The organism is Agrobacterium sp. 22-221-1, from assembly GCF_053522445.1.
In genome coordinates this window covers 1-115343 of sequence record NZ_JBNWCL010000003.1, presented here as the reverse complement: position 1 = coordinate 115343, position 115343 = coordinate 1, and the positions used below count along the sequence as shown (strand labels likewise).

Below are 115343 nucleotides of genomic sequence, written 5' to 3'. Positions count from 1 at the left end.
GAGACATGCTTAAAAACAAAGATCTAAAGCGCGCGGCATGAACCAGATTGGACGCGACGCGCTTTAGTGAAAAACCCCGCGCTTTTGATCAGCGCGGGGAAAAGCCGCAAGGGCGGCGGGGAAAACCGGGCTCAGACGTCGAGGGTGGTCTGATGCTCCCATGCGGTGAATTGCGAGCAATAGCTGTTCCACTCGCCCTGCTTGAGCTTCAGATAGGCCTTGGAGAATTCAGTGCCGAGCGCCTGCTGCAATTCCGCATCCTTCTCATATTCGCGCAGCGCATCGAGAAGGTTGAGCGGCAGCTTCGGTGCATCCGTGACCTTGTGGCCCTCGCGGTACATGTCGATATCGTAGTGCGGACCGGGATCGGCCTTGGAACGGACACCGGAAAGGCCGGCGGCGATGATGATGGCCTGCAGCAGATAGGGGTTCACGGCTCCATCCGGCAGGCGCAGTTCGAACCGTCCCGGCCCCGGCACGCGCACCATATGGGTGCGGTTATTGCCGGTCCAGGTCACCGTATTCGGCGCCCAGGTCGCGCCGGAAATGGTGCGCGGCGCGTTGATGCGTTTGTAGGAATTGACCGTCGGATTGGTGACGGCCGCAAGCGCCGATGCATGTTTCATGATGCCGCCAAGAAACGTCTTGCCCTTGGCCGACAGACCGAACGGCATTTCCCTGTCGGCAAAGGCGTTGACCTTGCCGTCGAGGTCCCAGACCGAAATATGGGCATGGCAGCCATTGCCGGTCAGGCCCTTGAACGGCTTCGGCATGAAGGTGGCGCGCAGCCCGTGCTTTTCGGCAACGGATTTGACCATGAATTTGAAGAAGGAATGTTTGTCTGCGGTCTGTAGCGCGTCGTCATATTCCCAGTTCATCTCGAACTGGCCGTTCGCGTCCTCATGGTCGTTCTGGTAGGGCTTCCAGCCCAGCTCCAGCATGTAATCGCAAATCTCGGCGATCACATCGTAACGGCGCATTACCGCCTGCTGGTCGTAGCAGGGCTTTTCCGCCGTGTCGTATTCGTCGGAGATTTTCGCACCGTCCGGCGAAATCAGGAAAAATTCCGGCTCCACGCCGGTCTTGACCCTGAGCCCTCCGCTTGCCGCCTCAGCGATGAGCTTTTTCAGCACCACGCGCGGCGCCTGCTCCACCGGCTGATCTTCCATCACGCAATCGGCGGCGACCCAAGCGACATCCTTTTTCCATGGAAGCTGGATGACCGAAGAGGCGTCGGGCACGGCGAATAGATCGGGATGGGCGGGCGTCAGATCGAACCAGGTGGCAAAGCCCGCAAAACCCGCGCCATCCTTCTGCATATCGGCAATCGCTTCTGCGGGAACCAGCTTGGCGCGCTGGCCGCCGAAGAGATCGGTATAACTGATCATGAAATATTTGATGCCCTTTTCGGCAGCAAATTTGGAGAGGTCCAGTGTCACGTCATTCCCCTTTTTTTGAATATCAGACACTTCATCGAAAAAAGACGGGCACATCCTCCCAAATGCGCCCGTCCGTTCTTTATGGCTTAAAAGCTGCCTTTGCCCGGGAACCAGTTCGTTCCCGCCAGCGGAACCTGCGCCATGGCGGCAGCCTCCATCGTCAGCGCCACCAGATCTTCCGGCTCCAGATTATGGAGATGGTTCTTGCCGCAGGCGCGCGCGATGGTCTGCGCTTCGAGCGTCATGACCTTCAGATAGTTGGCAAGCCGACGACCGGCGGCGACGGGATCGAGGCGCGCGGCAAGCTCCGGGTCCTGCGTGGTGATGCCGGCGGGGTCTTTGCCCTCGTGCCAGTCATCGTAAGCGCCTGCCGTGGTGCCGAGTTTCTGGTATTCGTCTTCCCACTTGGGATCGTTGTCGCCGAGCGCCACCAGCGCCGCTGTGCCGATGGCGACCGCATCCGCACCCAGCGCCAGCGCCTTGGCGACATCCGCACCCGAACGGATGCCGCCGGAGACGATGAGCTGCACCTTGCGGTGCATGCCGAGATCCTGAAGCGCCTGCACGGCGGGGCGAATGCAGGCGAGCGTGGGCATGCCGACATTTTCGATGAAGACATCCTGCGTGGCCGCTGTGCCGCCCTGCATGCCGTCAAGCACCACCACATCCGCACCGGCCTTCACCGCCAGCGCCGTGTCGTAATAGGGCCGCGCGCCGCCAACCTTGATATAGATCGGCTTTTCCCAGTCGGTAATTTCACGCAGTTCGAGGATCTTGATTTCGAGATCGTCCGGGCCGGTCCAATCAGGATGACGGCAGGCGGAGCGCTGGTCGATGCCCTTCGGCAGGTTGCGCATGTTGGCGACGCGATCGGAAATCTTCTGGCCGAGCAACATGCCGCCACCGCCCGGCTTCGCGCCCTGGCCGACGACGACCTCGATGGCATCCGCACGGCGCAGATCCTTTGGGTTCATGCCGTAACGGGAGGGCAGATACTGGTAAACCAGCGTCTGGCTGTGGCCGCGCTCCTCATCCGTCATGCCGCCATCGCCCGTCGTGGTGGAAGTGCCGGCGATTGTCGCACCACGGCCGAGCGCTTCCTTGGCGTTGCCTGAGAGAGCGCCGAAGCTCATGCCGGCAATGGTGATCGGCGTTTTCAGCGTGATCGGCTTCTTGGCAAAGCGCGTGCCGAGCGTAACTGTCGTATCGCATTTCTCGCGATAACCCTCGAGCGGATAACGCGAGATGGACGCGCCGAGAAACAGGAGATCGTCGAAATGCGGTACCTTGCGCTTCGTGCCCGCACCGCGAATATCATAGATGCCGGTCGCAGCCGCGCGGCGGATTTCCGCCAGCGTGTGATCATCGAAGGTTGCGGATTTGCGCGGCGGGGTGAAGGGGTTGTGATAGCTCATCGGAATGTCCCTCGCCTCAATACGCGTCGGCGTTGTCGATGTTGAAATTGTAGAGCGTGCGGGCCGAACCGTAGCGCTTGAACTCGTCAGGGCTGACATCCGTGACGCCGGCCTTGTCGAGAAGTTCGGCAAGCTTTTCGAGATGTTCGGGCCGCATCTCCTTCTCGATGCAATCGGCACCCAGGCTTTTTACCGAACCGCGCACGAAAAGCTTCGCCTCATAAAGGGAATCGCCAAGCGCATCGCCCGCATCGCCGCAGACGACGAGATGGCCGGACTGGCCCATGAAGGCCGACATGTGGCCGATATTGCCCTTCACGACGATATCGATGCCCTTCATGGAAATGCCGCAGCGGGATGCGGCATTGCCCTTGATGACCAGAAGCCCGCCGCGGCCGGTGGCGCCGGCATATTGCGAGGCGTCGCCCTCGATGACGACGGTGCCGGACATCATGTTCTCAGCGACACCCGGCCCGGCCGAGCCGTGCACGGTGACGTTGCCGCCATCATTCATGCCGGCGCAATAATAACCGACCGAACCGTGCACATCGACGGTGACGGGGCTGTCGATGCCGACCGCCACGGCATGGTGACCGCGCGGATTGACGACTTCGAATTCGGTGTCGTTCGCGCCCGAGGAAAGACCGTGGAGCGCCTTGTTGAGTTCACGCAGCGGCGTGTGGGAGAGATCGAAAACTGGCATGGATTATGACTTTCAAAACAGGCGCCGATGACGGGTCTCAGGCGGCCTTTTCATGGTCCCAGAAATAGACGGTCGCCGGCTCCGGCTCCCAGACGCGTGCATTTTCAATGCCGGGCAGATTGACCAGCGCGCGATACTCAGAGCCGAAAGCGACATATTGGTCGGTCTCGGCCATGACAGCAGGCTTGCAGGCGATGGGATCACGCACCACGCCGAAACCGGATTTGGTGCCGACGACGAAGGTGAAGAAACCATCGAGATCGTCGAGCGCGCCGGTCAGCGCCTCGCCCAGATCCTTGCCCTTGGCCATTTCCGCGGTGAGATAGGCGGCAGCGACTTCCGAGTCGTTCTGGGTCTCGAAGACCATGCCTTCACGCACCAGTTCGCGGCGCAGATTATTGTGGTTGGAAAGCGAGCCATTATGCACCAGGCACTGGTCTGCGCCGGTGGAGAAAGGATGCGCGCCAAGCGTCGTCACCGCCGATTCCGTCGCCATGCGGGTGTGGCCGATGCCATGCGTGCCCGCCATGGAGCGCACGTCAAAACGGGTGACGACATCCTTCGGAAGACCGGTTTCCTTGTAGATTTCGACGCTGTCGCCGGAACCCATCACGCGCACATTCGGGCGGATTGCGGAAAGAACCGGACGGATACCATCCAGTTTTTCGGCGGGAATATCGAGAACAGCATGAGTGCTTTTTATCGTGACCGCGGCATCGACGCCGCTTTCCTTCAGCGCTGCGGCGAGGCCGGAAAAATCGGCGGCCGGATTGGCCGACTGGATCGTCACTTTCGCGCGGCCATCGGCAGCGCTTCCGTAGATCGCGATGCCGGCCGAATCCGGGCCACGATCGGTCATGGTGATGAGCATGTCCGAAAGCAGCGCACCCAGCTGCGGTTCAAGGCTTTTGTCTTTCAGGAATAGTCCAACAATGCCGCACATCGACAGGCACCTCCATTCGTTTCTGAATGAAGGGCTAACATATGGAATTCCATTCCGTCAACTATCAGGAATATTTTTTTCTTCTAAGGCAAATTATCAATCGTTGCCCAGCCGCCTCTGCGGATAGGAAATGATCGACAGATAACGGGCGGGAAGCTTCACCAATTCCTCAGGCCCGTGCGGCGCATCGGCGTCGAAAAACAGGCTGTCGCCGGCCTGCATGGTGAAAAGCTGCTCGCCATGGCGGTAAACCACCTCGCCTTCCAGCATGTAGAGAAACTCCATTCCCTCATGCTGGAAGGTCGGGAACACGTCCGAATCCTTGGTCAGCGTGATGAGATAGGGCTCGACGGTGACGCCGCTGGTATTGTTGTCGATATGGCCGAGCAGGCTGTATTGATGACCGGCGCGAGTGCCCCTGCGCTCAATATTCACGCCCTGCCCCGCCTTGACGAAGGTGGCGCTGCGCGGTTCCTCGAAACCGCGAAAGAAGGCCGTGATCGGCACGCCCAGCGCCTTTGAAAGCGTCTGCAGCGTGGTGAGCGACGGCGAGATATTGCCGTTTTCGATCTTGGAGAGCATGCCCACGGAAACGCCGGTGGCCGATGCAAGATCGGTGACCGTGATGCCGAGTTTCTTGCGATAGGCGCGCACCTCATGGCCAATCGCCATTTCCAGATTATTGACCCTTGGCTCGCGGATGGCATGGGGATCCTGCGACAGGAACTGCGCAGTTTCGGTCTTGGTGGTATCCTTCGCCATGGGGTCCTCCGGCATTATCGTGTTTTCCCTTCCTTACAGGAAAACTATTTTAATTCAGAGGAAATCTTTGCCGCATTGTATTTGGGGTATGGCCGAACCGGGCCTTGAAGTTTCCCGAAAAATGCCCGGCGCTCGAGAAGCCGGTGGCGAAGGCCACTTCGGCAATGGAGAGCGGGCTTTGCTCCAGCAGCCGCCGGGCGTGATCGAGGCGGATCGCGCGGTATGTTTCCAGAAACGTCGTTTTCAGATGGGTTGCGAAAAGCCGGTCGAGGTGACGCGCGCTGGTTCCCGCCAGTTTCGCCATGGTCTGCCGGTCGAGCGGGCTTTCAATGGTCGTTTCCATTTTTTCCAGCACGGTCAGTAGGGCCGGATGGTTGGTGCCATGGCGCTCGGCGGCGGAACCCCTTTGCGGCGCACCGGGTTCGGCCACGGCCGTGTGCAGATACCAGTCGCTGACACGCCGCGCGAAATGAGCGCCCATTCTCTGCGAAATCATCGCGTGCATCATGTCGAGGGGCGCGACGCCGCCGGCGCATGTGATGCGGTCTCCATCGAAAACGAACCGCGCCTGCCGGGGCGTGAGGTGGCCGAAGGCCTCTTTCAGCACCGGCGCATGCTCCCAGTGAATGGTGAAATCCCGGTTTTCCAGTAATCCCGCCGCCGCCAGCACATAAGCGCCGCTGGAAATGCCTCCGATCCGGACACCCTGCCGCGCCAGCCGCCTTAACGTGCCGTAGGAATTTTCCGCAACGGTCCAGTCCTGCGGCCCACCCCCCGCGCAGACGAAGATCGTGTGGCATCTCTCGCCTGCGGTGGCGAGTGCCTCGCAGCCGACAATGATGCCGGAGGAACTTCTGACGGCCTCGCCATCGAAAGAAAGCGGAACCACATCGTAAAGATCGGTTCCGGCGATCAGATTGGCGGCCCGCAACGGCTCCGCCGCCGAGGCGTAAGACATCAGCGCGAAATTCGGAACCAGGATGAAACCAACGCGCTGGACATTCTTTTGCTCAATGATCGTCATGTCTCTTTTTTAAATCATTATGTCCTTTATTTGCAATTACCTTTCGAACGACGCCGGTAAGCTTGCGCGATATCGTTCGAGGTACGCAGATGCGCTATTCCGCCTTTTCCATTTTCAAGAACGGCCTTTTCGGCAACAAGGCGTGGAAACCCGCCTGGCGGGAGGTGTCTCCGAAACCGCATTATGACGTCATCATCGTTGGCGGCGGTGGGCATGGCCTGGCGACGGCCTATTATCTTGCGAAAGAATTTGGCGTCACCAATGTCGCGGTGCTGGAAAAGAATTATATCGGCTCCGGCAATGTCGGTCGCAACACCACGATCATTCGCTCCAATTATCTGCTGCCGGATAACAATCCTTTCTACGAGCTTTCGATGAAGCTGTGGGAAGGGCTGGAGCAGGATTTCAATTTCAACGCCATGGTTTCCCAGCGCGGCGTGCTGAACCTCTATCATTCGGATGCGCAGCGCGACGCCTATACAAGGCGCGGCAACGCGATGCGGCTGCACGGCGTCGACGCCGAATTGCTGGACCGCACCGCAGTCAAGGCGATGCTGCCGTTTCTCGATTTCGACAATGCCCGCTTTCCGGTGCAGGGCGGCCTGCTGCAAAGACGCGGCGGCACCGTGCGTCACGATGCCGTCGCCTGGGGTTATGCGCGCGGCGCAGACAGCCGCGGCGTCGATATCATTCAGGGCTGCGAGGTAACCGGCATTCGCCGCGAAAACGGCAGGGTCGTGGGTGTGGAGACCGCCAAGGGCTTCATCGGCTGCGGCAAGCTGGCGCTGGCGGCAGCCGGCAATTCCTCGCAAGTGGCCGCCATGGCCGGACTGAAACTGCCGATCGAAAGCCATGTGCTGCAGGCTTTCGTGTCTGAAGGGCTGAAGCCCTTTATCGATGGCGTCGTCACCTTCGGGGCCGGCCATTTTTACGTTTCGCAATCGGACAAGGGCGGCCTCGTCTTCGGCGGCGATATAGACGGCTACAATTCCTATGCCCAGCGCGGCAATCTGGCGACGGTCGAACATGTCGCGGAGGCAGGCAAGGCGATGATACCGGCCCTCTCCCGCGTCCGGGTGCTACGCTCCTGGGGCGGCATCATGGATATGTCGATGGATGGTTCGCCGATCATCGACCAGACCCCGATCGGCAATCTCTACCTGAATGCCGGCTGGTGTTATGGCGGCTTCAAGGCGACGCCCGCCTCCGGCTTCTGCTTCGCCCATCTTCTGGCGCGCGGCGCACCGCAGGAAACGGCAACGGCCTTCCGGCTGGACCGCTTCCGGCGCGGTTATCTCATCGATGAAAAGGGCCAGGGCGCCCAGCCCAACCTTCACTAAATCTGTAGCGGGATGACGAAAACCGCTCGCACTTTTCGCCATCCCGCTATCTGGCGGATCAAGGACATCTGAAATGGCAAGTCTCGTGCCCTGCCCGCATTGCGGGCCAAGACCCAGGGAAGAATTCACCATCAAGGGCGCAGCCCTTCAAAGGCCCGCCGCCGATGCCGGCGCGGAGGAATGGTTCGATTATGTCTATCTGCGCGACAATCCGCGCGGCGCCTATGAGGAATATTGGCACCACACATCCGGCTGCCGCCGCTGGCTGGTCGTCGCCCGCGATACCGCCACCCATGAGATATCCGCCTGCCGCGACGCCGCCGACAAGACGAAAGTGACAAACGCATGAGTGCCAACCGCCTGAAGACCGGCGGTCTGATCGACCGTTCCAAACCGCTTTCCTTCACCTTCGACGGCAAGCCGATGTCAGGCTTTCAGGGCGACAGCCTCGCTTCCGCCCTGCTCGCCAACGGCCAGAAACTCGTCGGTCGCAGTTTCAAATACCATCGCCCGCGCGGCATATTGACGGCGGGTGCAGCCGAGCCGAATGCGCTGATGACCATCGGCCGCGGCGGACGCACGGAGCCGAACACCCGCGCCACCATGCAGGAGCTTTATGCCGGGCTGGAAGCCAGCAGCCAGAACCGCTGGCCCTCTCTCGATTTCGATATCGGCGCCTTGACCGGCCTTCTGTCTCCCTTCCTCGGCGCAGGGTTCTACTACAAGACCTTCATGTGGCCTGCCGCCTTCTGGGAAAAGGTCTACGAGCCCTTCATCCGCAAAGCCGCCGGCCTCGGTAAAGCAAGCTACGAGGCGGATCCGGATACATATGACAAATGCTGGGCGCATTGCGACCTGCTGGTGATCGGCTCCGGCGCGGCGGGTCTGGCCGCAGCGCTAGCCGCAGGACGCGCCGGCGCGCGCGTCATCATTCTCGATGAACATTCCCTCGCAGGCGGCGGGCTACTTTCCGAAACGGTAGCCATCGGCGACAAGAGCGCACCGGATTTCGCGGCACAATGCGTTGCCGAGCTCGAAACCCTGCCGAATGTGACGGTGCTGACGCGGACCACGGCTTTCGGCTGGTATGACGGCAATGTCTTCGGTGCGGTGGAGCGGGTGCAAAAACATCTGCCCGATCCGAAAGCCCATGTGCCCGTGGAGCGCCTGTGGCGCATCGTCGCCAAGCGGGCGCTGCTCGCCACCGGCGCGGAAGAACGGCCGCTGGTCTTCGGCGGCAACGATGTTCCCGGCGTGATGATGGCCGGCGCCATGCGCAGCTATCTCAACCGCTATGCCGTCAGCCCCGGTACGGCGACGGCAATTTTCACCACCAATGACAGCGGTTATGCGCTTGCCCGCGATCTCGAGGCGCAGGGTGTCGCTCTGGCCGCCATCATCGACAGCCGTGAGCAGGGCAATCCGGGCTACGAAGGCAAGGCGCGCGTCATCAAGGGTGGCGTCGTCTCCAATGCCAAGGGTGGCAAGGCGCTTTCGGCCATCGAGGTTTATGCGAATGGCCGCACGGAGAAGCTGAATGTCGATGCGCTGGCCATGTCGGGCGGCTTCAGCCCCATCATCCATCTCGCCTGCCATCGCGGCGGCAAGCCGGTCTGGTCGGAAGACGATGCCGCTTTCCTGGCGCCCGGCAATCTCAAGGGGCTGGAACTCGCCGGCGCGGTTTCCGCAATAAACGGTATCGCCGCCTGCCTTGAGGATGGCGCGCGGAAGGGCGCAGCGCTGGCACAAGAGCTCGGTTTTGCATCAGCTGCACCGACATTCGGCACGGTGGAAAACGATATCGTAGCCCCGCCCGCAAAACCGCTCTGGTCCATCCCTGGCATCAAGGCGAAAGCCTTTGTCGATTACCAAAACGACGTTCACCGCAAGGATCTCGGCCTCGCCATCCGTGAAGGTTATGGCCATGTCGAACTCGCCAAACGCTACACCACGAATGGCATGGCGACGGATCAGGGCAAGCTTTCGAATGTCAATGCCATCGGGCTGCTGGCCGAAGCGCGCGGTATCTCCCCGGCGGATGTCGGCACCACGACGTTCCGACCGTTTTATACGCCCGTCTCCTTCGGTGCACTGACCGGTGCCTATCACGGTCAGCATTTCCAGCCGGTGCGCAAATCGCCACTGCATGGCTGGGCCGAGAAAAACGGGGCCGTGTTCGTCGAAACCGGTCTCTGGTATCGCTCCTCCTGGTTTCCTCGCAAAGGCGAAAGCGGCTGGCGGGAAAGCGTCGACCGTGAGGTTCTGAATGTGCGCAAGAATGCCGGGCTCTGCGATGTATCGATGCTCGGCAAGATCGAAATCTGTGGCAGGGACGCCACCGAATTCCTGAACCGGGTTTATTGCAACGCTTTCCTGAAATTGCCGGTCGGCAAGGCACGATATGGCCTGATGCTGCGTGAGGACGGCATGATCTATGACGACGGCACCACCAGCCGGCTGGAGGAAAACCGCTTCTTCATGACGACCACCACCGCCTATGCGGCGGGCGTCATGAACCATCTGGAATTCTGCGCGCAGGCGCTCTGGCCTGATCTCGACGTGCGGCTTGCCTCCGTCACCGACCAGTGGGCGCAGATGGCGATTGCCGGGCCGAAGGCACGCGCCATTCTCCAGAGGATCGTCGATGAAGATATTTCCGACGAGGCCTTTCCCTTCCTTGCAGCCCGGGAAGTCTCCCTGTTTGGCGGGCAGCTGCATGGACGCCTGTTCCGGATTTCCTTCTCCGGCGAACTGGCCTACGAGCTTGCCGTCCCGGCCGGTTACGGCGAGAGCGTCGCCGTAGCCCTGATGGAAGCCGGCGAGCCGGAGAATATCATGCCCTATGGCGTCGAGGCGCTTGGCGTGCTGCGCATCGAAAAGGGCCATGTCACCCACAATGAAATCAACGGCACGGTGGTGCCCGCCGATCTCGGCTTCGGCAAAATGGTCTCCGCCACGAAGGCCGATTTCATTGGCCGACGGATGCTGGAGCGCGAGGGGCTTTCCGACGCCGACCGCCCGAGCCTCGTAGGCCTCGTGCCGCTTGATCCAAAACAGTCCTTCCGCACCGGCTCGCATATTCTTGCGAAGGATGCCGCAGCAACGCTGGAGAACGATCAGGGTTATGTGACCTCCAGCGCCTTCTCACCGCATCTGGGTTCGACCATCGGTCTCGCCCTGGTCAAGAATGGCCCTGCGCGGCATGGCGAGGAAATCATGGTCTGGAACGGCCTGCGCAACGAATTTACCCAAGCCCGCCTTTGCAACCCGGTTTTTGTCGATCCTCAAAACGAGAAACTCCATGTCTGATTTCAAGTCTGACGTCCGGCCAACGCTCCGCCCGGTGCTGGGCGCGAAGCGAGCGATTGCCTCCACCGCCATCAAGCTCTCTCCCTTGCCGGAAGGCGCGATCATCCACGTTCTGGCCGCACCCGGCGCAGCGGATCTGGAAGCCCGCCTTCGCGACCTTGCCAAAGGCGATATACGCGCGGTCTCACCGGGCCAATGGTTCATCGTCGGTGAACACCCTTTGTCTCACGCTGATATGAAGGTGCTTCTTGCTGCGCTCGAACCTCTGGCAACGGGTGTCGACCAGAGCCAGGGACGCGTTCGCATCCGCATCGAAGGCAAGATGGCCGAGCGGGTTCTGGCCAAAGGCACGGCGGTCGAACTGTCTCTCGCAGCCTTCCCGGTGGGACATTCCGCCGCGACGCTGATCGGCCACATCGCCGCCCACCTCACCCGCGTCGACGCACAAGTCTTCGAAGTCATCGTGCTGCGCGGTTTTGCCGAAAGCCTGTGGGACGATCTTGCCCGGATGAGCCTCGAATTCCAGTGATCGTGTCGGTCAGGTCCAGATGCTTTCGGGCGTCAGGATTTCGAAGGGCACGATCCGCTGCTCAACGGAAGACGAATCTCCGTTCTCGATGCGCCGTAACATCACGTCGATCAACTGCTGCGGCATTCTGTCGAGGGGAAGCGGCAGCGAGGCGGTAATCAGCCCTTCGTTGAGGCCTTTTCGTGTTTCCGGCCCGATATCGTTACAGATGATTTTTATGTCGCGCTGTCGCTCGGCAGGCAGTTCCCTGAGCGCGCGCAGAACACCCGATATGCCGCCGCCATTGACATAAATCCCCCGGAGCCCCGGTTCGGCAGCAATCATATCCCGCACGATGACATAGGCATTTTCCGGCTCCTCATGGGTCAGCAGCGTTTCCGCGACCTGAAGTTCAGGTGTGTTCTCGCGCATATAGGAGCGGAAGCTGGCGTCCGAAACATCCTGGCACTGATACCGATTGCTGCCGATCAGCGGCACGACCACGCCCTCACCCTTTACCGTCTGGCTGAGGAACCATGCCGCCGTGCGGCCGCGTTTCCAGCTGTCGGTGCCGACAAAGCCCGCCCGGCTTGCCGCCGATAGATCGGATACGTAAGTCACCACCGGAACGCCCCTGCCCCGCAGCTCGTCGATCGCCTGGCTGACGAGCGGATGATCGGCCGTCACCACCGCGATTGCGCCGCAGGATTGTCCCATCTTCAAGAGATTGGCGGATACGGCCTCCGGTGAAAGATCGTCCTCGAAAACGACATCCGGCTCAATGATGCTATCCGGCCGCTGGCGTGCGGCGGCAACGATCCCTTCCGCCCAAAGCCGGTAAAGCGGCCGGTGGGATTGCTGCAACAGAAAGCCGAGCCGGTGATGAGGCATGGCCTCGCGGCGACGGTCCTTGATGGTGCCGAGACCATAAAAACCGATCTCCTCCGCCGCCTTGAGTATCTGGTCGATCGTATCCTGGCGCACGGCGGTCGAGCCGTGCAGCAGCCGGTTGACCGTGGAGATGCTGACGCCGGCGGCTTTCGCAAGATCGGTAATGGTCGGTCGGTTCATGACGCCTCACAATCGTATCATCCATGAATGACATGAAATGATATTAAATGCAACATTAAATGAAATATAAATTCCATTCCCGTGAAAATGAAAGATATAAATCACCCTGTCATTAGGACCCGTCGGGAGAATGGGCAGGGAGGAAGCAATGGCATTTTTCAGGAAATTTCTCGCAACGGGCGCTGTGTCGCTCGTGATGGCATCCGGCGCGTTCGCGGCCAATATCGCCGTTGTCGGCGGCAAGAACGACGATGCGTTCTGGAACCTCATCAAAAAGGGTGTCGATGACGCACGCCTCGTGGTCGAGGCGAATGGCGGCAAGGTCAATTACCTGCGTTTGCAGACCTATGACAATTTCGCGCCCGATGTGGTGCAGCTGATCCAGACCGCCATCAGCCAGAAGGTCGATGGTCTCGTCATTCCGAACTGGGTTCCGGAAGGCGAAGACCCGGCGATCCGGGAAGCCATCAATGCCGGTATCAAAGTCATTCTCATGAATGCCGGTGGGCACGAAAAGGCCAAGGAACTCGGCGCGATCAATTATGTCGGCTCCGACGAATATATTGCCGGCGTCGCCGGCGGCGAATATTTCGCGAAACAGGGCAAAAAGAACGTCATCTGCGTGAACACCGTTCCGGGCGCCGCCAATCAGGAGGCGCGCTGCAAGGGCGTCATCGACGGCATCACCAAGGCCGGCGGCGCTGGCAAGCAACTGCCGCTTCCCGCCACCAGTTTCGGCGACGCCACCGCCGTCGCCGAGGCGATCAAGGCGACGTTGCTACAGGACAGCAAGATCGACGGCGTCCTGACCATTTCGGCGGGCGATGCGGATTCCGCCGCCATCGGCATCATGCAGGCGAGCAAGACCGAAACCGCCCTGCTTGGCACTTTCGATCTCAACCAGTCCGGCCTCGACCGGATCAAGGACGGGACGCAGGGTTTCGCAATCGACCAGCAGCCCTACCTGCAATCATTGCTGGCGGTAACGCTTCTGGCCTCGGCCATCGATTTCGGAACCGATCTGCCGACCGCCCCGCTGCTGACGGGACCGAACATCGTCGACAAATCCAACATCCAGACCACGCTTGCCGGCGTCGCCAAGGGAGCGCGCTGAGCGGTTATCCATACCCGCCTCCGATCCCCGGCGAAACCGGGGATCGGGGTTTGACGGGCAGAGGATATCCCCTCGGCACTTAGGGCCAATATTGGAGTGAACGACGTGAAAAATCTCTCTTTGGGCGACCTTCTGCGCCGCCCGGAATCAGGCGCCTTTCTCGGCCTTGCTTTCGTTCTTGCCTTCTTCGTCATCTTCGGCAGCATCGATTTCCTGAAACCCGCCGGCGCCGCAAGCTGGCTGAATGTCGCCGCCAATCTCGGCATCGTCGCCATTCCCGTCGGGCTGCTGATGATTTCCGGCGAGCTCGATATTTCCATCGGCGCGATGATCCCGGCCGGCGCTCTGACGGTCGCCATTATCTCCGGTTATTACGGCATGCCGATCTGGCTCGGCATCGTCGGCGCACTTTGCCTTGGGTTGCTTGTCGGGCTGATCAACGGCTTTCTAGTGATACGGACCGTGGTGCCCTCATTGATCGTCACGCTCGGCACGCTGTTTGCGGTGCAGGGGCTGATCCTCGGCTTTTCCGTGCTCTTGACCGGCACGACCAGCGTAGCGCTGAGCCCTGCCCAATCCGGCCCCATCGCCAAATTCCTGTTCGGACAGTTCATCGGCGGCAGTTTTCAGGTCAGCATCGTCTGGTGGCTGCTGCTGACAGCAATCTATATCTTCTATGTCCATTATTCGCCCTTCGGAAACTGGATTTTCGCCATGGGCGGCGACCGGGTGAGTGCCCGCAATGCCGGCATTCCCACCGACAAACTGACGGTGACGCTTTTCGTCCTTTCCTCCGTCAGCGCCTCCTTCGTCGGTGTCTGTCAGGCAATCCTGTTCAATGTCGCCCAGGTTTCGGCCGGCATGACCTTCATCTTCAACTCCATCATCGCGGTTGTCGTGGGCGGGGTGCTGCTGACCGGCGGCTTCGGTTCGGTGATCGGTATTTTTCTCGGCACCATCACCTTCGCCATCGTCAATCAGGGCATTTATTTCACCGCCTTTGACCGCAACTGGTCGAGCCTCATCATCGGCGTCATGCTGCTCCTGGCCGTGCTGATGAACAACACCTTCCGCGTCATGGCGCTCACCTATTCGCCGAAGAAGAAGTGAGGCAAGACGATGTCGACACCCATTCTCGAACTTAAAAACGTCAACAAATCCTTCGGCCCGATCGATGTTCTGCACGATATCTCGCTGAAGGTACGGGCAGGCGAGGTGCTCTGCCTGCTGGGAGACAATGGCGCGGGCAAATCCACGCTGATCAAGACATTGGCCGGCGTCTACCAGCCGAGTTCCGGCGAAGTGCTGATGGATGGAAAGCCGGTCAATTTCGACGGGCCGCGCGATGCGCAACGCATGGGCATTTCCACCGTGCACCAGTTCGGCGGAACCTTTCCGCTGATGAGCATCGGCCGCTCCTTCTTCATCGGCGCAGAACCCACCAAAGGCTTCTGGCCCTTCCGGATCTACGACCGCAAGAAAGCCAACGAAATCGCCGTCAAGGCAGTGCAGGAATTCGGCATCACCCGCATCGATGACGGCGACCGCCTGATCGGCGGGCTTTCCGGCGGCGAACGGCAATCGCTCGCCATCGCCCGCGCGGTACATTTTGGCGCACGCGTTCTGATCCTCGATGAACCGACGGCGGCGCTTGGTGTGAAACAGGCGTCCCACGTTCTGCGCATCGTGCTGGAAGCGCGCAAGCGCGGCATCGCGGTGATCTTCATCACCCATCAGGTCACCCACGCCATTGCCGTTGGCGACCATTTCGCCGTGCTGATCCGAGGCGCAGTCGCCGCCAATTTCCGCAAGGGCGAGAAGTCCCGCGAGGAAATCACCGATCTGATGGCCGGCGGTGAGGCGCTCGCCGATCTCGGTGCCGAGGTGGAAAATTACATGGCCAGCCATGACGGCCATCCGCCGCAGCCACCATCCAGTTAAGACATATAGAAGGATCAAGACCGATGAAAATCGCCCTAGACCCCCACATGCACCGTTTCACCAGCCTCGATGAGTTGCCCGCCAAGGTGAAGGAACTCGGCTACGACTGGATCGAACTCAGCCCGCGCGCCGATTTCCTCGAATGGTTCAAGGCGCCGCGTGTCTTTCCCGAGCGGATCAGGTCTTTCAAGAAGGCGCTGAAAGACGCCGATGTCGGCATCGCCTCGCTGCTACCGATGTATCGCTGGGCCTCCAATGGCGAGACCGAACGGCAGGCGGCGGTCAAACACTGGAAACGCGCCATCGAGATCGCCATCGAACTGGAGGTCGACACGATGAATTCCGAATTCGGCCGCGGACCGCATCCCGACAAGGGTTCCTGCTACTGCTGCCACACCGGCTCGATGATCGAGGCCTGCGAGGATGCATGGTGGCGCTCGATGGAAGAACTGGTGCCGATCTTCGAGCGCGAAAACATCAACCTGCATGTCGAGCCGCATCCGGAAGACTGGTGCGAAACGCTGCAACCGGCGCTGGACATCATCCGCACCGTCAATTCGAAGAACGTCAAATTCCTCTATTGCGCACCGCATACCTTCTATTTCGGCGACGACACCAAGGCGATGCTCAGGGAAGCGAAGGATGTGCTGGCGCATGTGCATGTGGGCGATACCTTCAACCACAAGGCCAGCTCCGGGCTTCGCTACATTCTCAATCCACCCGGCACACAGGCGCGGGTGCATCAGCACCTGAATATCGGCCAGGGCGAAGTGCCGTGGGACGACTTCTTCGGCACGCTTTCCGAAATCGGCTTCGACGGCATCATGACCTCCTGCGTCTTCGCCTGGGAGGACAGGGCCGATGAATCGAGCCGGTTTATGCGCACCAAGATGCAGGACTATATCGACCTCTATTTCAAGAAATGACGCGGCAAACCGGCGCCAAGCCCGAGGCAGACCCCGCCTCCCGCCACGGCCATTCGCAACATCAAATGGAAAGACGACTGACATGATCAACGGAGAAAGACTGATTTCGCGCCCGCTGCGCTGGGCCATGGTGGGCGGCGGACGCACGGGACAGGTGGGCTACAAGCACCGCACCGGCGCCCTGCGCGACGGCAACTACCAGCTCGTTGCGGGTGCCTTCGACCTCGACGCCGAAAGAGGCAGAGACTTCGGCGTCAATCTCGGCGTGGCGGCGGAACGCTGCTATGCAGACTACAAGGCGCTGATTGCCGGCGAGACGGCACGCGAAGACGGCGTGGACGTCGTTTCCATCGCCACCCCCAATTTCACCCACTACGAGATCACCAAGGCCTGCCTTGAAGCCGGGCTGCACGTTATCTGCGAAAAGCCGCTATTCTTCACCGTGGCCGAATGCGACGAGGTGGCGCGGCTGGCCGAGCAGAAGGGCCTGATCGTCGGCGTCACCTATGGCTTTACCGGGCATCCGCTCGTCCACCAGATGGCGGCCATGGTCAAAAAGGGGATGCTCGGCGACATCCGTATCGTCGACCTGCAATATACCCATGGTTTCAATGCCGGTGACGATGTGGGCGCGGGCGAGGCCGTCAAATGGCGCACCAATCCCCGCACCGCCGGCCCGACCTTCGTGCTGGGCGATATCGGCACGCATCTCTATTATCTCTCGGAAGTCGTACTGCCGCATATGAAGGTGGAACGCCTGCTCTGCGACCGCAAGGCCTTCATCCCCACGCGCGCGCCGCTGGAGGACCACGCCACCGTTCTGATGCATTATGACAATGGCGCACGCGGCCGCCTGTGGGTCTCCTCCGTCAATGCCGGCAATATGGGATCGCAGCGTTACCGTTTCGTCGGCTCCAAGGCGTCGCTCGAATGGTCCGATTCCCATCCCGATCAGCTGATCTACGAGGTTCAGGGCGAACCCGGCCGCATCCTGCATCACGGCATGCCCTATCTGGAACAGGAAAGCCTCGCCATCGACCGCATGGGCGCGCTGCATACCGAAGGTCTCGGCGATAGCTGGTCGAACATTTATCTCTGGATCGCCCAGGCGATCGACGCGGCAAATTGCGGTGACAAGGCTTTCCTGAAAACCCACCATTATCCCGGCATCACCGCCGGCACCGAAGGCGTTCGCTGGCTGGAAAACTGCGTCCGTTCGGCCGATGCCGGCGCCGCCTGGGTCGATTTCGCTTAACCAGCTTGGGCGCGCGCCGGACAACTCTCCCGTCCTCCTCCTCTTCAGGCGCGTCCCCATACCTCCTCGGAAAGACGAACGATGAAACTCGCAATTTGTACTGACGTCATGGCAAGCCTGCCCTTCACCGATATGCTCGACAAATGCGTCGCGCTCGGTGTCGAAGGCATCGAGATGACCGGCGGCGGCTGGTCAAGCGGCCCGCATTTCCGGGCCGACGAACTGTTGGTGGATAAGGGGCTTCTCAAATCCAAGCTCAAGGAAATCGAGGCCCGTGGCCTCGAAATCGCTGCGCTGAATTGCTCCGCCAATCCGCTCGATCCCGGCGATATGGGCAAGCGCCACCTGAAGGAGATCGAGGACACCGTCCGGCTGGCGGGCGAAATCGGCGTGACGAAGATCGTCACCATGTCCGGCCTGCCGGAAGCAGCACCGGGCGACACCGTGCCGAATTGGCTCGTCTACACCAAGAGCTGGCCGAACGAGATGCCGGAGCGCGACCGTTACCAATGGGAAGACCGCGCCTTTCCGCTCTGGCATGGGCTTGTGAAACTCGCCAGGGAAGCGGGTGTCGAAAAATATGCGCTCGAGAATTTCTCGGCCATGCTCGTCTGGAATCCGGAAACCCTGTTCCGCCTGCGCAATGAGGTCGGCCCGACGATTGGCATGAATCTCGACCCGTCGCACCTGATGTGGATGGGGGCCGATCCCATCGCGTCCGCCCGTGCACTCGGCAGCGCGATCCACCATTGCCACGGCAAGGACACCCGCATCGAACGCGGACTGGCGGATGTGAACGGCCTGCTGGAGCTGAAAGAGGTGACTGACATCGCCAACCGCAGCTGGAACTATGTGGCGGTGGGTGCCGGCCATGATCTGCAATGGTGGAAGGAATTTTTCTCCGTGGTGCGCATGGCCGGTTACAATGGCTGGGTCAGTCTGGAAATGGAGGATTTCACCATGTCCACCGAGGCGGGCATCCAGTCCTCCATCGACGCCCTGCAAGCCACCATCAGCCGCTGAGACCTGCTCCGGGCCGCAGAAGGCGGCCCGGCGTCAATTGCGCCACGAGGATGCCATGACCAACCGGATCACCATCACCACCGCTCCCTGCTGCTGGGGCGTCGACGACGTCAAAAATCCCCATCTGCCCCATTGGGAAAAGGTGCTGGACGAGGCGAAGGCCGCCGGTTTCGGCGGTCTGGAACTCGGCCCCTACGGTTATCTGCCGCTCGACCTCGGGCGTGTTTCGCAGGCGCTGAACGAGCGCGACCTGAAGATCGTCGCCGGCACGATCTTCGACGATCTGGTCTCACCGGAAAACCGCGACAATCTGCTGCGCCAGACCGACGAGATCTGCGCGCTGATCACCCGCCTGCCGAAACCGGAAACCCATGCCGGCCAACGCTTTTCCGCCCCCTATCTGACGGTGATGGACTGGGGACATGACGAGCGGGATTATGCCGCCGGCCATTCCGACCGCGCGCCGCGCCTCGATGGCGGCGCATGGAAAGGCATGGTGGAGAACATCCGCGCCATCGCAACGCTCGCCCGCGAAAAATATGGCGTGCGCGCCACCATCCACCCCCATGCTGGCGGCTACATCGAATTTGCCGATGAGTTGCAGCAGATCGTCGAGGACATTCCCGCCGATCTGGCGGGCCTCTGCCTCGACACCGGCCATATGGCCTATTCCGGCATGGACCCCGTCACCGCGCTTCGCCGCTATTGGGACCGTGTCGACTATATTCATTTCAAGGATATCGACGCCACGGTTTTCGAAGAGGTGATGGCAGAACGCATCCGCTTCTTCGACGCCTGCGCCAAAGGCGTCATGTGCCCTATCGGTCGCGGCTCGATCGACTATCCAGCCATCCGCAGCCTTTTTACGGAACTTGGCTATGGCGGCTATATCACCATCGAGCAGGAGCGCGACCCGCGCAATGCCGGCGGCATTCTGGATGATCTGGCGGCCAGCAGGGCATTTCTCGCTGAGTGTGGGTTATAAGCGGGCACAAGACAAGCAAGTGTATCGTGCCAAGGACTGGCCCGGCGCGGCGAAGTGAAAATGACGGGCAGACTCAGCTTCTGAGTGAAAGAGCTTCGGAATGAAAGTTATGGCGGAGAGGGTGGGATTCGAACCCACGATACCCTTGCAGGTATGCCGCATTTCGAGTGCGGTGCATTCGACCACTCTGCCACCTCTCCGCATGCGCGAACGCTTGCGTTGCGCGCTCCTCTTAAACATCAATGGCCAGGCTGACAAGGGGAATTTCGTGTTTGTGTCACAAATTATTCGTCATGGGTGAGGCTGGGGAAATGCATCGGCTTCTGGCAGTTTTCGCAGATATTTTTAAGATGACGCGCACGATCCTCAGGGGTGCGCGTCACATTCGATAGCAGCGTTAGATCCGTTGATAACGCCGCAAGATTTCCAGGATTTTTTCATCCTGCCCTTTATCCGGCAGAAGGGCCGGTTGGCGGCTGGCGCCGACGGATGGGTCCTGGAGATAAAGCGAGCGTTTGACCATGGCCGGTGCGAAGCCGAGGGTGTAGAGATCGGTGCGGAAGTCGGCGTAGATTGCCTGCTGGCGTTCGGCCTTAGTGATATCGCCGGCGTTGAAAGCATTGAGAATGCCGGCCAGCACATCCGGCAGCGCGTTGCCGAGGCCGGAAATGCAGCCTGCCGCCCCGTTCTGCAACGACCAGAGAACGAGGTGATCCGGGCCGGAATACACCTCGAAACCGGGCATCTCCTTTGCCACCTGAAGATAGGCTTCGAGCGTCTGCTGCGCGCCGCCGGAATCCTTGATGCCGGCGATATTGCCATGGGTGGCGAGTTTGCGGGCGGTTTCCGGCTCTATGTGGTTCTGGGTGCGGGCGGGAATGTCATAGAGATAGACCGGCGTTTCGACGGCATCGGCCACCGTCGAGAAATGGCGGATCAGGCCATCCTGCGTGCAGGCGATGAAGAAGGGCGTGATGACGGCGATACCGTCGACGCCGATGCGGTCGAAGGCTTTGGCAAGTTGCAGGGTTTCGAATGTGGCGGGCATGCCGGCATTCACGATGACTTTGGCACGGCCGGCAACTTCATCCACCACCTCTTCCGTCAGCCGGATTTTTTCCGCATGCGTCAGCGCGGTAAAATCGCCATTGGTGCCGGCGCACATGATGTTGTTGCCGGCCGCCACCTGGCGGCGCACCTGCGCACGGGTTGCCTCATAGTTGATGGTTTCGTCCTCGTTGAAACAGGTGACGAGCGCGACGAAAGCTTGTTTGCTCATGAAAGAACTCCGCTTGAATTTGCGATGGCGTCGCCGGCAACGGCCGGATGGCGCTGGGATTGCATATCGGGGTCGGGATCGAGGCTCGCGGATAGAAGGGCACGGGTATAGTCCTCGCGCGGCGCTTCGAAAACCTGTCGGACCGTGCCGAACTCCACCACCTCTCCCCGCTGCATGACCATGACGTGATCGGCAAAATCCCGAACCACCGGCAAATCATGCGCGATGAAGATGAAGGAGAGGCCCATTTCGCGGCGCAGCTTGTCCAGCAGCGCGATAACCTGCGCCTGAACCGAAACATCGAGCGCCGAGACCGCCTCGTCGCAGATGATGAGCTTCGGTTCCAGCGCCAATGCGCGGGCAATGGCGATCCGTTGCCGCTGACCGCCGGAGAACTGATGCGGATAACGGCGCATATGTTCCGGCGAGAGACCCACCTGATGCAGCAATTCGGCAACCCGCTCACGCCATCTTGCCCTGGGCAATATCTCCGGATGGATGACCCAGGCCTCGGAAATCAGCTGAAACACGGTCATGCGGGGATTGAGCGACTGGGTGGGGTCCTGAAACACCATCTGCAGATCACGCCGGAGCGCAAAGAGTTCCGCAGGCGAAAGCTTGAAGAGATCACGGCCCTTCCATACGGCGCGACCCGCATCCGGCTCGTCTAGCCGCAAAAGAATACGCGCCAGCGTCGATTTGCCGGAACCGCTTTCGCCGACGACCGCGATGGTTTCGCCTTCCATGAGGTCGAAGGAAACGCCCTTCAGCGCCTCGAAGGCGCCGTAACGCTTGCGCACATCACGCACGCTGAGCAGCGCTTCGCCCGCCGCCTGCGGCTCGTGCATGTCGCCCCTGCCGGGTGCTGCGCTGATGAGCTTGCGGGTATAGGGATGCTGCGGATTGCGATAGACCTCGCGCACCGTGCCGGCTTCCACCAGAACGCCCTTTTCCATCACCACCACGCGATCGGCGATTTCGGCGACAACACCAAGATCGTGAGTGATGATGAGCACGGCCATGCCGGTTTCCCGCTGCAGCTCCTTGAGTAGCGAAAGCACCTCGGCCTGCACCGTCACGTCAAGCGCGGTGGTCGGCTCATCAGCGATCAGGAGATCGGGCCGAAGCGCCAGCGCCATGGCGATCATGACGCGCTGGCGCTGGCCGCCGGAAAATTCATGCGGATATTTCTTCAAGGCCCCGTCCGGATCGGGAATGCCGACGCGAGCGACAAGCCGCCTCGCCTCCGCTTCGGCCTTTGCCTTGTCCATGCCGTGGGTGGTCATCGCCTCACGGATCTGCCAGCCGACGGTATAGACCGGATTGAGATGGCTGAGCGGGTCCTGAAAGATCATGGCGATGCGCCGGCCGTTGATTTCGCGGCGCGCCTCGGCCGGCATGGTCAGAAGGTCCTGACCGTCGAGCAATATCTGGCCGCTGCTGATATGTCCGGGCGGCATGTCGATGAGGTTCATGATGGCCGACGACGATACCGATTTGCCCGAACCGCTTTCGCCGAGGATGGCCAGCGTTTCGCCACGGTCGATATGGTAGGAGACATCCTTCACCGCATGGACGACACCGCTTGCGGTGTGGAACTCCACGGAAAGGTTGCGCACGTCGAGAAGATGGTCAGCCATGCTTGCGGCCTTTCATTTCCAGCCGCCAGCGCTGCACGGGATCAAGCGCGATGCGCAGCCAGTTGGAAAGCAGGTTGAGCGACAGGGTGGTGAGGATGATGGCAAGTCCCGGCCAGAAGGACAGCCACCAGGCATTGGTGAGATATTGCCGCCCCTGCGAAATCATCAGGCCCCAGGTGATTTCCGGCGGCTGAATGCCGATGCCGAGGAAGGACAGCGCGCTTTCCGCCAGCATCACATAGGCGAAATCGAGCGTGGCGAGCGTCGTCAGCGTCGGTAACACGACGGGTAGGATGTGACGGAACAGGATGCGTTTGCCCGATGCGCCCATGACCCTTGCTGCCTGGACGAACATGCGTTCGCGCACCTCCAGCACCTCCGCCCTCGTGGTGCGGATGTAAACGGGAATGCGGGTGATGGCGAGAACTAGCATCAGGTTGAGGATGGAGGAGCCGAGCAGATAAAGCACGATGACCGCGATCAAGAGCGACGGGAACGACATGATCACATCTGCAAGCCGCATGATGATCTGGCCGACACGGTTGGAGGAAAAACCGGCGATCAGCCCGAGCACGGTGCCGGTGATGGCGGAAAGAAGCACCGCGCCGGCGGCGATCATCATCGTATTTTGCGTGGCGGCGACAATGCGCGCGAGAAGCGAACGGCCGAGCGCATCCGCCCCCAGCCAGAAATACCACTCGCGCTGCCAGTCGAACGGGGCGAGGTTGCGCCCGCGCAGGTTCTGTTTCGTCGCCAGATCGCCAAGCCATGCCGGGCCGACAAAAGCGAGGATAACGACGATGATGAGGAAGATCGCGGCACAAAGCGCGAATTTATCCGCCCACAACATGCGCAGCATGCGTGTTGCGAAGGACGGCTCGGCGATGATCTCGGTGTCGGCGCTGGAAAGGCTCATGGCTGAACGGCCTCCTCAGTGCCGGATACGCGGATCGAGGAGCGCATAGGCGATATCGATCAGAAGATTCATAAGGAAGATCGCCAGCGCGGTCACGAGAATGGCGGCCAGCACGACGTTGAAATCGCGCTGCAGAATGGAATCGATCATCAGCTTGCCGACACCGGGAAAACCGAAGATCGTTTCGACGATGACCGCGCCGTTGAGAAGGCTTGCCGCCTGGTCGCCAATGACGGTGATGACCGGCAGCATAGCGTTTCGCAAGGCGTGAATGAAGATGATCGGACCCGACTTCACGCCCTTGGCGCGCGCCGTTTTGACATAGGCCGAGGACAAAGCGCCGATCATCGAGCCGCGCACCACCTGCACGATGATGCCGAAGGGGCGCACGAACAGGACTGCAATCGGCAATATCCAGTGCAGCACGGAGCCCGTGCCCGACGTGGGAAGCCAGGCGAGATTAACGGAGAAGACGACGATGGCGACAATCGCCAGCCAGAAATCCGGTACGGATGCACCGATGAGCGAGATGCTCGAGGCCATGCGATCGAAGAAGCCGCCGGAGCGGAAAGCCGCAAGCGAACCGATGACGATGGCGGCGGTGGTGACCAGCGACATGGTGATGACCGCAAGCCACAGCGTCCAGACGAAAGCCTCCAGCACCACATCCAGCGCCGGGCGGGCTTTCCTGAGCGATTCTCCGAGGTCACCCGTCATCACATCCCCCGCATAACGCAGGAACTGCACCATCAGCGGATCGTTCAACCCGTGCAACGTCCGGAACTGCTGCTTCAACTCTTCCGAAGCCTCGACCGGCAGAAACAGCGCGGCCGGGTCCCCCGTCAGGCGGGACAGGAAGAAAACCATGACGATGAGGCCGATCAGGGAGATCAGGCTTGCAACGGAACGTTTTCGGATGAAGCTCAGCATGGTTGCCTCCGGTTTTTCAATGCGGCGGCGAAGCTTTCGCCGCGCCGCCGCTTCTCAATTGACAAGACGCGGGGTCTTATTTGATGCCGATTTCCGAAAGTTGCAGCATCGAGTTCGTTGCAATGGTGGGCTTGAAGTCCAGCCGCTCCGAGACGCGGGAGAATCCGACCATATGGAACAGCAGAACATCCGCAACCACATCGTCGTGCAGATAAGCGATAAGTTCCGACCAGAGCTTGGCGCGCTCGTCACCGACCGCTGCGGATGCACGTTCGATCAGATCGTCCACCTTCTTGTCCGAGAAACCGGACTGCGTGCCCTTGGTCGCATATTTGAAGAACATGGTGAAGGACGGGTCGCCCTTTGAGTTGTCGTGCATGGCGGCGACGATCTGCGGTCCGCGGCCTTCCTTGAAGGGCTTGGAGTAATAGCTTTCGTGCTCGGCCACTTCCACGAATTTCAGGTCGATCTTGAAGCCGACATCCTGCAATTGCTGCTGGATCGCTTCCATGATCTCGGTGACGTTGGGGAAATTCGCGGTACGCGCGATGATGGTGATCGGCGTATCCACCTTCACACCGGCAGCCTTGGCTTCCTCGAGCAGCTTTTTTGCGCCCTCGGGGTCATAGGGGAAGACCTTGACGTCGGGGTTCCAGCCAAGCGTGGTCGGCGGAACGAGAGCGGTGGCCAGCACGGCACCTTCCGGAACCAGCGTGCCGAGGAAGGCCTGCCGGTCGATGGCAAGGTTGAGCGCGCGGCGCACCCGCACATCGTTCAGCGGCGCAATATTGTGATCGAGACGCATATAGACCGTCTCGCTGTCGAGATAGGAAAAGTCGGTCTTCGTATTGGTAGCGTCGAGCTGCGAAATGGAAGGCGAAAGATCGGCTTCGCCGGTCTGCACCATGGCGGCGCGAACCGAAGGATCGGCGCGGAAAAGATAGGTCGCTTCCGTCACCTGTGGCTTGGCGCCCCAATAATCGTCGCGCGCGGTGAGGACAATCTGTTGGCCCGGCGTCCAGTTGGTCAGCTTGTAAGGCCCGGTGCCAACAGGCTCGCGAATGAATTCCATCTTGGTTTCTTCGGGAACGATGGTGACGAGCGACATCAGCAGCGGCAGAATGGGCTGCGCCGGGTCGGTCTTGAAGTCAATCGTGTGGTCGTCAACGATCGACGGGGTCACCGTCATGCCGCCGAAATAACGACGGGACTCGCAGGCGTTCTTGTCGCTCATGATGCGTTCGAAGCTGTGCTTGACGTCTTTGGCATCGAATGCCGTACCGTCGGAAAACTTCACGCCTTCACGCAGGTGGAAACGCCAGCTTCCATCGGCATTCTGCTCCCACTTCTCGGCCAGGCGCGGCTGAACGCCCTTCTTGCCGCGCACATCGAGCTCGGTCAGCGTCTCGCTGACATTTTCCATGATAATGCGGCCGATATTGGAGCGGGTGGCCATGCAGGGCTCAAGCAGGTCCGCCTCTTCCGCCAGCACGATCTTGATCGGCCCCGATGCCGCGAGCGCCGGCGAAACCGCGGCGCTGAGGGAACCCAAAATAAGGGCGCCCGCAATCAATGACTTCTTCATTCCGTTCTCCTCCCAGATTCAGAAATTCAGCAACATGGCGGCGCGCCGCAAGGGGCATCTGAAAAATCCCCATCTCCTGCATTGAGGAGCATGACATGCGGATGATTGTCTCCTCCACCCGTAGACAGAGCATCGACGTTATCGCATTTTTTGTCAATTTATTTTTCTAAGGCAATTTTTATTAAAGCCAAATCTCTTATTTTTATCATTTAAAAACAAAATCTTAATTTCAAAAATCAAAAACATATGATCCTCTTTTTTTATCAAATAAACTTGACAACTTTTCGAATATGTCATTTTCATCAGGACAAGAGGAGACCACGATGACCCCTGATGACATCGCTCACGCCATGACCGGAGCCATCCATGCCGTGTCGCAAAACCGGCAGGAAGCGTTCCTGCCGTCGCCCATGATCCAGAACCATGCGAGCTTCCTGCACCTTCTGGATGACGGCACCCTGCTCTGCGCCTGGTTCGGCGGCACGCTGGAAGGAAAATCGGATATTTCGATTTTCGCATCCGTGCTGACAGCGGGTGCAACCCGCTGGGGAGCGCCGCAGCGCCTGAGCCACGACCCCGCCCATTCCGAACAAAACCCGGTCCTCTTCACCGCACCGGATGGCGTCCTTTGGCTGTTTCATACCGCTCAGCCCTCCGGCAATCAGGATGAATGCCGCATTCGCATGGCGCGCATCCACCGCGACGCGACTGCACCGGAAAAGCTTATTTCCGAGGAAGGACGGTTTCTCGATCTCCCGCAGGGCTGCTTCATCCGCGCGCCGCTGCGCATCCGCGATGACGGCGCCTGGCTGCTGCCGATCTTCCGCTGCATCCAGCGCCCCGGCCAGAAATGGAACGGCAGCCACGATACGGCAGCGCTCGGCATATCCATGGACAATGGCGCGACTTGGCAATTGCAGGAGCTGCAGGAATCGACCGGCTGCGTGCATATGAGCCCGGTCGCGGTGACGGATGGGGGCTACGCCGCCTTCTTCCGCCGCCGTCAGGCCGATTTCGTCTACCGTACGGAAAGCGACGATGGCGGCCGCTCGTGGTCAAAGCCGGAGCCGACCGATGTGCCCAACAATAATTCCTCCATTGCGACCATCAGGCTCAACGATGGCAGGCTGGCTATGATCTGCAACCCCGTCAACGCCGCGCAGTCGAGCGATCGCCGCGCCTCGCTTTATGACGAGCTGGGAGAAGAAGACGACAGGCCGGATGCCGATCCGAGCGGCGGGTGCGTTCCCGTCTGGGGCGTGCCGCGCGCGCCGGTTTCGATCTGCCTGTCCGACGATGACGGGCGCAGTTTTAAAACACGAATACTGATCGAAGACGGGCCGGGCACCTGCCTTTCGAACGATTCGACCGATGGACGCAATCTGGAAATGTCCTATCCGTGGCTTCTGGAAGCGCCGGACGGTACGCTGCATGCGAGCTACACCTATCATCGCCGCGCAATCAAATATGTCCGGCTGGCGCCCGGCTGGGCTAACGAGAACGACGGGAGACAAAGATGAGCAACATCATTGGCATCACCATGGGCGACCCCTGCGGCGTCGGCCCCGAGATCACGGTGCGGGCGCTCGCCGAAATGTCTGCCCCGGATCGTGCGGCGACGCGGATTTACGGCAACCTCGCCACGCTGGAAGCGGCGCGGGATGCGCTCGGCGTTGATATCGATCTTTCTCAGCGCGTGGTCGACCTGCCCGTGGATGGCGCGCCGCTGCCCTGGGGTACATTGTCGCCAGTGGCCGGAGACGCCGCGTTCCGCTTTATCGAAAAGGCCGTTCGTGATGCCGAAGCGGGCGCAATCGGCTGCATCGTCACAGCACCGATCAATAAGGAAGCCCTGAACCTCGCCGGTCATCATTATGACGGGCACACCGGCATGTTGCGAAGCCTCACCGGCTCCTCGGCCGCCTATATGCTGCTTGCTTCCGAACGGCTGAAGGTCATTCACGTTTCCACCCATGTCTCCCTGCAGGAAGCCATTCGCCGGGCGACGACGGAGCGGGTGCTGGCAACCATTCGCGCCGGCAACGCGCATCTGAAGCGCATCGGTTACGATCGACCGCGCATCGCGGTTGCCGGCATCAATCCGCATTGCGGTGAAAACGGCCTGTTCGGCACCGAGGATGACGACCAGATCGCACCGGCGGTCGCTGCCGCCCGCGCCGAAGGCATTGAGGTGCAGGGGCCGATTTCCGCCGATACCGTGTTCCACCGGGCTTATTCCGGCGCTTTCGATCTCGTCGTCGCGCAATATCACGATCAGGGCCATATCCCGATCAAGCTTGTCGCCTTCGACACCGCCGTCAATGTCTCCGTCGATCTGCCGATAGACCGGACCTCCGTCGATCATGGCACGGCTTTCGATATCGCCGGCAAGGGCATCGCCAATCACGGCAACATGAATGCGGCCATCGCCTATGCGCGCAAGCTGGTGGCGGGCAAGGAGCGGAAGGAATGAGCATCATGTCGACAGCTCCCATTCTCATCCACCAGCCACGACGGCTCGCCGTTGGCGCCGGCACCATTTCCCAGGTCGGCACCTGGGCGGGAAAAACCGCATCGACCCTGATTATCGCCACACCGTTGACGGCAAAATTTGCCGAACGGCTGCAATTGCAGGGCCCTTTCACGATCTTCGACGCCATTCCCGGCGAGCCGGACACCACAACGCTCGAAGCAGCCCTTGCCGCAGCACGCGCCGCCAAGCCGGATCTCGTCATCGGCCTCGGTGGCGGTTCTGTAATGGATGTGGCGAAGCTCGTCGCGGCGCTCTGGAATTCCGGCCAGACGCTTGCGGATGTGGCAGGGCCGAACAGGGTTGCCGGGCGCGACACACGGCTGGTGCAGATCGCCACCACCGCCGGCACCGGCTCGGAAGCCGGCATCCGTTCGCTCATCACAGACCCGGTGAAAGGCAACAAGATCGCGGTCGAAAGCCCTCATCTGATCGCGGATTTCGCCGTGCTCGATCCGGAACTCACCTATTCCGTCCCATCAGCCGTTACGGCGGCAACCGGGGTGGATGCCATGGCCCATTGCGTCGAAGCCTTCACCAACCGCAAGGCCCATCCGATGATCGACGGTTTCGCGCGCATGGGTTTTGCGCTGGTCGGCAAATATCTGGCGCGCGCCGTTCGCGACGGTGCGGATACTGAAGCGCGGGAAGGCATGATGCTTGCCTCCTATTATGGCGGCATCTGCCTCGGCCCGGTCAATACGGCGGCCGGCCACGCCATCGCCTATCCGCTCGGCACGCTTCTCAACCTGCCGCATGGGCTGGCAAACGCCATCGTCTTTCCGCATGTTCTGGCCTTCAACCAGCCTGCGGTTTCGGCGAAGACGGCGGAAGTGGCGGGAGCGCTCGGGCTTCGCGAACACCTTTCGCCAGACGATCTGCGCAAGGCGGCAACGGATTTCTGCGCCGGGCTCGGCATCGAAATGTCGCTCGCACGGCATGGCGCGACTGAGGCCGATCTTCCCCGCTACGCTGAGGATGCGCATGCCATCCGCCGACTGATGGACAATAACCCCGTCGACATGAGCGTCGAGGACGTGCTCGGCATTTACCGCCACGCCTTCTAAGCAAAAATCCGGTGCGCGTACGCGCGCATCGGTCTTCGGTCACCCGCTTAGTCTGTGTGCGAAGATTCGAACAAGCGGTCGCGCGATCCCGTCAGGTGCTGAAGCATCAACTGGCGCGCCGCCTCTGCGTCCCCATCGGCAATCGCCTTTGCGATTGCCTCATGCTCGGCGAAAACACGTGTCAGGCCGGATGCCTCCCGCTTCACCGACATGCCGTGGAACTTCATTCCCATTGCAATATGGTCCTTGAGCGCTTCCATCGCGGTGGAGAAATAGCTGTTTCGCGCCGCCCGCGCGATGGCAAGGTGGAACTGATAATCGGCATCCTCGCGGTGGGACTGGCGATTGGTCGCATCCCGCATCAGCTCGAGCGCCTTCCGGATCGCCGCAAGTCTCTCGCCATCGTGCCGCAAGGCTGCCGCAGCCGCCGCAGCCGGCTCCAGCGTCAGCCTGAATTCGTAACAGTTGAGAAGATCAGCAACGTTTTCGAGCTGTCCGAAGCCGAGCGGCTCGCGCAGGCCAAAAGCCCTGACATAGCTGCCGGAGCCTCTGCGGGAATAAATGAACCCCTGCTCGCGCAGCCGCCGCAACGCCTCGCGCACGACGGGTCGCGACACTTCGAATTCCATGGCAAGTTCATGCTCGGTCGGCAGCCGCTCATCCGGCTTGTAGGCGCCGGATTTGATCGCCCGGTGCATTCTCTCGAAAATAATGTCCGGAAGTGCCTTGCGCGCCGTTTCTTTCATCAGCCCCATCTGGTCAGCTCTCTCCAGCGTCATTGTCGCCAAGCATCATTTTCGCGATCCGTTTCAACGTGTCAGCTTGCCCAAAACCGCCGGACTTCGCAATGATGCATTGATTACCGGACCAGCCTACCCCAAGACCCGGCAGGCATTCGCCGGCAAGACGCAAGCGCGAAACACCCATGGCCCGCAGCACGGCCTCTGCCGTGGCTCCACCCGACAACAGCAGCCTTGCCGCCCTGGCGGTAAAATGCGGCACGACGCCCTCCGCCAACCGGTCTGAAACCGCAAGCGGCGACAGATTTTCCATACCCTGCGTCGCTTGAACCAGCGTCAGACCGGCACCGTCATCGGTGTGGCGGGGCATGACGCCATTCGGCGCCTCCACGAGCGAGACAGGCCCAACGCTTTTGAGAACGTCAATCTGCTCCACCGTGATCGGATCGCGAGACCCGATGACAAAAAGCCCCCTACCGGGTGGAATGATCGCCGCTTCAGGAACAGCCTGCGCCGTCATCGCTTCAGCCAGCGCCTCGGCAAGCCCACGCGCGCCGACCAGAAGATCGGCCCCTTCCGCCTGCGCGGCGGCGAGAGCCTCCCTGATATCGCCCTTTGATCGCGTATCGGGTATCGTGCAGCGGCCGGCATGTCCGCCCAGTCTTTCATGAACCGGAATGGCAACTTCGACGCCAAAGCCGGAAACGGCTCCGCCCATAACGACGCGTCCGAAATCCGGAATGGCGGGCGCGACAAGCGCGTGCCGATAGGAAATCGCATCCATTTCCGCCGCAATATGCCCTTTCAGACGGGAATCGATCTTCTTGAAAAGGATAGTATCAGCCGGAACCAGCCCCAACAATTCCTGCGTGCGACGCCGGGCTTCATCCGCTTCGCCATCGCGGCAACCGAGGTTGACGCTGAGGACGGCAGGCGCATCCGCCAGCGCCGCACGCACACCGTCAAGCCCTATCGCAACCTCGGTCGCCAGCCCACGCCCGGCAAAGGGAGCGGCGGCGTCGAGCGCTCCGGTCAGATCATCGGCAAAAATCAGCAGCACGGGCGAGGCCTTCATAAAAGTTGTAATGTTTTACATCGATAAATTTATTTATAATCAATAGATAAATGGATGTGAATAACAAAAATTATGGCGCAGCTTTTCGGACTGGCCAATCAGCCGCAAAGAGGCTCAAACAACGAGAGAAGAAATCGGAAACGGCAAAAGAGAACGCCAAACGCGGGCCGCAGCCATATATGGCGAGACGGCCGGGAGATGGCGAACGAACAACGTCGCTAGATGAACCGGAAGGGCAGGCCCGAGATGAGCGCCTTGACGAAGCGCTTTTTCTGAAAGCGTCCATTCAGCGATACACGCGGCAACTGCGTCGGCTTTTCAAGGCTGTGGGGACCGATAACGCCAGCCTGCGTGGTCACGGCCGCGGAAAATCCTGCATCGTGAACCGCTTTCGCTTCCCGTTCTCCCACGGCCTTTACCCAGCCATAGGGATAGGAAAAGGACCGTGGCCGATGGTCGGCATAGGCTTCCACCCGGCGCGTCGATTCCGCAATCTCATAAGCCAGACGCGCCGCATCGACCTTACGCATATTCACATGCGTCATGGTATGCGCGCCGAAATGCACCAGAGGGTCCTTCGCCAGCGCCCTGAGTTCATCTTCATCCATGACAAGTTCGTCCACGATCGCGATGGGATCGACGCCATGCTGCCTCGCGGCACGATCGATCCTTTCCACCGCCTCGTCCTCCGAAAAGTTCTGGACAAAATCTTCAAGCCGCGTGAATGCCTCCGCTTTCTGCGAAGGGCTGGCGCATGCCACCTGCTCCGGCCCCGCCCCGAAATCGAATTCGAACGACGCGGCTTTCTGCGTCAGGAGAGCAGCGGTTTCCCACCAGAGGCTGCGTGTTCGCTCCACAAAACCCGGCGTGATGAAAATCGTGTAGGGAACGGCATATTTACGGAAGATCGGCGCGGCATAGTCGGCATTGTTTCGATAGCCGTCATCGAGCGTGAAGGCGCAGAACGACCGGCCTTCGTGATTATTGGCAAGCAGAGCCGGCAGATCGTGCAGATGGACTGGAACGAGACCGCATTCGAGAGCGGCCTGTATCGCCTCTTCCAGAAATTGCGGCGTGACGGACAATTGCACATTGGGTGCGAAAGCCGAAACAGCCCCTCCGGGGCGCACATGATGAAGCGTGAAGATCACACCACGCCCGGCGAAAGACGGAAATGCCGAACGGACGGCCGGGAGAGAACTCACCTCCAGCCCCGTCCTTATAGCCCCATATTTCACAAGGCGTTTTATCGGCTGAAAAAACATCCTCCCCGATTGTCCTGATGTCAGGCCGGGAAGAAGGCGTTTTCTCACCACTCTCGAGACCGTCAGCGGCAGATCGATCAGGCCCGGCAAGGGATCGTTCGGCGCAAAGGCGGCCCAGCTGCGGATATTGCCCAGAGAAGCGAAATAGTCGCCGATTTTCGCCTGCCCCCTCCGGGCCAATGTGAAGGCGGCAACGGCATCGCGGACAAGATAGGACCAGGAAACGCCCTGCCGCACATTGCCGGGCTGGCCGACCGGCTCGCCATTGGCGACCCGCCATAGCGGGGCGCCAAGGTCGATGCCCGCCGCAGAGCAAAGGCCAAACCATGACCATGGGCGCGGATTGACATCGAGAAGCTTCAGTTTCCCGTCCCGGCCGTCGAGCTTGAATTCCGCCTCGACCAGCCCGCTATGGCCGGCCGATTTCAGTATTTTTCGGGCCGCATCCACCGCTTGCCCGTTATCGACGACCTCGACGCGGGTGCTGGTATAACCGAAATCGACAGGATATTGCCGCGCGCGCCGAGCGGTGAATTCCGCTACCGGCTCTCCGTTCAGCCACAGCGCCGCGTAGGAGAACTGGCTTTCTCCCCCACCTGGAATGAGTTCCTGCACGACGACATTGCCGGCGCCGATCTCTCCACTCGCATCGGCAAAAGCCGTTTTCAGAGCATGTCGGTCATCGGCGCGAATGACTTTTGCCCGGGCGATGGTGGTATCGCCACCGCCCATATTCGGCTTGAGAATGACGGGAAACAATATGTCCAGCGTATCGATATCAGCGGCCGATGCCAGCGCATAGGTTCGCGGAATACTGACGCCAAGTTCCGCGGCACGCTGATAAAGCAGCGGTTTTTCGCAGAGCCATTGCAGCGCGGTCCAATCCGGCAGGATGATTTTGTAGAGCGAGGACAGTTCCTCACGATGCTGCGCAACGAGCTGGACCTCTCCGTCGCCGGACGGCACCAGCAGACAGCCCTTCAAACCATGCTTGTCCGCCATTTGACGCAGGAACGGCAGTGCCCCGGCATCATGCGGGCCGGCCCAGCGGATTGTTTCCCGCACGAAACGCGACCAACCCGGCAAAGGGGAATCGTGGGTGAGGTAATAAACAGGCACATTCAGGGCGCCGAGGCTGCGGGCAAGGGCGAGCGTGCCGTGAGCGCCGCCGACAATAACAACACCTGGAATGGTCAAAGCCTGATCCCCGTCCTATTCCATATCTTGATCGCAAAAATTGATAAATAAATTGGATATTTCTAAAGTATTGAGCGGACTGATATCGAATTGCGAAAAATCCGAAACGCCTATGCTTTTAATCTTTCGCAGGCGCTTCGGAATTGCTTTGAAAAGAAAAAGCGGAAGCTGCCTCACGCCTCCTTGCGGACAGGACGCGGATCGCCGTTGTCGTCCACCGCGACCATGATGAAAACGGCCTCCGTCACCTTTTCGCGTGAATCCTGATAGTGCCTGCGGGTCCAGGCCTCGATTTTCAACGTGACGGAGGTGCGGCCGATCTTTTCGATTTTGGTGTAGACACACAATGTATCGCCGATCTTGACCGGCTTCTTGAAGACGATTTCATTGACTGCGACGGTAACGGTGCGGCCGCCGGCCACATCATTGGCGCGGACGAAAGCGGCAAGGTCCATCTGCGACATGACCCAGCCGCCGAAAATATCGCCGGCCGGGTTGGCATCGGCGGGCATCGCAAGCGTTCTGAGCGTGAGTTCCATATCGGCGGGCGGTTGCTGGTCCATGTCTCAAAGTCCTTTCACAAGCCTCCCGCTGCCGGACTTAAACAACCGCACCCCATCCGCCAATAGCCGATTTGTCGCGGCAGCCCTTCCAAAACAGCAAGGAATCACAGAGCCATCGTAAGCTTCGGTTAACCATGATGAGGCACGATTCCAAAAAACGCGAGGGCGTGCGAATGGCCTATGACTGGAGTGGAAACAACACAATACAGCAGCGCTACGACCGTATCGTCCTGGTGGTCGCCAGCGTCGTCGCCATCAGCCTGGCGACCGGCACCCTTGCCCTGCGTTCTCAGGTGGAGCCGGACACCACCATAAGCCTTGCCAAACAGCAGCGGCTCGATTCGGACAAATGGCATTTGCGGCTCTAGTCCGCCCAGATCAGCCGAATGGCCGATGACCTATTCCGGAGCGCTCCCGGCCCTGGAGATATTTTCCTTCAGCGCGGTATGGTCGAGATGCGCCACAGCCGGGGCAAGAACCGACAGGAATGTTTCCGACCGGCCGATATAGATGATCGCCGCACCCTCGATCCCGTTCAGAACTTCCGCCAGCGTATCCTGCGTCTGTTTTTCCAGCCCTTCGAGCAAATCGTCGATAACGACGAATTTCGGCTTCAGCAGCAGGGCATTGGCCACCCGGATGCTAGCCTGCTCGTCTGAATCCAGTTTTTTGTCCCAGCGAATATTTTCCTCGAGACGCGATGCCATCTCGCCAAGCCCGCAGGCAGTGAGCGCCGAGACATAATCCGCATCGGCGAAACGCTGGGGCGCGCGCGGATAGGCGAGGATTTCACGCAGCGATCCCGCCGGCAGATAGCCGTGCTGGGCAATGAAAAGCGTGTCGGACTGTTCGGGCATCTCAATCCTGCCCTGCCCCCAGGGCCACAGGCCCGCCATGGCCGCAAACAGCAGCCTTCGGTTCACGCCCTGCTCGCCATTGATCATCAGCCGTTCGCCCGGCCCGATCTCGACTTCGCTCTCGCGCAGCTGGAAGCCGCGATCCAGATCCTGCCCACCCGCATCGCGGCAGATCACCACCGACTGGAGGCGGATTTTTTCATTCTCCGCGCTGCGTTGCAGATCGATCGCCAGGCCGTGCTGTTCGACGCTGTCCATCTGGATAAGCGCGTTACGGAACACCGAAACGCGCTGCAACGTTGCCTTCCAGCTGGCGATCGGCCCGAAATTATCGATGTACCAGCGCAGCGCCGTGTTGACCTGGTTGAACGCACCGACAGCCATCATCAGCCCGCCGAAGGTGAGGTTGCCGGAGAAATAAACCGGAGCCGCGATCAGGATCGGCGCCACCACCGCCAGCCAGCCATATCCTGCCGAAACCCATGTCAGATGTGTCAGCGCCATGGCAAGCCCGCGAATGACGCCGAGCACCGCATCAATATCGATACCGATCCGCCGCCTTTCGTTCTTTTCGCCGCGTGCAAGGGCAATGGCGGCAAGATTTTCGCTGGCCCGCATCAGTGAGAAGCGAAGCTCCGCCTCTTTGGAATAACGCTCGGCATTCAGCCCCACCAGCCGATAACCGACGAGATTGCTGAGCAGGGAAGCCGAACCGGCATAAAGGATCGCCGCCCAGACCATATAGCCGGGGATCGCATAGGTATCGCCGCTGATGGTGATGGCAAAGCCGGCCGAGAGCGACCAGAGGACGCCGATAAAGCTGACGAGCAGGATCGTCGCATTGACGAGACCGATGGAAAGCGCCGTACTGCTTTCAGCCAGATTGCGGACATCGTCATGCAGGCGCTGGTCGGGGTTGATCGCAATCGTGCCGAAACCGGCAAGACGGGCGGCCCGCCCCGGTTTCAGCCATTGATCCACCATATCCTTGGCAAGGCCCTCGCGCATGTTCAGCGCCGTCATCTGGTTCAGCCAGGTCTGGACGACGTTGAGGAGAAGCAACAGCCCCGCGATGATGGCGAAGACCTCCAGCTGGTGAATGAAGGCGGCAAGATCGCGCCGCTCCAGCGCGTTGTAAAACGGCGCGTTCCATTCATTGAGCCTGATCTGCCCATAGGCGGTGAGCAATATCACCGTGAGCAGCGCTATTGACAGCAAGATCAGCCGGGTGCGCACCGGTGAGGTCCAGAAGGCACGCCCCATCATGCGCAGCTGCGCCGGGAAATCGAGATCGAAACCCGAAAGATTAGCCGCGCTTTTGCGCTGATCGTCGGTCACCGTTGTTGCCATTCATTCCATTCCGAAACGTCAGTCGGCAAAGAAAGCGGGTCGCGATTCTGCGCCTTTCGTTGCCAAGCAATAACACGCCGTTCGACCTTGTCCACAATCCCGGCGAAATCTCAGCGGCGATGATTGAAAAGCCCGGACAATTCTTACCGCGGGCAAATATCGCGGCCTCGACCAACAATGCGGTTGCCCCCGGAAATGATCCTTGCTTTCTTTTCCTGCATTGCACAAAATCCGAATAATTTCAGAGGGGCGGACAAACCGCATAAGCCGGAAAACCGGGCAAGGCAGATTAATGGCGATCAAAGCGAGCATCTATCATCTGACGCATTATAAATACGACAATCCGGTTCGCCTTGGACCACAAATCATAAGATTAAAGCCCGCCTCGCACTCCAGAACCCGCGTTATCAGCCATTCGCTCAAGGTTTCGCCCTCCAATCACTTCGTGAACCTTCAGCAGGATCCCTACGGCAATTACCTCGCCCGCTTCGTTTTTCCCGAGCCGGCGACGGAATTTAAGATCGAGGTCGATCTTGTCGCCGATATGACGGTTTACAATCCGTTCGACTTCTTTGTGGAGGAAGAGGCGACAAAGTGGCCCTTCGACTATCCGCAGGAATTGCGCGACGACCTGTCCATCTACATGAAGCCGGAGCCGACAGGCCCGCTGCTTGCCGCCTTCATGGCCACCGTTGACCGCACGCCGGGGCAGCAGACGGTGGACATGGTCGTTGGCCTCAATGCCCGCCTGCAACAGGAAATCGGTTACGTCATCCGCATGGAACCGGGCGTCCAGACGCCGGAGGAAACGCTTGCTTCCGGCAAGGGGTCCTGCCGCGATACGAGCTGGCTGCTCGTGCAGGTTCTGCGGCATCTCGGCCTCGCCGCCCGTTTCGTGTCGGGATATCTCATTCAGCTCACCCCCGATCTCAAGGCGCTGGATGGCCCATCCGGCACCGAAGTGGACTTCACCGATCTGCACGCCTGGGCCGAAGTCTATATGCCCGGCGCCGGCTGGATCGGCCTCGACCCCACCTCGGGACTTCTGACGGGCGAGAGCCATATTCCGCTGGCGGCAACGCCGCATTACCGCAATGCGGCGCCGATTTCCGGCGGTTATTACGGCCATGCCAACACGGAATTCGCCTTCGACATGCAGGTCCGGCGGGTTGCCGAAACGCCGCGCATCACCAAACCCTTTTCGGATGAAAGCTGGGAGGAACTCAATGCGCTTGGCCACGAGGTCGATGATGTTCTGAACAGTCATGACGTCCGGCTGACCATGGGCGGCGAACCGACCTTCGTTTCCATCGACGATTTCGAATCCGACGAATGGAACACCGGCGCGGTCGGGCCGACAAAGCGTGAAAAGGCCGATGCCCTGATCCGCCGCCTGCGTGAGCGTTTCGCACCGGGCGGCTTTCTGCATTACGGGCAGGGAAAATGGTATCCGGGCGAAAGCCTGCCGCGCTGGACCTTCTCGCTCTATTGGCGCAAGGACGGCCTGCCGATCTGGCAGAACCCGGCGCTGATCGCCGAGGAGGGCGCAAATACAGGCGTCAAGGCGGAAGATGCGCAGAAACTGCTGGGCGGCATAGCCTCCCATCTCGGCATCGAGCCTGAGCTGGTGCTGCCGGCCTATGAGGATCCGGCCGAATGGATCATCAAGGAAGGCAGCCTTCCCGACAATGTCGACCCGTCCAATTCCAAACTCAAAGACCCGGAGGAGCGAAACCGCATGGCCCGCGTCTTCGAGCGGGGACTGACGACACCGACCGGCTATATTCTTCCCGTTCAGGCGTGGAATGCGCGCGCCGCCGGCAAACGCTGGATCAGCGAAAAATGGAAGACGCGGCGCGGTAAAATATTCCTCGTTCCGGGTGACAGCCCGGTGGGTTACCGCCTGCCGCTCGGCACCCTGCCCTATGTGCCGCCATCCGCCTATCCCTATATTCATGAAGCCGATCCTTCGATCCCCCGCGGTCCGCTTCCCGATGTGCTGACGCCATCGGGCCGCGCCATGCCCGAAGCCTCCTTCCATGCCAGCGAGGCCCCAGGGCAGGAGCGCATCGAACAGACGCTCGGCGAAATCGGCGGCGCGGTGCGCACCGCCATGTCGGTGGAACCGCGTGACGGAAGGCTCTGCGTCTTCATGCCGCCGGTCGAGCGCATCGAGGACTATCTGGAACTGATTGCAGCAGCGGAAGCGGCAGCCGCCGATCTTGGCTTGCCCGTCCATATCGAGGGTTATGCGCCGCCGCATGACGAACGCGTCAATGTCATCCGCGTCGCGCCCGATCCCGGCGTCATCGAGGTCAACATCCACCCCGCCGCGGGCTGGAAGGATTGCGTCGACATCACCACGGCTGTTTATGAGGAGGCGCGCCAATCGCGTCTCGGTGCCGACAAGTTCATGATCGACGGCCGCCACACCGGCACCGGCGGCGGCAACCATGTGGTCGTGGGCGGCGCCAACCCCAATGACAGCCCCTTCCTGCGCCGGCCCGATCTTCTCAAAAGCCTCGTTCTGCACTGGCAGCGGCACCCCTCGCTCTCCTATCTCTTCTCAGGTCTCTTTATCGGCCCGACGAGCCAGGCGCCGCGTATCGACGAAGCCCGTCACGACAGTCTCTATGAGCTGGAGATCGCGCTTGCGCAGGTGCCTGCCCCCGGAGAAGGCGTGCCGCCGCTGCCATGGCTGGTCGACCGGCTGTTCCGCAATCTTCTGACGGATGTGACGGGCAATACCCATCGCGCCGAAATCTGCATCGACAAGCTGTTTTCGCCTGACGGGCCTACCGGCCGCCTCGGGCTGGTGGAGTTCCGCGGTTTCGAAATGCCGCCCAACGCGCGCATGTCGCTCGCCCAGCAATTGCTGGTGCGCGCCCTCATCGCCCGCTTCTGGAAAAACCCGGCCGCCGGCAAATTCGTGCGCTGGGGTACGGCGCTCGCCGACCGTTTCATGCTACCGCATTATATCTGGGCGGATTTCCTCGACGTGCTTGCCGACCTCAGGGAAAACGGTTTCGACCTCAAGCCGGAATGGTTCACCGCCCAGCAGGAATTCCGTTTCCCCTTCTTCGGGGAAGTGGAATATGAGGGTGCGAAGCTGGAACTGCGCCAGGCGCTGGAGCCCTGGCATGTGATGGGCGAACAGGGCGCCATCGGCGGAACCGTGCGTTATGTCGACAGCTCCGTCGAGCGCCTGCAGGTGCGGCTGGAAACCTCCAATCCCGCCCGTTACGCGGTTGCCTGCAACGGCCGCGCCGTGCCGCTGACCCCGACGGAAAACCGCAGCGTCGCGGTCGCCGGCGTTCGCTTCAAGGCATGGCAGCCCGCTTCCGGCCTGCATCCCGTTCTGCCCGTCAATTCACCCTTGACCTTTGACATTTATGATACATGGTCGAGGCGATCGATCGGCGGATGCATCTACCATGTTGCTCATCCGGGCGGGCGCAATTACGAGACGTTTCCCGTCAACGGCAATGAGGCCGAGGCACGCCGCCTCGCCCGTTTCGAACCATGGGGGCATACGGCAGGGCAATATCCGCTACAAGCGGAAACCATGTCGCCAGAATTTCCGCTGACGCTCGATCTGCGTCGGCCTTACGGAGTGTAAATTGTCCAAAGCCCCGGCAACGGAACGCAAGACGGAAACGAGCGCGCAACCGCGCGGGCTTGAATATTCCCCCTTGCCGGGCGTTGCCGACGAAATGCTCGATACCAACGGCAAGGTCAGGCCGGTCTGGAAGACCCTGCTCGACGCCCTGTCACGCATGTCGGAGCGGGAATTGCACGAGCGCTTTGCCCGCACCGACCGCTATCTGCGCGATGCGGGCGTGTTCTACCGCGATTACGGCAAAGGCAGCAGCGAAAGAAACTGGCCGATCTCTCATATTCCGGTCCTGATCGACGACAGGGAGTGGGCGGTTCTCTCCGAAGGACTGAAACAGCGCGCCAATCTTCTGGAAGCCATGGTCGCCGATTTTTACGGCGAAAACCGGCTGGTCAAGGAAGGTTTCGTACCCCCGGCCCTGATCGCCTCCAATCCGGAATATCTGCGGCCCATGGTCGGCGTGAAACCGGCAAGCGGCCATTATCTGCATTTCTGTTCCTTCGAGATCGGGCGCGGACCTGACGGCAACTGGTGGGTGCTGGCCGACAGGACGCAGGCGCCTTCCGGTGCGGGTTTCGCGCTCGAAAACCGGGTGGCCACCACCCGTGCACTTTCTGATATCTATGCCGAAACCCATGTGCACCGTCTGGCCTCGTTCTTCGGTGCTTTCCGCGACACGCTGCAGGCGCAAAGAAAGCACCCCGACGACCGGATCGCCGTGTTGACGCCCGGCCCCGCCAACGAAACCTATTTCGAACACGCCTATATCGCCCGTTATCTCGGCTTCATGCTGCTGGAAGGCGAAGACCTCACCGTCGTCAACGGCCGCGTCATGGTCAGAACCGTAGCGGGATTGAAACCGGTCGGCGTTCTCTGGCGGCGTCTCGACGCCTCCTATTCCGACCCGCTGGAGCTGAACCAGCAATCGCATATCGGCACGCCGGGCATGGTGCAGGCGCTACGCAATGAAGCGCTCACCGTCGTCAATGCGCTCGGCAGCGGCATTCTCGAAACGCGGGCGCTGCTTGCCTTCATGCCGCGCATCTGCCGCCACATTCTGGGCGAGGAGCTGAAACTGCCCTCCATCGCCACCTGGTGGTGCGGGCAGGAATCGGAACGCCGCCATGTCGCCGGCAATATAGAAGGCATGGTCATCGGCCCGGCTTATTCCCGGCTTCCCTTCTTTGACGACAACGGACAATCCGTGCTCGGCTCGTCGCTGCGCGAAACGGCAAAGGAATCGATCAGCGACTGGCTCGCCTCCGACGGCCATAGACTGGTGGGACAGGAAGTGGTGACGCTTTCGACAACCCCGGCCTATATCGACAACAAGCTCGTGCCGCGCCCGATGAGCCTTCGCGTTTTTGCTGCGCGCACCCAGGATGGCTGGCAGATCATGCCCGGCGGCTTTGCCCGTATCGGCAGCAGCAACGATGTCTCCGCCATCGCCATGCAATCGGGCGGAAGCGCTGCGGATGTCTGGATCGTCAGCGACAAGCCGGTGGAACGCACCACGCTTCTGCCGGCGGAAGAAAGCTTCACCCGCAATATGCCGGGCAGCCTGCCGAGCCGCGCAGCCGACAATCTCTTCTGGCTCGGCCGTTATATCGAGCGTTCGGAAGGCGCCCTGCGCATCCTGCGCGCCTGGCACGGGCGTTATGCCGAATCCGCAGATCCGCGCCAGCCTCTGCTCGCGCATGTGACACGCTATCTCGAAGCGCTCGATGTGGAGATGAGCGATGCCGTGCCGGAAAGCCTGCTGAACAACATCAACAGCGCGCTTTATTCCGCCAGCAATATCCGCGACCGCTTTTCGCCTGACGGGTGGCTGGCGCTGAACGACCTTGCCAAGACCGCCCGCCGTTTCCACGCGAAAGTCGCCCCCGGCGACGACGCTACCCATGCCATGACGATCCTGCTGCGCAAGCTTGCGGGCTTTGCCGGTCTCGTGCACGAAAACATGTATCGCTTCACCGGCTGGCGTTTCCTGTCGATCGGCCGTTACCTGGAGCGCGGCCTGCATATGACACGTCTTCTCGGCCATATGACCGGCCCGGATGCGCCTGACGGCTCCTATGACATGCTGCTCGAAATAGGCGACAGCGTCATGACCCATCGCCGCCGCTACAACGTCAATACGGCCGGCCTGACCGTGACCGATCTTCTGGCGCTCGACCCGCTCAATCCCCGCTCGATCCTGTTCCAGCTGAACGAGATCCGCACCGAGGTGGAACAGCTGCCGAATGCCTTCGTGAACGGTCAGATGTCGCCCTTCTACCGCGAGGCGATGCGCCTGCATTCCGGGCTTGCGGTCATGACGCCGGAAACCATGAACGGCGCAATCTATCGCCAGCTCGAAACCGACATGGAACATCTCTCCGATGTTCTGGCCCGGACCTATCTCGGATAATCCTATGCTTTACGATCTTTCCCTGCATATGGGTTACACCTACGACACGCTGGCCCACGGCGCGCGCCACATCATCCGTGTCCTGCCGCTCTCCATCCCCGGCCGGCAGCGGCTTGTCGCCGGCTCCATCGACGTTTCGCCGGTGCCGGAAGAACGTGCCACCTTCGAGGACTTCTTTCATCAATCGGCCACCTCAGTGCATCTGCGCGCGCCGCATGAAAAGCTGGATATCCGCATGCAGGCCCGCGTGATGGTGGAGGCGCCGGCGCTGACGGCGGATTTCTCCCCGGAACTTTCCCGCCTGCCGCAGGACCTGGCCGATGTCTGGTCGCTCGATTTCCAGTCGCCGCACCACTTCATCGGCGCAAGCCCGAGGATCGGAATGGATGCGGCAATATCAGCCTATGCCCGGGAATTGCTGAAACCGGGAATGACCATTCGCGAAATCGCGCTCTCTCTGTGCAAACGCATCCACAAGGACTTTACCTATGACGGCGAGGCGACGACCGTCGATACGACGCCATCGGAAGCCTTCAAGCTGAAGCGCGGCGTGTGCCAGGATTTTTCGCATATCATGATCATGGCGCTGCGCAGCCTCGGCATTCCCGCCGGTTATGTCAGCGGTTTCCTGCGCACCATTCCGCCACCGGGCAAGGAACGGCTTGAAGGTGCCGATGCAATGCACGCCTGGGTTCGCGTCTGGTGCGGAGAAGCCGCCGGTTATCTGGAACTCGATCCCACCAATGATATCGTCGCCGGAAGCGACCATATCGTCGTCGGTTACGGCAGGGACTATTCCGATGTCGCCCCGGTGATCGGTGTCTTGAAGAGCTATGGCAACCAGCAGATAAAACAGGCCGTCGACGTCATCCCCGTCCAATAATGACACTATGTGTATTATTGCGGCTATCGCGCCAAACAATTCTTGAAAATACTTCGAAAACTGCTCCAATTTGATCGCTGCGTAAAATTGAACCGATCACGTTAGCGGATTTTACATCGTTTGCGGCTTCTCTGTGCTCAGTCGAATATTCTAATCCGTGAGCCCGTCATGACCGCCTCTGCACATCAAAAACCGAAGCGCCGTTTCCTTGCCGATACCAGCGGCAATTTCGGTATGATGACGGCCATTCTGCTGCCGGTGTTGCTGGGTTTTGCCGGCGCCGGCATGGAGTTGGCGAATGTGATGCAGGTGAAAGCGGATATGCAGAATACCGCGGATTCTGCAGCCCTTGCGGCAGCGACCGAGGCCCGTTTGAAAATGGGCGACCTGACGGACGAGCAGATCAAGGCAATCGCCAAGAACTTCATCGCGGCCCAGATGGAAAAGAACCTGACCGCGGAAGAGAAAAAGGAACTGGAGCAGAATTCTCCGACCAATATCACGAAGACGGAAAATGCCCGCGGCAAAACCTACACCGTCGAGACCACGATCAACCACCGCGTACAGCTCAATCCGCTGCTCGGGTTCATTGGCGCAAAAACACTCGACCTTTCGGTAACCGGCACCGCAAAGAGCACCGTCAACAAGGGCGCACCGATCTCCATGTATCTGGCGCTTGATCGTTCCGGTTCGATGTCATTCAAGACGGACACCATCAATACCGCGAAAAAATCGTGCCCGGTTTATACGGCTGACAATTGGGGTACCAGCGAAGCGAAGGCCACATCCAGTCCCTGCTATGTCAACAAGGCCACGTCGCTCAAAACCGCCGTCGGGTTCCTCGTCGCAACATTGAACAAGGCTGATCCGACCTATACCGCAAGCGGCGGTTCAGAGCTCGTTCGCACAGGTGCCTCGGTCTATACGCATGAGACCTATGCGGCCCAGCCCATCAGCTGGGGTACGGGTAGCGTTGTCAGCTACGTGGACAAGCAAATCCCGGAATTCCCCACCGGTGGCACGGATGCCCGCAGCAGCCTGAACGCCGCCTACAATGCCCTAAAAAAATCCAACACCGACGAAGCGAAAGCACATAAAGACAAAGGCAGTGAATCGTTCGAGCGCTACATTGTTCTCATGACCGACGGTGAAATGACGGGCAACAGCGCCTCGTGGAATTCCAGCATCGACCAGTCCGTGCGCACGACCTGCGAGACCGCCAAGAAAGACGGGATCAAGATTTTCAGCGTCGCCTTCATGGCGCCGGACAAGGGCAAGTCGCTGTTGCAATATTGCGCATCCAGCCTCGACAATTATTACGCGCCGGAAAACATGGAGCAGATCGTCACAGCCTTTGGCGAAATCGCTCGCAAGGCTGCCGGCAGCATAGCCACGCTCACCAACTGATCTGTTTCCGGAGCGTCTTGTCGGCTGCATGGCTGACAAGACGTGTGCGGCAGGTGACAGCGGCGGCGGCCCGTGGCATAGGAGGGCCGCTCCCATTCACAGGCCCTGTCATGATCCGCATCGAAAACATCAGCAAATCGAACAGTCACCGTATTCTCTATATCGAGGCCTCCGCCGCGCTCAATCGCGGCGAGAAGATCGGCCTTGTCGGCCCGAACGGCGCCGGCAAGACCACGCTGTTCCGGATGATCACCGGCGAAGAGCAGCCCGACGAGGGCCAGGTCGTCGTCGAAAAGGGCATGACGGTCGGTTATTTCGATCAGGATGTCGGTGAAATGTCCGGCCGCTCGGCCGTCGCGGAAGTCATGGAAGGCGCAGGCCCCGTCAGCGAAGTGGCGGCGGAGCTTCGGGAACTGGAAGCCGCCATGTCCGATCCCGACCGGATGGACGAGATGGACACCATCATCGAACGTTACGGCGAAGTGCAGGCGCGTTATGAGGAACTGGACGGCTACGCGCTTGAAGGCCGTGCGCGCGAAGTGCTGGACGGGTTGAGCTTCAGCCAGGAGATGATGGACGGCGATGTTTCCAAGCTTTCCGGCGGCTGGAAGATGCGCGTGGCGCTTGCGCGCATCCTCTTGATGCGCCCGGACGTGATGCTGCTCGACGAACCGTCGAACCATCTCGATCTCGAAAGTCTGATCTGGCTCGAAGATTTCCTGAAAAACTACGACGGCGCTTTGCTGATGACGTCGCATGACCGCGAATTCATGAACCGCATCGTCACCAAGATCATCGAAATCGATGCCGGCAATCTCACCACCTATTCCGGCGATTACGGCTTTTACGAACAGCAGCGCGCGCAGAACGAAAAGCAGCAGCAGGCGCAGTTCGAACGCCAGCAGGCCATGCTCGCCAAGGAAATCAAGTTCATCGAACGCTTCAAGGCCCGCGCTTCGCACGCCTCGCAGGTGCAGAGCCGCGTGAAGAAACTCGAGAAGATCGACCGCGTCGAGCCGCCAAAACGGCGTCAGACGGTGGCTTTCGAATTCGCACCGGCGCCCCGGTCGGGCGAGGATGTCGTGGCGCTGAAGAAGGTGAACAAGGCCTATGGCAGCCGCACGATCTATGGCGAGCTCGATTTCATGGTGCGGCGCAAGGAACGCTGGTGCATCATGGGTGTCAACGGCGCTGGAAAATCGACGCTGCTGAAGCTGGTGACCGGCACGGCGGAACCGGATTCCGGCAATGTCACCCTCGGCGCCAGCGTCAAGCTCGGCTATTTCGCCCAGCACGCCATGGATGTTCTGGATGGCGACAGCACCATTCTCGAATGGCTGGAGGAACGTTTTCCGAAGGCGGGGCAGGCGCCGTTGCGCGCCCTTGCCGGCTGTTTCGGCTTTTCCGGCGACGACGTGGAAAAACGCTGCCGTGTTCTTTCCGGCGGTGAAAAGGCCCGTCTCGTCATGGCGGCCATGCTGTTCGATCCGCCGAACTTCCTCGTGCTGGACGAGCCGACCAACCATCTCGATCTCGACACCAAGGAAATGCTGATCAAGGCCCTGTCGGATTATGAAGGTACGATGCTGTTCGTTTCGCACGACCGCCATTTCCTGGCCGCGCTGTCGAACCGGGTGCTGGAATTGACGCCCGATGGCATCCACCAATATGGCGGCGGCTATACCGAATATGTCGAAAGCACGGGACAGGAAGCACCGGGCCTTCGCAGCTAAGCCACCTGCCGGACGCGTCGCACTGTAACGGCAGCTTTCGTTTGGAGACTGAACAGATGCGGATCGTGGTCTACAGCGCCAAACCCTATGACAGGCAGTTCCTTGACGCTGCCGCCCACGCTGGCATGCGGATGCAATATTGCGAAGCACGCCTGTCTCTCGAGACAGTGGCGCTGGCGAAAGGAGCGGCGGCGATCTGCGCCTTCGTTAATGACGACCTGTCGCGGCCAGTACTCGAAAAGCTTGCGGAAATGGGTGTCCGGCTCATCGCCCTGCGCTGCGCCGGTTTCAATCAGGTCGATCTCGCCGCCGCCGAAAAGCTCGGCCTGACCGTTGCGCGCGTGCCGGCCTATTCACCCTATGCGGTTGCCGAACATACCATGGCGCTCATCCTGTCGCTCAACCGCAAGATCCATCGCGCCTATAACCGTGTCCGCGAAGGAAACTTCGCCCTCGATGGCCTTCTCGGCTTCGATCTTCACGGCAAGACGGTCGGCATTGTCGGCACGGGCAAGATCGGGGCGATTTTCGCGCGCATTGCGGCCGGCTTCGGCTGCCGTCTCGTCGGCCATGACGTCCGGCCAAATCCGGATTGCGAAGCACTGGGCATGGTCTACGTCACGCGCGAGGAACTGTTTCGAACATCGGACATTCTGGCGCTGATGTGCCCGCTCACACCGGAGACCCGTCACCTCATTCGCCGGGAGACGCTGCCGCTTCTGAAAAAGGGCGTGATGCTCGTCAATACCAGCCGCGGGGCCATCATCGACACGCAGGCGGCAATTGCGGGTCTGAAAGACGGCACCATCGGCAGTCTCGGCATCGATGTCTATGAAGAAGAGGCTGATCTCTTTTTCGAGGATCTTTCCAACGATGTGCTGCGCGACGATGTTTTCGCGCGACTGCTGACCTTCCCCAATGTTCTGGTCACCGGCCATCAGGGCTTCTTCACGCAGGAGGCCCTCAGGAACATCGCGGACACCACGATCGGCAATATCGAAAGCTTTTTCGGGACCGGCAGGGCGCTACATGCCGTTTCCACGGAACAGTTTGCCGGCTCCGCCTAACGTCTCCCGCCAGAATCGAAAAGATTTTTACTGTCATTATTTGCCGCCTCCGCACGAAAGCGGGTAAAATTGGTATGATCATTGAGTTTTACTGAAATTCATCATACATATTTGACGGGCTTCACGCCTGCCTCGATTTCAATGCATGGTGACCGACGTGCCTGAACAGCAAAAACAGCGCAGCAAATCCTCCGGTTCTCTGGTCAGCAGAGTTAGCCTCAGCCTGAGAAACGCGATTGCCTCCGGGCAATATGGACCCGGTGACCGCTTGCCCAGCGAAATCGAAATGACGGAAACCCATGGCGTCAGCCGCACCGTGGTGCGCGAGGCGGTGACGGCGCTACGCTGCGACGGGCTGGTGGAGGTGCGTCAGGGGGCGGGTATTTTCGTGCTGAAGCGTGAAAAGGACGCGTCGCCCACACCCGGTATCGACCGCGCCCGGCTCTCTTCCGATCTGGAGGTGCTGGAAATCAGGACGCCGCTCGAAATCGAAGCGGCAGGGCTCGCCGCCCTCCGCCGTTCGCCATCGCAGGAGGAAGCGATTTTCGACTGTCACGCCCGGCTTCTGCAATGTATCGAGGAGAACCGCTCCATTCGCGAGGCGGATCTGGCGCTGCATCTGGCCATTGCGGCCGCCACCAACAATCCGCTCTTCACACAGTTCCTCGAGCTGCACGGTCAGGCCGTGATTCCACAATCGCGCGTGGTTTCCGAAACCGGCGAGAACGACCAGACAGCTTACCGGCGATTGATCCACAAGGAACATGAAGCCATCGTCATCGCCATATCGGACCGGAACGAACAGGCCGCGAAGCTGGCGATGCAGGCGCATCTGCGCGGCAGCCAGCACCGTTACCGCGACATGATGCGCGATCTGCGCGGCATCGCGCACAGCTAAAGGATTTCCAGTAAAACCGGGGCGTCGCTTTATGCTCCAAAAGGCGCGATCAGGAGCTACGGCGCTTCCCGCAGATCCGCCCCCCAGACCTCGATCTGCGTCAGCGCGGGAAAGGGCGAAGGATCGTCGGCTTTTTTAAGATCATGCAGACGAATCCATTCCACGCGGCGCGGCACGACCGGGAAGGTTTGGGCCGCACCGGTTTTTTGCAGGGAAAAGCTTGCGCTTTCACCGTCGGAAAAAGTGACGCTCGCTTTTTCCCACCAGGCATCATGGGGGAAGTCCGCCCGCAGGTAAAAAGTCAGCTGGTCGATGAGGACCGCGCGGCCGAATACGAGGGTCAGCGAAGCTTCGGGATCGCGGTTGATGCCCCAGCTTGTATAGGGCCAGAAGCCGTGGCCCGCGCTCGCCTTTTCACCATCGATGACATTGCGGGCTGCGAAGGCCGCCTCCCCACGCGTTTCCGTGCTCGCATAAACGTGCGGAAACAGCGAGGTGTTTTCATGATCGTCAAACGGGTTGAGAGCCAGATTCCTGCGAACTCCGATTTCACCGGCAAGTGTACGGCGCGCGGCGATCCGGTGAAGGTTCCCGCTGAAAGCCTGCGGCGGATAGGATTTGCGTTTCGCCGCGGAGGGAACGGGCAGGATGAATTCGTTTCCGTGCAGGAAAACCAGCGTCGGCGGCATGCCGGCATCGAGCGCAAGCCAGATATGACCGGGCTGCGAAACCTCGACGACAAGCCTGTCGCCCTCGCAATATTCTGCGCGATAGACGAGCAAAGCTTCATCCTCCGCCCCGGCTTTCGCCAGAACATCACCCAGCGCATTGACGACCTTGAGTGTAAGTTTCATCGGCACTTCCTTAACTGATCGTCAGGCACAGACGCTGGGCTGCGATGGGGATGAGAATGCGATAGATCACCGGTGGCCATGACTGGCGAAGGCGGGCATCGTCGATTGTTATGGCTTCGATGGCGGGTTCTCCTGCGCCTTCGCAGGCTATCTCTCCCAGCCCCGCAAAGATCAGCCGACCCGGCATGACGACGGGCTTTTCGGCGACCATCAGCGACAGAACCGCCTCCTCCCCGCCCTGATAGTCGTCAAGGACTTCCACATGGCTGCCACGCAGCAGTCGGACGCGGCGGCGATAGTGCTCAACACGCGCCACGGCGGGGTAGGCCTCGGCTATATCGAAAGAGACTTCCGCCTGCTCTTCGGAAAATTCGGTCACAAAATCTCTCGCCGCAAACTCGGCCCCGGCGACCTGCATGACGCCGCCGAAAGTCGGCAGATTGTGAAAGGCCGATTGCATCGTCCAGATGTCATAGCGCTGCGGCGAGAAGGTTTTTGCGGTGTAGGTTTCCACCCCAACATCGATGATGAACGGCCGGCCGTTCTTATAAAGCGTGAAACTGCCGACATCGTTGTGGTTGTGGCTCTCGCCATTATTGCCCGCCTTCACGGCAAGATCGAAAACCCCATCGCGGGCAATCGTCAGACCGATGCCGGGATAGGCGATGTCGGTCTTTGCCGGTTGCACCGGAACAGGCGCGGACAATTCCGGGATGGCAAGCACCGCCTGGACCCGATACCAGAGGTTCAACTCCTTGCACATCAGCCGATCCGGTGAGCGGTTCCAGCAGGCGGCAGCGAAAGCCTGGAGCGGCGGCGAAGAAACAGCATTGCCGAAGAGATATTCCCGCACGCCGGATGTCTCGACCTTCGCCGGCGCATCGGCGAAGTTGAAGAACCGGTCTTCCGCCACGTGCATGTTGAGAATGAATTCGGCCATACTGCGCAGCTTCGGCGTAAGAAAGAGCGGCGCCATGAAGCCGGGCACAGAGGCTTCGAGAATGCTCATCGCCCCGAACAGGCAAAGCGCCGCGTGGCCATAATAAAGAACGCCCTCTTCGCAGGCGCCGTCTTCCGCATAATCCTTCTGAAACGCATCGAGACTCTTGAGCGCCTTTTCCACGACCGAACGCCTCGTCGACTGGTCGGTGGGCAATAGCAGCGTCGAGAGAAGGACGTTCTGGGTGATCCAGGCCGTCCAGTTGTTCATCCGCTCGTCGCCATTCCCCATCCACCAGAAATGCCGGGCGAGATAAGGCCTCGTAATGCGCCGGTCGATCTCGGCGCGGACGCGGGAAACGAGGTTTGCATTTGCCCTTTTCAGTTCCGGTGCCAGCAGATGCAGGCACAAAGCAAGATTGGCGCCCGTTTCGGCAGCGAACAGGTCGATCACCGGGTTTTGCGGATCGGGCAGAGGATCTCGTGGGCCGCCGCGAATATGGGAATTATGGGCGGGTAATTGCCAGCCGCTCTCCTCGCATATCAGCCAAAGACCATCGATGATGGCATCGAGAAAGCGGCCCTGCCCCTCGGCGCATTCTCCAAGAACCAGCGCGTTCAGCTTCAGTCGACGGGAAAAATAAAGCGCCTCGAAACGATCGCGATTGCCGGTGCGGCTATATTCCCGATAGTCGCCCGCCAGAATGACGGACCAGGGCTCGTCGAGCGTCTGTTCCGCCGCCTCGATGAGACTACGCAAAACCGCGCCCGCTGCTGAAGACCGTATTTTCTGCGCCGTCAGTTCCGCGCCGAAATCGGCGAACCGTTCGGGCAGAAGCCGCATCATTTCGACAAACACGCCCTCAAACCTCCCGCGCGTTCCGCAATCCGATATGGGCCTCCTATCATACGTATTTTTGAAAAACCAGAAAATTTGTCTGACTTTATGTAAAGTTGTTTGACCAATATCGATATTGTGTTATCCAGAGCGCGGGAGGCGGCAGGGCGAGGACCCGGACCGCAATGGAAAATGCAGGCAGCCGGCACCGATGGAACAGTGAAACGGCGGCAATGGGAGATATGCTGTGGCAATCGCAACCGCGACCATGTCCGACAAGCAGGCGACTCCGTATCGCAGGAAAAAACTCCGCATCGTCTCCAAACGGCGGCGCGGAATAGAAAATGCGCTCGTCGCCTATTCCTTCATTGCGCCCAATTTTCTCGGCTTTGCGATTTTTACACTCGGACCGATCCTCTTTGCCTTTGCGCTGGCCTTCATGCATTGGGATGGCTCCAATGCCATGCGTTTTGCCGGTCTCGATAATTTCTGGCGGCTTTTCGAGGACAGGGCCTTCATCGCGGCCTTCTGGAACACGGTCATCTACACCGTCGCGTCAGTGCCGGCCACGCTCGCCTGCGCGCTCGGGCTTGCGATCCTGCTCAACCAAAAAATCCTCGGCCGCAATTTCTTCCGCACGGCCATGTTCTTTCCATACGTCGCATCGCTGGTCGCCGTGGCCGTCGTCTGGAACATGATTTTCAATCCGGAGATGGGTCCGGTCAACATGCTGCTCTATACGCTCGGCCTCGATCCCGCCGACATGCCGGGATGGGCGGCGGACCGGCACTGGGCCATGGTTACGGTCATTCTCTTCGGCGTGTGGAAGAGCATGGGTTATTACATGGTCATCTATCTCGCCGGGCTGCAGGGCATCAATTCGGAGCTTTATGAAGCCGCGGGGCTGGATGGCGCCAATGCATGGCAGAAATTCATCCACGTCACCCTGCCACAGCTTGCTCCAACGACCTTTTTCGTCACCGTCATGCTGACGATCCAGTCCTTCAAGGTTTTCGATCAGGTCTATATGATCACACAGGGCGGCCCCGGCACTTCGACGCTGGTTCTCGTCTATCACATCTACAATGAGGCCTTCATCTCCTGGGATCTCGGCTATTCCAGCATGATCGCCCTCGTCCTGTTCTTCCTCGTCCTGCTGGTCACCATCGTCCAGTTCAAACGGCAGCGGGAGGATTGATCCATGCGCATCATGGGCCGCAAAATCCCCGCCGCCACGATCGGCATCTATCTCACGGTGATCGTCGTCACCATCGTCATGCTTCTGCCCTTCGCATGGATGCTGTCGGCGTCGCTGAAACTCAGCCGCGATGTCTTCGCGTTCCCGATCGAATGGATACCCTCGCAGCCGCGCTGGGAAAACTATGTGGAAATCTGGACGAAAATCCCGCTGGCGCTCTTCATCTACAACACGTCGAAGCTGACGATCATCGTCACACTGTTGCAATTGCTGACCTCAAGCTTTGCGGCCTACGCCTTCGCCAAGCTGCATTTTCCCTACAAGAACACGCTGTTTCTCGGCTATATCGCCACCATCGCCATGCCCTGGCAGGTCTATATGGTGCCGCAGTTTCTGCTGATGCGCGAATTCGGGCTCAACAATACCCATCTCGCCCTGATTTTCCTGCAGGCCTTCACCGCCTTCGGCGTTTTCCTGATGCGGCAGTTTTACATGTCGATCCCGAACGAGCTCTGCGAGGCGGCGCGCATCGACGGTATGAGCGAATACCAGATCTGGGCGAAGATCATGCTGCCGCTTTCCAAACCGGCGCTTTCCACCTTGACGATCTTCACCTTCGTCACGACCTGGAACGACTTCATGGGTCCGATGATCTATCTCACCAAGACCGAGCTGAAGACCATCCAGATCGGCCTGCGCATGTTCATTTCACAATATTCGGCGGAATACGGATTGATCATGGCCGCCTCGGTCGTGGCGCTTGTCCCGGTTCTCGTCGTTTTCCTGGCGTTGCAGCGCTTCTTCGTCGAAGGCGTCGCCTCCACCGGCCTCAAGGGTTGATTTCATGCTCGATTTGACCACGTCCCTCCCAACCCCGATCACAGACGCCGAAATCGATGCAGCGCTGGCCGTGGCCGTCGCGCAGGTCAGGCGCAATCTTCCGCAATTTACCTATGCGGCGCAGAACCATTCGAGCGTGAAGAACTTTTACCCGGCAGTCGCCAACGACCAATGGACCGCCGGTTTTTGGCCGGGCCAGATATGGCTCGCCTTCGAGCATACCGGCGACAGGACCTTTCAGCATGCGGCGCAAATTCAGGTGCAGAGTTTCCTGCACCGTATCGAAAACCGCATCGAGACCGATCACCACGATATGGGCTTTCTCTACTCGCCCTCCTGCATCGCCGCATGGAAACTGGTGGGCGATGAGGATGGAAGACGCGCGGCGCTGATGGCGGCGGACCAGTTGATGGAGCGGTTCCAGCCGGTCGGGCAATTCATCCAGGCCTGGGGCCGCAGGGATAATCCCAACGAATATCGCTATATCATCGACTGCCTTTTGAACCTGCCGCTGCTCTATTGGGCGAGCCGCGAAACGGGCCGGGAAGACTACCGCACCGTGGCGCTTGCCCATGCCCGCACCACGCTTGCCCATTCCGTCCGGCCGGACGATTCCACCTATCATACATTTTACATGGACCCGGAGACCGGCGCGCCGGTGCGCGGCGTCACGAAACAGGGTTACAGCGATGAGAGCTACTGGGCCCGCGGACAGGCCTGGGGCATTGCCGGCATGGCCATTTCCTATCGATATGAGCGCCTGCCCGCCTATCGCGACACCTTCGAGCGGCTTCTCGCCTTCTATCTCAAACGCCTGCCCGACGATCTCGTACCCTATTGGGATCTGATTTTTGCGGATGGCGATGGCGAACCGCGCGACAGCTCGGCGGCGGCCATCGTCGCCTGTGGCCTCCTGGAAATGGCGGAGCTGGAGACGCCGGAAAAGGCGGCGGAATATCGCGATCTGGCAAGGCGCATGGTGAAAAGCCTCGCCGATATCTATTCGGTTCGCGATCCCGCGATCTCCAACGGGCAGCTTCTGCACGGCACCTATTCCAAGAAGACGCCCCATAATACCTGCCGGGGCGAAGGCGTCGACGAGTGCGTCTCCTGGGGCGATTATTATTATCTGGAAGCGCTGATCCGGCTTTCGCGCAACTGGTCTTCCTATTGGTGAGCGCGAGGAACAGATGGCTAGCATTTCCCTGAAAAAACTCAACAAGACCTTCGGCGCGCTCAAGGTCGTTCACGATATCGATCTGGATATTGCCGACAAGGAATTCATCATTCTGGTCGGCCCTTCCGGATGCGGAAAATCCACGACGCTCAGGATGATCGCCGGGCTGGAGGAAATCTCCGGCGGCGAGTTGCGTATCGGCGAGGACGTGATGAACGATGTGCCCTCGAAGGATCGCGACATTGCCATGGTGTTCCAGAACTATGCGCTTTACCCGCACATGACGGTCTACAAGAACATGGCCTTCGGTCTGGAACTCCGAAAGGCGCCGCGCGATCTCATCGACACCAAGGTCAAGGATGCGGCGAAAATTCTCGACATCACCCATCTCTTGAACCGCAAGCCGAAAGCGCTCTCCGGCGGCCAGCGCCAGCGTGTCGCGCTCGGCCGGGCCATGGTGCGCAACCCGGAAGTCTTCCTGCTCGATGAGCCGCTTTCCAATCTCGACGCCAAGCTGCGCGGCACCATGCGTTCGGAAATCTCCAAGTTGCACAAGCGGCTGGACGCCACTTTCATTTATGTCACCCACGATCAGGTGGAAGCCATGACCATGGCGGACCGCATCGTGGTGATGAAGGATGGGCATATCCAGCAGGTGGATACGCCGCAAAATCTTTACGACCGGCCGATCAACATGTTCGTCGCGGGTTTCATCGGCGCGCCGCAGATGAACATGCTGCCAGTCACGCTGCGCCGCGACGGCGACCGCTTCATCGCCCTGTTCGACGGCAATCCGCTGCCTCTGCCGGCAGGCATCGATACCGCAAGCCTGCTCCCCCATGAAGGAAAGGACATCGTTCTCGGTATCCGTCCGGAAAACTTCCACGAATTCGCCCCGGCGGATATCGATGCCGCCAATGTCGCACCCTTCCGGGCGACGGTGGAACTGGCGGAACCGATGGGATCGGAAGTGCATCTCAACCTCGTCTCCGGCGGCAGAAACCTTGTTGCGCGCGTCTCACCGCGTTTCAGGGCGAAGATCGGCGATCCCGTCGAACTGGTGGCCGATCTGACGAATGCGCAGCTTTTCGATCCCGCCACCGAGCGATCGATCCTTTATTGAGGCGACGGGGAGAAACGCGATGCAATGGCTGGAAGGGTTATGGACAAAGGAAGGGGCCGGGATCGACAAGAACGCTCCGCCGCTGACCGGCCTTGCCCTTTTCCTCGATATCATCAAGCGCGAATGGTGGGAGATGGTGAAGCTCAACCTCCTCTTCATCATCGTCAGCCTGCCGGTGGTGACGATGCCGGCGGCGATGCTGGCCATGGCCCGTGTCTCTATTTCCTTCGCAAATGACGAGAATACCTATCTGCTGCGCGACTTTCTCGAGGCCTTGCAGAAATTCGCCCTGCGCGGCACCGCGCTTGTGGTTTTAAGCGCGCTGCTGGTGAGCGCCGGTGTTTACGCGACTGTCAGCTATGCCGGGGCCGCGCGGCTTCAGCTCGCCTATAGCCTGCCTTTTGCGATCAGCCTGGCGGTCACGCTGTTTCTCATCCTCCTCAGCGCCTATGCCAGCGTTGTTCTAGCCAAGCGGGACCTGCCGCTTTCGGAAACCCTGCGGCAGGCGGCGTTTCTGGCGCTCACCAGGCCATTGCCGATGCTTGCGGCGCTCGGCTTCGTCGCAGCGCTCTGGCTCGCGCATATCCTATTTTATCCGGTGTCGGTGTTCATGCCGGCCACCATCAATTTTTCGCTCGGCATGTTCGCCCTCTGTTTCGCAGCGAGAAACGCCGCCGCAAAAACACGCGCGCGGATGCCCGAACCGGCGGGGAGCGGCGCCTAAAACAGACCGAAATCAAAACGACATCAGTCAGGGAAGGAGAAACGGGCTATGGAGTTTAAGACAACCAGACGTGCATTCGCTCTCGCAACCGCCGGTCTCGGCATTGCCATGGGCATGGGAGGAACGGCGTTCGCTGCGGGCGATGCGCCCGTCACGCTGAAATGGGCGCTGTGGGATCTGGACAAGGGCGCTTATTTCAAGCCCTTGATGGAGGCCTACAAGCAGAAGCATCCGAATGTGACGTTCGAGGTGGTGGATCTCGGCTCGCAGGATTATACGCAGATGATATCCACGCAGCTCACGGGTGGCTCCAAGGATATCGATGTCGTCACCATCAAGGATGTGCCCGGCTACGCCAATCTGGTGCGCGCCGGCAACATCACCGATCTCAGCGGCTTCATCAAGGACCAGAAGATCGAGACGGCCCCCTATGGCGGCCTGATCGAGGAGCTGACCATCGACGGCAAGATTTACGCCCTGCCGTTCCGCTCGGATTTCTGGGTGGTCTATTACAACAAGGATATTTTCGACAAGGCCGGCGTGCCTTACCCCACCAACGACATGAGCTGGGCGCAGTTCGATGAAATCGCCGGCAAGCTGAAGGGCGGCATGGGTGCCAACCGCACCTATGGCGCACTGCTGCACACCTGGCGTTCGACGGTGCAGCTGCCCGGTATTCAGGATGGCAAGCACACGCTGGTGGACGGCAATTATGAATTCCTGAAACCCTGGTATGAGCGTGCGCTTGCCCTGCAGAAGAGCGGCGCGATACCGTCCTACGCCTCGCTGAAAACCTCGAACACCCATTATTCCGCTCTGTTCTTCAACGGAACGATCGGCATGTTGCCCATGGGCACATGGTTTGTCGGCACCCAGATCGCCAAGGTGAAATCCGGCGAGTCGAAAAGCGTCAATTGGGGTATCGTGAAATTCCCCCATCCGGATGGGGTGGCGGCCGGCGCGACGGCCGCGCAGATTGCCGGATTGTCGGTCAATGCCAATTCCGGCCACAAGGAAGCGGCGCTGGACTTCATCCACTTCGTTACCGGACCTGAGGGTGCGGCGATCATCGCCTCCACCGGCACTTTCCCTGCACTCAGAACCGATGATGTGGCCGAGAAGATCGCAGCGCTGCCGGGCTTCCCGCAGGACCAGAACAGCAAGGACGCGCTGCAGGCGGGCAAGGCCTATCTGGAAATGGCGGTCAACCCGAATGCGGCCAAGATCGAAGTCGTTCTGAACCGCGTGCATGATGCGCTGATGACCGACAATATCTCCATCGATGACGGCATCAAGGACATGAATGACGGCGTCAAGGCCATCAAATAATTGCCATAGGGCCGCGGGCGATGAGCCTGCGGCCCTTTCCTTTGATCATAAATTCCGGACATTCGTAACCGTGCCTCACGAGACCGCCACAGCCAATCCGCTCTTTCACAATCCGCTTCTCGGCAGGGACGATCTCGCAAAGGCGGTGATCGATCTCTTCAACCCGCTGCTTGCCTGTTTTTCACCGGGCGGCGCGCGGGTGCGGCTCGGAGCAACGGGGGCGATTTTCGATTTTCCTGCGGCGGAACTGGAAGGTTTTGCCCGGCCATTATGGGGCATCGTTCCGCTTGCCGCCGGCGGTTATGACTTTCCCCATTGGGATCTCTACAGACGTGGACTGGCCAATGGCGCCAACCCCGCCCACCCCGAATATTGGGGCGATACGGCTGATCGGCACCAGCGGCTGGTCGAACTGGCGGCGATAGGATTCGCGCTCGCCATGGTTCCCGAACATATCTGGGAGCCGCTTGCCGAAACGGACAGGCGGGCTGTCGCCGCCTATCTTCTGGCCGCCCGCGAGCGGGAATTCGTCGACAATAATTGGAAGTTCTTCCGCGTTCTGATCGATCTTGGGCTGGAGCGGGTCGGCGTGGAATTCGACCGAACGAAGACCCAAGCCTATCTCGATGAACTCGAGGCTTTCGATATCGGCAACGGCTGGTATCGCGACGGGCCGGTGCGCCGGGTCGACCATTATATTCCCTTCGCAATGCATTTTTACGGCCTGATCTATACGGTGCTGGCGAAAGGTGACGACACGCGAAAGACACGCTTGCTCGAACGCTCCCGCATTTTTGCCCGTGACATACGCCACTGGTTCGGGCCCGACGGAGCATCGCTCGCCTTCGGACGCAGCCAGACCTACCGTTTTGCGGCAGGCGGTTTCTGGGGCGCTCTTGCCTTTTCCGGTCTGGAAGCGCTGCCGTGGCCGGAGATCAAGGGCTATTACATGCGCCATATCCGCTGGTGGTCGAAGCGGCCTATCGCGGACCGCGACGGCGTCCTGTCCGTCGGATACGCCTATCCAAACCTTCTGATGAGCGAGAGCTACAATTCTCCCTGCTCGCCCTATTGGGCGCTTAAATTTTTCCTGCCGCTGGCGCTGCCCGCCGATCACCCGTTCTGGGCCGCGGAAGAAGCCGAACCGCAGGAATTTGCCGAACCGGTTCCCCTAACGGAGCCTGGCATGGTGGCCTTTCATACGCCGGGCAATATCGTGGTCCTGTCCTCCGGGCAGCAGCACGACAGGATGCGCGGCGCGCAGGAAAAATATTCGAAATTCGTCTATTCCACCCGTTATGCCTTCAATGTCGAGGCGGATGACCGGCATTTCGCCGCCACGAGTTTCGATGGCATGCTCGGCCTTTCCGACGACGGCGTGCACTTTCGCACCCGCGAGACAATGGAAGAGGCGTTGATCGCCAAAGACTGCCTCTATTCCCGCTGGCGACCATGGGCGGATGTCGAGATCGAGACCTGGCTCGTGCCGCAAAACCCCTGGCACATAAGGCTGCACCGCATCCGCACCCCGCGCCCCTTGCAAACATCGGAAGGCGGATTTGCCATAGAACGCGCCGATTTCAACCGCGACCGCACCGAGGCAGTAGAAGGTCGCGCCGTCTGCTACGGACAGACTGACACCAGCCTCATCGTCGATCTTTCGGCTGGCATTCAGCGCGAAGGCGTGTGCCATCAGGCAATCGCCAATACCAACCTCATTCACGCCAGAACCCTTGTTCCGCAATTGCGCGGCGCCATCGCCTCCGGCGAAACGCTGCTGGTGACGGCGGCCATGGCACTGCCGGCCGGCAAAGAGGCAGAGACCGCACTGGCTGTCCACCCCGAAAGTCCCGATCTCCCGAGGCTGGAAGAGATGTTCAGGCGGGAGGGGCGGCGCGTTCCCGCCTATGCTCTCGATGAAAACCGCGCAGGCTGACGGAGATGACCGACGACACACCGGGTGTTTCCCAGAGACCGGATCGGTTGAACATCCTGACCTGGGAGCGGAGACGAGAGGATATCGACAGCCCCGACCATCAGGCGCGGCTGCGTGGCCTTGAGCGCTCTGGAAACGCCGTTTTCGGGCAGGGCGTCTACATCGCCGCCAGGGCCGAGGTGCATACGGATAGACTCCTTATGGCTGCGCAGTCGTGGATCGCCGGTTACGCAATCGTGCGCGGCGATATCGAACTCGGCGAAAATGTCTCGATCAACCCCTATGCCTGTCTTTCCGGCAAGGTGACAATCGGCAACGGCGTGCGCATCGCCTCACATGTCAGCATCGTCGGCTTCAACCATGGCTTCGGCGACATTGAAACTCCGATCTATCGCCAACCGCTGACCTCGCTCGGGATAGAGATCGGCGACGACGTCTGGATCGGCGCCAATGCGGTTGTGCTGGATGGCGTGAAGATAGGGCGCGGCGCTGTTATTGCCGCAGGCGCGGTGGTGGCGAAGGACATTCCCGCCATGGCCATTGCAGGTGGCGTTCCCGCCCGGGTTCTGCGATATCGCGGAGAAAAAGCGGCCGCGCCGAAGCTGATGGAGCCCGATGGCCTGCTGCAAGAACTCGGCAAGGAGATTGCCGACGACTGGCTTGCCGCCATCCGCTCCTATGGCGAGGATGGCATCTATCGTTCCGCCGATGCATCCGGACGTGAGGTCGAAAGCGTCAGGCATCTGTGCGATGCCATCGAGATCGCAGCAGCCTTCGGACAGGAAAAGATCGCTTTCGATGCCGGAAAAACCGTGGCCACTCTTCAGGCCCTGCAGGATCAGGAAACGGGGCTGTTTCTTAGCCGTCACCACCGCACCTCGACGCCTCCCGAGAAGGACCCTGCCGTCCTCTATAATATTCTGGCTGTCGGATATGCGCTTGAATGTTTCGGTGCCGCGCCGAAACAGCCAATCGCTTTCGTGGAGCGTCTGCGCACCGACGAACTCACCCTCCTGCTGGAAGAATTGCCATGGCAAAGCCGTGCATGGCATTGCGGCGCCACCATAGACGCCATCGCCACCGCGCTTTATTTCAACAGGCGCTATTTCACATCCGGCGACAACCTCACCGTTCTCTTCGGCTGGCTGGCGATGAATGTGGATAAAACCACCGGGCTTTGGGGTGAGCCGACTGCCGCACAGGGCCTGCTGCAACCGGTCAACGGCTTTTACCGGCTTACCCGCGGCTCTTACGCACAGTTCGGCCTGCCCCTTCCCCATCCGGAAGCAGCAATTGACTCCGTTATCGCCAACTATCGTGCCTATGGCGGTTTCCATGGCGAAGATTTTAATGCCTGCAACCTGCTCGATACGATCCATCCGCTTCTTCTGTGCCTGAAACAGACGCATCACCGGCAGGACGAGGCGAAGGAAATCGCCCGTGAAATTCTGCGCCGAAATGAAGGACGCTGGCAAAGGAACAGGGGATTTGCCTTCGCCGAGGGACATTCGGCCGGGCTGCAGGGCACGGAAATGTGGATGTCGGTTCTCTGGCTTTCAGCGAAGCTTCTCGGTGCGGAACATCTCCTGCCGTTCCGACCTCGCGGCATCCATCGCTTCGAGCCTGCGGAAATCGTCCGTGGCCTGATTGCCCGCTATAAATCTCCGGTATAGGTTTCCGACACTCTTTTGAAAGCTTTCAAACCGGACCGGTCGAGTAAAAGATGCAACTCAAAGACTGCTATAATTTCCACGATTTTCGCCGCATGGCCAAACAGCGTCTGCCCGGACCGATCTTCAATTATATAGACGGCGCCGCCGATGACGAGGTGACGTATCGGCGAAACACAGCCGCCTTCGAAAAATGCGATCTCGTTCCCGATGTGCTGCGTGGCGTGGCCGATGTGGATATGTCGGTCACCGTCATGGGGCAGAAGCTGTCCATGCCGGTCTATTGTTCGCCGACGGCGCTGCAACGCCTCTTCCACCATCAGGGGGAACGGGCGGTTGCGGCAGCGGCGGGGAAATACGGTACGATGTTCGGCGTCTCCTCGCTTGGCACCACGAGCCTTGAAGAAGCGCGTCGGATCAGCGGCGGCCCGCAGGTCTATCAGTTCTATTTCCATAAGGACCGCGGCCTCAACCGCGATATGATGGCGCGCGCCAAGAGCGCCGGCGTTGAGACGATGATGCTGACGGTGGACAGTATTACCGGCGGTAATCGCGAACGCGACAAGCGCACCGGCTTTGCCATTCCGTTCAAGCTCAATCTTTCCGGCATCGCGCAATTTGCCATCAAGCCGGCCTGGGGCATCAATTACCTGACGCATGAGCGCTTCAGCCTGCCGCAGCTCGACGACCACATAAAAATGGACGGCGGCGCTCTTTCCATCAGCCGCTATTTCACCGACATGCTCGACCCTTCGATGAACTGGGACGATGTGGCGCAGATGGTGCGCGAATGGGGCGGGCCGTTCTGCCTAAAAGGCATCATGTCGGTGGATGACGCCAGACGCGCCGTGGAGATCGGCTGCAGCGGCATCGTGCTTTCCAATCATGGCGGGCGCCAGCTCGATGGCTCCCGCAGCGCCTTCGACCAGCTGGCCGAGATCGTCGATGCGGTCGGCGACCGGATCGATGTGATGATGGATGGCGGCGTGCAGCGCGGCACCCATGTTCTGAAAGCACTGTCCCTCGGTGCAAAAGCCGTGGGGCTCGGCCGCTATTACCTTTTCCCCCTGGCTGCTGCCGGGCAACCGGGCGTCGAACGGGCGCTCGAGCTGATGCGCATCGAAATCGAGCGCGGCATGAAGCTGATGGGCTGCACCTCCGTCGATCAGCTCACACGCCGGAACCTTCGGTTCCGTTGAACAGGCGGGACGACTGCGGAAGAACTTGGGTGAAGCGCGGTCACAACCGACTACTGAAACCGCATGCCGTTTCAGCCGCGTTTCGTCGCTGTTCCTGAAGCGCCATGCCGATATTCCAGACGAGCGCCAGGCAAACAAGCCCGCAAAAACAGGCTGAAATCAGCGAGCGATGGCGTTTGGCTCCGGAGAGAAACATCCAGCCGATAATTGCATAGGCCGCAAGCGCCGGCACGGCGGCAATCAGAACGGATATGGGGCCATCGCAATCGACGGCCTCGACGCCGATGGCGCGATATTCGTTCGGGGTTGCCACCAGACCGAGGACGGCCACGGGAAACATGGCCGCTAAAACCGCGTAACGGAAAAATCGGGGCGTGTCGGGCATGCCTGCTCCATAGCCGGATAATCAAATGCTGCAAACGGCGCAGGTAAAGTCGCGCCGCGCGATCTCAGCGAATATCCATCTTGCCGATAATATCGGTTTAGCCGCCATTGTCGGCGACCGGAAGAGCAGATTGCCCGCTTTTGCTGAGAAAGCCAGCCTTTTACGTCGGGGGCGATCTTGGCAAGTCAGGCTGAATATGATTATGGTTGCACGATGCAACCATAATGGATTGAACGTGCCCCAACAACCCTTCCCCATAAACGATATCCGTTCCACCTCCCGCCGGCTCGTCCGCGAACTCGGCTTCATGGGGGGAGACTTTGCCGGCACCGATCTGCCGCCCTCCGCCGTGCATGCCCTGATCGAGATCGAGGCATGCCCCGACATCACGGCGCGGGATCTGGGAAAACTTCTGCGGCTTGAAAAATCGAGTGTCAGCCGCATGCTGCGCAAGCTCGTCCTGTCGGGCGATGTTCGCGAAGAAACGGATGAAGGGGACAGCCGCATCAAGCGGCTGCGTCTTACGGGTCAGGGACAAGAACAGGTGGGCGCCATTCATGGCTTCGCGAACCGGCAGGTCTCCGGCGCCCTGACGCAGCTTACGTCGGCGGATGCCCGCACGATCCTCCAGGGGCTCCGTCTTTACGCCGATGCGCTGGAAGACAGGACCGATGCCGTTGCTCCCTCCATAGAGATCCTGGAGGGATACAGGCCGGGCATCATTGCCCGGATCACGCAGATGCATGCGCTCTATTACGCCCGGACATCCGGCTTCGGCCAACGCTTCGAATCCGTTGTCGCCGAAGGCCTCGCCGCTTTTTGCAATCGGCTCGAAAGCCCGAAGAATGCGATCTGGGTCGCAATGCGCGGACAGGAGATCATCGGCTCCGTCGCTATCGATGGCGAAGATCTCGGAGCGGATATTGCGCATCTGCGCTGGTTCATCGTTGATGACGGCGTGCGCGGTGGCGGTGTCGGACGCAGGCTGCTGGAAACCGCACTGGCCTTCGTCGATGAAAAAGGCTTTGCCGAAACCCATCTCTGGACATTCAACGGCCTCTTGGCCGCACGGCATCTTTACGAAGCCCATGGTTTCGCATGCGTCGAGGAACATCCGGGCAGCCAGTGGGGAAGCGAGGTTCTGGAACAGCGCTTTGTCCGGCCAAGGCCCGAATGATCTTTCAACCACATATAAACGGCCGCAATCGGAATCTTCCTGCGGCCGTTTCGAAATCAGATATCGGCACCCGTTAAAAGGCCAGTTGAACCTTCATCGACCTGCTTCGGTCGCCGGCGGCTTCGAATGCTGCAACCGCCTCTTCTAACGGAAAGGTTCCAGTCAGCAGGGGTTTCAGGTCGACACGGCGCTGGTTGATGAAATCGACGGCAAGTCCGAATTCCTCATGGAACCGGAAGGTGCCTTTCATCTCGATTTCCTTGGCGACCACCATATTCTGCGGAATAGACACATCGCCGCCAAGACCGAGCTGAACCACGGTGGAACGCGGTTTCAGCGCTTCGAGACCTGAACGGACGGCTCTCTCATTGCCGGACGCCTCGAATTGCACATCGAAATAACCCTTGTTTGCCGAATAGGCGGAGAGCGCATCCGGGTCATCGGCGACATTGATGACACGGTCGGCGCCGATGGCGAGCGCCTTTTGCAGAACCGCATCCATGACGTCGGTTGCGACGATTTCCCGAGCGCCATGGGCGCGGGCGGCGATGATGGCGAGTGCACCGATCGGCCCACAGCCGGTGACCAGAACGCGTTTGTCGGTCAATGCGCCAGCGCGGTTGACGCCATGCAGCGTTACCGCGAAGGGTTCGGCCATGGCCGCTTCATGAATGGAGATACTATCCCGCACCTTGTGGCACTGATACGCCTCGGCGACGAGACGCTGACGAAACGCGCCCTGAATATGCGGCATGGGCATGGCGGAGCCATAAAAGCGCATGTTCAAGCACTGGTTCTGCTGGCCCTTCAGGCAGAATTCGCAATGGTTGCAGGGCCGGCTCGGCGATACGGCAACGCGGTCGCCAACGGCGAGACCGGAAACGCCCTCTCCCAAAGCCTTGATGGTGCCGGCCACCTCATGGCCGAGGATCATCGGCTCCCGCACCCGCACGGTGCCGAAGCCGCCATGATTGTAATAATGCAGGTCGGAGCCGCAGATGCCACCCGCTTCGATGGCGACATCAACCTGTCCCGGACCGGGCTGCTCGGTCTCCCGTTCCTCGATCCGCAGATCCTTCGCCGCGTGGATGACAACCGCTTTCATAGTCTCTCCTCCCATAAGGCTCACACGGCGGCAGTCGCCGCCGTTGCCCATTGTCCGGACTTGTCTCAGATATCGACCACGAGGCCCTTGGCTTTCAGAACCGGCTCGAGCTTGCTGACCTCGATCACCGACTTGCCCTGCTTGTAAGCTTCGATGTAACCGGCCTCGGCGTCCTCGCGGGCCTGCGAAAGCTTGGCCGCTTCCTGCGCTTCCTCGCGCCTGACGACGACGAGACCGTCGGCGTCGCCGACGATGATATCGCCCGGATTGATGATCTCGCCGCCGACGATCACCTGATCGTTGACCGCGGCAATGGTCTCCTTGACCGTGCCCTTGATGCAGACGCTGAGCGAGAAGACCGGGAAGCCGAGGTCCCGCAGCTGCAGCGTATCGCGCACGCCGGTATCCGTTACCAGGCCGCCGATGCCTTTTGCAAGGCAGGCATTGGCGAGCACGTCGCCGAAGGAACCGGCTTCTTCATATTCGCCGGCGGAAACGACGATGATATCGCCCGGCTTGGCATAGTTGATGGCCAGCTGCAGCATGATGTTGTCGCGCGGCGCGCATTTGACCGTGAAGGCCGGGCCGCAAAGCTTCATGCGATAATCGACCGGCTTCAGCCGCGAGGATAATGCGCCGCGGCGTCCCTGCGCCTCATGGATCGTGGCGGGAGAGAATTTGGCAAGGGCGTCGACATCCGCCTTGGCCGGACGCTGCGCGATATCTTTAATGTGGATCATGAAAACCTCCCACGTTGAAGCTGTCGGCGAGAACGTCTCGCCGACTGATAATGTTGAAGAGTTGGAAATTGCCGAGGCTGAGCCGAAGCTCAGGGGATCGGGTCGAACTTCAGTTCGGACAGAGGCACGACCTTGTCGGTGCGTGTCATCTTGTATTCGGTGTTCGGGCCAAGCCACTTGTCCCAGATGCGGTTGATTTCGCCATCCGCATCGAGCTTGCGCAGGATTTCGTTGATCTTCGCGGTCAGCGCCGGGTTGTCCTTGGCCATGCCGATGCCGATGGGCTGGAAGAGCATCGGCTCTTCGATCATGCGCATCTGCTTGCCCTTGGTCTTGGATTCATTGACGAACTTGGTCATCGTCATGGTGTTGCCGACGATGCCGCGCGCCTTGCCCTGCTGCACGGCGAGATAGGCGGATGCCGTATCCTGGAACGTCAGCGGCTCGGACTTGTTGAGCTTGACGGAGAGTTCCGATGTCGAGCCCTTGCTGGACGCGATGCGCTGGCCGACGAAATCGGACTTCTTGGTGCCGGGGTCATCGACCGGAACGATCAGCATTTCCTTAGCCAGATAATATGGGTCGCTGAACTGGATCTGTTCGGCGCGGCTCTGGGTGTAAGCGAGGTTGGCGACCGAGAGGTCGACGCGGCCGAGCTTGACTTCGGGAACGCGCGCTTCGACCGACACCGGCTTGATCTCTGCCTTGACGCCGAGTTCCTTGGCGATGGCGCCGCACAGATCGACATCGAAGCCGGCCATTTCGCGCGTCTTCGGATCCGGCGAGGCGAAAGGCGGCACATCGGCGAATGTCGCGCAACGCAGCGTCTTGTTCGCAATGATCGTATCGAGCTGGTCGGCCTTGGCCGGAATGACCGCAGCCGAGGTTGCCAATATGGCGGTAAGAGTAATGCACTTCCAGTTCATTTCAGTTCTCCCGTTATTATAGAGGTTGGGTCTAGTGTCTCAAATCGGCAAGAAACCGCTGGGCACGCGGATGTTGCGGATTTTTGAAAAACTCGTCCGGTTTTGCGGTTTCGAGAATGCGCCCGGCATCGATGAACCAGATGCGGTCAGCCACTTCACGGGCAAAGCCCATTTCATGGGTGACGCAGAGCATGGTCATGCCTTCGGCAGCGAGGCTCTTCATGACGGCGAGCACTTCGCCGACCATTTCGGGGTCGAGAGCGGAAGTCGGCTCGTCGAACAGCATGACCGGCGGTTCCATGGCGAGCGCCCGCGCGATGGCGACGCGCTGCTGCTGACCGCCGGAAAGCTGGGCAGGATAAGAATTGGCCTTGTCGGCAAGGCCGACGCGGTCGAGAAGTTTCAGCGCCTTGTCATGGGCGACGGCCGGAGAAACGCCCTTCACCCGGATCGGCGACATGGAGACATTTTCCACCACCGAAAGATGCGGGAAGAGGTTGAAGCTCTGGAAGACGAAGCCCACACGGCTGCGCAGCGCGTTCAGCTCCTTTGCGCGCATCTGGGCGTGGATGTTCCTGCCATCCAGCATGATCGACCCGCTGCTGATTTCTTCCAGACGGTTGATCGTGCGGATGAGGGTGGACTTGCCGGAGCCCGACGGCCCGCAGATGACCACGACCTCGCCACGGATGACGTTTTCGTTGACATCCTTGAGCACCTGATAATCGCCATAGCTTTTGCAGACCTGCGAAAGCGTGATGGTGTAGTCCTGAGTGGCGGAAACTGGCGCGGTCATAGCTGCTCCGTAGCGATATTGGCGGGGGCCGGTGCCGTGTCTGCGGCAAGCTTGCCGCGCGGGCCGGCCCGGCGGCGGGCGATACGCCGCTCGAGAAGATTGGCGACATGGGTGAGCGACCAGCAGATGATGTAATAAACCAGCGCCAGAATGAGGAAGACCTGGAAAGGCTGGGTCAGAAGCTGGTTGTTCACCTGGTTTGCCGCAAAGGTCAGGTCCGGCACATTGATGACGTAGCCGAGGGTCGTATCCTTGATGGTGGATACGAAAGTCGAGATCAGGCTCGGGATCATGTTGTAGAGCGCCTGCGGCAGGATGACATAACGCATCGCACCGAAATAACCGTGGCCGAGCGCGCGCGCCGCATCCATCTGCCCCGTGCCCAGCGAAACGATACCGGCGCGGACGACTTCACTCATGAAAGCGCCCTGATAGATGACGAGCGTGGTCAGCATCGTCACGAAGCTCGGCACATCGGCCCCGGTCCAGAGCGGAACGAGAAAATAGCTCCAGAGAATGAGCATCAGCAGCGGCACGCCACGGGTGAAATACACCACGGCGGTCACCGGCCAGCGCAGGGCCCGCCATTTCGACAGCCGCGCCAGCGCCATCAGGATGCTGACGGGAAAGGCAAGCGCGATGCTAAGCGCCGACAGGATGAGCGTGTTGGCAAGGCCGCCGAGCGGGCCGTTGGGATATTGGCCGATCAGGAGCAGCAGCCAGTAATCCTGAATGATTGCGATCATGTCGTGGATCATGCCCGCGCCCTCCGCAGAGGATCGGCACGCATGGAGATATAGGCTCCGAGACCCATGATCAGCAGCGAGAAGAACAGATAAAGCACGGTGGCGACCAGATAGACCTCAAACGTCCGGAAACTCAGATTTTCGACTTCCTTGACCGCATGGGTCAGTTCCGGTGCGCCGATCAGAACGCCGAGACTGCTGTTCTTGAAAAGCGAGGTGCTGTGGTTGATGAGCGGCGGCAGCGCGTTGCGAACGCCCTGCGGCATGATGACGAACCGCATGGCCGAGACATAGCTATGCCCGAGTGCACGCGCCGCCTCCATCTGGCCGGGATTGATCGAGCGAACGCCCGAACGCAGATCCTCGCTGAAATAGGCGGCCTGACAGAGACCGAGGCCGATAATGGCGAAGATCGCTTCCGCATTGTGGCTGGAAAGCCAGCTGGCCAGCCCGCTCGGCAGCAGCGTGAACACGCCGAAATACCAGAGCATCAGCTGCACCAGCGTCGGCACGTTGCGGTGATAGGACACATAGGCCGCCACTAGCGGATCGCCGAAGCGGAAGGGCGAGAGGCGGATGGCGAGAAGCACGATGGCAAGCGACATGGCGAGCAGCCACGAGCCGGCATAGATGATGAACGTCATCTGGATGCCATGCAGAAGCATCGAGACATAGTCCGCATTGTTCAAGATTGCGCCGAGGTCAAAACCGCTCACGCGACTTTTCCTCCGGCTCCGCCCGCCGCGACCTTTTCAGCCGGCCGATTTTCAACCGTTTGGGGCTTGGCCGTCTGCAGCCCGCCCATGACCTGAAGCGTCGGGGTAATTTCCATGTGGCCGATATTCATGGCCACGGGTGCGGCGATGGCAAACGCAATCGCATCGGCGATATCGGAAGCCTGCGGCAATTCGAAACCATCGATGAAACGTTCGCGAATGCTCGGATCATCGCCGTGCACATGGTTGAAAATGTCGGTCGCAACACGGCCGGGGCAGATTTCTGTCACCCGCACGCGTTTACCGAAAGCATCGATGCGCAGCTGGTTGGACAGCATCGCCACGCCGGCCTTGCTGGCATGATAGGTGGAATTGCCACCAAAATTATAATTGCCGGCAATGGAGGAAATGTTGATGACATGGCCGCGATCGCGCGCCACCATGCCCGGCACGACCATGCGGCAGAGATGCAGCACGGCGCGCAGGTTCACGTCGATCAGGAGATCGATATCGCTCTCATCCGCTTCCAGAAACTTCTTCGGGCGGTCGACGCCGGCATTGTTCACGAGGACATCGAACGCAACTTCACTGGTGAGCTTTGCAAGCGCCGGCCGGTCCGTCACATCGATGGCATGGGCAAAACAGCCCGTGCGCTTCGCCAGCTTGTTAAGAGCGTCCACGCTTCTGGCAACCGCATGCACTTCCAGCCCTTCGCGGCAAAGGCGCTCAACGACGGCGGCGCCAATTCCGGAAGATGCGCCGGTTACGAGTGCGGTCTTGTAGTCTGAGAATGGCATGTTTGTCCCCTATCGTTGAGCAAACATTAGTGAAGCTTTCATCGCTTGCCTAAGACCGATTTTTTTTGGAGTAATAAGCAACTTGTATGGATGGTGATTGCGCCACTTTCAGCGATGCGGCAACCGCGGCCGGCGGGGCATGCATCCCCCATGCCGGCCACCGGTGCATTCTAGACCACGGCCGTCGGCAGGTCCTGTCCTGCGAAATGCGCATCCAGATTGGCGAGAACCAGAGCGCCCATCTGAAGCCGCGTCTCATGGGTCGCAGCGCCGATATGCGGGGCGAGAACGACATTGCGCATGCCGATCAGCGCTTCGGGAACATGCGGCTCGTTCTCGAAGACATCGAGCGCCGCCCCCTTCAGCCCGCCAGCCATAAGAATATCGACCAGCGCCTTTTCATCCACCAGCGATCCTCTGGCAACGTTGACGAGCACACCGCCCGGCCCCAGTGCCTCCAGCACCTCGCGGTTGATCGCGTGTCTGGTCTCCGGCGTCGCCGCCGCCGCGACGATCAGGACATCGCAGGCGCTTGCGAGCGATACTGCCGTTGAATGATAACCATAGGCCACGTCCTGTTTCCGCCGGCTGAAATAGGAAATCTCCGCGTCGAAGGCTTCCAGCCGCGCCGCGATGGCGCGGCCTATGCGGCCAAGCCCATAAATCCCGTAACGCCGCCGCGAGGCCTTGTTGCCAAGCGGCATCTCGGCTTTTTTCCACTCTCCCGAGCGGACATGGTGATCCGCGCTGACGAGCTGGCGCAGCAGCATGATGGAAAGGCCGATGGCGAGATCGGCGACATCCTCGGTCAGCACGTCCGGTGTGTTCGTGACCCTGAAGCCACGCGCGCGGGCCTGATCGAGATCGACCTTATCGAAACCGACGCCGTTGATGGCGACGATTTCGAGAGCGGGCAGGCAGGCGGCGAGATCGGAGGCGAGGCCGATATGGCCACCGGTGACGACAGCCTTTATCGAAGCCGCCTCCGCCTGCAGAAACGCCTGTTTGTCGGATATTTCGTGCCAGCGATGGACCCGGAAGCGCTTTTGCAGTTCGGCTTCTATCTGTGGCTGAAGCGGGTAGGTTTGCAGAAGATCGGGCTTCATGCGCGCTCCTTAGCCGCGACCGACGAAAGGCATGCCGCTCGCCATCACCGTCATGGTGAGTACATTCGCCTCGAGCGGCAGCGAGACCATATGCACCACGGCTTTGGCGACGATGCTCGCATCGATGGTCGGTTCGATGGCGGTGCTGCCATCCGCCTGCAGCACACCGGTCGCCATGGCGCGCGTCATTTCGGTGCTGGCATTGCCGATATCGATCTGCCCGCAGGCGATGTTGAACGCCCGGCCATCCAGCGCGGCCGATTTGGTGAGGCCGGTGATCGCGTGTTTGGTCGCGGTGTATGGCGCCGAACGCGGACGCGGCGTGGTGGCCGAAATCGAGCCATTATTGATGATGCGCCCGCCCTGCGGCGATTGCGCCTTCATCTGGCGAAACGCCGCCTGGGTGCAGAGAAAGGCGCCCGTGAGATTGGCCCCGACCACCGCGTTCCAGGTTTCGAACGGCACATCTTCGATATGGACGGCCGGCGCCGACATGCCGGCATTATTGACCAGAAGGTCGAGACGGCCGAAACGTTCGGTGACCTCCGCAAACAGCCGTTCGACATCGGCCGGAACGGAAATATCGGCCGCAACGGCCAGGACACGGTCTCGATGTTCGCGCCATTCGCCGACGGCGGCGTCCAGAACGTCACGCCGCCGCCCGGTGATCGCAACGCTGTAACCATCTTCAAGAAGCGCTTTGGCAATCGCCTTGCCGACTCCTGTTCCTCCGCCCGTGACGAGCGCGATCTTTCCATCACTCATGCTGCTTTCCCCTCCAGCTCATCTTCCACATGCGCCTGAATGATTTCGGCAAAGGACGTTTCAGCCCGGAAGCCGAGCGACAGCGCAAGCTGCGGATCGTAATCCTCGGCCCAGCCGTCGACGATCCGGATGATCCGCTCATCGGGAACGCGCTTGATAAGCGCCACAGCCTTTTCCCCGGCAAAGGCACGCAGGGCCTCGATTTCATCGGCCACCGTGGCCGAAAGCCCCGGCATGATGAGATTGCGGCGAACGCCAAGCCCGGAGAGATCGACACTTGCGGCGCGCAGCAGGAAGGCGACGGCCGAGCGCGGGCTGGCGAACCAGTGGCGCACGGTATCCGCGACAGGCAGCACCGCTTCCTGGCCCACCAGCGGTTCGCGCAGGATATTGGAGAAGAAGCCGGAGGCGGCCGCATTCGGCTTGCCGGGGCGGATGCAGATGGTGGGCAGGCGGATGCTGACGCCATCGAAGAAACCGCGACGGCTATAATCCGCAAGCAACAGCTCCACGATCGCCTTCTGCGTGCCGTAGCTGGTCAGCGGTGCGGACAGGAACTCGTCGCCGATCACCTTGGGGAATGGCGATCCGAAAACCGCGAGCGACGAGCAGAAGACCACACGCGGCCGGTATCCATCCTTCTGATGCTCCAGACGAATAGCCTCGAACAGCGAACGCCCGCCATCGAGATTGATACGATAGCCTTTCTCGAAATCGGCCTCCGCCTCGCCCGAAACCACGGCGGCGAGGTTGAAGATCACATCCGGTCGCTTGGCGATCAGCTTTTCGGCGACGCCGGCATTCGAAAGATCGCTACGCTCGACGGTCACTGCGCCACCGAAGCCTTTCGGCGCGGCCGGTTCGAAAACATCCGTCAGGGTCATCTCGGTAATCTTCGCACCGCCAAGCGCTCCGTCAGAAGCGAGACGTTGCGTCAATTTGCGGCCGATCATTCCGGCCGCGCCGATTATCAGAATATGCATGTTTCACCTTTGTTTGGCCGGCTGCGCCGGCTCGATTGATCGTCAGTCGTCGTCACCTTGAAACACCACCTCGCGACGGCGCATGATCGCCGGCATCGCCATCATGATGACGACCATGCCGGACAAGGCGAGCAGGGTGGCGCTGATCGGATGGGTGACGAATGTCGAGAAACTTCCCTGCGAAATCAGCAGCCCAAGGCGCATGTTCTGCTCCAGAAGCGGACCGAGAACGAAGCCCAGCACCAGCGGTGCCGGCTCGCAGCCGATCTTGCGCAGGAAAAAGCCGACAATGCCGAAGACCGCGCAGAACAGAACGTCGATGACACTGTAGGACAGGCCATAGGCCCCGATGGCGCAGAACATCAGAATGGCGGGGCACAAGAAGCGGTAGGGAATGCCGAGAAGGCGAACCCAGATGCCGATGAGCGGCAGGTTCAGCACCAGAAGCAGCAGATTGCCCACCCACATGCTGGCAATCAGCCCCCAGAAGAGATCGGGCCGCGACTGCATAACCTCCGGTCCCGGTGTGATACCCTGGATCATCATCGCGCCGACCATCAGCGCCATCAGTCCGTTGGCGGGAATGCCGAGCGTCAGAAGCGGGATGAAGGAGGTCTGCGCGCCGGCATTATTGGCGCTTTCCGGCCCTGCCAGCCCTTCGATTGCGCCCTTGCCGAAACGGGATGGATCCTTCGCGATCTTGCGTTCCAGCGCGTAGCTCGCGAACGAACTCATGATCGCACCACCACCGGGCAGCACGCCGAGGAAAGAACCGAGCGCCGTGCCGCGCAGCACGGCCGGAAAGGCCTGCTTGAAATCCTGCCGGGTCGGCATCAGCGATCCGGTCTTTGCCGCACCCGCATCGCGCTCCACGCCCTGCTGCAGGTTGAAGAGGATTTCGCTAACGCCGAGAAGCCCGATGGCCAGCACCACGAAATCGATACCGTCGAACAGTTCCGCCATGCCGAAGGTGAAACGCTGCTCGCCCGATGTCGGATCGATGCCGACGAGGCTGAGCGCAATGCCAAAGGCGACCATGCCGACAGCCTTGACCGGCGATCCGCTGGACAGGAACACGGCAAACAATAGCCCAAAGATCACCAGACTGAAATAATCGGCCGGGCCGAAGGCAAGCGCAATTGCCGAAAGCGGCTTTGCGACAACGACGATCAGAACGGTTGCCACCGTGCCGGCAAAAAACGACCCGAGCGCCGCCGTGGCCAGCGCCACACCCGCCCTGCCCTGCCGGGCCATGGCATATCCATCGATGCAGGTGACGACGGATGAGGATTCGCCCGGCAGATTGACGAGGATCGCCGTGGTCGAACCGCCATATTGCGCGCCATAAAAAATGCCCGCGAGCATGATCAGCGCCGCCGTGTCCGGCATCGTATAGGTGATCGGAAGAAGCAGTGCGACGGTGGCGGAAGGGCCGATGCCGGGCAGGATACCGATCATCGTGCCGAGCGTGACACCCAGCAGGCAATAGAAAAGATTGACGGGTGTGACGGCCACGCCAAAACCGAGAACGATATTGGAAAGAAGATCGGTCATGGCAGCAACGGTATCCTCTGTCCGAGGCCCACAACGAAAATGAGGATGCAGGCGAGGATGAGCACGGCGGAAAGCAGCAGAACTTCAACCGGCCGGATCCTGCCATAAGCGATGCAGGCGAGCAGGATCAGCACGAAGGCAGCGGCGATAAAGCCCAATGGCTCGATCAGCAGCGCAAAGCCGGCAATGCCGGCCACCGCCAGAAACGGGCGCATTTTCGGCGCCACCCAGGCTTCGGACGGTGTCTTTCCCAGCAGATCCTGCAAAAGCAGCGCGATACCCAGCGCAAACATCAAGGCTGCGATGACCGTCGGCATATAGCCGGGCCCGGGCTGGAAATTAGTGCCCATGCTCAGCGGCCGCGCGCCGTAATAAAGCCCGGCGGCGGCCGCCAGAAAGAAGGCCCCGGACAGAATATTCGCCGTCAGTTTCGAGCCGTTTTCCGCCATGATTATCTCCCCTCCTCATCGAGAAATACGCCGCGCCTCCCGACACGGCGTATCTAACGTTTAATCACTGGCTCAATCGGCCCAGACACATCCCTTTGAGCGCATCATGTCGTAACGATCCTCGATATCCATCTTGCCCTGCCGGTGCAGCTCCATCATATGGTTCTCGTGGTCGTCGCGCTCCCGGCAGGCCTTGACGAGCTTCGCGATATCCTTCTCGCGAACGACGACGACACCGTCATCATCGCCGCAGACGATATCGCCGGGGCTGATCAGTTCACCGCCGACCACGACCGGATGGTTGATGGTGCCGAGCGTGTCCTTGGAAGTGCCCTTCATGCAAAGGCCGAGCGAGAACACCGGGAAACCGATCTCACGCAGCCCCTTGCCATCACGCACGGCGGCGCTGACCACGAAGCCGACAATGCCCTTGCCGATGCAGGCGGCAGCCAGCACATCGCCGAAGCCGCCCTGATTGGGGTTGTCGCCGCCATCGATGACCAGCACATCGCCGGGCTTTGCCAGATTGATGGCCTCGAAGATCATCAGATTATCGCCGATATGGCATTTCGCGGTGATTGCCGGGCCGCAGATTTTCAGGCCGGGCTTGATCGGCTTGATGCGATAATCGAGAGCACCGAGCTTGCCCTGCGCCTCGTGAATGGTAGCGGGGCTGAATTTGCTGATCGCCTCGATATCGACTCTGGAAGGGCGCTGGAAATTGCGGATGACATGGGCCATTGGCCGGATTCCTTTCAACAGTGGGTCATGCCTGGGCCAAGCGCGGCCCAAGCGTCAATTTTCATTGGGGATGAGAGAAGCGGTCGGTGCCGGCCGCTTATTTTGTCCAGGGCTTGCTTTTCCAGAGCTCGGCAAGATTGGCGTTGCCCTTCTTGAGCGCCTCGGCAAATTCGGCCTGTGTCAGCGGCAGCATCGTCAGTTCGCGCTTTTTGGCATCGGCAAGATAATCCGGATCCTTCAGCGCCTTCTGGAAAGCATCGACCAGCCTGGCCTCCACATCCGCCGGCAAGCCCTTCGGCGCGCCGAAGCCCGCCAGCAGGCTGAACTGGACATTGTAGCCGGCTTCCTTGAAGGTCGGCACATCAGGCGAAAGCGGCGAACGCTCGGCACCGGAGGTAGCGAGCACACGCAGCGCGCCCGAACGATTGTCGGCGAAGACCTCGTTGAGATTCATAAAACCGAGCGTGACGTGGTTGCCGAGCATGGCAAGCCGTGCCGGCCCGCCACCATTGAAGGGCACGAAATTGAGCTTCACGCCCGCCGCCTCTTCGAACAGCAGGGCGGTGATCTGGCTCGGATGACCGATGCCCGTCACGCCGACGACGACCGGGTTACCCTTGGCCGCCTCCACGAATTCCTTGGCGGTCTTGATCGGCGACACCTTGTTGACCGTCAGCGCCAGATCTCCGCCGATCTGGTTTGCGAGCGGCGTGAAGGCATCCTCCTTGTAGCTGGCATTGCCCTGCACGATCGGCGAATACATTGACGGGAAATTCAGCGCACCGATGGTGTAACCGTCAGGTTTCGCATTGGCGATATAGGTCGCGCCGATCAACCCGCCGGCACCTTCGCGGTTTTCCACCACGACCGATGTGCCGAGATATTTTTCAAGATAGGGCACCAGCGCCCGCGACTGGATATCGGTGCCGCCGCCGGCCGGATAGCCGATGACGAGCGTCACCGGCCGCTCCGGATATTCCGCCGCCGCCCCTCCCGCAGCCAGCATTCCCGCCGCCGCCAGCATGCCAAACAGAGATGTCTTCAAACGCATATCTTTTCCTCCCCGATACGCTTTCACCGGGGAGGCTAGGAAGAAGCCATCAACAATACAAATACCGAGTTTTCAATTTACCCATACAGATCGTTTATGGGTTGGATGCCGGTTCGCGTCTTGCGACCGCCCGCAAAAGGTCGCGGAACAGCCTGAACGTTCGCTCATCCACCTCCCTGCCCTTCAGCAGATGGATGGAGCGATAAATGACGGGCTCGGTGATATGGGCGGCCTGAAGCTGACCGGCTTCCTGCTCCTGCTGCACCGAATTCCATGACAGGATCGTCGCACCGATGCCAGCGCTGACGGCGCGTTTGATCGTATCCTGTCCGTCAATCTCCATGGTCACGTTCAGTGTTATTCCGGCACGGGCAGCGGCCTCGTCGATCGATATGCGCAGCGGATTGTCCTTCGGCGGCAGGATCAGGTTGAGCCCTGCCGCAGCCTCAAGCGGCATCGACCGGCCGATAGGCCTTGAAGAAACGGCAAACAGGCTCTCCTTGACGATAAGATCGTCGGCCTTGTCCTCCGCACCGACCAGCGCAACGGCCATATCCACCTTGCCGAGACGAATGAGCCGCAGGGATTCGTCATTGCGTGCCTCTATCAGCCGCAGCGACACTTTGGGCATCGAAGCGGCAACCTCGCTGATGATGCTCGGCGCAAAGGCCGTGGCCCAGGAGGGAATGAGGCTCAGCCGGATCACCCGCTCATCCAGATAGGCCATGGCCCGGATTTCCGCCTCCGCCTGCCGCACCTTCTCGGTAATCTCCCGCGCATGGGAAAGCAGGACTTCACCCTTTTCCGTCGCCTTCACGCCGCGCGCCAGCCGATGCAGCACGGGAAAACCCACCAGCCGCTCCAGTTCCGTGATGTGGTGGCTGAGCGCCGGCTGGGCTATCCCCAATTGCCGCGCCGCCGCCGACATGGAGCCGCAATCGGCAATCGCGACCAGATATCGCAGCCTGCGCAAATCCAACATGCCCGATTAAACCTCCCGCCGGTTCGAGATGCGATCATGACACCAAATCACCGCGGGGACCTAGGGGAAAAGCGCCGTCCGGCGGTCCTGCCGGTCTTCAAGGGAGTGATGGGGTAAGACAAGATTCTTATGACAGCCGGCTAAGGCTTTTCCCAATGTCTTCCCCATGGCACGGTCCTGGCTGCTATGGGGAGCGGGATGAATCCTAAGACCGGAATTTTGCTCAAGCTGACGGCCATGCTGGCATTCACAGTCATGTCCGCCTGCGTGAAGGGCCTGGACGGGGCGATACCCGTCGGCGAAGTCGTCTTCTGCCGGGGATTTTTTGCCCTCATTCCCCTCTGTCTCTGGTTCATCGCCTCCTCGGAGCGGATAACCGTTCCGGCCGCGAAGAACATCGGCAGCCTGCTCGCGGGCAGCTCGGCCGGTCTTGGCGGCATGTTCTTCGGCTTTCTCGCCCTCGCCTATCTGCCGCTGGTGAATGTGACGGTGCTGAGCTACACGACACCGCTTTTCACCATCATGCTGGCGGCGCTGCTGCTTGGCGAAAAAGTGCGGAGATATCGCTGGTCCGCCGTGCTGACCGGTTTCATCGGCGTCTTCATCACGCTCTCGCCGAAACTGATCTTCGATGCCGCCTCAGGCCCCGCTCAAATCGACAGCGTCGCGATGATCGGAACCGCACTGGCGCTGACCGGTGCGCTTTGCGCGGCCTTTTCCTCCATCGCCGTCCGCCATCTGAACAGCATCGAAAAGCCGTCGCGCATCGTTCTCATCTATACGCTGACGGGTGTGGTGGCCGGCCTCGCCACGCTCGGATTCGGATGGAAGATGCCGGATTTTCACCAGTTCCTGCTGCTCGCCGGCGGGGGCCTTGCCGGCGGCATCGGCCAGATCGCCATGACGCTCAGCCTGCGCCACGCCCAGGCCTCGCTGCTCGCGCCGTTCGATTACACCACCATGATATGGGCAATCGCCCTCGGTTATCTCTTCATGGCCGAAGTGCCGACGGGTGCGACCATTATTGGCGCCTTGACAGTCATCGCCGCCGGACTTTTTGCGATGTGGCGCGAAAACCGGCTGGCGAAACAGGCCATCAGGGAGCCGACAGCGTCAGCTGTTCCGTAACACGCTTTTTGTGCAGCCGCCTTTCCCGCCACAGCGTGAACAAACCGGCGGCAACCACGATAGAAGCCCCCAGAATGGTCGTCAGGGCCGGGACCTGATCCATGAAGGTGTAACCGATCAACAGCGCCCAGATCATCGTGGTATAATCGAACGGCGCCAGCAGCGAGGCCTCGGCATAACGCAGGCTGAGCGTCACCAGTATCTGCGCGGTTCCGCCAATGAGACCGGTGCCGATCAGCAGGGTCCATTGCCACGCGGTCGGCATTTTCCAACCCATACCGATGCTGGCAAAGCCGATGACGGTGGTGAGCAGGGTGAAATAGAAGATGATCGCGCCGGTATTTTCCGTCTGCGTCAAATGCCGGATCTGGATCATCGATATGGCGGAGAAAAAAGCCGCCGCCAGACCGAACAGGCCGCCGAGCATGGCGACGCCGGAACCGGAAGCGACATCCGAAACATCGAAGGAAAAATGCGGCGACAGGATCAGCACGATGCCGCACAGCCCGACGACCACCGCCGTCCAGCGGTAAATTCTGACGACTTCCTTCAAAAGTAGCACCGCCAGAATGACGGTGAAGAGCGGTGTCGCGTAACTGATGGCCGTCGCGTCGGCCAGCGGAATATAGGCGAGCGCCAGATAGCTGAAGACCATGCCGCCGGTGCCGGAAAAACTCCGCACCAGATGACCGCCAATATGGCTGGTGGCCACCTGCCTTCGGAAACCGCCCTGCACCGCCATCCACAGACAGAGCGGCAGCATGGCCACCGCCGATCTGAAAAAGACCACCTGCCCGATGGGTATTTCGCCCCTGAGGCTGCTGATGCAGGCGCCCATCAGCACCAGAGCGAGCGCTGCGGAGATTTTGAGGAGAATGCCTTTGCGGGAATCCATGGTTCGTTCCTTCGGAGTCTTCGAACCGTTTCACCACGCGGCGGCGGGATATCAAACCGCAAAGCAATGTCCATAGGAACTTCGTCTGACCCCATCAATCCCGCCCCCATGGTAGCTATTGCTGATGGACAGGGTGCGGATTCCGCTCCGCTCACCTGCCGCCGTGGGGACAAAAAAGACGTTGGAAACCAATATGGATCTGGAAAAGATCAAGAAACTGATCGAGTTTGTCGGCTCTTCGCGAGTGTCCGAATTGACCGTGAGCCAGGAGGGAACCACGGTCCGGATCATCCGCGAAAACAATGCCGTTTCACTGCAGGCGCTATCATCGCAGCCCCGGCCCGTTGCGGTAGCCGAAACGGCATCCGAGACACCCCGCGCCGAAGAGCAGGCGCCTGCATCCGCCGCAGCCGCACCGGCATCCGGCATCGTCGCGGCACCCTCATTCGGTCTTTTCCATCGCGCCCCGAGCCCGGGTGCGGCGCCTTTCGCCGAAGCCGGAGACGAGGTGAAGGAAGGGCAGGAACTCTTCATCATCGAGGCGATGAAAGTGTTCAACACCGTGAGGGCTGAACGAAGCGGCAGGATCGCCAGATTTATCGCCAATGACGGCGAAGACGTCGAACTTGGACAGCCGGTGCTGGAGTTCGAATGATGGATGCGACACTCCCAGAGGTGGCTGAGCCAAGAACATTCGATAGCGTCCTGATCGCCAATCGCGGCGAGATCGCCTTGCGGGTTCAGCGCGCCTGCCATGAACTCGGCCTGAAGACCGTCATGATCTATTCGGAAGCCGATAAGGATGCCGACTATCTGAAGGCGGCCGATACCGCCATCTGCATCGGCCCGGCCTCTCCCGGCCAGAGCTACCTCAACGCGCCGGCCATACTGCTTGCGATGGAGCTGACCGGCGCTGGCGCGGTTCACCCCGGTTATGGATTTCTGTCTGAAAGAGCATCTTTTTCAGAAGCCGTGGAGGCGGCGGGGGCGGTCTTCATCGGCCCGCGCGCCGACGCCATCCGCACCATGGGTGACAAGATCGCGGCGAAGCGGGCGATGATGGAGGCTGGTGTGCCCTGCGTTCCCGGCCCTGATTCTGCCCTGCCGGATGACATGGCCGAAGTCTCGAAAATCGCCGCCGAAATCGGTTATCCCGTCATCGTCAAAGCGGCCGGCGGCGGCGGCGGGCGCGGCATGCGTGTCGTGCACGAGGCGTCCGCCCTTCAGGATGCCGTTCTCGTCACGCGCGAGGAGGCGAGCCGGGCCTTCGGAACGCCGGAACTCTATATCGAGAAATTCCTCGAACATCCGCGCCATGTCGAAATTCAGGTTCTCTGCGATGGTCAGGGTGGCGGCGTCTGGGTGGGCCTACGCGATTGTTCCATGCAGCGCCGCCACCAGAAGGTCGTCGAAGAAGGCCCGGCCATCGGCATCCCGCCCGATGTCGCGGCTTTCGTCGGCAATCGCTGCGTCGAAGCATGCCGCCGGATCGGTTATCGCGGCGTCGGCACCTTCGAGTTTCTTTACGAGAACGGCGAATTTTATTTCATCGAGATGAATACCCGCCTGCAGGTCGAACATCCGGTCACGGAAATGACCTCGGGCGTGGATCTGGTGCGCCAGCAGCTTCTCGTCGCTCTCGGCCATCCGCTCGAGATTTCGCAGGAGGATATCAACTGCGAGGGCCATTCGATCGAATGCCGCATCAATGCCGAAGACCCCTATAGCTTCATTCCCTGCCCCGGCCTGATTACGGCGCTTCACCTGCCGGGCGGCCCCGGCGTCCGGGTCGATACACACGTGACGGCAGGTTACAGGGTTTCCGCCCATTACGATTCCCTGATCGCCAAGCTCATCGTCCATGCGCCGACCCGCGAACAGGCGATCCTGCGCATGCGGCGCGCACTTGGCGAAATGCGCATCGAAGGCGTTTCCACCAACCTGCCGCTGCATCGGGAAATATTGCAGGACCCGGCCTTTTCCGAAGGCGGCACGGATATTCATTACCTCGAGCATTGGCTTGCAGCGCGGAGTGCAAAGTGAAGCGACAGCCTGTTTCCATATCCCGCTACAGCGAGCCCGGCACGATTGCCGATCTTGCCGCTCACCTCGAGCACAACAACGTCTCCGCCATTGAAATAGAGACGCCGGATGGATCATTGAAGATCGTCGCCATGGCAGGCGGTCAGGCCCCTGCCGCACAGCGGCCCATCGAAGCGGCCAAAGTGCCGGTAAAGGCGGGGGATATTCTTGCCCGTGCACCGATGGCCGGCATCTTCACACCCGCGCATCCGCAGCGCCCCGACCGGGCGGTTCAGGCCGGACAATCCGCAGCGAAAGGCGAGATCGTCGCATTCGTCGCGGCAGGTCTCGTGATCGTTCCGGTCATCGCCGAAAAAGCCAGCACCGTCAGCGAAATCGTGACGGAAGCCGGCGCGCTTGTCGGCTATGGCTCCACCCTTCTCAAGACCGAAACATGATGGTGACGTCGATGAGCAACCTCCCGCTGAAAACGCCCCACCTCACCCCCGCCCATCTGGGCCTGCCGAAAATTTCGATGATCGGCAACAAGACGTTTCTGATCGAAGCGCCCGGCGAGTTGGACCTGCCCGCCCAGAGGCGCATCTGGGCGCTGACGCGCGCATTGAAGGACCGCCCCGAGGTGCTGGAACTCATACCCGGCATGACCAACCTGCTGATCGTGCTGCGCAGCACGCCTGAAGATGCCGGACGTTTGCAGGACGAGCTTCTCGACATCTGGCAAAGGACTGCGGAACTCGATCTTCTGGGCAAGACCATCGAAGTGCCGACGACCTATGGCGGCGAACACGCCATCGACCTTGCGGCGATCTGCGATTATTCCGGCCTGCCGGACAGGGAAGTCGTGCGCCTGCACTTCGAGCGAACCTATACGGTTTTTGCCGTCGGCAGTGCGCCGGGCTTCGGTTATCTCGGCGGTCTCGATCCGCGCATTTTCATGCCGCGCAAGAAAGTCCCGTCGCTCCGCATGTTGAAGGGCATGGTGACGATTGGCGGCATGCAGTCCGGCATCTCGGTTCTGACCGGACCGAATGGCTGGAATTCGCTGGGCTTCACCGAAATCACCATGTTCGACGCCACCGCCGAACAGCCGGCGGTGCTGGCGCCCGGTGACCGCGTTCGCTTCCTTCCCGAAAGGATCGAACTATGATCCATATTCTTGCCTGCGGTCCGCTGAACACCGTTCAGGATCTCGGCCGCGCGGGTTACCGCAATATCGGCATCACCGCCACGGGCGCGATGGACCCCATCGCGCTCAGGGTCGGCAATATTCTTGTCGGCAATGGCGAAGAGGCCGCCGCGATTGAAATCCAGACCTTTCCGTTCCGCATCGAATTCGAAGAGGCACTGACCTTCTCCGTAACCGGTGCGGATTGCGCTGCCCGGCTCAATGGTGCCGATCTGCCGCCCTACTGGTGCGTTAGAGCCGAGAAGGGGCAAACCCTTGAGCTTTCGACGCCCATGAAAAATGCGCGCGCCTATCTCTGCCTTCAGGGCGGCATAGACGTTCCGGTGGTGATGGGATCACGAAGCACCTCGCTTCGCGGCTCCTTCGGCGGCCATGAGGGACGCCATCTCACCACCGGCGACAGGCTGTCCGTTCTGCCATCCGAACCACCGGCGCTGCCGGCAAGCGGCCTCGGCGTCATGCCGCTTGCCGAGGCGATGCCGGACATGTTTCCGGTATCCGACAATGGCGAATTGCTGCTGAGAGCCATTCCCGCCGCCGAACACGATCTTTTCGGCGAAGGTGCGGAACGTTTCTGGTCCGAAGCCTGGAAAATCACCTCGCAGAGCGACCGCACCGGCTACCGGCTTGCCGGCACGCCACTTATGCTTTCGGCTCCCGTCGAGTTGCGCTCCTATGGCGTCATTCCAGGTGTGGTTCAGGTGCCGCCGGGCGGCGAGCCGATCATCCAGATGAGCGACGCCAACACGGCCGGCGGTTATCCGAAGATGGCGGGTATCATCGACAGCGATCTTTGGCGGCTCGGACAGGCGCGCATCGGCAGCCGCATCCGCTTCGTGCAGGCAACGGTGCGCGAGGCGCTGGAAGTCGAGCAGGCAATCGATGCCTATTTCGCCGATATCCGCAAAACCCTGCCGCTGGTCACCGCCGCACTCGGCACGCTCGCAAGACGATAATCCTGAAGAACACGGAGAGGGAACCATGAAGATCGATGTTAATTCCGATATGGGCGAAGGTTTCGGCGTCTATAAGGTCTGCGACGACGAGAAGCTTATGGAAGTCGTCTCTTCGGCGAATATCGCCTGCGGCTTCCATGCCGGCGATCCGGAAATGATGGCGCGCATGGTGCGTCTCGCCAAACAGAACGGCGTCGGCGTCGGCGCGCATCCGGGCCTTGCCGACCGCCTCGGCTTCGGCCGCCGCGAAATTCCCGTCGATGCGGAAGAAATGGAACAGCAGGTTCTCTACCAGCTGGGCGCGCTTTCGGCGATTGCCAGGGCGCAGGATGTCGCGCTCTCCCATATCAGCTTCCATGCCGCCATGGGCAACATGATCAACCGCGATGCGGCGCTTGCCGAACGGATCATGAAAAAAATCAGGGCGGTCGATCCCAATCTCATCGTCTTTTCGATGCCGGACATGCTGATCGAAAAGGCGGCGCTGGATTGCGGGCTGAAAGTGCTCAACCTCTTTCTCGCCGACCGGGCCTATGATGTGAAGGGCCAGCTCGTGCCACGCAAGCTGCCGAATTCCGTCATCAAGGAAGAGGCGAAAGTGCGCGCGCGGGTGCGCCAGTTTCTGGAAAAAGGCACGGTCACGACCATCGAGGGCGAGACCATCCCCGTTCGCGCCAGATCGATCCTCGTTCATAGCGATACACCTGGCTCGCTGGAGCTTGCGCGCACGGTGCGCAGCGAAGTGGAAGCCTGTGGCGGCAGCGTCGTGCCGGCTCGCGAAGTGGTCGCCTGAAGTAGCATACGCCTCATATCCTGAAGCACAAAAGCACGGCACCGCATTCCGTGTCAGGAGCGCGGTGCCGTAATTTTGTCGGCTATGGAATACAGCGCGGATTTCGACCCGTCGCCAGCCGGGCCGCCTCAGCGACCCGGCCGCGAAATCATCAATTCAGCTGGATCACGTGATTGCTGTCGCTCGTCCAGCTCAATCTCACCCGGTCGCCAGCGGCGCTGACGGCATTGGTGAAACCTTCCGTCTGGGTCTGCCGGTAGGCGATCATCGGCTCGCCATTGTCCAGCCGCAGGTAATAATGCAGCATGAAACCGCGATAGACGACCTGCTCCACCCGCGCCGTGGTGGAATTGCCAGTGTTTTCACCTGCGTCCACCGCAAGCGGTGAGACCGAGATCGCTTCGGGGCGAACGGTGACGACGACCTTGTCGCCCTGAACCGCCCCCATATCCTCGACATCGAGCCGCACGCCCGAACCGGTGACCAGCCTTGCGGAACGACCATTGCGCTCCGCCACGCTCGCCTCGAAGAAGTTCGAGGCGCCGATGAAACCCGCGACGAAGCGGGTCAGCGGCTTCTGGTAGATTTCGCCGGCCGGGGCGATCTGCTCGAGATTGCCATCCCGCATCACAGCAATCTGGTCCGCCATGGTCAGTGCCTCGTCCTGATCGTGGGTCACCATGATGGTGGTGAGGCCAAGCCGCTGCTGCAGGCTGCGGATCTCGACCTGCATGCTTTCCCTCAGGCCCTTGTCGAGCGCACCGAGCGGCTCGTCCAGGAGCAGCATCGAAGGTTCGATCACCAGCGCGCGCGCCAGCGCCACACGCTGCTGCTGGCCGCCGGAAAGCTGCACCGGCAGCCGGTCGCCGAAGGCGTGTAGCTGAACGAGATCGAGCGCCTGCTTCACGCGCCCTTCCCGGTCAACCTTCGAGATGCCCCGCATCTCCAGACCGAATGCGACATTTTCGGCAACGGTCATGTGGGGAAACAGGGCGTAGTTCTGGAAAAGCATGCCAACATTGCGGCGGTGAACCGGGGTGCGCGTGGTCGGCTTGCCGCCGACCACGATTTCACCCGAGGTGGGATCGACAAGCCCTGCAATCATGCGCAGGCAGGTCGTTTTCCCGCATCCGCTCGGACCGAGAAGTGCCAGGATTTCCCCTGCCTTGACGGTAAGCGAAACATCATCGACGGCAACGACCTGACCGCTGTAATGCTTGGTCAGTCTCTCCAGGCGGACTTCTACGGATTTCATCAGCGTTCCTCAGCCGTTAAAGGTCTGGTTGTATTTTTCGAGCCATTGGGCGCGGCGCGGAATGATGTATTTCCAGTCCGGCGTGAAGAGGTTGAGCGATTCCATCTTCGCTTCCGGGTAGGCGAGGAACTTCGCCGTATCTGCGCCGAACTCGATGCCCTTGACGGAGGGCGCGCTCAGCGTCGCTTCCGAAAGCATCTTCTGCACGCCCGGATCGAGAATGCGGTTGATGTAGGCAAGCGCGAGATCGCGGTGCGGTCCGCCCTTTACCAGCGCGATGGAATTGATGCCGGTGAATGCGCCTTCCTTCGGGAAGGTCATGTCCAGCGGCACGCCCTTCTTGGTGTGCGGATAAACCGCCTTGGAATATTCGATGCCGCCGAAATCCGCCTGGCCCTGCGCCACCATCATCGTCTGCGCTTCCGCGTCGTATATCGAGAGCACGTTCGGCTTCAGCTCGGCGAGTTTCGCCCAGCCGGCATCCGTATCATATTGCGCTTCTTTCAGTGGCTTGCCGGTCGCAAGGGCGGCCGCCACCATCAGCATCAGAACGCTCTGGGTGTTCTTCGGTGTGTTGAGAAGCATGCGGCGGGCATATTTCTTGTCGAACATCTGTTCGTAGCTTTCGAACGGCTTGCCCGTCGTCGGATTATAGAACAGGCCGGCAATCGAAATTGCAAAACCGACGCCGAAATTGTCTTCGAAAAGATAGCGCGAATAGACGTTCTTGAGGTTGGGGATTTCGTCCGCCGGCAATTGCTCGATCAGGCCTTCCTCCTTGGCCTGCGGCACGCCGACATCGTCCATCGACATCACGCTATATTGCGGATTTTCGCGGGTGGCGCGTAGCGTGGCGATATTGGCGAGCGTCGCGCCTTCGGTCGTCAGCACCCGGCACTTATATTCCTTCTCGAAAGCCGGGATCACTTCCTTCTTGATCAGCCCGCCCTGCGCCGAATTATAGACGCCGACATACATGGTGCGGTCCTGTGCGGAAGCCGCGGTGTAGAAATAGGGTGTGGCGAGCGCGCCTGCGGTGACTGTCAGGAAACTGCGCCGTTTCATGATGATGGTCTTGTCTGTCATTTCCGGTACCCCTCTTGTTGTTGATTTACATAGCCATTGCCCGGCGCAGACCCACCAGCCTGTCGAGGACGAGCACGACGGTCACCGCCAGAAGAATGATGATGGTGGACATGGTCGCGACCGAAGGATCGAAGACCGTGCCGATCTGGCGATAGAGAACGATGGGCACGGGCAGGTTCGCGGAATCCGCCAGCCACATCGAAACGGGATAATTGTCGAAAGAAACCATGAAGCAGAAGATCGAGCCGGAGGCGACGCCGGGCGCGATCTGCGGAAAGATCACCCGCGTGAAGGTTTTCCAGCGGGTGGCGCCAAGCGTGCGCGCCGCCTCCTCAAGGCTGACATTGACGAGCTGAAGGCTGGTCAGCACCGTGCGGATCACATAGGGCGACGTCACGACGGTGTGGGCGATGAGAAGCTTCAGCTTGGTATCCATCCAGCCATAACCGGAGAAAAGCTGCAGCAATGCCAGGCCGGTCACCAGCACGGGAAAGATCAGCGGCGAAAGCAACAGCCCCTTCATCAACGAGCGGCCGATGAATTTTCCACGGGAGAGTGCGAAGGCTGCCGGAACGCCGAGCGCCAGTGAAAGAATGGTGGTCGCCACCGCCAGTGCTGCACTGAAAGTGAGGCCGGCGGTAAATTCCTCGTTCTGCATTACCGCCGCATACCAGCGGAAGGTGAAACCCTGCGGTGGGAAGGTGACGAAATAACTGTCGGAAAACGAGATGGCGACGACGAGAACGATGGGGGCCAGGATGAAGACCATCATGGCGGCGGTGATCGCGTAAAGGACGATGGCGGGAGTGCCGGTCAGCTTGTTGTTCATGACGCGCTTGCCTTGATACGACGCCCGCCGAGCAGCCTCATCGAGACGGCGTTGATCAGAATGACGATAAAAACGAGGATGGTGGCGATGGTGGCGCCGAACGGCCAGTCATAGACCGCGAGAACCTGCTGTTCGACCATGTTGCCGAGCATCTGCGAGCCGGGACCGCCGATCAAAGCGGGAATGACGTAGGATGCCGAGGCCAGAGAGAAAACCAGCGTGAAACCCGCGACGAGACCAGGGAGGCTGAGCGGGAAGGTGATCCGCAGGAACACTTTCCATGTCGGCGCGCCCAAAGTTCTGGCGGCCTGTTGCAGATTCGGATCGATCTTTCCGAGAGCCGAGGACAGCGGCAGCACCATCATCGGGAAGAAAATGTGCAGCGAGCCGATAATGACGGCGGCATCCGAAAACAGCAGCGTCATCGGACTGTCTATGATGCCCAGATTCATCAGCACGTAATTCAGAAGGCCGGTCGGACCGTTGCCAAGAATGAGCTGCCACCCATAGGCGCGCACCACGACGCTGACGGCAAGCGGCGCAATCACGATCAGTGTAATGATACGGGTCGTGACGATATTGCCGCGCACGAGAACGGTCGCGACCGGATAGGCCAGTATCGCCGCAAGAACCGAGGTGATCAGGCTTATACGGATCGTTGCCCAGAGCACCTTCTGGTAAAGATCGACCTCGAAGAACCTGACATAATGGGCAAGCGTGAAGGGGGAGCCGATCAGCCCCTGCGAATTCTGGGTCATGACGCTGAAGCTCATCAGCTGAACCGCCGGCCAGAAGAAAAAGATCAGCAAAAAGATCAGCAGCGGCAGGATGAGGATGCCGGGCGAAAACAGCCGACGCTCGAGGGCTTTCCAGCCGGAAACTCCACGGCGTGGCGGGGCATGTGGTTCCATGATCGCAATATCCGACATCTATACTCCCGTCGCGTTGAATACGGCACGAGGCATCGCTTTGAGCCGAACGAGATCGTCCAACCCTATGACTAGAATTTGCTGGGTGTGCTCCCTGTCGAGGCATCCGGTCTTGTGCCGGCACCTGTCGCATATTTCTGCATTTTCGCGCCGGTTACCTCTCTGGGTAACATTGCCCGACGCGTCGTTCCCTTGTTGTTGAGCCAAGCTTAGGGGCTAAGCCGACGGGCTGCATAATATTTTATTCCTCTGAGGTCATCGCATACGCATATGGACTGCCCACCCCATTTTGGCGGCGATGCATCAAAATCCCGTATGACCTCACATCGAAGTCGTATTGGGGAAACGGCGGAAAATTCCCGTAACCTCTTTGTCATGCACTGGCGTCGCGACGATGCCTGCCTTCACCGTTACAATCGGAAATAATCCATGCCCACCATCGCCCAACGCCTTAACAACGTCACCGTGTCAGCTTCGCTCGCCATGACCCAGAAAGCCCGCGATCTCGCCGCTCAGGGCATCAAGGTCATCAGCCTGTCTTCCGGCGAACCGGATTTCCCGACGCCTGCCCACGCGGTCGAGGCGGCGCATGCGGCGGCCCTTGCCGGCGACACGAAATATCCGCCAGCCGACGGAACCCCGGCGCTACGGGCCGCAATCCAGCGGAAGTTCAAGCGCGACAATAATCTCGATTACGATCCGAGCCAGATTCTGGTGGCGGGCGGCGGCAAGCAGATCATCTTCAACGCCATCATGGCCACCTGCGACCCGGGCGATGAAGTCGTCATTCCCGCGCCGTCGTGGATCAGCTATGCCGATATCGTGAAGTTCGCGGGCGCCGTGCCGGTGCCGGTGGTTTGCCCGGAGAATAACGGTTTCCGTCTCCGCGCCGAAGATCTCGAAGCCGCCATCACTCCGAAAACCAAGTGGCTGCTTTTCAACTTCCCCAACAACCCCACGGGCGCCGCCTGCTCGCGCGCGGAAATGAAGGAAATCGCCGAGGTCATGCTGCGGCATCCGCATGTCTGGATCATGACCGACGACATGTATGAGCACTTGATCTATGACGACTTCGAATTCTGCACCATCGCCGAAGTCGAGCCGCGCCTCTACGATCGGGTCCTGACCGTCAACGGCGCATCGAAGGCCTATGCCATGACCGGCTGGCGTCTCGGCTTCTGCGGCGGCCCGAAAGATCTCATCAAGGCCATCAGCAACGTCAATACCCAGAACAGCGGCGGTGTCGCGACCATCGTGCAGGCTGCCGCCGTCGCGGTTCTCGACGGCCCGCAGGATCTGCTGAAGGAGCGCGCCGATATCTACAAGACGCGCCGCGACTTCGTGCTCGGCAAGCTTTCGGAAATCGAGGGGCTCCGTTGCCACAAGCCGGAAGGTGCCTTCTATATCTTCCCGAACATTGCCGCGCTGATCGGCAAGACGACGAAGGGCGGCACGAAAATCGAAAACGATACCGATTTCGTTATGGCGCTTCTCGCCGAACATCATGTTGCGACAGTGCAGGGCGCGGCCTATGGCCTGAGCCCCTTCTTCCGGCTTTCTTATGCCACCAGCATGGAAAACCTTGCCGAAGGCTGCGCCCGCATCGCCGAATTCTGCAATGGAATGAAATAGGGAGAACAGCATGTTGGGAGGAAGTGGCCGTGTCATCATGGTTTCCGGCGCATCGCGGGGCCTTGGCCTTGCGATCGCCAAAAGGCTTCACGACGCCGGTTTCACCGTCGCGGCGGGAGCACGAAATCCGGCCGCCGTGGCGGTGAAGGACCGGCTTTCGGCCGATCGCTACGATGCGGAAGAGGCTGGCTCGGCGGAGGCCTGGGTTGAAGCCGTTGTCGCCAGATATGGCCGGATCGACGGGCTGGTGAATTGCGCCGGCATCAACCCCAAAGTCCGGGTCATGGATGCGGGTGAAGAAAGCCTCGACCAGATGTGGCGCATCAACGTCAAGGGTCCGTTGAGGGTAACGCGCGCCGCCATTCCCCATCTCGTAAAAACCGGACAGGGCAGGGTCATCAATGTCGCTTCGCTTGCGGGACGCCGCGTGGGGTCGAATGTGGGTTATGCGATGACGAAATTCGCCGTCGTCGCCCTCACCCATGGTATCCGGCAGGAATTATGGGACAGCGGCGTGCGCGCCACCGCCCTCTGCCCCGGCTATATCGCAACCGATATGACCGTTGGCGAAACGGAAGTCAGCCGCGAGGACATGACCCAGCCGGAAGATCTCGCCGAAATGGTGGAAACCCTGCTTCGCCTGCCAAACAACCTTTCGGTGGCCGAATTGCTGGTGAACTGCCGCAAGGAATCAATGCTTTGATCTTTTCCACGCGCGGCACCGACAAACGATACTGCGCGTGGCCTTAAAACCGGTCTGACCCTCTTATTTCAGGGTCTCCGCCAGTTGCAGCAATATTTCCTTCACTGCAAGCGCGGGCTCGGAGAGCGGCGTATTGTCCGATACGCAGAAGGACAGCGTTTCCTCAATCATCGGGCTGGCGATCTGCCTGACGACGATGTCCTCATTGGATTCCGCCACGATACGGTCAGCGATGGCCTTGGGCGTTATGGTCGCGCCAAGCCCTGCATCCACGCCGCGCGCGATGGTCCTTACCGATTCCAGCTCCGCCATCACGATCAGATCCTTGCGGCTGCGGGTGAAGGCAAGATTGATGGCGCGGCGCACGAAATTATAGGTCGGCGGCAGAAGGAAGGGCAAAAACGCCAGATCGGCGACCGTAATCGGCGCATCGCCCGGTTCCACGCCGAAGCTGCGATGTACGACCAGAACGAATTCCTCACGCAACAGCGGCGTGAACTTGACACCCCGGATCGGCCCGACGCCGTGGATCAAACCCATTTCCAGACGGCCGTTCATGATCATCTGGCTATAGGGCTGGCTGACGCTTTCCGTGATGTGCAGCAGAATGCCGGGATGAAGCCGCTTGGTTTCCTCCATCAGACGCAGCGAAAGCGTGGCGGCGCTGCTGAAGGGCGCAAGGCCCACGGATACCTTGCCGGAAAGCACAGCGCCCGCTTCCAGCGCCTCCGCCTGCGCCTGCTCCATCTGCCGCAAAATGACCTGCGCATGTCTGTAGACGACCTTGCCGGCATCGGTCATGACCACGCCCTGCTGGCTTCGGGTCAAAAGTTTCTGGCGGAAATGCTCCTCGATACTCGCCAGCTGCTGGCTGAGCGCCGGCTGGGCAATATGCAGCACATCGGCCGCTCTGGTTATGCTACCCATGTCGACAATCGTGATAAACGATTTCAGGCGCCTGATATCCATCTGCTGTTGATCATCCCATTACTTGCTTGCAGGAAATAAGATGCTCAATTTGCAGACAAAGTCCATCTTCCATTTCCCCGCCGTGCCCATCGGCGCTGATGGACACGGCCGCTCAGGGCGTCCAGTCAGGCCGCCTTCAGAGACCCACGATGGACACCTGTTCCCTGACCGAGTTCGAACTGGCCGAGCAGCCGGTTCAGTGCATCGACCTCCGCTGCCAGCGTGTGGCTTGCGGCGGTCATCTCCTCGACCATCGCGGCATTTTTCTGTGTGTCCTGATCCATCTGGTTAACAGCGACGTTGATCTGCTGGAGGCCGGATGACTGTTCTTGCGCGGATTCCACGATCGCGGCGACGTGCTGGTTGATCTCCTGCACTTCGGCAACGATGACATCGAGCGCCTTGCCGGTATCGCCGACAAGATGCACGCCCTCTTCGACCTGCTGGTTCGACTTGGTGATCAGCGACTTGATTTCTTTCGCCGCGGCGGCGGAGCGTTGGGCAAGCTCGCGCACTTCCTGCGCCACCACGGCAAAACCCTTGCCCGCCTCACCGGCACGCGCCGCTTCCACCCCGGCATTCAGCGCCAGCAAATTCGTCTGGAAGGCAATCTCATCGATCACGCCGATGATGCTGGAAATTTCGTTCGACGATTTTTCGATCCGCTCCATCGCCATCACGGCCTGACGCACGACTTCACCCGACCGTTCCGCGCCGATGCGCGTGCGGGAAACCAGCCGGCCCGCCTCATGCGCACGGTTCGCGGCGTCTTTTACCGTTGTCGTAATCTCTTCAAGGGCGGCAGCGGTTTCTTCAACGGCCGCCGCCTGCTGCTCCGTTCGCCGCGCCAGATCATCGGACGCCGCCTTGATTTCATTGGCGCCGGCGTCGATGCCGGAGGCGTTTTCCGATACCCGCAGAAGCGCGTCCTGCAATTTCCCGGCCGAACCGTTGAAATCGCCACGCACCGCGTCGAGCTGCTCGACAAAGGGATTGTCGATACGGCAGGCTAGGTCGCCGTCAGCGAGCTTCGCCAGCGCATAGGCCAGGCTGTCGACGGCAAAGCGGATGCTGCCCGCCTCATCGGCGGCCCTGCGTTCCCGGGCCGCACGCTCTTCTTCGCCAAGCGTGCGGTTGGTCTCGGCCTCCTGTTCCAGCGAGGCCTTCTGCCGATTGTTTTCGCGCAGAACATCGAGAGAGCGGGCAAGATCGCCGATTTCGTCCCTTGTCTCGATATCCTTCAATGTCAGATGAAGATTTCCCTGTGCAATCTGGGCGGTCTCATCGATGATGTTTGCGATGCGCCCGATGAACCGCCGCGCGATGAACCATCCCGCCAGTGCCAGCAGCACGGTGGCCGTCACGATGGTCAAAGCGGCGTCACGCATCATGGCATGCAGCTGTGCAAACACCGTTTCTTCCGGCACCGAGATGATTGCGTACCATTTCATGTCCTGGGTAAGCATGACGGGCAAGGCGATGGCGAAGGACGCCGTTCCATCCTGTGCGGTGATCTCGCGCTCCGCACCGGGATTTGCAATCAGCTGATCCCAGCCAGCGGTCTGCGCGCCGCCGTCCGCGAGGCTTTTTCCCATGATCGCCGCATCCGGATGACTGATGATCTTGCCGCTGCCGCTGACGAGACTGACGAAACCCGTTCCCATGGGCCGCACCGCCGAAAGCGCCTTGCTTGTTTCATCGAGCGACAGGTCGAGGCCGGCGACCCCCTGAGGTTTGCCATCGACCATAACCGGCTTGGCAATCGAGGTAATCAGGACTTCCTTGCCGTCGATTGCATAGGAATAGGGCTCGACGACGACCGTTTTCTTCAGGGTGAAGGGCAATTGATAATAATCGCCCGGACCTGCGGTGGCATAGTCCGTCAAAGCGGTATTGCCTATTTTGCCGCCGCTGCGTACCCAATAGGGTATGTACCGGCCGGTCGCGTCATGCCCTTCCCTGTTGGCGAAATCCGCATCCTTGCCGTCAAACGCGTTTGGCTCCCATCCGGTCCAGAGACCGAGCACATCGGGGTTGTTTGCCAGCATGTGGTGAATGATCTGATCGGCCTTACCCCGGTCGGCATCGCCTGACTGTTTCATCGATTCCAGAACCGAGGCGAGGCTGTTGACGATATGGATCGTGCCGCCGATATTCTTTTCGGTCGCCAGGGCTTCGCTATGGGCGATCTGCCGCATACGCTCGAGATTGTTGGCCCTGGTATCCTCAATGGACCGATAAAACAGCATGGCCGAGGCCGCGATCGTCGCAAAGACGCCGCATGCGGCAACCGCAAAAATATTCCGACCCGTTGTCGATTTAAAAAGCATGTCCCATCCCCCAAAACTATGCTGCGACGGTGGCGAGAGTTACGGGTGCGTGCGCAACTGTTGGCGACCGGGCTGGATGGTGAGCTTAAGAAGTTATGTTTAAAATTTACTTTCAATTCTATTTTTCAAGCGCCATAAACAAACATCAATACTTTATAAAGTTGCAATATTAAAGTATATACAAACTATTGCGCGATATCCTCACCCCCTGCACAGATACTTTCTCTCTGCGCAGGGGCTCTGATTGATGCGGGCGCGCGATTGCGCCCTGCAGAAACCGGAGACTATTGCGGTAACCGCAAAGCGCTCCAGAAGCCACGCAACTGTGCGGTCAATTCTGCATAGAGACCGTAGCGCCGCCCATAGTGCGAGACTTGCGCAGCATCGGGCCGGTAAGCATTCGCAACCCGTGTCATCGCCGCAACCGCCTCCTCATAATCAGGATAAAGCCCAATCGCCACGGCCGCGCCAATGGCCGCACCGAGCGCGCCCGTCTCGCGGGCTTCCGCGACACGCAGAGGAATTTCCAGAACATCCGCCATGATCTGCGGCCAATGCTGGCTGCGGGAACCGCCGCCGGACATCACGGCGCTTTCCACCGGCAGTCCCGCTTCACGCAGGACGCCGATATGGCGGCGATGTTCGAAACACACCCCTTCGAACAGGGCCCGCAACATGTGACCTTCGCCGTGCCATCCCGCGAGACCATAAAAGCCGCCGCGAAATTCCGCACCCAGTCGCGAGCCGAAAATGAACGGATGGAAGAACGGATCGTCGGCGCGGGGTGTGACCGAGCCGACCAATTCGTTGCAGCGCTCGAAGGCGTGGTCGCCATGGTCGCCGCGAACACGGTGCACGTACCATTCGAGGTTGGCGGCGGAGGTGGCGCTGGATTCGATATTGACATAGCGGTCACGGCCGAAGGTGGTGACCATGAAGACATCGGGACTGATGACCGGTTTGTCCGCGAAAACCTGATTGATGCTCCAGGTGCCGGCGATGATGGAAGCTTCCCCGGCATTGATGACCCCCGACCCCATGGCGCTGGAGACCACATCGAAGAAACCGCCGATCACGGGTGTGCCTTCGGACAGTCCCGTCATAGCCGCAGCCTCGCCCGTCACATGGCCGACGATGTCAGCCGATTCCACGCGACGGGGGAAGAACGCGAACGCGTCCTCAAGATCGTAAAGCGACAGAAGCTCACGGTCGAGCCGCGCTTCCGGCAAGGCAAGCAGCCCCGCGCCGCTGAGATCGGAAATATCATTGGCAAGGCACCCCGTCAGGCGGAAATTGACGAAATCCTTGCAGAACAGGACCGTACCGGTCCGGGCATAGAGATCGGAGGCATGTCGCTTCACCCAAGCCAGTAGGCTGGGTGTCTGCGCGGGCCATGGCCGTTGCAGGCAACGGGCCTGCAATTGCGCTCCGCTTTTCCGGTCAAGCTCGGCCGCCACATCGGCAGCACGGCTGTCGAGCGACTGAATGCCAATCAGAGGCTGCCGGTCCTTGTCCAGAAGATAAAGACCATTGCCGTGGCCGGCGCAGCCCACTGCCAGGATGCTGCGGGGATCGACGGACGATTTCACCAGAAGCTGGCGGATCGCCTCGCAGCCGTTCCGCCACAATTCCTCGAGATCGCGCTCGACATAGCCGGGCTGGGGGAATGTCGACTGTCCGTCGATGGCGTGTTGCGCAACCTGCCGGCCTTCCGTGTCGAACAGCACGGCCTTGATGACCGTGTTGCCGACATCGAGACCCAATATGTGATTTTTGTCAGCCACGATTATAGATATCCCATGCTTCCTCACCACCCGCACCCTGATGGATGATGGCCATCAACGCCGCAACGACGGCCTTGGGATTGTCGTGCTGGTAGATATTGCGCCCGTAGACCATCCCGTTCGCACCTTCGGCCACCAGAGCCGCCGATTTCGTAAGCACGTTACGCAAGTCCTCACGCCCCCCGCCCCGCACCAGCACCGGGCACCGCGCGGCTTCGATCACCTTGTGAAAATCGCGCGGATCGCTGGTCGGATCGGCCTTGATGATATCGGCTCCCATTTCCGAGGCAAGACGCACCAGCGTGACGATCTTTTCGGCATCGCCATCCACCTGATAACCACCGCGCACATCATTGGGCAGCATCACCAACGGCTCGATCATCAGCGGCATACCGAAACGATGGCAATCTGCCCGCACACGGCTGATGTTTTCCACACATTGACGAAACAGCTCCGGCTCATCCGGCAGCATGAACAGGTTCACGACGACGCAGGCGGCGTCCATTTCCAGCGCACCGATGATCGGGTCCTGATAGTTCTGGAGCTGCGACCACATGGTTCTGTGGCGCGTGGAATTGTAAGGGTTACCCATGTCGATACGCATGACGAGGGCCGGCTTGTCGCGCTCCGGCCTCTGCTGCAGCAGATCCGCCTGCCCATAGGCCATCTGTATGGCATCGGGACCGGCCTCGACCAGCCTGTTCACGGTCTGCGCCATATCCTCCAGCCCGATGAGGAAGCTCGGCTCGTTGCAAACCCCGTGATCGATGGCCACATCCAGGCAACCGCCATTGCGGAACAGCCGGTTCATGCGCGCCTTTTTCGAAATCCGCATCATCATGCATTCTCCTTGCATCTGTGTTGAAGCATTGCCGGCGTGACCCCATAAAAAGTCTCCAGCTCATGGATAAGCCGCTGCCGTTCCGCCGCCGCCTGGGTGGCCGGCCAGCCCAGCTCGCGGGCCGCAACGGCGAGGATAGCGTCGATCAGATCGGCATCGATGACGCCGGTGATGGCGAGCGTCGTGCGCCGCAGGGCGAGATCAGTCAGGTGGCGCACGTGTTCGAATCGGATCAGCCAGACCACCTCCGCGGCCGTGATCGGCGATTTTTCTGAAAGCCGCACATCATCCGCACGATCCCGGCAAAAGCCCATCAGATCGAAGGCACGGGAGCCGTAAGCCAGGGCCAGATGCTCCGCCCGGTCTCCGGCAATCGAAAACTCCTCCGCCAGCAAGGCGGGCAGGGTGCTGGCACCGGTGGGAAAATGCCTGCCGCCGCCGATCGGGCGGTCCATGGTGCCGGTCAGCCGCCGGCGTCCAAGAAAGGCCAGAACCTCGTCGGTCACCTGTTCGCCAAAAGCCCTGAAAGTGGTCCACTTGCCGCCGATCATGCAGAGCTGCGGCGGATCGCCCGCAACGCGGTGGATGAAATGGCTGCGGGAAATTCTTCCGGTAAAGGCGGCATCGCTGCGCGGCAGCGGACGTATGCCGCTGAAACTGAAAACGATGTCGGAATGGGCGATGGCAATCTGCGGAAAGACCTGCCGGATCGCATCCAGAATATAATCCCGTTCCTCGGGCTCGCAGCGCACCCGCTCGGGGCGATCCACCTTGATATCGGTTGAACCCGCGAGAACCCGGCCGAGATAGGGAAAGAGGATACAGACGCGATTATCGTCATTCTCGAAGAAGATCATATGGCCGTTCAGGGCCTTCAAAAGCGCCTCGTTAGCGATAATCAGATGCGATCCCTTGGTTCCGGAGACAGTCGGTTTTGCTTTCTCCGCCATTGGCCCGGCGGTCAGCGTGCCAATCGTCTCGTCGATCCATGCGCCGGTTGCATTGACGACGATCCTTGGGCGGACGGGCAGGGCTTCATCCACGCCCTCCAGTCGAAGACGATACTCGTCGCCAATACGGACAAGCTCCGAATAGTTGAGCGCAATGCTTTGCGGCGCATCGGCACGGGTGTCGATCAGAAGCTCCAGCGCAAGCCGCTCGGGCTGGCTGATCCACGCATCGTAATAGGTGGCCGAATATCTGATCTCGGGCGTCAAATCCGGCCAACGCTGCAAAGTCCCAGACGCACCGCGAAACGCATGACGGGGCAGGATACGGTTTTTGCGGGTGACGAAATCATAGAGCATCAGACCCGCCTTGATGGCGAGAGCGCCCCGGCTTGCGGGTTTTCCGCCGGAACCGGCAAAGGTTGCCGCCGCGTTGAACAGGCCGCTGAAAGTCGAAAAAATCGGGATCGTGGTCGGCAGCGGATGAACCATATGCGGCGCGAGCCTCAGAAGCGCATCCCGCTCCCGCAAAGACTCTGCCACGAGGCCGAATTCACCGTTTTCGAGATAACGCAGGCCGCCGTGGATCATGCGCGACGGTGCGGCGCTGCAACCGGAGGAGAAATCGTTGCGCTCCACCAGCAGCACCCGCAGCCCCTGCAAGGCGAGATCGCGATAGGCGGCAATTCCGTTGATGCCGCCGCCGATAACGACGGCATCGAAATCACCATCGAGCCGGATGCGGCGCAGAGCGTCCTCGCGAAAATTGGGCATAGAAATACCGTTCGCCGGCTGATGACCAGCGTCCCAATGTTGTTGACCGTTTAAAGCGACGTGAGAGACGGGACGAAAATGATGCGCTGTTCGCCTGAAATCCCGTCTCAGCCTACATAATCAGGTATCGAGCCCCACAAGATGCTCCGCGACACCGGCGCTGATGAGCGCCAGCTCACTCTCCGTAAGGCGAAGACGCGCCGCGGCAGCGTTTTCGACCGCCTGAGCCGGATCGCGCGCGCCGCACAGCGAGAATGTTATGCCCGGTTGGGCAATCGTCCAGGCGATCACCACCTGTGCGACCGAAGCCCCGTGGGCGACCGCCACCGGTTCCAGCACGCCCATCAGCCGAGCAATCTTCTGACGGTTCGCCTGGCTGAAGCGCGGGTTGCCGTGGCGCTGGTCGTCGTCCGCAAAGACCCGTTCAGGCCCGACCTTGCCCGAGAGGAGACCGAGCGCCAGCGACGAATAGCTGAGAACCGAGACATCGTTCTTTCGGCAAAGCGGCAGCAGCGTCGTCTCGATATCGCGCTTCACCATGGAATATTCTTCCTGAATGGCATCCAGCGCGCCGGTGGCGATATAGGCTTCGAGATCGCCGGGCGAGACGTTGCTTGCCCCGATGGAGCGGATCTTCCCCTCCTCTTTCAGCCGCACCAAAGCCCCGACCGTTTCGGCAATCGGCGTCGTGGCGTCCTGCCAATGGGTCACGTAATGATCGATATAGTCGGTTCCGAGCCGTTTCAGGCTCTCTTCGACCTCGTGCCGGATGGAAGCGGCACCGAGATAACGGTAAACGGGCTTGCCATCCTGATGGAAGAAATAAGCACCCTCATTCACATGCCAGACGAGCCCGCATTTGGTGACCAGCACCACCTTCTCGCGCCTGCCGGCAATTGCCTTGCCGACGATGGTTTCCGCAAGCCCCATGCCATAGGCCGGTGCCGTATCGATGAGTGAAATACCCGCATCGATGGAGGCCTGGATGGCGGCGATGGATTGCCGCTCGTCGGTGCCGCCCCACATCCAGCCGCCGATGGCCCAGGTGCCGAGCCCCACGGCGGATGCGCCGATGCCGCTTCTGCCGATCGTCCGGGTCAATATTGCATTGTCCGTCACGCGGTTTCCCCTCCTTCATGATCCAGTAAATAGCCGGCTATCGCTTCGTCCACGACGAGCGAGGTCAGATAGCGGCCGGCAAGCGTGGCCGCCACCGGTCCGGCCTTGATGGCGCCTGCCGCCACACCGATGATATTCGGGCACCGGGCAAGCTGCCCGGGGTCCAGCGCCACCACGCGCGAGTTGAGATCGATGCGCGCCAGCTGTCCGTCTGCCATGGTGAGATGGGCGAGAAACTCGCCGGCAATGCCCGCATCCACCAGCGCCTGCCCGCCACGGGCCGCATCCGGCAGAAGATCGTAATAGCCGGAGCCCGGAGCCTCCACGGAGCCGATGCCGACCAGCGCCACCTGCGCCTGCCGGGCCAGATCGAAGACCTCGCGGATCGATGCGACATTCATCAGCAGATCGCGCTGTTCCTCATCCTCGGCAAACAGCGGCGCATGAACGAGCGATGCGCTGCCGCCGAGTTTCTCCGCCAGTTGCGTGGCGAGATGATTGACATCCGTATAGTGCTTGCCCTGCACGCCGCCGGTCAGCGGCACCACCCGCACATCGAAACGACGCTCCGCCTCCAGATTGTCGACAACGGCACTCACCGCCTTCCCGCCGGTAATCGCAATCACGTCACCGTCACGAATGGTCTCCAGCAAGTGGTTGGCGGCCACCCGACCCACCATCTGCAAGGCGGTTTCCGGATTGTCGGAGACCGTCGGCGTTACCACCGACTGCCTGAGGCCGAAACGGCGGGTGATCTCGTTTTCGAGGTCCACCAGCCTCTGATAAGGACTGGCGATGGTGATCTTCACCATGCCCGCCTTGCGGCCGGCCGCAATCATGCGGTTCACCTTGGTATGGGAAAGATTGAGCCGCTCGGCGATTTCCGACTGCTTCACACCCTCGATGAAATGCAGCACCAGGACGGAATACATCTGCCTCTGTTGATCGAAATCGTCCTTGATATCCAGCATGGTCGTCTTTCTCCAGTTACCCTCGGGCGAGCGAAGGGCGCTCAACGGCGGCGCCTGACCAGATAGTGGTCGAACAGGACCGCAGTCAGCAATATGCTGCCCCTGATGATGTCCTGCCAGTAGACAGACACATTGAGCAAGGCAAGCGAACTGGAAACCACCGAAAGAAGGATCGCCCCAAGGATCGCGCCGAGAATGGTGCCCGAGCCGCCCGAAAGGCTCGCGCCGCCGATGACCGCCGCCGCAATCACGTTAAGTTCCATGCCGACGCCGAAGCTGGGCTGGGCAGAACCGAAGCGAGCCATATAGATAACACCTGCAACACCGCACAACATCGAACAAAGCGTGGTGGTGGCAAACACCACCCGGCCGACGCGGATACCGGAATATGCCGCGGCCTTCGGATTGCTGCCGGTATAGAACACCTTGCGGAAGGCGGTCGTGCGCCGCAGCAGCAGATCGAAAGCAACAACCACCACCGCGAAGATGATCAGCACCAGCGGAATGCCGCCAAGCGCGCCCTGACCGATGAACTTGAATTCCGGCGGCAGGGAATAGAGGCCGAGCGGCCGCCCGCCCGTCGCCAGCAGGCACACACCGCGCGCAATCACCATGACGCCCAGCGACACGATGAAATGATGCAGACCGATCACCGTCGTCAGGAATCCCATGGCCATGCCGATCAAGGTCGTAAGGCAGATCGCCAGCCCCGCCGCCACCCATGGGTCGACGCCATTAAGGAAGAGCCAGCCAGCCGCCACCATCGCAAGTGCGGTGACGGAGCCGACCGAAAGGTCAATACCGCCGGAGATCAGCAGGATCGTCATGCCCACCACGACGATGCTTTCGATGGCGAAGACCATGGCCATGGCCCGCAGATTGTCCACGGTCAGGAAATACGGGGATATGAAGGACATTACCGCAAAAAGCGCGAGGATGATGACGATCAGCCCGGTTTCCCGCGCCTTGAGCGCCGGCTCCCACCAGGCGGTGCGGCGAACCGCCGTCTCAGCAAGGCTTGAAGGTGTTTCCGATGTTGCCATTTTCCCGCTCCCTCAGGCCCTTTCCGGGCTATGCACAATATTGATCGATGCGAGCTGCATGATCTTTTCCTCCGTCATGTCGTCGCCCTCGACCTCACCCGCGATGCGCCCCTCGCGCACAACCAGCACGCGGTCGCTGACGCCGATGAGTTCCGGCAGTTCCGAGGATATGACGACCACACCGACCCCCTCGCGCGCCAGTTCCCGGATCTGGCGGTGGATTTCCGCCTTCGCCCCCACATCCACCCCGCGTGTCGGCTCATCCAGAAAGATGACCTCCGGCTCCACCGACAGCATCTTCGCCAGCGCCACCTTCTGCTGGTTGCCGCCGCTCAGGGTCGATACCGCATCGCCGATGCTGTTCGCCCGCAATTTCAGCCGGCGTCCCAGCTCATCGGCGCGCTTCATTTCCTTGCGCCGTTCGATGAAGCCCATGCCGTTCGATACCCTGCCGATATCGAGCGCGGAGACATTCGAGGCGATGGACATATTGAGGAAAAGCCCGTCCCCCTTGCGATCCTCGGACAGATAGACCAGCCCCTCGCGGATGCTGTCGCGATAATCCTTGAGCCTCAGCGGCCGGCCGCGCAGCGTAACCTCGCCTCTCGGCTTCCCCTCTAGTCGACAAACGGCCCGGGCGATCTCGCTTCTTCCCGCACCGATCAGCCCGGCAAGCCCCAGGATTTCGCCGCGGCGCAGATCGAAATCGACATCGAAAACCCGCTTTCCTTCATTGAGGCCCCGAACAGAGAGAATGACGTCATCCGATTTTTCATCCTCCGAAAGCTTTGGCGGGTAGAGCTTGTCGAGAACCCGTCCCACCATGCTGTTGACGACTTCCTCGGGGGAAATATCGGCAATATTCTCCGTCCTGATATGACAGCCGTCGCGCATGACCGTGATGCGGTCGCAATGTTCGAAAATCTCCGCCATACGATGCGATATATAGATGATGGCAATGCCCCGTTCCGCCAGCCGGTGCATGATCCTGAAAAGGGTCTGGGCTTCGGTCTCGGTCAAAGCCGCCGTCGGCTCGTCGAGGATCAGGATACGGCAATCGAGTGTCAGCGCCTTGGCGATTTCGACGATCTGCTGTTGCGAAATCGACAGGTCTCCGGCCCGGCGGGCGGGATCGATATCACCGATTTCCCGCAGCACAATTGCCGCCCGCTTTTCGAGATCGCGATAGTTCATGAACCAGGAGCGGCTTTGGCCCGTCTGCGACATAAACATGTTCTCGGCGACCGAAATCTCCGGGCAGAGCGCGATCTCCTGATGCACGAAACCGATGCCGAGCCGGTTCGCCGCATTGGGCGAGGAAATCTTGACCGGTTTGCCATCCAGCACGATTTCCCCGCCATCCGGCTGCAGAATGCCGTCGATGATATGCATCAGCGTCGACTTGCCGGCGCCGTTTTCACCCGCCAGCGCATGGATTTCGCCGCGCCGCAGCTCTAGTGCCGCATTGCGCAGCGCCCGCACGGGGCCGAACGCCTTGTGAATATTCGTCATGCTGAGGATGACCTCACCCATAACGCCCTCCCGAACCTGCTTCCCCTTGTGGCCGGCGAGGCGCAAACCTCGCCGGGTCCCGAGCGACGCGTCAGCGCCCCTTCATATAGTCGTTGAGATCGAAGGAAGCGGCGTTCGCCTTGGTGATGACAGCGAAACCATTGTCCATCGAAGGAACCTGCATCGGGTTGAAGCCGGAAACCTTATAGTCGTTGAACGGATCGATCAGGTCCGAATGGGCGCCCAGAAACGTGTTCATGAAACCCATGAAGCCCTGAACGCCCTGATTGGGATTGATGGACATGTAGATATTGCCCTGCTTGATGTGCTCCAGCGTGGCCGGGGTGATATCCGCATGCAGGATCAGGACCTTCTTCTTCGCCTCAAGAACGGCAGCCGTCGCGCCTTCGGCCGAACCGGCTTCGGGAATCCACAGGGCACCCAGATTGGGATTGGCCTGCAACAATGCGCCGACGGCCTGGTAGGCAAGGTTCGAATCCTGATTGGTCGCCTGGCGGCCGACCAGCTTCATCTGCGGATAGGTGCGCCCCATATAGTCGATGAGGGCCGTGACGCGCAGATCGTGATTGCTCTGCCCCGGATTTTCCAGAACGGCATATTCACCTTTTTCGCCGAGTTTCTTGACGATTTCATCGGCCGCGAATTTCGCCTCGGCAACATTGTCCGAGGTGATATAGGCGGTGCGCTTCGACTTCGGAGAATCCGCCGCAAAAGTCGTCACCGAAACGCCGGAACCGATCGCCTTGTTGATCGGTTCGATAAAGGGATCGGCCTGCATCGGGTGCAGCAGGATGCCCTTCGGCTTCTTCACCAGTTCCTGCTCGAAAGATGCGATCTGCTTGGTGATGTCATATTCCGGGGTGCCGGTGAAAACGGCCTCGCAGCCGAGCGCCTTTGCGGCCTGCTTGAACCCCTCGAAGACCGGCACCCAATAGGGGTGGCTGGAAACCATGACGTTCATCACATAGGTCTCACCCGGCTCGCAGGCAAATTTGCCCGCAGCAGCGGTGGCCTGCGAACCGGCACCAGCGGCAATCGCCACGGCTAAAACACCCGCGGCAGCGGTCGATTTCAGAAAAGCCAACATATTCCCCTCCCAAGGACAATGACTTAGTCCGCAATAAATTTTATTCGATGTAATTTATTGCATACGAATTGGGATAGCCGGAAACCGAGCGGCCGTCAATGCTGCTTGAATTTTATTTTATGATGTGAAATTTATTTCAATTCATGCGGTAGGATGGAGAATACGGCTTCTCGTAGGGGAGCTTCGACGCAAACCGGGGCCGCAAGGCACGGAAGCGATGACCGGCGCCTAATCGGCGCCGAGCAAATAGAGGATGAATTTATAGAGGACATAGGCGCCGACAAGGGCGGGAAGAAAGTATATGAAGGGATGGATTATCGCCATATCGAACGCGCCCTTTCCAGATCGGCTAGGTCGTTGCCAACTGAATGAAGCGAATGGCATCACCGACAGTGGAAAGACTGTCTGCGGCAGCATCGGGAATTTCGATACCAAATTCCTCTTCGATCTCCATGACGATCTGAACAACCTCAAGCGAATCGGCATTCAGATCTTCGGAAAAATTAGCTGTATCGACTATTTTATCATCAGCTATTCCGAGCTGCTCGCCGATGATTTTTGTCACCCGGTTTCTTATCTCGGATACTGCGGTATCTGTCGGGGCCGAAAAACTCACCATCTCGATTCCGACTTCCTGTTTTCCCTGCCGATGCCATCCGAGATCCATCGATAGAAGGCGAAAATGCCTATCGCGAAGACAAAAAGGGATATGAGGCTACCCAGGTTCGACATTGCTCTCTCATTTCTCCCCCCGATAAAATCTAAGCTTCGGAATGAGTGACCTGCAATGAAGATTTTGTAATTTATTGTTGCCCGCAACCGGCTTTTAGACCGCTCTCTGCCTCGGAACTTTTCCGGCTTTCATGAATTGTATCCGGCTCGCAGGCGCACTCCGGTGACATAGACAATGAAATGGATTGCCGGTCCGGCACCACGTAGCGCAGACCGCTTTGGTCTGAACCAAATAGGTCTACGATATCTGACCTAGCCCTGCCGAACGGGCAATGGACAGTAACCTCCAGATTGCACGCACCGAGCCCTAGGCCTTAAAACAGTTCTCCCGGTGCCATTGCAAGAAATGTGGATGAGGCCTCTCGAATGACCGAGCTGGCACGATTGCCCGGCCAGACTTGTTAATCAGATGAAAAATGCTTTCCGGATCATTGGCCTGGCGGGAAACGATAATTTCGAGGCTATCGGACAGGCCGATCAGCCCGCGGTCGAACATCCAGTGAGCCGTGCCTGAAAGGGCGATACCGTTGCTTATGATGTCGGGACCATTTGCCTCGACAGGACGTATGTGCGCAGCGTCAACTTCTGCCCGCCCGCCGCCATTGATAAGCTTCAGGCCTGTAATTGCGCATCTCTTGTCATAAGCCTGCAAAACCAGCCGGCGAAACAGGCGGTTTCGAACAAGACGCGAAGAGAGCATCGTGACACGCTCCCGCTCTTCCTCCAAGACGAAGGGCGTCTGAGGCTCGTCTTCGAACGCCAGTGGGCCTCCCGTTTCCTCCGGCTCACCAAGCCGCGGTAATTCCACTTCAAGCTCCGCCAATCCAATAGAGACGATGCGATTAAAATCTGCCGATGATATCGAGCGCACGGCCGCCTGCGCACGGCCGGAAATCCGGCCCTTATCATTCAGCAACCCGCGCTCGACAATTCCATCCTGCCCACCGAACGCAACAGGATTGACAAAGTCGAGGTAGCTTCCTGGCTCGATCAAAGCCAGATACATCCCGGAAGCCTTGGGGTCGGCAATGACTTCGGCTACTTTGGCGACAGCAAAATAACCACGCGTCGCTACAACCTTGCGCGGCTCGTAATAAATGATCCAATCACCGACGCAGGCTTGCACACGTCCGAGATATTGGCTCGGAAACTGATATTGCTCCGCCGGACTGTCGTCGTAGATTGAATCTGACCGATGAATGAAAACCCCGAATCCCATGTGCGAATATTAGCATCAACGCGACGGGTAAGTGCAACCTGGTTTTGTATTATCAATCAAAATCAGCTGTGATCTCCAGATCGCATCACTCGTTTCTGAGCGTATCCGGGATAGAGTTTGGCAATAGATCGAGGCCCGACGGCGTTTGCCAAAAGCAGCGAAAATTTTCCTCACATCTCTCACGAGAGTCATTCAGCAAGCATCTTGCAATTTCGCGTGCCGCCTATAGCGGCACCATGCTCCGTACCGGAACCAACACATCGTCACGGAGTACCTCACTCTTGACATCCTCTCGCAAACCCTGTTTATACGCATAAGCAGTTAATACGAATTAGCAGTCGGCAGGAAACGAGGTTTCGATGGTTAGGCGCTTGACGCAACGGGACATTGCGATCTTCGCGGGGGTCAGCCAGGCGACGGTTTCGCTCGTGCTCAACGAGGCGAAATCCGCTGAAGGCCGTATCCCGCCTGAAACGCGGGAGCGAGTGCTGAAGGCCATTCGGGACACGGGTTATGTGGCGGACCCCATCGCGCGCAGCATGGTCAAGGGCGCCAACCGGATTCTGGGTGTTTTTACCTATCAGCCGGCTTTCCCGATTGCGCAGGCGGATTTCTACACGCCTTTTCTGATGGGAATAGAGGAGGAAGCGGAGAGGTTGGGCTACGACCTTCTGCTGATGACGGCTGCGGCGCGCGACGACAACGGGCGCAAGCGTATCTTCGGGGAAACGGGGCGGCTTCGACTTGCAGACGGGTGCCTCATTCTGGGCAGTCAGTTCGACCGTGATGAGCTGGCCCAGCTGGTTGCCGGTGACTATCCCTATGTCGCAGTCGGTCGTCGTGACGACGCCGGCGGGCCGGTGCGTTATGTTGGCGCGGATTACGTCACAGCCACGCATGCTCTTGTCCGAGAGGCGCTTGTCGCCGGCCATCGCCGCTTCGCCTTTATCGGCGCGACGGGCCCGGCGGAATCCATCAGCGACCGCTGGCGTGGTTTTCTCGCCGCAATCGAGGGCGCGGCGGAGTTGGTCTATTCCCACGAAAGCGAAAATGGCGATCCGGCCGAGCAACTGGCCGCCGTTCGCGCCAGCGGAGCGAGCGTCGTTTTTTTTGCCGAAGTGGCCGAAGCGGTGGTCTTCGACAATCAGGCCCGCGCCCAGGGGGTGGGCGTCCCCGGCGATCTTTCCATCGTGGTGCTGGGCAGCGGCACGCGCACGTATACGCTCCGGTCGCAACGCGTCTTCACCTCCTATGCCATCCCTCGCGAAGAGATGGGCAGGCAGGCGACCTCCATGCTGGTCGAAACCCTTACCAGCCCCCCCGGCCCCGTACGGCAGATACTGCTGGGCTGCGACATCGTGGGGGGCGAAACGCTTGGCTCCCCAAATCAAAGCCCAAATCAAGGAAAGAGAACCTGACGTGAGAGAATACAATGCAGATATTCTTGTGGTTGGCGGCGGGCTTGGCGGCGTGGCCGCGGCGCTTGGGGCCCTGCGCAACGGTCGCAGCGTTATCCTGACAGAAGCGTTCGAATGGATTGGCGGCCAGCTGACCAGCCAGGCCGTGCCGCCCGACGAGCACAGCTGGGTCGAGCAGTTCGGCATCACCGCCAGCTATCGCGCCCTGCGCACGGGCGTACGTCAATATTACCGCGACCACTATCCGCTGACGGACGCCGCCCGGGCCGATCTGACGCTCAACCCCGGAGACGGCAATGTGTCTCGCCTGTGCCATGAACCACGCGTTTCGCTGGCGGTGATGGAGGCAATGCTTGCCCCTTACGCGGCCGGCGGCAAGCTGATCATCCTCAAGCCCTATGAACCAATCGCCGCGGAGACCGACGGCGACACCGTACGGGCCGTGACGCTGCGCCATTGCACTACGGGCGATCTCATTTCCTGCTCGGCCCACTACATTATCGACGCCACCGAACTGGGCGATCTGCTGCCGCTGACCGCAACCGACTATGTCACGGGTTTCGAGGCTCAATCCGAAACCGGCGAGCCGAGCGCGCCGGCCGAAGCGCAACCGGACAATCAGCAAGCCGTCTCTATCTGCTTCGCCGTCGATCAGGTTGACGGCAATCATGTCATCGACAAACCCGCCCGGTACGACCACTGGCGTCAGGTTGCCCCCGAATTCTGGGGCGGCCCGCTGTTGAGTTGGGACTCGCCCAATCCACGGACGCTGGAGCGCAGCCGCCGGTTCTTCGATCCCAACCCGGTCGACAACGCAACGCGCGACGTTGCCGACCAGCGTCACAGCGCCGGCGATATGAGCCTGTGGATATTCCGCCGCATTGCCGCCCGCCACACATTTCGGCCCGGCGCTTATGCCAGCGATATCTGCCTCGTGAACTGGCCGATGATCGATTATTTCGAGGCGCCGATCATCGACGTTACCCCCGAACAATATGCCGAGCGGCTGGCCGACGCGGCGAGCCTGTCCTATTCCATGTTCTACTGGATGCAGACCGAGGCGCCTCGCCCGGATGGCGGTCAGGGCTTTCCGGGCCTGCGCCTGCGCGGCGACATCACCGGCACGGAGCATGGCCTGGCCATGGCGCCCTATATCCGTGAAAGCCGTCGAATTCGTGCCCTGACCACGGTGGTGGAACAGGATCTGTCGCTTGCCGTGCGCGGCGATCGCGGCGCGGTGCATTATCCGGACAGCATCGGTATCGGCATGTACCGCATCGACCTGCACCCCTCGACGGGCGGCGATAACTATATCGATGTCGGCGCCTGCCCATTCGAGATTCCGTTGGGTGCTCTTATTCCCCGCCATAAAACGAACCTGCTGGCCGCAGCCAAGAATATCGGCACCACGCATATCACCAATGGTTGTTACAGGCTGCATCCGGTCGAATGGAACATCGGCGAAGTGGCCGGCATGCTGGCCGCCTATTGTCTCGACAAGGGCGAGACCCCGCATGGCGTGCATGCCGATAAAAAGCGGCTGGCGGAGTTCCATACCCATATTGAACGCCAAGGGGTGGAGCGCCATTGGCCTGATATTCGCGGCTACTAGCTAATACGTATAATCTGGGAGGATTATTATGCGCAGGAGTATAGTGAAAATTGCAGTGGCCGGTTTTCTGGTCACATCCGGGCTGGTTTCGCCGGCTTTGTCGCAGGAATTGCGGATGGCCATCTGGAGCGCCAACGAAGCCCATCTGGCCCTGTTCAACGAGATCGCCGATGAGTTCGAGGCGAGCCATCCCGGCGTCAAGATCACCTACGATTCGCTTGCCTACGAAGGCTATGCCACCACTCTGACCACCCAGATCGCCGGCGGCAATCCCCCCGATCTGGCCTGGCTGTTCGACACGACCGCGCCCGACTTCATGGCGGCCGGGGCGCTTTATCCCCTCACCGAAACCTTTGCCAATACCGAAGGTTACGACATGGGCGACTTCCCCCCGGCAACGCTCACCGCCTGGTCGTATGAAGGGGTACAATATCTCTATCCATTCTCGACATCGCCCTTCGGCGTCTTCGTCAACAACGACATGATCCGGGCGGCAGGCGCAAAGACGCCCGCCGAGATGATCGCTGCCGGCGAATGGAACTGGGACAATGCCATTGCGACGGCGGCAAAAGTCGCGACGACCGGCAAACAGGGATTGATCATTCGTGATTTTGAATACAAGGCGTGGGAGAATCTTGCCGAAGTCTATACCGGCTGGAACGCCTATCCCTGGTCGAAGGATACCAAGTCCTGCGCTTTTGCCAGCCCGGAGATGGTTGACGCCATGCGCTTCATCCACGATGCGATCTTCGTGAAGAAAGCCATGCCGGGACCTGGCGTTTCGGCCGATTTCTTTGCCGGGGATGCGGCGATGACGACCACCCAGATCAGCCGCGCATCGCTGCTGCCGAAAGGCGACAAGGCCTTCGACTGGGATCTCGTGCCGTTGCCCACGGGGCCTGCCGGGGACTATGCCGTTACAGGTCGCGCAGGCATTGGCGTCATGGCCAGCGGCAAAAATCCCAAGCTCGCGGCGGAATTCCTGGCGTTTTTCTCCTCCAAGCCTAATGTAGCCAAGCTTGCGCGCTTTTTCCCGCCGGCACGGCAAAGTCTGCTCACCGCCGATGTGCTCGCGGCCGCCAACCCATTGCTGTCGCGCGAGCAGATAGAGGCCGTGGTCATTCGCGGCGTCGCCACCGGTCAATCGACGCAGCAGGTTCTCAATTTTGCCCGGCTGCAACAGACTGTCCGCGCTGGCCTCGACGGTCTCTGGCGACCCGATGCCGATGTCGCGGCTGTCCTGCAAGCGCTTTGCAGCCGTCTTGACCCATTGCTGGCAGCCAATTGACGCTTCGCAGTCATCCAGTGGATGCGAAAGGCAGAAGGAAGAAGAGCCATGACGCTTGCCCTCCAAACAGCGCAAACAGAGGCCCGGCGCGGTTTCTGGACCATGGCGCGGCGTGACGCCGCGATCGGATATCTGTTCATCGCGCCGCAACTCGTCGGTATCGTCGTTTTCGTGCTCGTTCCGCTGGTGCTGGTCTTCTGGTATTCGCTGCATGAGTGGAACGTGCTGGCGGGATCTTTCCGGTTTACCGGCCTTGCCAACTACCAGAAGCTGCTCAGCGATCCGGCCATTGGCGAAGTGATGGCCGTGACCGCCGTGTTCTCCGCCGGACTTGCCCTGCTCAATATGAGCCTGGCGCTGGGACTTGCCTTGCTGTTGAACCAGGAGCTCGCCTTCATGACACTGTTCCGGACGCTGTTCTTTTCGCCGGTGGTGGTGTCGCTGGTCGCCTGGACAATCGTCTGGAGTTTCTTGCTGCAGAACAATGGCGGCATCAACGGCCTCCTGCAAACGATCGGTGTCGAGGGTCCCAACTGGCTGCGCCATCCCACGACAGCGATGATCTCGGTCATCGTCGTGCAGGCGCTCAAGAATCTCGGCCTCAACATGATCCTGTTTCTCGCAGCACTGCAGGGCGTGCCGCGGGAACTGTTCGAAGCCGCGCGCGTCGACGGAGTACCGCGCTTCAAGCAGTTCTATCGCATTACCCTGCCGATGATCAGCCCGACGATCCTGCTCGCCTCCATCGTCACCATCGTCGGCGCGTTGCAGGTCTTTGCGCAGATCATGATCCTCACTCAGGGCGGGCCGGGTTTTTCCACGACAGTTCTTGTCTATTACCTCTATCAGCAGGCCTTCCAGTTCTACCTCTTCGGTTACGGTTCGACACTCTCCATCATCCTGCTGGTCATTGTCGGCGCTCTCACATTCATCCAATGGCACTTGCGCAGAAAGTTCGTATTCTATGAAAACTGAACTCAGCCCACGCGCGCAGGCGCTGATCTATTTCATACTCTGCGTGCTGCTTGTCCCCTTCGTCTTTCCGACCTGGTGGATGGTGACGTCGTCGGTCAAACCCGTCAGCCAGATATTTGCCTTTCCGCCGGATATCTGGCCGCGCGCCTTCGATTTTTCGTCCTATTCCGACGTTTTCAGAATACAGCCCTTCGCGCTGCAATACTGGAACTCCGCCTATATCGCCGCAATCGTCACCATCGGCACCATGGCAGTGGCGTCGATGGCCGGATATGCCTTTGCGCGCATCAGGTTCCCCTTCGCCAACGCCATCTTCATGGTGGTGCTGGTGGGGTTGCTGATCCCGTCCGAAGTGACGCTGGTTCCGCTGTTCCGGATGTTTCTCAAATGGGGCATGATCAACACGCACTGGCCGCTGATCCTGGTGCCGATCTTCGGTGCGCCGGCGGTCTTCGCCACCTTCATCATGCGCCAGTTCTTCATCTCCCTGCCCGTGGAACTGGAGGAGGCCGCGCGGGTCGACGGCCTCGGCCGGTTGAAGATATTCTGGACCATCGCTCTGCCGCTTGCCCGTCCGGCGCTGGCCGCCGTTGCGATCTTCACATTTCTCGGCAGCTGGAACCTCTATCTCGAACCCATCGTCTTTCTTTCCAGCCCCGACAGGTTCACTCTGCCCCAGGCACTGACACAATTTACCGACGCCTATGGCGGACCGATGTGGAATATCCAGCTTGCCGCCGCAACGATGACCGCCATCCCCGTACTCGTCGTCTTCATCGTTGCGCAGAAACAATTCGTCGAAGGCCTCGCCCATACCGGGCTCAAAGGCTAATCGAAAGGCTGACCCATGGCACCCGTTACCCTTAGATCCGTCAAGAAAAGCTATGGCGCACTCGCCACCATCCACGGTGTCGATATCGATATTGCCGATGGCGAATTCGTTGTCCTCGTCGGCCCTTCGGGCTGCGGCAAATCCACCCTGCTGCGGATGATCGCGGGCCTTGAAACCGTGACCAGCGGCGATATCTCGATCAGCAGCCGTGTCGTCAACGAGATCGAACCGAAAGACCGCGACATCGCCATGGTCTTCCAGAACTACGCGCTTTATCCGCATATGAGCGTGGCCCGAAACATGGCATTTTCGCTCGAGCATCGCGGCGGCAGCAAGGCCGAGATCACTGAGCGGGTAAACTGGGCAGCGGAGATATTGGGGCTGACGCCATTGCTCGAACGCTTCCCCCGCCAGCTTTCCGGCGGGCAACGGCAGCGTGTCGCCATGGGCCGCGCAATCGTCCGCAATCCTCAGGTTTTTCTGTTCGACGAACCGCTCAGCAATCTCGATGCCAAGCTGCGTGTGGTGATGCGCGGTGAAATCAAGGCGTTGCACCAGCGTCTCGGGGTCACGACCGTTTATGTCACGCATGATCAGGTGGAAGCCATGACCATGGCCGACAAGATCGTGGTGATGAATGCCGGACGGGTCGAGCAATGCGGGGCGCCGCTCGAGCTTTATGACCGGCCCGCCAATCCCTTCGTCGCCGGCTTCATCGGTTCCCCGGCGATGAATTTCATCAAGGGACGACTTACCGCCGTCGGCTTCGAGGCTGACGGCGTCGTCCTGCCCCTCCCGCCCGGCCCTGCCACAGGCGAAGCGATTTACGGCATCCGCCCGGAACATTTCGAACTGGTCAACCATGGCCTCACAGCAACCGTTTTATTGGTGGAGCCGATGGGGTCGGAAACGCAGGTCACGATGATGATCGGCGATCACCAGGTCATCGGTGTCTTCCGCGAGCGCGTCCAAGCGCAGCCGGGCGCAACCATCCAGGTTCAGCCGGATCTGGCATCGATCCACCTGTTCGATGCCAGAACCAGTCAACGGCTCAACTAGCGGACCGCGCGCCGTGACATCGCCTGAATGCAATGATCGCGGAATCGCAGCGCAAGACAGGATTCAATGATTAAAAATCACTGCATGTGGGAGGCGTTTGGCGTTGAACCTGGGATAGACAGTATGAAATCGACGTGTCAGGTGTTGGAAAATCGTAATCGGAGGGAGGCACAAATTCGCACTAACGCAACGCGCCGTAATATCGGTCTGGTCCCTTCCCTCTTGCTCGCCGCCGGGCTGATATTCCAGGCAACGATGGCATCCGGCCCGGCCCAGGCGGCGGAGAGCGTGACCGTTCCACCTTACGAACCTGCCGTCGGGACTGAGCTTCATTATCGGGTTCAAAAGACGACCGAGACCGATATGTCGCTTTGGTTCGACAAGCCGGAAGCATCGTCCGTTGTCATGCGGGGCGATTTCCGTCAATCGGCAACGGTCCTGTCGCGGAACGACGAGGGGATGCGGATGAAGTGGAGACTTTCCGCAGACATTCCCCCGGATGCGACGGGTGCTGCGGATTCCTATGCGATGAACGCCATGTTCCGCAATTCGCTCGCCGCTTATGGTGTCGAGGAGCTGGAATTCGACGCGGATCCGAGCGGTGCTCCGGCGGCGCTTATCGGCGCCGATCAGATCATTGCCAATATGGAAATGCTCCTGTCCACGTCCTCGTCGGATAACACGGCCTCCCGCATGCTCCAGACCGTTAAAGGTAATCCTCTTGTCGTTATCAACGTGCTTGCGCCGGAAAGCATGATCCTTGCGCTCGGGCAGTCCTCCGAAGCTTTCACGACAGATATCGGGCAGGAATGGACGGTTGCGGGAAGCGAAGAACTGAAGGGGGTGCTCGTTCCGACAAGCACCGTCTGGAAACTCGAAGCCGCCGACAAGGCCCGGCAAACAGCAACATTCAGCGCGACGGTCACCTACGATCCGGCTGCCCTGCTGCAATCCCAGCAATCTTCGATCGATGGCATGATCGCAAGCTTCGCAGACCGGGCGAAACAACTGACCGATGCGCAACTGGCGCAAGCCAGAAGCGCCGGCAAGTCGCGGACTGTGACCTATGTGAATTCAACACGCGACGGCTCGACAATCGAAGTGCTGGAAAACACGGTCGCAAGTGTTGGCGGCATGAAGGTCACCGTGGGTGTGCATATCTGGCGAGAGGATCAGCCACCGGTCCTGCCCGCGCCGCATGCCTGGACCGCCGAGACCCTGTCTGGCCAACGCGTTGAGCCGCTACCCAAAAACAATACGCAGGCTTCGATCGATATGGACCAGTACCGCCCGAAGGCCGACGCCGATACCACTTCCTCTCCCAACCAGAATGAGGGTGGCAAGACCCCTGCCGACAGCGGCGGGGACATTGCACCGATTTCGCTCAAGGTCGCAAAGGTGAAAACCTCGGTCGATCCCGTTGCCGGACCTGCGGTGGAAATTGCCTTGACACCGGAAAGCGCCAAGGCCTTCGAGGATTTCACACGCGCGGCTCTCGGGCAGAAGACCCAGTTGCTGGTTGATGGAGACGTCATCTTCGAACCGGTCGTGAGAGAGCCGATCATGGGCGGCAACGTCACCATCAGTGGCCTTGATTCAGCGCAAGCTTTGGCCGTCGAACGGAAATTGTCGTCTTCCGAGGCCACGATCATTGTGCGGTTGGCTGTTGGTTTCCACGCGGAACTGAGCCGGTTTTTCCACCGAGAAGTGAGCCACCTCTGAGTATGGTTTTCTGATCAGGCTTTGGTCAAGGGGTTGGCCTT

Annotated in this window: 100 protein-coding genes and 1 tRNA gene; 48 read left to right on the top strand and 53 right to left on the bottom strand. The window is 60.2% G+C overall.

The features are described from left to right. Nucleotides 1-131: 131 nt before the first annotated feature. The 6 genes from glnT to ACQZ5N_RS06205 all read right to left on the bottom strand — a co-directional run bounded on the left by glnT (nucleotide 132) and on the right by ACQZ5N_RS06205 (nucleotide 6286). Nucleotides 132-1439, bottom strand: a complete 1308-nt coding sequence (gene glnT / locus ACQZ5N_RS06230; RefSeq protein ID WP_448732434.1) for a type III glutamate--ammonia ligase — start codon at nucleotides 1437-1439, stop codon at nucleotides 132-134. Nucleotides 1440-1525: 86 nt separating this feature from the next. Next, complete coding sequence (locus ACQZ5N_RS06225) at nucleotides 1526-2854, bottom strand: FMN-binding glutamate synthase family protein (RefSeq protein ID WP_078052083.1); 1329 nt, start codon at nucleotides 2852-2854, stop codon at nucleotides 1526-1528. 16 nt (nucleotides 2855-2870) lie between these two features. Next, entirely contained in the window at nucleotides 2871-3557 is a 687-nt protein-coding gene (locus ACQZ5N_RS06220; RefSeq protein ID WP_059757800.1) for a GltB/FmdC/FwdC-like GXGXG domain-containing protein, read from the bottom strand. Between the two features lie 37 nt (nucleotides 3558-3594). Next, nucleotides 3595-4500 carry a class II glutamine amidotransferase gene (locus ACQZ5N_RS06215; protein WP_448732433.1) on the bottom strand — a complete coding sequence of 302 codons (906 nt, stop codon included), beginning with the start codon at nucleotides 4498-4500 and terminating at the stop codon, nucleotides 3595-3597. 96 nt (nucleotides 4501-4596) lie between these two features. After that, nucleotides 4597-5277 carry a helix-turn-helix domain-containing protein gene (locus ACQZ5N_RS06210; protein WP_020813494.1) on the bottom strand — a complete coding sequence of 227 codons (681 nt, stop codon included), beginning with the start codon at nucleotides 5275-5277 and terminating at the stop codon, nucleotides 4597-4599. Between the two features lie 34 nt (nucleotides 5278-5311). After that, nucleotides 5312-6286, bottom strand: coding sequence for a GlxA family transcriptional regulator (locus tag ACQZ5N_RS06205; RefSeq protein ID WP_448732432.1), 975 nt, complete (start codon nucleotides 6284-6286; stop codon nucleotides 5312-5314). An 89-nt stretch (nucleotides 6287-6375) separates the two neighbouring features. Between ACQZ5N_RS06205 and ACQZ5N_RS06200 the strand changes: the two genes are divergently transcribed. From ACQZ5N_RS06200 to soxG, 4 genes are all read left to right on the top strand, one after another. Then, nucleotides 6376-7626 carry a sarcosine oxidase subunit beta family protein gene (locus ACQZ5N_RS06200; RefSeq protein ID WP_448732431.1) on the top strand — a complete coding sequence of 417 codons (1251 nt, stop codon included), beginning with the start codon at nucleotides 6376-6378 and terminating at the stop codon, nucleotides 7624-7626. A 73-nt stretch (nucleotides 7627-7699) separates the two neighbouring features. Continuing rightward, the gene (locus ACQZ5N_RS06195; RefSeq protein WP_065656564.1) at nucleotides 7700-7975 is read left to right on the top strand and encodes a sarcosine oxidase subunit delta family protein; all 276 of its coding nucleotides are present in this window, start codon (nucleotides 7700-7702) and stop codon (nucleotides 7973-7975) included. Then, nucleotides 7972-10935 (top strand): sarcosine oxidase subunit alpha, encoded by a 2964-nt coding sequence (locus tag ACQZ5N_RS06190; protein WP_448732430.1) that lies wholly within the window; start codon nucleotides 7972-7974, stop codon nucleotides 10933-10935. Before ACQZ5N_RS06195 ends, ACQZ5N_RS06190 begins: the two co-directional genes overlap by 4 nt. Further along, nucleotides 10928-11464, top strand: coding sequence for a sarcosine oxidase subunit gamma family protein (soxG, locus tag ACQZ5N_RS06185; protein WP_448732429.1), 537 nt, complete (start codon nucleotides 10928-10930; stop codon nucleotides 11462-11464). Before ACQZ5N_RS06190 ends, soxG begins: the two co-directional genes overlap by 8 nt. Nucleotides 11465-11473: 9 nt before the next feature. On the opposite strand, the gene ACQZ5N_RS06180 is transcribed toward soxG, so the two are convergent. Next, nucleotides 11474-12514: a LacI family DNA-binding transcriptional regulator gene (locus ACQZ5N_RS06180; protein WP_020813500.1), complete on the bottom strand. Its 1041-nt coding sequence runs from the start codon at nucleotides 12512-12514 to the stop codon at nucleotides 11474-11476. Nucleotides 12515-12662: 148 nt separating this feature from the next. On the opposite strand from ACQZ5N_RS06180, the gene ACQZ5N_RS06175 reads away from it, so the two are divergent. The 7 genes from ACQZ5N_RS06175 (at nucleotide 12663) to ACQZ5N_RS06145 (ending at nucleotide 19758) form a co-directional block, all read left to right on the top strand. Then, the gene (locus ACQZ5N_RS06175; protein WP_425645922.1) at nucleotides 12663-13628 is read left to right on the top strand and encodes a substrate-binding domain-containing protein; all 966 of its coding nucleotides are present in this window, start codon (nucleotides 12663-12665) and stop codon (nucleotides 13626-13628) included. 105 nt (nucleotides 13629-13733) lie between these two features. Beyond that, the gene (locus tag ACQZ5N_RS06170; protein ID WP_448732428.1) at nucleotides 13734-14738 is read left to right on the top strand and encodes an ABC transporter permease; all 1005 of its coding nucleotides are present in this window, start codon (nucleotides 13734-13736) and stop codon (nucleotides 14736-14738) included. Between the two features lie 9 nt (nucleotides 14739-14747). Beyond that, a complete protein-coding gene (locus ACQZ5N_RS06165) occupies nucleotides 14748-15569 on the top strand; it encodes an ATP-binding cassette domain-containing protein (protein WP_174058103.1) in 822 nt (273 codons plus the stop codon). Between the two features lie 23 nt (nucleotides 15570-15592). Continuing rightward, nucleotides 15593-16495: a sugar phosphate isomerase/epimerase family protein gene (locus ACQZ5N_RS06160; protein WP_448732427.1), complete on the top strand. Its 903-nt coding sequence runs from the start codon at nucleotides 15593-15595 to the stop codon at nucleotides 16493-16495. 82 nt (nucleotides 16496-16577) lie between these two features. Beyond that, entirely contained in the window at nucleotides 16578-17750 is a 1173-nt protein-coding gene (locus tag ACQZ5N_RS06155) for a Gfo/Idh/MocA family protein (protein ID WP_448732426.1), read from the top strand. A gap of 81 nt (nucleotides 17751-17831) precedes the next feature. Further along, a complete protein-coding gene (locus ACQZ5N_RS06150) occupies nucleotides 17832-18773 on the top strand; it encodes a sugar phosphate isomerase/epimerase family protein (protein WP_448732425.1) in 942 nt (313 codons plus the stop codon). A 55-nt stretch (nucleotides 18774-18828) separates the two neighbouring features. Beyond that, nucleotides 18829-19758: a sugar phosphate isomerase/epimerase family protein gene (locus ACQZ5N_RS06145; protein WP_448732424.1), complete on the top strand. Its 930-nt coding sequence runs from the start codon at nucleotides 18829-18831 to the stop codon at nucleotides 19756-19758. A 110-nt stretch (nucleotides 19759-19868) separates the two neighbouring features. Here the strand turns inward: ACQZ5N_RS06145 and ACQZ5N_RS06140 are convergent. The 6 genes from ACQZ5N_RS06140 to ACQZ5N_RS06115 form a co-directional block, all read right to left on the bottom strand. Next, a tRNA-Ser gene (locus tag ACQZ5N_RS06140) sits at nucleotides 19869-19958 on the bottom strand. 197 nt (nucleotides 19959-20155) lie between these two features. Continuing rightward, nucleotides 20156-21037, bottom strand: a complete 882-nt coding sequence (locus ACQZ5N_RS06135) for a dihydrodipicolinate synthase family protein (protein WP_448732423.1) — start codon at nucleotides 21035-21037, stop codon at nucleotides 20156-20158. Continuing rightward, complete coding sequence (locus tag ACQZ5N_RS06130; protein ID WP_448732422.1) at nucleotides 21034-22677, bottom strand: ABC transporter ATP-binding protein; 1644 nt, start codon at nucleotides 22675-22677, stop codon at nucleotides 21034-21036. Before ACQZ5N_RS06130 ends, ACQZ5N_RS06135 begins: the two co-directional genes overlap by 4 nt. Beyond that, nucleotides 22670-23593 (bottom strand): ABC transporter permease, encoded by a 924-nt coding sequence (locus tag ACQZ5N_RS06125; protein WP_304983863.1) that lies wholly within the window; start codon nucleotides 23591-23593, stop codon nucleotides 22670-22672. The genes ACQZ5N_RS06130 and ACQZ5N_RS06125 overlap by 8 nt, the downstream gene beginning before the upstream one ends. A gap of 15 nt (nucleotides 23594-23608) precedes the next feature. Then, on the bottom strand, nucleotides 23609-24523 hold the full coding sequence (locus ACQZ5N_RS06120) for an ABC transporter permease (protein ID WP_448732421.1): 915 nt from the start codon (nucleotides 24521-24523) through the stop codon (nucleotides 23609-23611). A 76-nt stretch (nucleotides 24524-24599) separates the two neighbouring features. Next, nucleotides 24600-26108, bottom strand: coding sequence for an ABC transporter substrate-binding protein (locus ACQZ5N_RS06115; protein WP_448732420.1), 1509 nt, complete (start codon nucleotides 26106-26108; stop codon nucleotides 24600-24602). A 323-nt stretch (nucleotides 26109-26431) separates the two neighbouring features. Between ACQZ5N_RS06115 and ACQZ5N_RS06110 the strand changes: the two genes are divergently transcribed. From ACQZ5N_RS06110 to ACQZ5N_RS06100, 3 genes are read left to right on the top strand one after another with little or no spacing between them, the layout of a single operon-like run. Continuing rightward, a complete protein-coding gene (locus tag ACQZ5N_RS06110; RefSeq protein WP_448732419.1) occupies nucleotides 26432-27628 on the top strand; it encodes a sialidase family protein in 1197 nt (398 codons plus the stop codon). After that, a complete protein-coding gene (gene pdxA / locus ACQZ5N_RS06105; RefSeq protein ID WP_448732418.1) occupies nucleotides 27625-28581 on the top strand; it encodes a 4-hydroxythreonine-4-phosphate dehydrogenase PdxA in 957 nt (318 codons plus the stop codon). The genes ACQZ5N_RS06110 and pdxA overlap by 4 nt, the downstream gene beginning before the upstream one ends. After that, nucleotides 28578-29705 (top strand): iron-containing alcohol dehydrogenase, encoded by a 1128-nt coding sequence (locus ACQZ5N_RS06100; RefSeq protein WP_448732417.1) that lies wholly within the window; start codon nucleotides 28578-28580, stop codon nucleotides 29703-29705. The genes pdxA and ACQZ5N_RS06100 overlap by 4 nt, the downstream gene beginning before the upstream one ends. A gap of 47 nt (nucleotides 29706-29752) precedes the next feature. Here ACQZ5N_RS06100 and ACQZ5N_RS06095 read toward each other — a convergent pair whose 3' ends face one another. The 4 genes from ACQZ5N_RS06095 to ACQZ5N_RS06080 all read right to left on the bottom strand — a co-directional run bounded on the left by ACQZ5N_RS06095 (nucleotide 29753) and on the right by ACQZ5N_RS06080 (nucleotide 34545). Further along, nucleotides 29753-30460, bottom strand: a complete 708-nt coding sequence (locus ACQZ5N_RS06095; RefSeq protein WP_003519630.1) for a FadR/GntR family transcriptional regulator — start codon at nucleotides 30458-30460, stop codon at nucleotides 29753-29755. Between the two features lie 4 nt (nucleotides 30461-30464). After that, a complete protein-coding gene (locus ACQZ5N_RS06090; protein ID WP_448732416.1) occupies nucleotides 30465-31505 on the bottom strand; it encodes a four-carbon acid sugar kinase family protein in 1041 nt (346 codons plus the stop codon). Nucleotides 31506-31738: 233 nt separating this feature from the next. Next, nucleotides 31739-33982, bottom strand: coding sequence for a polysaccharide deacetylase family protein (locus ACQZ5N_RS06085; RefSeq protein WP_448732415.1), 2244 nt, complete (start codon nucleotides 33980-33982; stop codon nucleotides 31739-31741). A 173-nt stretch (nucleotides 33983-34155) separates the two neighbouring features. Beyond that, a complete protein-coding gene (locus ACQZ5N_RS06080) occupies nucleotides 34156-34545 on the bottom strand; it encodes an acyl-CoA thioesterase (RefSeq protein ID WP_035260778.1) in 390 nt (129 codons plus the stop codon). A 134-nt stretch (nucleotides 34546-34679) separates the two neighbouring features. Here ACQZ5N_RS06080 and ACQZ5N_RS06075 point away from each other — a divergent pair, with 134 nt between their 5' ends. Continuing rightward, a complete protein-coding gene (locus ACQZ5N_RS06075) occupies nucleotides 34680-34913 on the top strand; it encodes a hypothetical protein (RefSeq protein WP_127755489.1) in 234 nt (77 codons plus the stop codon). A gap of 30 nt (nucleotides 34914-34943) precedes the next feature. Here the strand turns inward: ACQZ5N_RS06075 and ACQZ5N_RS06070 are convergent, their stop codons facing one another. Beyond that, complete coding sequence (locus tag ACQZ5N_RS06070) at nucleotides 34944-36752, bottom strand: ABC transporter ATP-binding protein/permease (RefSeq protein ID WP_448732414.1); 1809 nt, start codon at nucleotides 36750-36752, stop codon at nucleotides 34944-34946. A gap of 292 nt (nucleotides 36753-37044) precedes the next feature. Here ACQZ5N_RS06070 and ACQZ5N_RS06065 point away from each other — a divergent pair, with 292 nt between their 5' ends. The 7 genes from ACQZ5N_RS06065 to ACQZ5N_RS06035 all read left to right on the top strand — a co-directional run bounded on the left by ACQZ5N_RS06065 (nucleotide 37045) and on the right by ACQZ5N_RS06035 (nucleotide 48766). Further along, entirely contained in the window at nucleotides 37045-40371 is a 3327-nt protein-coding gene (locus ACQZ5N_RS06065) for a transglutaminase family protein (protein WP_448732413.1), read from the top strand. A gap of 1 nt (nucleotide 40372) precedes the next feature. Beyond that, nucleotides 40373-42778, top strand: a complete 2406-nt coding sequence (locus ACQZ5N_RS06060; protein WP_448732412.1) for a circularly permuted type 2 ATP-grasp protein — start codon at nucleotides 40373-40375, stop codon at nucleotides 42776-42778. 4 nt (nucleotides 42779-42782) lie between these two features. Beyond that, nucleotides 42783-43661 (top strand): transglutaminase family protein, encoded by an 879-nt coding sequence (locus ACQZ5N_RS06055; protein ID WP_059757870.1) that lies wholly within the window; start codon nucleotides 42783-42785, stop codon nucleotides 43659-43661. 168 nt (nucleotides 43662-43829) lie between these two features. Next, nucleotides 43830-45068 carry a vWA domain-containing protein gene (locus ACQZ5N_RS06050; protein ID WP_448732411.1) on the top strand — a complete coding sequence of 413 codons (1239 nt, stop codon included), beginning with the start codon at nucleotides 43830-43832 and terminating at the stop codon, nucleotides 45066-45068. 110 nt (nucleotides 45069-45178) lie between these two features. Then, nucleotides 45179-46801 (top strand): ABC-F family ATP-binding cassette domain-containing protein, encoded by a 1623-nt coding sequence (locus tag ACQZ5N_RS06045; RefSeq protein ID WP_003519640.1) that lies wholly within the window; start codon nucleotides 45179-45181, stop codon nucleotides 46799-46801. 56 nt (nucleotides 46802-46857) lie between these two features. Next, complete coding sequence (locus ACQZ5N_RS06040; RefSeq protein ID WP_448732410.1) at nucleotides 46858-47868, top strand: 2-hydroxyacid dehydrogenase; 1011 nt, start codon at nucleotides 46858-46860, stop codon at nucleotides 47866-47868. A gap of 145 nt (nucleotides 47869-48013) precedes the next feature. Further along, nucleotides 48014-48766, top strand: a complete 753-nt coding sequence (locus ACQZ5N_RS06035; RefSeq protein ID WP_020808597.1) for a FadR/GntR family transcriptional regulator — start codon at nucleotides 48014-48016, stop codon at nucleotides 48764-48766. A gap of 56 nt (nucleotides 48767-48822) precedes the next feature. Here ACQZ5N_RS06035 and ACQZ5N_RS06030 read toward each other — a convergent pair whose 3' ends face one another. Next, a complete protein-coding gene (locus tag ACQZ5N_RS06030; protein ID WP_448732409.1) occupies nucleotides 48823-49620 on the bottom strand; it encodes a carbohydrate-binding protein in 798 nt (265 codons plus the stop codon). Between the two features lie 10 nt (nucleotides 49621-49630). Then, entirely contained in the window at nucleotides 49631-51418 is a 1788-nt protein-coding gene (locus ACQZ5N_RS06025) for a heparinase II/III domain-containing protein (RefSeq protein ID WP_448732408.1), read from the bottom strand. A gap of 247 nt (nucleotides 51419-51665) precedes the next feature. On the opposite strand from ACQZ5N_RS06025, the gene ACQZ5N_RS06020 reads away from it, so the two are divergent. The 9 genes from ACQZ5N_RS06020 (at nucleotide 51666) to ACQZ5N_RS05980 (ending at nucleotide 62593) form a co-directional block, all read left to right on the top strand. Then, a complete protein-coding gene (locus tag ACQZ5N_RS06020; protein ID WP_448732552.1) occupies nucleotides 51666-52595 on the top strand; it encodes a carbohydrate ABC transporter permease in 930 nt (309 codons plus the stop codon). A gap of 3 nt (nucleotides 52596-52598) precedes the next feature. Continuing rightward, nucleotides 52599-53435, top strand: a complete 837-nt coding sequence (locus ACQZ5N_RS06015; protein ID WP_448732407.1) for a carbohydrate ABC transporter permease — start codon at nucleotides 52599-52601, stop codon at nucleotides 53433-53435. Between the two features lie 4 nt (nucleotides 53436-53439). Further along, nucleotides 53440-54612, top strand: a complete 1173-nt coding sequence (locus ACQZ5N_RS06010; RefSeq protein WP_196378555.1) for a glycoside hydrolase family 88 protein — start codon at nucleotides 53440-53442, stop codon at nucleotides 54610-54612. A 13-nt stretch (nucleotides 54613-54625) separates the two neighbouring features. Next, nucleotides 54626-55735 carry an ABC transporter ATP-binding protein gene (locus ACQZ5N_RS06005; RefSeq protein ID WP_448732406.1) on the top strand — a complete coding sequence of 370 codons (1110 nt, stop codon included), beginning with the start codon at nucleotides 54626-54628 and terminating at the stop codon, nucleotides 55733-55735. A 19-nt stretch (nucleotides 55736-55754) separates the two neighbouring features. Next, the gene (locus ACQZ5N_RS06000; RefSeq protein WP_448732405.1) at nucleotides 55755-56459 is read left to right on the top strand and encodes a DUF624 domain-containing protein; all 705 of its coding nucleotides are present in this window, start codon (nucleotides 55755-55757) and stop codon (nucleotides 56457-56459) included. Between the two features lie 48 nt (nucleotides 56460-56507). Further along, the gene (locus ACQZ5N_RS05995) at nucleotides 56508-57788 is read left to right on the top strand and encodes an ABC transporter substrate-binding protein (RefSeq protein ID WP_003519651.1); all 1281 of its coding nucleotides are present in this window, start codon (nucleotides 56508-56510) and stop codon (nucleotides 57786-57788) included. Between the two features lie 70 nt (nucleotides 57789-57858). Next, complete coding sequence (locus ACQZ5N_RS05990; RefSeq protein WP_448732404.1) at nucleotides 57859-59724, top strand: DUF2264 domain-containing protein; 1866 nt, start codon at nucleotides 57859-57861, stop codon at nucleotides 59722-59724. A gap of 5 nt (nucleotides 59725-59729) precedes the next feature. After that, nucleotides 59730-61397, top strand: a complete 1668-nt coding sequence (locus tag ACQZ5N_RS05985; protein WP_448732403.1) for an acyltransferase — start codon at nucleotides 59730-59732, stop codon at nucleotides 61395-61397. Nucleotides 61398-61447: 50 nt separating this feature from the next. Next, the gene (locus ACQZ5N_RS05980) at nucleotides 61448-62593 is read left to right on the top strand and encodes an alpha-hydroxy acid oxidase (RefSeq protein ID WP_003519654.1); all 1146 of its coding nucleotides are present in this window, start codon (nucleotides 61448-61450) and stop codon (nucleotides 62591-62593) included. Between the two features lie 40 nt (nucleotides 62594-62633). Here ACQZ5N_RS05980 and ACQZ5N_RS05975 read toward each other — a convergent pair whose 3' ends face one another. Further along, the gene (locus tag ACQZ5N_RS05975) at nucleotides 62634-62978 is read right to left on the bottom strand and encodes a hypothetical protein (RefSeq protein WP_269828875.1); all 345 of its coding nucleotides are present in this window, start codon (nucleotides 62976-62978) and stop codon (nucleotides 62634-62636) included. A gap of 235 nt (nucleotides 62979-63213) precedes the next feature. Between ACQZ5N_RS05975 and ACQZ5N_RS05970 the strand changes: the two genes are divergently transcribed. Next, a complete protein-coding gene (locus ACQZ5N_RS05970; protein WP_448732402.1) occupies nucleotides 63214-64155 on the top strand; it encodes a GNAT family N-acetyltransferase in 942 nt (313 codons plus the stop codon). Between the two features lie 73 nt (nucleotides 64156-64228). Here the strand turns inward: ACQZ5N_RS05970 and ACQZ5N_RS05965 are convergent, their stop codons facing one another. The 15 genes from ACQZ5N_RS05965 to ACQZ5N_RS05895 form a co-directional block, all read right to left on the bottom strand. Beyond that, a complete protein-coding gene (locus ACQZ5N_RS05965; RefSeq protein ID WP_448732401.1) occupies nucleotides 64229-65260 on the bottom strand; it encodes an L-idonate 5-dehydrogenase in 1032 nt (343 codons plus the stop codon). A gap of 65 nt (nucleotides 65261-65325) precedes the next feature. Continuing rightward, a complete protein-coding gene (locus ACQZ5N_RS05960) occupies nucleotides 65326-66000 on the bottom strand; it encodes a 4-carboxy-4-hydroxy-2-oxoadipate aldolase/oxaloacetate decarboxylase (protein WP_003519667.1) in 675 nt (224 codons plus the stop codon). Nucleotides 66001-66089: 89 nt separating this feature from the next. Continuing rightward, on the bottom strand, nucleotides 66090-66926 hold the full coding sequence (locus tag ACQZ5N_RS05955; RefSeq protein ID WP_026363393.1) for an ABC transporter substrate-binding protein: 837 nt from the start codon (nucleotides 66924-66926) through the stop codon (nucleotides 66090-66092). Nucleotides 66927-66957: 31 nt separating this feature from the next. Next, entirely contained in the window at nucleotides 66958-67722 is a 765-nt protein-coding gene (locus tag ACQZ5N_RS05950) for an amino acid ABC transporter ATP-binding protein (RefSeq protein WP_448732400.1), read from the bottom strand. Then, entirely contained in the window at nucleotides 67719-68480 is a 762-nt protein-coding gene (locus tag ACQZ5N_RS05945; protein WP_035225052.1) for an amino acid ABC transporter permease, read from the bottom strand. Before ACQZ5N_RS05945 ends, ACQZ5N_RS05950 begins: the two co-directional genes overlap by 4 nt. Beyond that, entirely contained in the window at nucleotides 68477-69184 is a 708-nt protein-coding gene (locus ACQZ5N_RS05940; RefSeq protein WP_003519671.1) for an amino acid ABC transporter permease, read from the bottom strand. The genes ACQZ5N_RS05945 and ACQZ5N_RS05940 overlap by 4 nt, the downstream gene beginning before the upstream one ends. Next, a complete protein-coding gene (locus ACQZ5N_RS05935) occupies nucleotides 69181-69981 on the bottom strand; it encodes an SDR family oxidoreductase (RefSeq protein ID WP_448732399.1) in 801 nt (266 codons plus the stop codon). The genes ACQZ5N_RS05940 and ACQZ5N_RS05935 overlap by 4 nt, the downstream gene beginning before the upstream one ends. A gap of 170 nt (nucleotides 69982-70151) precedes the next feature. After that, nucleotides 70152-71087: a 2-hydroxyacid dehydrogenase gene (locus tag ACQZ5N_RS05930; protein WP_448732398.1), complete on the bottom strand. Its 936-nt coding sequence runs from the start codon at nucleotides 71085-71087 to the stop codon at nucleotides 70152-70154. Between the two features lie 9 nt (nucleotides 71088-71096). Next, nucleotides 71097-71852 (bottom strand): SDR family oxidoreductase, encoded by a 756-nt coding sequence (locus tag ACQZ5N_RS05925; protein WP_448732397.1) that lies wholly within the window; start codon nucleotides 71850-71852, stop codon nucleotides 71097-71099. Next, complete coding sequence (gene denD / locus ACQZ5N_RS05920; RefSeq protein WP_448732396.1) at nucleotides 71849-72835, bottom strand: D-erythronate dehydrogenase; 987 nt, start codon at nucleotides 72833-72835, stop codon at nucleotides 71849-71851. Before denD ends, ACQZ5N_RS05925 begins: the two co-directional genes overlap by 4 nt. 42 nt (nucleotides 72836-72877) lie before the next feature. Continuing rightward, a complete protein-coding gene (locus ACQZ5N_RS05915; protein ID WP_448732395.1) occupies nucleotides 72878-74389 on the bottom strand; it encodes a tripartite tricarboxylate transporter permease in 1512 nt (503 codons plus the stop codon). After that, complete coding sequence (locus ACQZ5N_RS05910) at nucleotides 74386-74838, bottom strand: tripartite tricarboxylate transporter TctB family protein (RefSeq protein WP_448732394.1); 453 nt, start codon at nucleotides 74836-74838, stop codon at nucleotides 74386-74388. The genes ACQZ5N_RS05915 and ACQZ5N_RS05910 overlap by 4 nt, the downstream gene beginning before the upstream one ends. Nucleotides 74839-74910: 72 nt before the next feature. Next, nucleotides 74911-75579 carry a 4-carboxy-4-hydroxy-2-oxoadipate aldolase/oxaloacetate decarboxylase gene (locus tag ACQZ5N_RS05905; protein WP_448732393.1) on the bottom strand — a complete coding sequence of 223 codons (669 nt, stop codon included), beginning with the start codon at nucleotides 75577-75579 and terminating at the stop codon, nucleotides 74911-74913. A 97-nt stretch (nucleotides 75580-75676) separates the two neighbouring features. Further along, nucleotides 75677-76630: a tripartite tricarboxylate transporter substrate binding protein gene (locus ACQZ5N_RS05900; protein ID WP_448732392.1), complete on the bottom strand. Its 954-nt coding sequence runs from the start codon at nucleotides 76628-76630 to the stop codon at nucleotides 75677-75679. Nucleotides 76631-76724: 94 nt separating this feature from the next. Continuing rightward, nucleotides 76725-77612 (bottom strand): LysR family transcriptional regulator, encoded by an 888-nt coding sequence (locus ACQZ5N_RS05895; protein ID WP_003519683.1) that lies wholly within the window; start codon nucleotides 77610-77612, stop codon nucleotides 76725-76727. Nucleotides 77613-77810: 198 nt separating this feature from the next. Here ACQZ5N_RS05895 and ACQZ5N_RS05890 point away from each other — a divergent pair, with 198 nt between their 5' ends. After that, nucleotides 77811-78740 carry a DMT family transporter gene (locus tag ACQZ5N_RS05890; RefSeq protein ID WP_448732391.1) on the top strand — a complete coding sequence of 310 codons (930 nt, stop codon included), beginning with the start codon at nucleotides 77811-77813 and terminating at the stop codon, nucleotides 78738-78740. On the opposite strand, the gene ACQZ5N_RS05885 is transcribed toward ACQZ5N_RS05890, so the two are convergent. Next, complete coding sequence (locus ACQZ5N_RS05885) at nucleotides 78709-79635, bottom strand: DMT family transporter (RefSeq protein WP_262517776.1); 927 nt, start codon at nucleotides 79633-79635, stop codon at nucleotides 78709-78711. The two genes, ACQZ5N_RS05890 and ACQZ5N_RS05885, sit on opposite strands and share 32 nt — an antisense overlap. A 193-nt stretch (nucleotides 79636-79828) precedes the next feature. On the opposite strand from ACQZ5N_RS05885, the gene accB reads away from it, so the two are divergent. From accB to ACQZ5N_RS05855, 6 genes are read left to right on the top strand one after another with little or no spacing between them, the layout of a single operon-like run. Beyond that, the gene (gene accB, locus ACQZ5N_RS05880) at nucleotides 79829-80290 is read left to right on the top strand and encodes an acetyl-CoA carboxylase biotin carboxyl carrier protein (protein WP_448732390.1); all 462 of its coding nucleotides are present in this window, start codon (nucleotides 79829-79831) and stop codon (nucleotides 80288-80290) included. Then, nucleotides 80287-81678 carry an acetyl-CoA carboxylase biotin carboxylase subunit gene (gene accC, locus ACQZ5N_RS05875; protein ID WP_448732389.1) on the top strand — a complete coding sequence of 464 codons (1392 nt, stop codon included), beginning with the start codon at nucleotides 80287-80289 and terminating at the stop codon, nucleotides 81676-81678. Before accB ends, accC begins: the two co-directional genes overlap by 4 nt. Next, complete coding sequence (locus tag ACQZ5N_RS05870) at nucleotides 81675-82115, top strand: acetyl-CoA carboxylase biotin carboxyl carrier protein (RefSeq protein WP_448732388.1); 441 nt, start codon at nucleotides 81675-81677, stop codon at nucleotides 82113-82115. Before accC ends, ACQZ5N_RS05870 begins: the two co-directional genes overlap by 4 nt. Next, a complete protein-coding gene (gene pxpB / locus ACQZ5N_RS05865; RefSeq protein WP_448732387.1) occupies nucleotides 82112-82825 on the top strand; it encodes a 5-oxoprolinase subunit PxpB in 714 nt (237 codons plus the stop codon). Before ACQZ5N_RS05870 ends, pxpB begins: the two co-directional genes overlap by 4 nt. Continuing rightward, nucleotides 82822-83820: a 5-oxoprolinase subunit C family protein gene (locus ACQZ5N_RS05860; RefSeq protein WP_448732386.1), complete on the top strand. Its 999-nt coding sequence runs from the start codon at nucleotides 82822-82824 to the stop codon at nucleotides 83818-83820. The genes pxpB and ACQZ5N_RS05860 overlap by 4 nt, the downstream gene beginning before the upstream one ends. Before the next feature lie 25 nt (nucleotides 83821-83845). Beyond that, the gene (locus ACQZ5N_RS05855) at nucleotides 83846-84613 is read left to right on the top strand and encodes a 5-oxoprolinase subunit PxpA (protein ID WP_448732385.1); all 768 of its coding nucleotides are present in this window, start codon (nucleotides 83846-83848) and stop codon (nucleotides 84611-84613) included. A 151-nt stretch (nucleotides 84614-84764) separates the two neighbouring features. Here the strand turns inward: ACQZ5N_RS05855 and ACQZ5N_RS05850 are convergent, their stop codons facing one another. From ACQZ5N_RS05850 to ACQZ5N_RS05835, 4 genes are read right to left on the bottom strand one after another with little or no spacing between them, the layout of a single operon-like run. Then, nucleotides 84765-85868 (bottom strand): ABC transporter ATP-binding protein, encoded by a 1104-nt coding sequence (locus ACQZ5N_RS05850; RefSeq protein WP_448732384.1) that lies wholly within the window; start codon nucleotides 85866-85868, stop codon nucleotides 84765-84767. 9 nt (nucleotides 85869-85877) lie between these two features. After that, a complete protein-coding gene (locus ACQZ5N_RS05845) occupies nucleotides 85878-86954 on the bottom strand; it encodes an ABC transporter substrate-binding protein (RefSeq protein ID WP_059757965.1) in 1077 nt (358 codons plus the stop codon). A 25-nt stretch (nucleotides 86955-86979) separates the two neighbouring features. Beyond that, a complete protein-coding gene (locus tag ACQZ5N_RS05840; RefSeq protein ID WP_448732383.1) occupies nucleotides 86980-87783 on the bottom strand; it encodes an ABC transporter permease in 804 nt (267 codons plus the stop codon). Continuing rightward, a complete protein-coding gene (locus ACQZ5N_RS05835; protein WP_448732382.1) occupies nucleotides 87780-88694 on the bottom strand; it encodes an ABC transporter permease in 915 nt (304 codons plus the stop codon). Before ACQZ5N_RS05835 ends, ACQZ5N_RS05840 begins: the two co-directional genes overlap by 4 nt. A gap of 447 nt (nucleotides 88695-89141) precedes the next feature. Between ACQZ5N_RS05835 and ACQZ5N_RS05830 the strand changes: the two genes are divergently transcribed. Together ACQZ5N_RS05830 and ACQZ5N_RS05825 are read left to right on the top strand one after the other, a co-directional pair. After that, nucleotides 89142-90344: a pyridoxal phosphate-dependent aminotransferase gene (locus ACQZ5N_RS05830; RefSeq protein WP_035225097.1), complete on the top strand. Its 1203-nt coding sequence runs from the start codon at nucleotides 89142-89144 to the stop codon at nucleotides 90342-90344. Nucleotides 90345-90354: 10 nt separating this feature from the next. After that, nucleotides 90355-91047: an SDR family NAD(P)-dependent oxidoreductase gene (locus ACQZ5N_RS05825; RefSeq protein WP_448732381.1), complete on the top strand. Its 693-nt coding sequence runs from the start codon at nucleotides 90355-90357 to the stop codon at nucleotides 91045-91047. A 63-nt stretch (nucleotides 91048-91110) separates the two neighbouring features. Here the strand turns inward: ACQZ5N_RS05825 and ACQZ5N_RS05820 are convergent, their stop codons facing one another. From ACQZ5N_RS05820 to ACQZ5N_RS05765, 12 genes are all read right to left on the bottom strand, one after another. Next, nucleotides 91111-92016, bottom strand: coding sequence for a LysR substrate-binding domain-containing protein (locus tag ACQZ5N_RS05820; RefSeq protein WP_059757973.1), 906 nt, complete (start codon nucleotides 92014-92016; stop codon nucleotides 91111-91113). A 125-nt stretch (nucleotides 92017-92141) separates the two neighbouring features. Beyond that, nucleotides 92142-94346, bottom strand: a complete 2205-nt coding sequence (locus ACQZ5N_RS05815; RefSeq protein WP_448732380.1) for a methyl-accepting chemotaxis protein — start codon at nucleotides 94344-94346, stop codon at nucleotides 92142-92144. A gap of 284 nt (nucleotides 94347-94630) precedes the next feature. Further along, complete coding sequence (locus ACQZ5N_RS05810) at nucleotides 94631-96130, bottom strand: FGGY-family carbohydrate kinase (protein ID WP_448732379.1); 1500 nt, start codon at nucleotides 96128-96130, stop codon at nucleotides 94631-94633. Then, nucleotides 96123-96965 (bottom strand): class I fructose-bisphosphate aldolase, encoded by an 843-nt coding sequence (locus ACQZ5N_RS05805; RefSeq protein WP_448732551.1) that lies wholly within the window; start codon nucleotides 96963-96965, stop codon nucleotides 96123-96125. The genes ACQZ5N_RS05810 and ACQZ5N_RS05805 overlap by 8 nt, the downstream gene beginning before the upstream one ends. A gap of 2 nt (nucleotides 96966-96967) precedes the next feature. Further along, entirely contained in the window at nucleotides 96968-98692 is a 1725-nt protein-coding gene (locus ACQZ5N_RS05800) for an FAD-dependent oxidoreductase (protein WP_448732378.1), read from the bottom strand. Nucleotides 98693-98812: 120 nt separating this feature from the next. Then, nucleotides 98813-99811 carry an aldo/keto reductase gene (locus ACQZ5N_RS05795; RefSeq protein ID WP_448732377.1) on the bottom strand — a complete coding sequence of 333 codons (999 nt, stop codon included), beginning with the start codon at nucleotides 99809-99811 and terminating at the stop codon, nucleotides 98813-98815. Continuing rightward, nucleotides 99808-100782, bottom strand: a complete 975-nt coding sequence (locus ACQZ5N_RS05790; RefSeq protein WP_059757988.1) for a sugar-binding transcriptional regulator — start codon at nucleotides 100780-100782, stop codon at nucleotides 99808-99810. The genes ACQZ5N_RS05795 and ACQZ5N_RS05790 overlap by 4 nt, the downstream gene beginning before the upstream one ends. Before the next feature lie 41 nt (nucleotides 100783-100823). Next, on the bottom strand, nucleotides 100824-101825 hold the full coding sequence (locus tag ACQZ5N_RS05785) for an ABC transporter permease (RefSeq protein WP_127755445.1): 1002 nt from the start codon (nucleotides 101823-101825) through the stop codon (nucleotides 100824-100826). Nucleotides 101826-101837: 12 nt separating this feature from the next. Next, nucleotides 101838-103358, bottom strand: coding sequence for a sugar ABC transporter ATP-binding protein (locus ACQZ5N_RS05780; RefSeq protein WP_448732376.1), 1521 nt, complete (start codon nucleotides 103356-103358; stop codon nucleotides 101838-101840). Between the two features lie 70 nt (nucleotides 103359-103428). Beyond that, nucleotides 103429-104445: a substrate-binding domain-containing protein gene (locus ACQZ5N_RS05775; protein ID WP_035264955.1), complete on the bottom strand. Its 1017-nt coding sequence runs from the start codon at nucleotides 104443-104445 to the stop codon at nucleotides 103429-103431. 349 nt (nucleotides 104446-104794) lie between these two features. After that, nucleotides 104795-105064 carry an acyl carrier protein gene (locus ACQZ5N_RS05770; RefSeq protein WP_269831003.1) on the bottom strand — a complete coding sequence of 90 codons (270 nt, stop codon included), beginning with the start codon at nucleotides 105062-105064 and terminating at the stop codon, nucleotides 104795-104797. Between the two features lie 420 nt (nucleotides 105065-105484). Then, nucleotides 105485-106396 carry an HNH endonuclease gene (locus ACQZ5N_RS05765; RefSeq protein ID WP_425645814.1) on the bottom strand — a complete coding sequence of 304 codons (912 nt, stop codon included), beginning with the start codon at nucleotides 106394-106396 and terminating at the stop codon, nucleotides 105485-105487. 359 nt (nucleotides 106397-106755) lie between these two features. Between ACQZ5N_RS05765 and ACQZ5N_RS05760 the strand changes: the two genes are divergently transcribed. From ACQZ5N_RS05760 to ACQZ5N_RS05730, 7 genes are all read left to right on the top strand, one after another. Beyond that, nucleotides 106756-107814, top strand: coding sequence for a LacI family DNA-binding transcriptional regulator (locus tag ACQZ5N_RS05760; protein ID WP_448732375.1), 1059 nt, complete (start codon nucleotides 106756-106758; stop codon nucleotides 107812-107814). A gap of 1 nt (nucleotide 107815) precedes the next feature. After that, a complete protein-coding gene (locus ACQZ5N_RS05755; RefSeq protein ID WP_448732374.1) occupies nucleotides 107816-109426 on the top strand; it encodes an FAD-dependent oxidoreductase in 1611 nt (536 codons plus the stop codon). Between the two features lie 28 nt (nucleotides 109427-109454). After that, the gene (locus ACQZ5N_RS05750) at nucleotides 109455-110714 is read left to right on the top strand and encodes an ABC transporter substrate-binding protein (RefSeq protein ID WP_035264965.1); all 1260 of its coding nucleotides are present in this window, start codon (nucleotides 109455-109457) and stop codon (nucleotides 110712-110714) included. A 48-nt stretch (nucleotides 110715-110762) separates the two neighbouring features. Continuing rightward, the gene (locus ACQZ5N_RS05745; protein ID WP_448732373.1) at nucleotides 110763-111689 is read left to right on the top strand and encodes a carbohydrate ABC transporter permease; all 927 of its coding nucleotides are present in this window, start codon (nucleotides 110763-110765) and stop codon (nucleotides 111687-111689) included. Then, complete coding sequence (locus tag ACQZ5N_RS05740; RefSeq protein ID WP_059758010.1) at nucleotides 111679-112521, top strand: carbohydrate ABC transporter permease; 843 nt, start codon at nucleotides 111679-111681, stop codon at nucleotides 112519-112521. Before ACQZ5N_RS05745 ends, ACQZ5N_RS05740 begins: the two co-directional genes overlap by 11 nt. A gap of 15 nt (nucleotides 112522-112536) precedes the next feature. Then, on the top strand, nucleotides 112537-113580 hold the full coding sequence (locus tag ACQZ5N_RS05735; protein ID WP_448732372.1) for an ABC transporter ATP-binding protein: 1044 nt from the start codon (nucleotides 112537-112539) through the stop codon (nucleotides 113578-113580). A 66-nt stretch (nucleotides 113581-113646) separates the two neighbouring features. After that, the gene (locus ACQZ5N_RS05730; RefSeq protein ID WP_448732371.1) at nucleotides 113647-115302 is read left to right on the top strand and encodes a SecDF P1 head subdomain-containing protein; all 1656 of its coding nucleotides are present in this window, start codon (nucleotides 113647-113649) and stop codon (nucleotides 115300-115302) included. Nucleotides 115303-115343 lie beyond the last annotated feature (41 nt).

What these genes read in the sequence shown, in the direction of transcription:
- ACQZ5N_RS06210 (WP_020813494.1), bottom strand. Translation starts at nt 5,277, where the DNA reads ATGCCGGAGGACCCCATGGCGAAGGATACCACCAAGACCGAAACTGCG.
- ACQZ5N_RS05730 (WP_448732371.1), top strand. Translation starts at nt 113,647, where the DNA reads ATGATTAAAAATCACTGCATGTGGGAGGCGTTTGGCGTTGAACCTGGG.
- ACQZ5N_RS06125 (WP_304983863.1), bottom strand. Translation starts at nt 23,593, where the DNA reads ATGAGCCTTTCCAGCGCCGACACCGAGATCATCGCCGAGCCGTCCTTC.
- ACQZ5N_RS05820 (WP_059757973.1), bottom strand. Translation starts at nt 92,016, where the DNA reads ATGGATATCAGGCGCCTGAAATCGTTTATCACGATTGTCGACATGGGT.
- ACQZ5N_RS06120 (WP_448732421.1), bottom strand. Translation starts at nt 24,523, where the DNA reads ATGCTGAGCTTCATCCGAAAACGTTCCGTTGCAAGCCTGATCTCCCTG.
- ACQZ5N_RS06150 (WP_448732425.1), top strand. Translation starts at nt 17,832, where the DNA reads ATGAAACTCGCAATTTGTACTGACGTCATGGCAAGCCTGCCCTTCACC.
- ACQZ5N_RS06135 (WP_448732423.1), bottom strand. Translation starts at nt 21,037, where the DNA reads ATGAGCAAACAAGCTTTCGTCGCGCTCGTCACCTGTTTCAACGAGGAC.
- ACQZ5N_RS05775 (WP_035264955.1), bottom strand. Translation starts at nt 104,445, where the DNA reads ATGTTGGCTTTTCTGAAATCGACCGCTGCCGCGGGTGTTTTAGCCGTG.
- ACQZ5N_RS05900 (WP_448732392.1), bottom strand. Translation starts at nt 76,630, where the DNA reads ATGCGTTTGAAGACATCTCTGTTTGGCATGCTGGCGGCGGCGGGAATG.
- ACQZ5N_RS06015 (WP_448732407.1), top strand. Translation starts at nt 52,599, where the DNA reads ATGCGCATCATGGGCCGCAAAATCCCCGCCGCCACGATCGGCATCTAT.
- ACQZ5N_RS05980 (WP_003519654.1), top strand. Translation starts at nt 61,448, where the DNA reads ATGCAACTCAAAGACTGCTATAATTTCCACGATTTTCGCCGCATGGCC.
- ACQZ5N_RS05885 (WP_262517776.1), bottom strand. Translation starts at nt 79,635, where the DNA reads ATGGATTCCCGCAAAGGCATTCTCCTCAAAATCTCCGCAGCGCTCGCT.
- ACQZ5N_RS06215 (WP_448732433.1), bottom strand. Translation starts at nt 4,500, where the DNA reads ATGTGCGGCATTGTTGGACTATTCCTGAAAGACAAAAGCCTTGAACCG.
- ACQZ5N_RS06195 (WP_065656564.1), top strand. Translation starts at nt 7,700, where the DNA reads ATGGCAAGTCTCGTGCCCTGCCCGCATTGCGGGCCAAGACCCAGGGAA.
- ACQZ5N_RS06000 (WP_448732405.1), top strand. Translation starts at nt 55,755, where the DNA reads ATGCAATGGCTGGAAGGGTTATGGACAAAGGAAGGGGCCGGGATCGAC.
- ACQZ5N_RS05760 (WP_448732375.1), top strand. Translation starts at nt 106,756, where the DNA reads ATGGTTAGGCGCTTGACGCAACGGGACATTGCGATCTTCGCGGGGGTC.
- ACQZ5N_RS05950 (WP_448732400.1), bottom strand. Translation starts at nt 67,722, where the DNA reads ATGACCGCGCCAGTTTCCGCCACTCAGGACTACACCATCACGCTTTCG.
- ACQZ5N_RS06160 (WP_448732427.1), top strand. Translation starts at nt 15,593, where the DNA reads ATGAAAATCGCCCTAGACCCCCACATGCACCGTTTCACCAGCCTCGAT.
- ACQZ5N_RS06145 (WP_448732424.1), top strand. Translation starts at nt 18,829, where the DNA reads ATGACCAACCGGATCACCATCACCACCGCTCCCTGCTGCTGGGGCGTC.
- ACQZ5N_RS06030 (WP_448732409.1), bottom strand. Translation starts at nt 49,620, where the DNA reads ATGAAACTTACACTCAAGGTCGTCAATGCGCTGGGTGATGTTCTGGCG.
- ACQZ5N_RS05935 (WP_448732399.1), bottom strand. Translation starts at nt 69,981, where the DNA reads ATGCCATTCTCAGACTACAAGACCGCACTCGTAACCGGCGCATCTTCC.
- ACQZ5N_RS05915 (WP_448732395.1), bottom strand. Translation starts at nt 74,389, where the DNA reads ATGACCGATCTTCTTTCCAATATCGTTCTCGGTTTTGGCGTGGCCGTC.
- ACQZ5N_RS05860 (WP_448732386.1), top strand. Translation starts at nt 82,822, where the DNA reads ATGATCCATATTCTTGCCTGCGGTCCGCTGAACACCGTTCAGGATCTC.
- ACQZ5N_RS05780 (WP_448732376.1), bottom strand. Translation starts at nt 103,358, where the DNA reads ATGGGTGAGGTCATCCTCAGCATGACGAATATTCACAAGGCGTTCGGC.
- ACQZ5N_RS05830 (WP_035225097.1), top strand. Translation starts at nt 89,142, where the DNA reads ATGCCCACCATCGCCCAACGCCTTAACAACGTCACCGTGTCAGCTTCG.
- ACQZ5N_RS06050 (WP_448732411.1), top strand. Translation starts at nt 43,830, where the DNA reads ATGACCGCCTCTGCACATCAAAAACCGAAGCGCCGTTTCCTTGCCGAT.
- ACQZ5N_RS05800 (WP_448732378.1), bottom strand. Translation starts at nt 98,692, where the DNA reads ATGCCCAATTTTCGCGAGGACGCTCTGCGCCGCATCCGGCTCGATGGT.
- ACQZ5N_RS05985 (WP_448732403.1), top strand. Translation starts at nt 59,730, where the DNA reads ATGACCGACGACACACCGGGTGTTTCCCAGAGACCGGATCGGTTGAAC.
- ACQZ5N_RS06130 (WP_448732422.1), bottom strand. Translation starts at nt 22,677, where the DNA reads ATGGCTGACCATCTTCTCGACGTGCGCAACCTTTCCGTGGAGTTCCAC.
- pxpB (WP_448732387.1), top strand. Translation starts at nt 82,112, where the DNA reads ATGATGGTGACGTCGATGAGCAACCTCCCGCTGAAAACGCCCCACCTC.
- ACQZ5N_RS05910 (WP_448732394.1), bottom strand. Translation starts at nt 74,838, where the DNA reads ATGGCGGAAAACGGCTCGAAACTGACGGCGAATATTCTGTCCGGGGCC.
- ACQZ5N_RS06035 (WP_020808597.1), top strand. Translation starts at nt 48,014, where the DNA reads ATGGTGACCGACGTGCCTGAACAGCAAAAACAGCGCAGCAAATCCTCC.
- ACQZ5N_RS05825 (WP_448732381.1), top strand. Translation starts at nt 90,355, where the DNA reads ATGTTGGGAGGAAGTGGCCGTGTCATCATGGTTTCCGGCGCATCGCGG.
- ACQZ5N_RS05905 (WP_448732393.1), bottom strand. Translation starts at nt 75,579, where the DNA reads ATGGCCCATGTCATCCGCAATTTCCAGCGCCCTTCCAGAGTCGATATC.
- ACQZ5N_RS05960 (WP_003519667.1), bottom strand. Translation starts at nt 66,000, where the DNA reads ATGATCCACATTAAAGATATCGCGCAGCGTCCGGCCAAGGCGGATGTC.
- ACQZ5N_RS05840 (WP_448732383.1), bottom strand. Translation starts at nt 87,783, where the DNA reads ATGAACAACAAGCTGACCGGCACTCCCGCCATCGTCCTTTACGCGATC.
- ACQZ5N_RS06040 (WP_448732410.1), top strand. Translation starts at nt 46,858, where the DNA reads ATGCGGATCGTGGTCTACAGCGCCAAACCCTATGACAGGCAGTTCCTT.
- ACQZ5N_RS05995 (WP_003519651.1), top strand. Translation starts at nt 56,508, where the DNA reads ATGGAGTTTAAGACAACCAGACGTGCATTCGCTCTCGCAACCGCCGGT.
- ACQZ5N_RS06155 (WP_448732426.1), top strand. Translation starts at nt 16,578, where the DNA reads ATGATCAACGGAGAAAGACTGATTTCGCGCCCGCTGCGCTGGGCCATG.
- ACQZ5N_RS05845 (WP_059757965.1), bottom strand. Translation starts at nt 86,954, where the DNA reads ATGACAGACAAGACCATCATCATGAAACGGCGCAGTTTCCTGACAGTC.
- ACQZ5N_RS05790 (WP_059757988.1), bottom strand. Translation starts at nt 100,782, where the DNA reads ATGCTGGATATCAAGGACGATTTCGATCAACAGAGGCAGATGTATTCC.
- ACQZ5N_RS06045 (WP_003519640.1), top strand. Translation starts at nt 45,179, where the DNA reads ATGATCCGCATCGAAAACATCAGCAAATCGAACAGTCACCGTATTCTC.
- ACQZ5N_RS06010 (WP_196378555.1), top strand. Translation starts at nt 53,440, where the DNA reads ATGCTCGATTTGACCACGTCCCTCCCAACCCCGATCACAGACGCCGAA.
- ACQZ5N_RS06175 (WP_425645922.1), top strand. Translation starts at nt 12,663, where the DNA reads ATGGCATTTTTCAGGAAATTTCTCGCAACGGGCGCTGTGTCGCTCGTG.
- ACQZ5N_RS05965 (WP_448732401.1), bottom strand. Translation starts at nt 65,260, where the DNA reads ATGAAAGCGGTTGTCATCCACGCGGCGAAGGATCTGCGGATCGAGGAA.
- accB (WP_448732390.1), top strand. Translation starts at nt 79,829, where the DNA reads ATGGATCTGGAAAAGATCAAGAAACTGATCGAGTTTGTCGGCTCTTCG.
- ACQZ5N_RS05890 (WP_448732391.1), top strand. Translation starts at nt 77,811, where the DNA reads ATGAATCCTAAGACCGGAATTTTGCTCAAGCTGACGGCCATGCTGGCA.
- ACQZ5N_RS06020 (WP_448732552.1), top strand. Translation starts at nt 51,666, where the DNA reads ATGTCCGACAAGCAGGCGACTCCGTATCGCAGGAAAAAACTCCGCATC.
- ACQZ5N_RS05745 (WP_448732373.1), top strand. Translation starts at nt 110,763, where the DNA reads ATGACGCTTGCCCTCCAAACAGCGCAAACAGAGGCCCGGCGCGGTTTC.
- ACQZ5N_RS06065 (WP_448732413.1), top strand. Translation starts at nt 37,045, where the DNA reads ATGGCGATCAAAGCGAGCATCTATCATCTGACGCATTATAAATACGAC.
- soxG (WP_448732429.1), top strand. Translation starts at nt 10,928, where the DNA reads ATGTCTGATTTCAAGTCTGACGTCCGGCCAACGCTCCGCCCGGTGCTG.
- ACQZ5N_RS06070 (WP_448732414.1), bottom strand. Translation starts at nt 36,752, where the DNA reads ATGGCAACAACGGTGACCGACGATCAGCGCAAAAGCGCGGCTAATCTT.
- ACQZ5N_RS06080 (WP_035260778.1), bottom strand. Translation starts at nt 34,545, where the DNA reads ATGGACCAGCAACCGCCCGCCGATATGGAACTCACGCTCAGAACGCTT.
- ACQZ5N_RS06075 (WP_127755489.1), top strand. Translation starts at nt 34,680, where the DNA reads ATGATGAGGCACGATTCCAAAAAACGCGAGGGCGTGCGAATGGCCTAT.
- ACQZ5N_RS05770 (WP_269831003.1), bottom strand. Translation starts at nt 105,064, where the DNA reads ATGGTGAGTTTTTCGGCCCCGACAGATACCGCAGTATCCGAGATAAGA.
- ACQZ5N_RS05750 (WP_035264965.1), top strand. Translation starts at nt 109,455, where the DNA reads ATGCGCAGGAGTATAGTGAAAATTGCAGTGGCCGGTTTTCTGGTCACA.
- ACQZ5N_RS06220 (WP_059757800.1), bottom strand. Translation starts at nt 3,557, where the DNA reads ATGCCAGTTTTCGATCTCTCCCACACGCCGCTGCGTGAACTCAACAAG.
- ACQZ5N_RS05855 (WP_448732385.1), top strand. Translation starts at nt 83,846, where the DNA reads ATGAAGATCGATGTTAATTCCGATATGGGCGAAGGTTTCGGCGTCTAT.
- ACQZ5N_RS06225 (WP_078052083.1), bottom strand. Translation starts at nt 2,854, where the DNA reads ATGAGCTATCACAACCCCTTCACCCCGCCGCGCAAATCCGCAACCTTC.
- ACQZ5N_RS06100 (WP_448732417.1), top strand. Translation starts at nt 28,578, where the DNA reads ATGAGCATCATGTCGACAGCTCCCATTCTCATCCACCAGCCACGACGG.
- ACQZ5N_RS05805 (WP_448732551.1), bottom strand. Translation starts at nt 96,965, where the DNA reads ATGCGGATTTCGAAAAAGGCGCGCATGAACCGGCTGTTCCGCAATGGC.
- ACQZ5N_RS05835 (WP_448732382.1), bottom strand. Translation starts at nt 88,694, where the DNA reads ATGGAACCACATGCCCCGCCACGCCGTGGAGTTTCCGGCTGGAAAGCC.
- ACQZ5N_RS05955 (WP_026363393.1), bottom strand. Translation starts at nt 66,926, where the DNA reads ATGAACTGGAAGTGCATTACTCTTACCGCCATATTGGCAACCTCGGCT.
- ACQZ5N_RS05740 (WP_059758010.1), top strand. Translation starts at nt 111,679, where the DNA reads ATGAAAACTGAACTCAGCCCACGCGCGCAGGCGCTGATCTATTTCATA.
- pdxA (WP_448732418.1), top strand. Translation starts at nt 27,625, where the DNA reads ATGAGCAACATCATTGGCATCACCATGGGCGACCCCTGCGGCGTCGGC.
- ACQZ5N_RS06165 (WP_174058103.1), top strand. Translation starts at nt 14,748, where the DNA reads ATGTCGACACCCATTCTCGAACTTAAAAACGTCAACAAATCCTTCGGC.
- ACQZ5N_RS05925 (WP_448732397.1), bottom strand. Translation starts at nt 71,852, where the DNA reads ATGAGTGATGGAAAGATCGCGCTCGTCACGGGCGGAGGAACAGGAGTC.
- ACQZ5N_RS06005 (WP_448732406.1), top strand. Translation starts at nt 54,626, where the DNA reads ATGGCTAGCATTTCCCTGAAAAAACTCAACAAGACCTTCGGCGCGCTC.
- ACQZ5N_RS05945 (WP_035225052.1), bottom strand. Translation starts at nt 68,480, where the DNA reads ATGATCCACGACATGATCGCAATCATTCAGGATTACTGGCTGCTGCTC.
- ACQZ5N_RS06115 (WP_448732420.1), bottom strand. Translation starts at nt 26,108, where the DNA reads ATGAAGAAGTCATTGATTGCGGGCGCCCTTATTTTGGGTTCCCTCAGC.
- ACQZ5N_RS05735 (WP_448732372.1), top strand. Translation starts at nt 112,537, where the DNA reads ATGGCACCCGTTACCCTTAGATCCGTCAAGAAAAGCTATGGCGCACTC.
- ACQZ5N_RS05765 (WP_425645814.1), bottom strand. Translation starts at nt 106,396, where the DNA reads ATGGGATTCGGGGTTTTCATTCATCGGTCAGATTCAATCTACGACGAC.
- ACQZ5N_RS06055 (WP_059757870.1), top strand. Translation starts at nt 42,783, where the DNA reads ATGCTTTACGATCTTTCCCTGCATATGGGTTACACCTACGACACGCTG.
- ACQZ5N_RS05975 (WP_269828875.1), bottom strand. Translation starts at nt 62,978, where the DNA reads ATGCCCGACACGCCCCGATTTTTCCGTTACGCGGTTTTAGCGGCCATG.
- ACQZ5N_RS05815 (WP_448732380.1), bottom strand. Translation starts at nt 94,346, where the DNA reads ATGCTTTTTAAATCGACAACGGGTCGGAATATTTTTGCGGTTGCCGCA.
- ACQZ5N_RS05930 (WP_448732398.1), bottom strand. Translation starts at nt 71,087, where the DNA reads ATGAAGCCCGATCTTCTGCAAACCTACCCGCTTCAGCCACAGATAGAA.
- ACQZ5N_RS05850 (WP_448732384.1), bottom strand. Translation starts at nt 85,868, where the DNA reads ATGAAATCCGTAGAAGTCCGCCTGGAGAGACTGACCAAGCATTACAGC.
- ACQZ5N_RS06110 (WP_448732419.1), top strand. Translation starts at nt 26,432, where the DNA reads ATGACCCCTGATGACATCGCTCACGCCATGACCGGAGCCATCCATGCC.
- ACQZ5N_RS06180 (WP_020813500.1), bottom strand. Translation starts at nt 12,514, where the DNA reads ATGAACCGACCGACCATTACCGATCTTGCGAAAGCCGCCGGCGTCAGC.
- denD (WP_448732396.1), bottom strand. Translation starts at nt 72,835, where the DNA reads ATGCATATTCTGATAATCGGCGCGGCCGGAATGATCGGCCGCAAATTG.
- accC (WP_448732389.1), top strand. Translation starts at nt 80,287, where the DNA reads ATGATGGATGCGACACTCCCAGAGGTGGCTGAGCCAAGAACATTCGAT.
- ACQZ5N_RS06095 (WP_003519630.1), bottom strand. Translation starts at nt 30,460, where the DNA reads ATGGGGCTGATGAAAGAAACGGCGCGCAAGGCACTTCCGGACATTATT.
- ACQZ5N_RS05785 (WP_127755445.1), bottom strand. Translation starts at nt 101,825, where the DNA reads ATGGCAACATCGGAAACACCTTCAAGCCTTGCTGAGACGGCGGTTCGC.
- ACQZ5N_RS06205 (WP_448732432.1), bottom strand. Translation starts at nt 6,286, where the DNA reads ATGACGATCATTGAGCAAAAGAATGTCCAGCGCGTTGGTTTCATCCTG.
- ACQZ5N_RS06190 (WP_448732430.1), top strand. Translation starts at nt 7,972, where the DNA reads ATGAGTGCCAACCGCCTGAAGACCGGCGGTCTGATCGACCGTTCCAAA.
- ACQZ5N_RS05895 (WP_003519683.1), bottom strand. Translation starts at nt 77,612, where the DNA reads ATGTTGGATTTGCGCAGGCTGCGATATCTGGTCGCGATTGCCGATTGC.
- ACQZ5N_RS06200 (WP_448732431.1), top strand. Translation starts at nt 6,376, where the DNA reads ATGCGCTATTCCGCCTTTTCCATTTTCAAGAACGGCCTTTTCGGCAAC.